This is a genomic window from Litoribacillus peritrichatus (genome assembly GCF_039537985.1).
Lineage (GTDB): Bacteria > Pseudomonadota > Gammaproteobacteria > Pseudomonadales > Litoribrevibacteraceae > Litoribacillus > Litoribacillus peritrichatus.
This window is the reverse complement of sequence record NZ_BAABBN010000007.1, coordinates 115,343-230,685: the sequence shown is the minus strand read 5'-3', so window position 1 is coordinate 230,685 and position 115,343 is coordinate 115,343. Positions and strand designations below refer to the sequence as shown.

The following is a 115,343-nucleotide window of genomic DNA, read 5'->3' as shown; positions in this document are numbered from 1 at the left end:
CGGGTGCGGTCGTTCACGGTCAACTGGGCAATCAGCATTCAAACACTATTATGCCAAAAACGATCAAAGACAACGCCAAGCTGTGGGTCACCATTGAAGACTGGTACGGCAACTTTTATCAAGCCTCCTGGCCACTCATGCCCGACGGCAAGCAAACCATTGACCTGAGGCTCAACAATCAACCAACCACCGCCGAAGCATCGACCACGATTGAAATAAAGGAGACCCTCTGATGCGTTACATCCTTTTGATGGTACTGACAGCCGTCAGCTTACAGGCACGCGCTCACTACCCTCTGCTCAATTGCGAGTTCACGGAAAACGAACAATCCGCTACGGAGCAAGTATTTTGTGATGCAGGCTTTTCCGATGGCACCAAAGCCCCCAACGTGGTGATGGAGGTGTTTTCCGAAGACGATGAAACCCTAGTATCCGGCCATACCGATGCCACAGCCAAGTTTCAGTTTGACCGGCCGGAAGGGGTTTTCTTTATCATCATGGACGCCGGTCCAGGGCATGTTATTGAAATTTCTGATGAAGAAGTCAACTGAGCAAGGTCTGTTCCATGAGTAATCACCCCTCCTCACCACAAGCGGCGCTCTCGGTTGAAACGTCTGTTGAAACATCGGTTGAAACAATAACCCCCTGGAACGGTAAAACAGAAGATAAGGTCGTACTTAGCTTATCGGTGGGGGTTCTCGTTCTGGCGGCATTGCTGCTCTGGATCAGGCAACCCGCAGAAGCGCCAAGAACTCCGGCTTTGCCAAAAGAAGTTCGCCAAATCGTTACCGAATTGAGCATTGCAGTGGAAGAAATTCAAATGCTGCAATCGCTGGAAGGCATACAACCCAGCCTACCGGATCTGATTGAGATGGGCATTGCCCCCTTCGCTGATACCAGCCCTATGGAATCAGCAACCCTAGCCTGGCAAGAAGAACAGGCCGGGTGTTTCTTAACGACAACCAAAGGCCCGAAACAGCCAATACAAATCCGACTGAAAAACTTCGGCGAAGCAGCAAACAGCATTTATGGCATCCACTGGCGATACATAACGCCCGACATTAAAAACACCCGCCAGCTGGCTTGCGCAGATTCAACGAGTTGGGTGCATTTTCCGACCGGAAACGAAGTCGTCGCCCAAAGTGAAGTGGCCATCCAGGAAGGAGCACACGCCCATTGAATAACAAATTACTCACGGCTTTCCTATTGATCGTCGGGTTGGCTTTCTCAAACGCCTCTTTTGCGCAGCTGAATATCGGCATCACACTTCATCCTTACTACAGTTACGTCAAGCATATTGTCGGCGATAAAGCCACGGTAACGCCTTTGATCGAAGCCGGTTTCAACCCCCACGCCTATAAACTGGCACCCGCCGACTTAGCCCGGTTAAAAGCCATGGACGCCATTGTGGTCAATGGCATTGGCCATGATGAATTTGCCATTGAAGTGATCCGACAATTGAATTTGCCAACGCTGACCACCATTTACGCCAACGAGGGCGTGCCTTTGCTCAGTAATCCGGCAGGCACCAAGCACAACCCCCATACCTTCGTATCGATCGATGCCAGTATTCGTCAGGTGTATACCATCGCCAAACAACTTGCGAAAATGGACCCCGAAAATGCACGCTACTTTCAACGCAACGCACTCAGCTTTGCCCGGCAACTGAGAACCATCAAGAAAAATGCGCAACAGAAAATCGCGGGATTAGACCTCAGTCACGTTCGCATTGCCAGCACTCACAATGCCTATGGCTATTTGTTGCAAGAGTTCGGCATGACCATCTCGGCGGTGGTTGAACCCGCCCACGGCGTGTCGCCCAGCGCCTCCCAATTACAAAATACCATCAACAAAATCCGGGACGTCAACGTTCAGATACTTTTCACAGAATTAAACATGGAAAACCAATACGTGGACGTCATTGAACGCGAGACCCATTCCAGGTTGTATCACTTTTCGCATATGACTTACGGTGATTACCGGACGGAACTGGTCACTGAAGACATGACCAGCAACCTGAACACCCTGGTCACAGCGCTGACCTATGCTGCGGAACAGGCATTATGAGCCAGACCGTTTTAAGTAAGTACGCGATTCCAGGTCCAAGCGTTCAACTCAACGAAGTCTCCGTTTCCGAAGGCGAGTTACGGCTCCTCGATAACATCAGTACCGAGTTCTTCGCCCATGGCTGGCACGCGGTTCTGGGGCCGAATGGCGGTGGTAAAAGTACCCTGTTAAAAACCATCCTTGGGCTGACGGCTCATCAAGGCACGCTTCAGATTCTCTGGCCAGAACAATCAGAATGCAAGCTAGGCTACCTGCCCCAGTCCATGCCGTTTGATGCCAGTTTACCGATCTCGGTGCGTGATTATTTATTGATGTCGTTAAGTAAAAAGCCGATTTGGTTCAGCCGGAAACTCCCCGCTGAAATCCAGGCCGCCATCCAACAAGTACATTTAACCGAAAAACTCGACCGACGTGTCGGTGATTTATCAGGCGGTGAGCGCCAACGGTTGATGCTGGCGACGGCGTTATTAAAGTCACCCGATTTATTGATTCTCGACGAACCGATGACCGGCCTGGATCAATCCGGCCAAGCCGACGTGTTGGGCATTCTCAGCGAGTATCATCAGTCCGGCGGCACCATCATCATGGTTGAACATAACTGGGCCTTGGTCGAACAGCACTGTGACCAAGTGTATTGGATCGACCAACAACTCAAGCACCAGGCCGCACCGGCCGATTTTTTCACAAACCGGCCTCAAGACATTCAACCCCGGCTCGAAGACATCCAACCCAATTTGCCTGAACTCAACGCCTGACGTATTTATGATGACTACTCTCTATCAATGGTTCCAAAGCGCGGTCGATCATGGCTGGCTCCCCGAAATGTTCAGTTACGAGTTCCTGATCAATGCCCTGTTCGCCAGTCTGATGATTGGACCTATGCTGGGACTATTAGGAACTCTGGTGGTCGTTAAGCGTCTGGCATTTTTATCCGAAGCGGTCGGCCACAGTGTGCTCACGGGCGTCAGCATGGGCATTCTGCTGGGTGAACCGGTCACCGCACCGTGGATCAGCCTGTTTACTTTTTCCATCTTATTTTCGTTGCTGCTGCAATGGATCAAAGGCCGCTCAACCATTCCTTATGATGCCTTAATTGGGGTGTTTCTCTCGTTTGCACTGGCGCTGGGGGCGGCATTACTGCTGTATGTGGCGAAGCACGTCAATGCTCACCTCATCGAACAAGTGATGTTTGGCTCTATCTTGGTGTCCGGCGTAGATGATTTGATCTTACTGGCGGTGATTTCAGTGGCCGTGGTGTTTCTTGCTGTCCGGTTTGGCAATCAGGCGTATCTGGTCGCCATCTCACCTGACGTGGCCCACAGCCAGCGGATCAACACCCGCCTTCACGATTATGGTTTCGTCATCCTGATCGCGTTAATTACCGTTGCTGCCGTGAAAATCATTGGTGCGGTTCTGGTCGGGGCGCTGTTGCTGATTCCGGCCGCCAGTGCTCGACTGGTGGCGCGCGACCTGAAACAAATGCTGACGCTGTCCGTGCTGATTGCCACCACCAGCTCCGTCTTTGGGGTGTTGATTCCCATGTATGAAGAGTGGCCGGTATCAGCAGGCCCTGCCATCACTCTGTTTGCCTGCGGATGGTTTGTTTTATGTTTGCTTTTCCGCCAGTTCAACGCCAAAACAGCTTAAGGACAGCCCATCATGACAACATTTATGCGCCTGATCAGAGGCTTAATCGCCACCATCTTGATGATGTCCCTGTTCGCTTGCTCGTCACTCTCGACGTCACCAAACACAACCGCGAACCAGGAACTGCCCCAGCCACAAACAATTCAGCTGGCGACTTCGGTGCCTGTGATAGCAAGCATGGCACGCGAGTTAATAGTCAAAACCGCCATCGAGTTAATCTATTTACCCTCCTCCCGCTACAGCATTAAAAGGATTCCCGGCTGGTTAGCCAGACAACCCGTGAACGAATACCCTGAGGCGGACGCAGTGCTGGGCATTGCATCGGTATGGCCTGAATTGGATATCTATCCCCATTTACGCCTGCAAAATATCGCCATCATTCCTGTCGACCTGGCACATGCCTATGTGCCAGGCGGCGAACGAGTTGCCTTAACCGAGCGATCGGGCAATACCCCCCACTTTTTCTGGCTGAATCCGGCCAACAGTTTAATCATGCTGGGCATTTTACACCGGGATTTGCAGGCCGTAGTGGCAGGCTCGTCTCGCTTTAACGAGACCCACAAAGCCGACATCAAACGCCAATTGAATGCCAATCACTTACTCATGGCTCAAAAACTGCGCCAACTGCAAGTCGCCATAGATAATCAATTACTCGAATTGAATATGATGCAAGTCGTCATTGAAAACACAGACCTGAAAGAATTAGCTGCCGCAACCCTATTACCCGAAGCCACCAAAGGCGATGCCATTGAGAGCGGTTTTCCATCGTTGTTGATTACTAACAAGCAAGCGAATCATAAGAAGTTCAAAAACCTGCCCGAGCACATCTTGATTTGGCACATTGATGACTTTGCCAAACCCAGAGAAGGCCACTTCACCGAACGATGGGCAAATAATCTTGAGGCATTAAAAGAAAACACCACCAAACCCGAGAATCTCAACGCCGGAAAAAACGACGCTGAGACTATAATACGCCCGCGATGACCCAGCGCTTTAGTCCATCCATTTATGAACAACCCACATGATAACTTCCATATGATCTAAATAGTGCGTGATCGATGGCTATACTAAACAGCATTATCCTGAAGGCAGGTCAACTTTGAGGTGTTGTTATGGACTTCGATTCAGTAAAAACTAAGTTTTATAGTATCTTGTATTGCTGTGCTACCTGCGTGTTCATCTCACCAGCTCAGGCAGGAATTACACTGAACATGCTCACTTGGGAAGGGTATGCTCCAGATGCCCAGGTTACGGAATTCAAAGCCTATATTGCCGAAAAATATAACCAAGATCTCAATTTTAATATTACTTATATCTCCTCAGCGGATGAGTACTTTAATGGCATTCGAAGACAGGCCGTTGATATCATCGCTCCCAGTCATAACATCATCAAAGACGAACGTTATAAGTTGATTTCTCAAGGTTTAATTCTTCCTATCAACTTGGACAACATACCCAATTATTCGAAGATATTACCCAGTCTACAAAAGGCGGACTACACCACCGAAAATGGTGTGGTTTACTCAGTGCCTATGGTGCATGGCCCTTACGGTCTGGCATACAATACTGCAACCGAGGCTTCTGCCCCTGAGTCCTGGTCTGCCTTATGGGACCCTTCGTACAAAGGCCGCTATACTCTGAGTTCCGATTACTCAGAAGTAAACATCTACATTACGGCCCTGGCACTGGGCCTGGGCGCAGAAAACATCGCCAACCCCCAGAAGCTCTCTGATCCATTCGTTGAAAATAAACTGGCTGAGCTGATCGCCAATGCGAATAATATGTGGAAAGGCGTCGACACTGCAGATGACTTGGAAAAAAATACTTTGGCAGCAGCCTGGGGGTTTTCATTTCCTGAATTGGCCAAACGAGGTCAAGTTTGGAAAATGGCCAACCCCAAAGAAGGTACCACCGGGTGGGTGGACGGTCATGCAATTACCAAAACATTAGCAGATAAGCCTCAGCTTAAAAAAATTGCAGAAGAGTGGATTAATTTCACACTCAGTGATCAATTTCAAATTGACGTTATCGTCCGGGGCATAGGAAGCGCTCCGGTAAACGCATCCATCAAAAACCAATTAACGCCGGAAGAGGTCAGTCAATTTCATTTAAATGACCCTGATTATTTCAAAAATAATCGTATTTTGTGGCCGACATTAACCACTCGTCAAAGAAACTTCTTTAAAGCACTATGGGACAGGGCATTAAAAGCAAGTAAGTAGTTTTTAATGCCTTATCAATCTAAGGAACCTCTGAATAAGTCCCTCTCTGCTCAGGCCTATAAGAGAAATGTCTATTTGAGGCGCGGTTTTGAAGGCTAACGGGTTCGACCCGAAGGGTTACGTCAAAAAGCCGCAACAAAAAAGAGGCATTTCTCTTAAGGTCCCGAAGGGCGGGGCTTTAAAAACGTTATAACTGGTAACCACGTTATGTGTTGAACTTCTTGAAAAGGTCTAGACATTCTCTACGAAGCTCGCCTTGTTCTAACGTTTTTCTAGCGCCCGCTGAACTAGAGCGGACTTGTTCAGAGGTTCCCTAAGAGGGGCTACGACCCCTTTTGTACTCGTCGGGCGTCGATTTTGTCCTGAGTTTTCATCCGGGCTATTTCGCCTTCGCTCAGAGACAACTGTTCTTTCATATAAAGATCAATTATCGCTTGGTCTTGCTGATCATTTAAGCCCGCTTTGAACGCCAGATATTGCTCTCGTTTTTGCTGAAACGCCTGCCGTTTCTGATCCAGTTTCATCAAGCGTTCTGCTGCGGCATCCCCGTAATTCTGGGCATACACCTGATACTTCTCATGCACAGTCAAATCACTCATCTCGCGAGTCAGTGACTTATGCTGTATTGCCGCCTGAGATGATTGTCGCGCACGTAGGCTTTCAGGTGGAAGCCGGGCATTTAACGACTGCAACTGACGCTGTTTTTCCTGCTCACTCAGATCACTGGCGGCCACCGCCATGCGATCCAGCATATATTGATCGTAACGGTTGTCCTGGCCAAACATGGCTTCCGCTGTGGTTTGATCAAACAACGATTGCTGAAGTTGTTCTCTTTCCTGAAATACACGACGCAAACTGTTGAGATCACTTTGTGACACCAACTGAGACGGGTCATACAAGCGTGCCCAGATGTCCTGATCAAAAGACAGAGCATTCATTTGGGTTTTGTACTCAAGATAATCCCCCAGCAACTGATACGCTTGCTCATCCGCAGGCGCTTCAAGATGCTGATCAATGTACTGATGTAACCACTGTTGAATCTGAGTCAGGTCGACATCATCTTGTGCGGTAAGAAAGTAATCAAACAATTGTCGTGCATTGGCGTCTTTGACCAGATTACCCTGATCATCTGTGGTCAAAGCACCCAATACATCGGTTCCCCGAAACATCGGCGGCAACTGTTCGGGCCAATGTCCGGCCGTTGTATTCGCTTTAAAGTCTTTTTCCACGAAGTAAACGGGTACGTCATCCCGACGTAAATCCGATTCGGTCAAACGAATGACCTTGGACGTCGCCTCCTCAGCCAAATCCGGGGTTCCGCCTTCACCTTTCAACAGCTGGCTCACCATGGCCAGCCCGCCCACCACCAGTGTTCCGGTCAACAACATTGCTTTAGAGGACTTCTTCATACACTACCCTTTTCAACGCAAAAAGCAGCCCGAAAGGAGATTGGGTGAAAGTGCTTGCCCCCAACCTCCAAAGCGCTGCTGTATTCAACTACGGATTTATACCACTGAACTCAATCACTGAACTCAACCACAGAACCTACAAATCTTGATTCTTCAGACGGTTTGCCTGTTGAACATACAAGGTCGGAATGTCCATAAACAAGTGACCCAGTCCCAAGGTTTGGTTAATCGCGTCAAAATGGTTGTGCTGATAATTCATCTTGATGCCGTCGCCTAAACCGTGACCACAGTTTGGTACTAAGCCGTCCCAGACAATGTCTTTTGGCATGAACAAATCAACCACAGTAACAAACACCGAATCAATTGGGTCTAGCCAGTTAGTACGCGCTTTCACACCACCCCAAGAGAAGTACTTAACGCCATTCACTTCGGTGTTGGTAAAATATTCGCTGGACACTTCGCCCTGAGTACCATTCTGATTGTCCATACAGTCCTGAGCGGGCAAGCCTTGTGGATAATCTCGGTTGAACTGAGCAACGTTTTCCAGATTGGTCGCTTCGGCCAAGTCCAGAATGCTTTGCTGACCACGTTGTTCGCTGTTGTAGCTGCCGTCTTGTGGCACACCAGACAAGAACTCAACAAAGTTAAAGGTGTTATCGATCAGAAATACGCCGATCGTTTCGATGAAACTGCCTTCTTCAATGGCATCACGGAACCCGTTGGAGAAGTGTGTACCACGGTTCATTCCAAATACCGTCGTAACGGAAGCGATGCTCTCTGGCATGACAGCGGCCGCATAACGCGCCGCAAGCGCCCCCTGGCTGTGAGCAATCAAATTCACTTTCTCAGCGCCGGTAATGGCCAGGATGTTTTCCAGATCTTCAATCAATTCTTGCGAACGCTGCTCATTCGACTGAATCGAGCTCAGATTCGTCACGTAAACCTCTGCGCCTTTATTGCGAAGTTTACCTGTGATGCCATACCAATAATCAATGCCCAACGCGGTATCAAACCCAGCAGCGCCCGGAACCATTACGATAGGGTATTTGGTGGATGCAGACTGCTTATCCGAACCAAAGAAAAAACCAGCAAAGCTCCACTGACTGAGCAGCGTCATGCTTAGAATTAAGACAAATCGTGCCAACATTGTATTTAGTCCTCTGTTGTTTTTATATTTTGAGAGGCCAAGATACTAGGAATCAAAACAATCAGGACGAACTACCCAGATGGGTAGGCAAGACAGAGCGGGGCAAAAAATGTGACTCAGTTCTTAAAAACCACAGAGTAAAACATGACTTTTTTCGGTCATTCTCAGACATACCTTATCGCATTCAGACTAAAGCGGTAGAACCAAAGCATTCAGCCTTTCACTGGCAGGCTCTTTTACTGGCCTACACCTGCTCTTGCTTATCCATACTTACTTATCCATCCTTACTTACCCATCAGATAAGAGCGAAATAAATGGTGGATGTCTTCCAGTTTTTCTTCAATCACAAACGGCATAAGATTAGTAAACATATCCAGCAAAATCACGGCATTCACTGAGGAGTCGGTGGTAGTAGCACTGCGAATACGCTTCGCCATCATGGCATTCAGCACATGCAGGTTGTCATACAACTCCGTCAGGCCATCCAGTTCCAAATCGGTGGAATGGCCTTCTTTTTTTCGAAAGTATTGCGCTAACAAATACATTCCGGTGGCTCTGAAAATGGTGTCTTGTTCCGAAGCAAAGGGTAAATGAAAACGCGCCATCGGTTTCAAAAACGCCGTGTGCGGGCAACCGCTGGTGGCAAACAACAACCCTAACATGGAACTGATTCCCCGCTGCGCCGTCGTATGGCGGCTGACATTTCGTTCTGGCATGATCACTTCCACATCCATTTCATCATGCGAGACTATATTATCCAGGCCGGACACCACATCCACCAAACAGGCCGCCACCGGGCAATAAGGGCTGGCGTCTGAGCGAAGTGGGCAATGACTGCATTGATGAAACTCTAACGCAGCCCATTCAGGCAATGGACTATCCGGCGGGTTACTGATGGTCAGAGTGTCTGCATCAATTTGAAATTCAAACCGTTGTGAACTGTGTTTTTCCTGATGAAATACATAAGCGATATCTATCGTTTCCATATCATTATTCAGCCTTCCGGGTTAGCGCCTGGGTGATCGCATGTGAAACCGCCGTAGGTTCCACACCACTGTTTAATGAGATTAGCTTAATCCGGAAATAACGCAGGCAATCAAGGACGAAAACTTGCGCAGGGCACAGAAACAAGAACAGCCCCGACGCTCTGATCGGGGTGAAGACAAGCACAATTCAGTCACACGGAACTCAGGCACCCAGAACGCACGAATGTTAGTGAAACACCTCACCACTGAACCGGCCATGCTGGCAATCCGCCACCAGCTTTTTAAATTCACTTTGTTTTAAATGAATGAGAGATTGATGATCCCCTGCTTCCAGAAAAACATCCTTCTGCTCCTCCAGTAATTCATCATAAACGGCTTCCATATTATAAGCCCGGCCAATCGGTGGTACGGCGCCAGGCTCGCAATCGTCAAACATTTTATAAACACGACGTTCAGAAATTAAATGGAAGTCTCGCTGAAAGGTATCTGCCAACTTGTGCAGCCGAATCTTATTCATGCTGGGAAGTACCGCCATCATATAACGACCTTCGTGGTCTTCTAAAATGACGGCTTTGGCCAACTTCATGGGCGAGATTTTTGCCGCTCTGGCGGAATCAATAGAACTGTTAGACAACCCGTGGTGAATGACGTCGTATTGGATATGCTGTGCATCCAAATACTCGCCTACTCTGGCAACAACACTCATGAGGAACCCCTCCAGGATAGATGACTATAGAGAAAGTATAGAATCAGACCTGAGATATATCTTCCCTTTTTAACCTACCCCAGCAATGTCTGCCGAATACGCTCTGCAATTTCCTCCGGTCGCTCCTGCATAAAGCAATGACCGCCGTCCAGCGTTTCAATATCAAACACCGGCCGCTTTTTAAGCCGCTCCATTGAACGGGCAATGAACGGAAAGGTTTTCTTTGCCACCCAAATATTGGTCGGAGTCCTGACCTGCTTTAATAAAGGCCATAATCGTTTCGGGTAAGATGAGAAAATTTCAGCCTCCCGCTTCGGAGGACATTTTAAACCAACACCCTCCTGCACTTCTTGCAAAGCATAATCCACATACGCCTGCAGACACTCGCTTTGCCAGCCTTTGAAAGTACCTCGCTCATAAAAATACTCGAACGCGTCTTCTCGGGTTGGCCAGTGCCGAGTCCTTACTCTGGCCTGTTTGGCTAACGGCAACTGCTGAAGCAGTCCGAATAAGTCTGCGGTGGCCATGACCTTCAACATTCCGGGCGGGAAAATCACTGGGTCCAGCAAGATGGCCTGATCAAAGCAATTTCGATCTTTAGCCAACATTAAGGCGGTGATGACACCACCAAAGCTGTGGCCAACTGCGTAACAGGGTACTTTTTGCTTTGAACCATCGGCCAGCTCTGTTTCCGGTAAGTTATCCACAAAATGATGAACCACCTTTAAGGCCATGCTCGCACAACGGTTCCAGCCAACAAAGTCACCGCCCATATCACTGTCACCGTGACCGGGTAAGTCCGTGATGATCAGATCAAAGTCAGCTAATAGTGCCTTTAACAATGGCGCATACGTGAGTCCGCAAAAGCCATTGCCATGCAAAAAGTGAAGAATAGGCTTGCCAGTGAACTCGGTACGCCAGCCCCGTAACGTAAGATTGGGTTTAACCTGAAAAGACCAAGGCTCAAGTGCTGAAATCATGTTATGAACAACCATATCAATAAGTCTGGCGGCATTGTAGGGGGTTTATGCAAGATTAAAAAGCCGTATCGGCAGCGCCTGAGTCTGGTCACACGCTCTATTGATTAGGTCTATCGCACAAAAATCATGCCCGGCCCACGCACAGTTTTGGGCATGATTAAATGCCTCCAATCAGTGCCCTGAGCATCCATCTTGATGCGTTACCGCTCAACCCAGCTCATAATAAAAAATTTTAACCAATAAAATCAAAAGGTTAAATTCAACAAAAAATTGGCCTTTAATTTGCTAAATACATCAGCAGAAATTAACTGACCTATAAGAGAAATGGATTATGGCTTATATAGAACCAAGTGAATTTGTCACCAAGATGGTCGACTCAGGTGAATCCAAAGTGTACATGTCAACCAAAGACACGTTTATTCGTGCTTACATGGCAGGTGCAATTTTAGGATTAGCTGCAATTTTCGCAATTACCGTTGCCATTAAAACCGGCTCCCCATTGATTGGCGCCGTGCTGTTCCCCGTTGGCTTCATCATGCTTTATTTAATGAAGTTCGATTTGCTTACCGGTGTGTTTACCTTAGTCCCTTTGGCATTAATCGATAAACGACCCGGCGTCACCGTCGCTCAGGTATTAAGAAACTGGGGTTGGGTCTTTCTCGGCAACTTCGCGGGGGCACTAACCACCGCCTTCTTCATGTCTTTCATTCTGACTTACGGTTACAGCATTGATGGCGGTGCCATTGCGGCCAAAGTTTCGGCCATTGGAGAATCCCGAACGTTAGGTTATCAAGAGCACGGGGTAGCTGGTTGGCTCACTATTTTCATTCGGGGCATGCTGTGTAACTGGATGGTTTCAATGGGCGTTGTCGGTGCCATGATCTCTACTTCTGCAAGCAGCAAAATGCTGGCGATGTGGATGCCAGTCATGTTGTTCTTCTTCATGGGCTTTGAGCACTCCATCGTGAACATGTTCCTGTTCCCATTCTCCATGATCATGGGAGGAGACTTTACGGTGATGGACTACCTGCTATGGAACGAGCTTCCTACGGCTTTGGGTAACTTAGCCGGCGGCTTCCTATTAGTGGGCTTACCTCTGTATCTGACCCACGTCAGAACAAGCCCGGAACGCAAACTGGCTTAATTGCTGAAGAACCAAGGCCTCGGCCTTGGTTTTTTTTACTCTGACATTTGCAGTCCAGACGCTGCAGTACGCATGTTAATTGAACATTGAGCTCGGATCACTCAGCCCAATGCAATAGGAAGAAAACGCTTATGAACAAACTGGAAATGACTGAAAAAATCATGGTCGCCAAGGCCGAAAAGCAACTGACCTGGGAAAAAATGGGAAAGGCACTGGGGTGCTCACACGTTTGGTTAACGTCAGTGTGTTTAGGCATGAACAGCGCGCCAAAAGATACCGCATTTTCCCTGACCGAGTACCTTGGCTTAGAGGATGACGTCGCACATGCACTGATGGTTTATCCGACCAAAGTCTGGGATCAAGCGGTGCCCACCGACCCATTAATCTACCGCCTGTACGAAGTGGTCGGAGTGTATGGCGAAACCTTAAAAGAAGTGATTCAGGAGAAGTTTGGCGACGGCATCATGAGCGCCATCGACTTCTCGATGGACGTAGACAAAATAGAAGACCCTAAAGGCGATCGGGTACTGCTGACCTTAAACGGTAAGTTCTTACCCTATAAATCCTGGTAATGCCAAACCGGATTGACAACAAAACATGAGCAGGACACTTCAGGTCACCATCGGGCAAGGTTCAGATGCAGGCATAAAACCCGTGAATCAGGATTTTCATGGCGCTTATACCCCAAAAGAACCTCTGCTTAGCACCAAAGGCATTGCCATCGCCTTAGCCGATGGCATCAGTAGCAGTGATGTCAGTCAGGTGGCCAGCGAGACGGCGGTGAAAAGTTTTCTGGAAGATTACTTTTCAACGTCCCAAGCCTGGTCGGTCAAAACCTCCGCACTGAAAGTACTGAGCGCCACGAACTCCTGGTTGTTTGCACAAACCCGCTGCAGCCCTGATCGATTCAACAAAGACAAAGGCTACGTATGCACGTTCAGCGCATTGATCTTTAAATCCAGCCAGGCCCACATTTTTCACACAGGTGATAGCCGGATTTATCGTCAAGCAGGCCAACGTCTGGAACAGCTGACCACCGACCACCGCCGGCAAGCGCCTGAAGGGCAACACTACCTGACCCGAGCGCTAGGCATCCATGAAACACTCGACCTGGACTACCACTCACTTACCATTGAAACCGGAGACACCTTCCTTTTAATGACGGACGGCGTCTACGAATTTGTCAGCGACAAAAGCATTCTTCAAGCCATTGCTCAAAATAAAGAAGACTTAAACGCAGCGGCAGAAGACATCCTGAATGTAGCTCGTGAGGCAGGCAGTGACGACAACCTCACCATACAAATAGCGCGAATAGAAAACCTGCCAACCCCACACATTGAAGAAGTGCAGCAGCAGATAGACGAGCTGCCTTTTCCTCCGCAGTTGCAGACACGAATGCAATTTGACGGATACGACATTATCCGCGACATATACATCAGCAGTCGCAGTCATGTGCACCTGGCCATCGATCAAACCTCCCAAGAAAAGGTAGTCATCAAAGCCCCCTCCGCAGAGATGCGTGAAAACAAAGCGTACCTTGAATCTTTTATGATGGAAGACTGGATCGCCCAACGGGTCAACCACGCCCATGTGCTGAAAGCCATCCCCGTTGCCCGCCGAAAAAACTATTTGTACACGGTCACCGAGTTCATCGACGGCTGTTCTTTACGTCAGTGGATGCTGGATCACCCCAAACCGACACTCGACCAGGTTCGGAACATCATAGAACAAACAGCCTTGGGCCTTCAGGCGTTTCATCGGCAAGAAATGGTGCACCAGGATTTACGCCCCAACAACATCATGATTGACGCCACAGGTACGGTCAAAATCATTGATTTTGGTGCCACCAAAGTGGCTGGTATTTCTGAAATTGCACACAGTAATGAGGGTTTGGTTGGCACAGTTCAATTCAGTGCCCCGGAATACTTCATAACTCAATCAGGCGATCATCGGTCTGATATCTATTCCTTGGGAGTCATTGCCTATCAAATGCTCTGTGGAGACTTACCTTACGGTACCTCAGTGGCCAAATTGCGCAAGCCCTCAGACCTCAGGAAACTGCAATACCGATCCCTTCAGGAAAGAAACAACATCGTCCCAACTTGGGTGGATGACGCGATCAAAAAAGCCGTTCACCCCCACAACATCAAGCGTTACCAGGATGTGTCCGAGTTTGTCTACGACCTACACCACCCCAATAAAACGTTCATCGCCAAAACCAAACCACCACTCATCGAGCGAGACCCAATCCTGTTCTGGCAAACCATTGCCTTGCTGCTGTTAATGGTGGTGATAGGTCAGGGGGTATGTGTTTACTAAATCTATATAAAAAAAGCTTTAAATCATAACCATCACTCTTCCAGAATAATTTCGCCATTAGGCCCCCAATTCACTTTGGTAAGGCCGGGACTGGAGGCTTCCAGCCGTTCCAGTTCTTTGCGTTGTAAGTCAATCGAGGCTTGTTGTTGTCTCACCTGATCGGCCAGCATTCGGTTGGTTAACACCATATCCCGGTGCACTAACGCTTGTTTCATGGTGGTAATCAGGTCGTAGTCGTCCCAGGGTTTATCTATGAACCGGAAAATTTCAGCTTCGTTGATCGCGCCTAATAATCCACCAAGATCGGCTTGGCCGCTTAAAATGAGACGGGCGGAGTCGGGTTGGAATTTTTTAACTTCGGTCAGGAACTCCACACCGTTCATGCCAGGCATTCGATAGTCGGATAATATCAAATCAAAAGGCGTGGTTTGGATGCGTTTCAAAGCGTCGTCAGGTCGGCTGTACGTTTCAAATTCCCATTCGCCATTGCGCTTTAAAATACGACCCAGCGCCCTGAGAATTTGCTCCTCATCATCAACGATCATAATCCTGTACATAAAACGTCCTCTTCCACCCGACTCAACGCTTCGCCTTTTACCATTCAAAAGACTCATCTATCGAACTCTAGTTTGCCTGTTGAAATTCGTCCAATTTGAGAGCTGTTCAATCGGTGGATAGAACGTTCTGGGAATTGTACGTAATGTACCCACTGGTTGTTTCTATGCAGTGGCGACTCCCGTCACAAAGCGGCTATTCGAATACTTGAAAGAAAGGTCTGCTTCTATGCCATAGCTGTCATTAGGGTTACTTGAGGAATGTTTCTGCTTTGGCTGTCATAGCAACCCTATGTATTTAGCAAAAAGGGAAATTAAGTACCGAACAGAAAAAAACCTGATTAAGTCTGTACTCACTGAAGCCAATCTAGGCAAGTCACAATTATTTAAGGCCTATCCAAAGGGTGGCTTTCATCAATCCAATGATTATCAATATTAAACGACTGCTCATCCATTATTTGCCTCACAATAATTCCTTTAAAGATAACCATAGATACTAGCACACTCAACAGAAGTAAAATTCCGTTTCCGAGGAAGTTTTTAACTGGAAATTATTGGCATTGATCGACTCCAAACCCGTTCAAATTACCTGACTTACATTGACTACTTGACGGTTGAGACTGCTCCGTAGGTTCGGTAGTGCGGCTTGATTTGATTTTCTTCGTCTGCTTACTGGACGGCGCAAGCTTTCCAGTGAGCCCAATTACATCGCCGCTGTCGACATCGGTAGGAACTATACGAAGAGGTAGAGGTTTCTCCCCTGCTGGCCTAGTAACTGCGAGTGTCGGATTCGACATGGCCCACAATAACAACCAGATCGACAACCGCCACCCAACTCCCTTGCCTTGAATCATCATAATACGTTCCTCCTTCAAAATAATTGATGACGAACTAAGAATAGCATTCCCTTCCAAGGAAGTTTTGCGAGGGGCCAAGAGTTCACTCCTCCTTTCCGTGGAACTTTTCCAGCCAATTAATCTCTAATAAATAGAGTTATTGGAGTTATTATTTCTTGCGTGACAGAGTTATTGGGGTTATTATGCATTCAAGATAAACCACATAGGAAGCCAAATTTGACGTCAAGAGAAATGATTGCCTTGATTGAAGCTGACGGCTGGTACCTAGTTCGAACGAAAGGCAGCCACCATCACTTCAAGCACCCAACCAAAAAAGGGTTGGTCACGGTTCCCCATCCTAAGAAGAAATTTCCAATTGGGACATGGAACAACATGCTAAAACAGGCGGGGCTGAAATAGCCCCTTAACTCTTGACAAACCAAAACAGAGACACAGGTAAACAGTACTAGGAGAGCGAAGAGAGATGAAATACACCGTTGCGATTGAAGTAGGCGACGAAGATACCGCGTATGGTGTCACCGTCCCCGATATACCTGGGTGTTTTTCAGCGGGCGACAGCTTTGAAGAAGCCCTTGAAAACGCCAAGGAGGCTATCAACGGACACTTGGAGATTTTGGCGGAAGATGGAGAATTACCTCCAAAAGCCAGTGCCCCAAATCAATTAATTAATGGAAAAGAGTATGCTGGTTATATCTGGGCCGTGGTTGAGATTGATATAGAACCATTCTTAGGCAAATCCCAGAAAGTAAATGTAACCCTACCAAATCTAACCTTACATCAAATAGATGAAGTCGTGAGCAAGAACCCGGCGTATAAAAGCCGGTCTCACTTTCTACAGGTCGCATCCATGCACGAATTGCAGTGCGCCTAACCCGATCAAAAGCCAGCAACTATGCTGGCTTTTGCATATCTAAAAAACGCATCCACCCTTTCCGTGGAAGTTTTGCAGGCATAAAAAGCCCCGAATTAACGGGGCTTCTCACTAACAACTGAATCAACTATGCGTTAATTTTTATTTCTATACATGAAGGATCAATATCTAACGTTTTAGCAAGCCCTTCTTTTGCTTCAGAGATTGTCAAAGGGAGAACTTCAGACTCTAACTTGATGTCAACCTCTGGAAACTCCTTCCACTCAAGCCCTGAAAATTCCACTTTGTGTTCATTTTGAAAACTGGTTACATCTGTGTAAGCAACCGGGTTCCTGTTACCTGTCCAAGCATCTGGAATATTAATTTCAGCATACTCACTAAACTGAATAACCAGACGACTACCGGTAGGTGATCCCGCAATATTTGAAATCTTACCGACAAGGAAAGCAGCTCCTTGTTTTATGTCCGTATTACTAGGAAAGTGCTCTCTCAATGTATTGCTCTTAGTAGCTATGACATATGAGCACTTCTCTAATCTTTTTTTATTTGCAGACCAATATCCTGACCCCCCCTCATTAATCATTGTCTCCAGAGGCTTGCTAGTAAATACCATAACAACATTATCGTTCATAAATTTATCCATCTTCCAGATTTTGTTACAGATAAATTAGAACCATAAAGCAATAGTGTCAACTATAATGTTATATATAAACTTATATTTATTAAAAAGCATTCGCAACAATAGCACTAAGGTTAACCGGATCGGTCGTTAATAATTTAGTCGTTGTCTTTAGGCTCCTATTACCAAGTAAGTGATGTATGTGAGCCACGTCATACCCCAACCTTTTCAAATTCACTGCAAAGGTACGACGCCCCGACAATTTACTCGGATTCTCCACGCCAGAACGGCGCATAAGTTGTTTTAAGTGACGATCTAAGGCATCTGGCGAATATGTAGCTTTACCCGCTGGCGTCACCTTAGAAACAATGGAATATCCGTCGCCCTTATTTGTAAAAAATAAAGGTTCTTCAGGGTTCAACGAAAGATAGTAATCAGGATGGGAGCCAAGACCGATTTTCTGTTTAACCCGAAAACCTAAGTAACTCTGTATTAATTCTTTAAGGCGCTTACTGGATAGATATATCTTTCGATCCAACCCGTTAAAAGACTGACTACCGCGAATAACAAAAGATTTCACAAGCCGCCCCGATTTTTCTAGAACGTCGCCTAATTGAATCCGGTTTATTTCTAATGTCGTGCACGGTGTACCTAGAAAAAAACCAAGCAAACACAAATCACGTTCAGGCTGTTCGCTTTGATCTTCGGATACTTTGAATAGCCAATCTCGTTGGTTCTTTTCGAGCACGGGAGGCAATGGCATGTCTGTATAACTCCAAATAAAGGAACAATAACGACAGCATAGACAGGATTTAAGAGAAAACTAAGGATGAGAAACAAACAAAAAGAGACTTCCACGGAAAGCAGCAAAGACGAGGGTTCAGGGATTTTCGGCCGATTTGGTGAACTTGGTTTGTCTACTAAGTAAACCACCAAGGAAGCCCAAACCATGTTTTACTTATATCGTGCTATTAATCGTCGTCGCCGGAATTCAGTGCCTCGACCGCCTTCCAGACCCCCTCGTTTGGGCTGTAGCCCTGGTAGTTATTTGGTTTTGGCTGTCAGAGCAGACATTTGAACGCTGCAATGATGGGAAACAGCGCTTTTAGCGGTCCAGCCCGAAGGGCGAGCATTGACAATGCTTGTTAAGCATTCTCTCGGTACGCTTTAAATTCATCGAGATAGACCCAAAAGAACTCCCATGCTTTTTCCCAGCTACCCTTTTAAAACTCTATAGCTCTAATTGGACTGCAAGACATAGACCAACCAAAACGATTGCTAAGATAATCACCAAATTCCTTAAAAAAGGATATATCGCTTTCGATATTATGGGCATCTACTGCAAGCACATCTAATATAGTTTTTTCTGATATAAACTGCCCAAGAAGCTTAATAGTTTAATGGAGGGAACCTACCAGTCTGCCCATTACTTTATCTACTTTTTCTAAAATTTGTCTCAGACCAAATGTACCAAGGCTTTTCACGATTTCCTATGGAATTCCTCATTGAATAAATCAGAACTTTCCTTAAAACCTAAGCTAATGACTCACGTTGAAAACAGAGAACACAACAATGTCCGCTTTCGATTTGATAGAAGACGCAGATAGGAGCAGAGATCTTTTATGATGTTTATATGACCACTTGCGAAGGAAGTGGCCAAGATAAGTAACAATGACCCCATAAGTTGGCCATAACGGACAACTTATAAGTTCAAAAAAAGCGAAAGATCCTATGCAGCCTGACCCTTTTTGAAGCGAGTCGCCCTGTCGTGCGGCGCATCGAAATCCAGCTCTGGCCCCACAGGGACAATACCGGTTGGGTTAATCGTGCGATGGCTGAAGAAATAGTGACGCTTGATATGTTCCATGTTTACCGTTTCTTTCACGCCTTCTACTTGATATAACTCACGCAGATAATTCGAAATGTTCGGATAATCCATCAACCGCTGTTTATTGGTTTTGAAATGGCTGTAATACACCGCATCAAAACGGATCAAGGTAGTGAATAAACGCCAATCGGCTTCAGTAAGTTGATCCCCTGCCAGATAGCGTTGCGAATCCAGCACTGACTCCACCCAATCGAGCGCATCAAACAACTCAACGTAAGCCTCTTCGTAGGCCGCTTTTGAGGTCGCAAAACCGGAACGATAAACCCCGTTATTAATGGCGTGATACACCCGCTCATTGACCCGATCAATTTCCGGGCGCTGCGCTTCCGGGTAAAAATCGAGCGTATTTCCAGTCAGATCATTGAATGCTGAATTGAACATCCGAATGATCTCTGAAGATTCATTGCTGACAATGGTTTCCGTTTTTTTGTCCCATAGGACCGGCACGGTCACCCGGCCGGTGTAATCCGGTTTGGCTTTGGTGTACACCTGATGATGAAATTCAAAACCGTAGAGCGGTTCGTTCGGTTGGTTATCAGGAAAAGATTTAAACTCCCATCCGTTTTCCAGCATGTCCGGATTAACCGCCGTAACAGAGATATAATCTTCCAAGCCTTTTAATGCGCGGAAAATTAAGGTTCTGTGCGCCCAAGGACAAGCCAAAGACACATACAAATGGTAACGCCCTTTTTCCGCTTTAAAGCCGGCTTCGCCTGTTGGTCCTGCACTGCCATCCGCCGTTAGCCAACTATGAAACTTACTCTCTTCACGGACAAACTTTCCGTTGGATGATTTAGTGTCATACCACTGATCAACCCACTTACCTTCCACTAATAATCCCATGATCCAGCTCCTTTAATAAAGTGAGACTTTTGCACGAAAGCTACAACGACTAATAACAGCGTTAAAAATCTCCTCAAAATACTCATTTACGACCAGTAATACCCAAAGGGGCACACTGACTCCGCTTTTTCGTTAATTTTTGCCTTGTTCTAAATCGCTTCACTGTCCGTGCAAAGGTCTCAAAGTGATTGATCGTCTTAGGCAGACGCTTTCAGACGAGAAGAAATGAAGTTATCCACAGACAGGCTGCCTGCGCCGGCAAACACAATAGACACAGCAGCGGCTAGTAATGCCAAGCCAAATTCATAACCGTTGTTACTCAGAAACAAACCGTTTTCAAGGTGTACCGTGACAATGGCCACCACCATAGTAAACGCAGCGACCAAGGCGGCGGGCCTTGCCAACAACCCGATGATCAGCGCCAGTCCGCCGAAAAACTCAGCCGACCCGGCCAAGAAAGCCATCAGCAACCCAGGCTCCAGCCCAATTGACGCCATCCATTGACCCGTACCTTCCAGCCCGTAGCCGCCGAATGCACCAAACAGCTTTTGAGCGCCGTGGGCTAATAAGATGATTCCCACTGGCAAACGCAACGATAATGCTGCGATGCCTGCGTCGGAAGATAGAAGTTTCGTGATGTTTGTTTTTGAAATGATCGCCATGATGTCTCTCCGAATCGTGTGCTTGATTGCTTAAGAGACATACTAGCCATCGAATAAACTAATTAAAAACAGATAAATTAGACAAAAATAATCTACTTAATCGATATTTATCCCTTCCGGCGTTCGTTCCTCAGCCACTCTCGCCTGAGCGGCTTGTGGCTCTTCACGGCGCAACACGCTTGTACGAAAGACATCCTTGATGTCCTCCAGTATCAAGTAGTGGCAAGGAATCAATATCAAGGTAATGAAGGTTGCGAATAACACCCCAAACCCGAGCGAAATGGCCATCGGAATTAAGAATTGCGCCTGGGTACTGGTTTCAAACAGTAAAGGTAATAGACCTAAGAAGGTGGTCAAAGAGGTTAAGATCACAGGCCGGAAACGGGCCGCACCGGATTCACGCACGGCTGCCGAGATGGAGATGCCTTCGGTCTTCACTTTGCGATTCACAAAGTCCACCAGCACCAGGCTGTCATTCACCACGATCCCGACTAAGGCCATCATCCCCATGATACTCATGATCGATAAATCCACCCCCATCAACCAGTGGCCAAACACTGCGCCGACCAACGAAAACGGAATCACCGACATCACAATAAAGGGCTGACTGTACGACCCAAACGGAATCGCCAGCAACGCGTAAATAGCGAACAATACCATCGCCCCGCCCCACACAATGGTACTGAGTGAATCACGCTGCTCCGCCGCTTCACCCTCCAGGGTCACCCCGACAGAAGGGAACTGAGATCTCAGGTCTGTTAGGTATTTTGATAAATCTTCGGTCAGCAACGTCATATTCACGCTGGTTTTATCGATGTCCGCAATCACGTTCACCGAACGCTGTTGATCCACGTGATAGATTGCCGCAGGTGAACGGCCCCACTTCACCGAAGCGATGTCACCAAACCGGGCCTGAGCACCGGATTCCGTGGTGATCAACAACTCTTCCAAGTCCGCCAATGAAGCCCGCTCGCCCTGTGGATAACGCACCATAATACGTATGTCATCACGACGACGCTGAATCCGTTGCGCCTCATTACCATAAAAAGCTTCACGTACCTGCCGGGTCACTTGCTGTAAGTTAAAGCCCAATAACTCGGCTTCAGGCCGCAAAGTAATTTGCAACTCCTGCTTGCCGTCCGAGAGGTTATCGCTGATATCAAACACGCCATCGTAAGTGGCCAGTTTTTCTTTAATTTTATCGGCCACCACAGACAAGGCCTCAATGTCCTGGCTGATTAACTGCACATCAATAGGGTCACCCGGCCGACCAATTTCAGCCCGAAAGTTAAGCTGATCAATCCCAATCACCGGGCCAATGGCTTCACGCCATTCCCGAACCAAAGTGGCACTGTCAATGCTCAGCGTTCGGTTCTCAGGCGGGGTGATTTCAAATCGAACCGCACCGACGTTGCTTTGACCTGAACCACCGCCACGAGAAACGCCTTCCGTCGCCAGAATATTCTCAATGATGCTTTTGCCCGACTCAGGATCAATGTACTTTTCCTGAAGCGTCACCGCCGCCTGTTCAATGCGCTGCACCACTAACTGCGTTTCCAATAATGGCGTGCCTTCCTGCATGGTCAGGCTGGCCTTGGCCGTTTCGCTCTGAATACGGGGGAAAAACACAAAACGGGTCCAGCCCTCAGAGATCAAAGTAATGGTCACAAAGAACACACACACGAAACTGAACCAGGTCAAATATCGTCGGTTCAGCGCCTTATTGACGATAGGACGATAAATGTTATCCACAAATTTGGTCATGCCATCGGCGAAAAACTGCTGAAAACGCACCGTCTTCGGTGGCTGACCACCGTAATCTTTAAGCTGTTTGATGTGCTTCAAATGCGCCGGCAAAATCAATTTACTTTCCAACAAAGAAAACAACAGCACAGGAATGACGACAAACGCCACCTGCTCAAACAAAACGCTTAACCGACCATCAATAAACAAGAACGGCATAAACGCCACTACGGTGGTCAAAATGCCGAAAATCACAGGCACCGCCACTTCTTTCGTGCCGTTAATGGCCGCCGTCAGTCCATCCGGGTCCCGGGTGTAATGGCTATAGATATTTTCTCCGGTCACAATGGCATCGTCCACCACCAGCCCCAACACCAGGATGAACCCAAACAGGCTCAGAATATTAATGGTGACACCGAACACCGGCATCAACGCCATCGCTCCCATGAAGGTCACAGGAATGCCAATCACCACCCAGAAAGCAATAACAGGTCGCAGAAACAACGCCAACAAAATAGACACCAACAACGCGCCTTGCCATGCGTTGGTTAACAGCGTATTGACCCTCGCCTTGACGATGGTTGAATCGTCGTCCCACACTCCCATTTCGATATTGGGCGGATAGCGATAACGATTATCCTCAATGTACTGATGCACCACTTCTGACACACCGATCGCGCTTTCATCGCCCACCCGATACACATTCACCACCGCCGCCAACTTACCATTAAATCGGGTAAAGATAGGATCTTCTTCGAAGCCATCATCAATGGTCGCTATATCATCGAGCCTGAGCTCCGCCCCGTCTTCAAACCGTTTCACCACGATATTGGCGAACTGACCGTAATAATACGCCTGAGCTTTGGCCCTCAATAAAATCTCGCCGGAAGGGCTGCGAATCCGACCCGCCGATAAATCCAGCGACTGGCCTTGAATGGCATTCGACACATCACTGATGGTCAGCCCATATTCACGCAGTTTGTCTTCTGAGACCTCAATACCAATTTCATAAGGGCGAATGCCTTGCAGGTCGGTTTGAGTCAAACCCGGCAACCGCAAAAGTTCATCACGCACTTGTCGCGCCAGTTGGTTTAATTCCTTTTCATCCAAATCGCCGGACACCACCAGACTGAGCACTTCCCGTTTTATCAGAGGGCGCTCAACAATCGGCCGCTCCGCCTCCACGGGCAAGGTAGATAAGGCATCCACCCGGGATTTAATGTCATTCAATAACTTTTGAGGGTCTTCTCCCGCGCGAACTTCAGCGGTGACGACCACAGACCCTTCAGTAGAGCGGGAAGTTAATCGATCAATTTCAGGGAGATCGGCAATGGCTTCTTCAATCTGATTGGCAATGCCGGTTTCGATGTCTTCCGGCGTGGCGGCCGGATAACTGACCGACACATTCACCGTTTCCAACTCAAACGAAGGAAACACTTCCACCGGTATTACACGTACCAACGAATACATACCAGCAATGACGATTGCCACCAGCAATAAGTTCGCAGCCACATGATTTCGGGCAAACCAGGCGATCATAACGCCACCTTCTGAGCATCACTGGTTCGCACTTCCGTCACGGCTTCATTCTGGTCAACAGAACCATCCTCGCCATCTCGATCTTGGTCGCTTGGGATCACCTCGACTTTGGTGCCGGTAATCACATTGCCTAACGGCGTAATGTTAATTTCATCACCAGAGATCACCCCGTCCCGAACCACAACCACCTGCTGATCTCGCCACACCACATCCACCGCCTGCTTATCCAGACGCTGCTCAACCACCTTCCAAACGTAACTGCCATCGATTAAGGCCTGACGCGGTAAGATGATCACATCCGACAACACTTTGCCCTGAATGCTGGCCGTCACATAGTCGCCGGGCAGCAGCGGCCATTGGCTGATGCTTCCCACATCCGGCAACACTTCTGCGATCAATTGAATCTGTCGGCTTTGGTCGTCCACCGTACCGCTGTAACGAACGATTCTGGCAGACCATACCGTTCCTGGTTGGCCATGCTCGGAAGACAGAGCCACATTACGAGCTCCTGAACTTTGATCCTGCAACGCCGCCCAATCCAACATAGAACGCCAGCTGGCAGAAATGGGTAAGCTCACCTCCAATACGTTGCCAGCCAGCTCCGCCACACTGTTTCCGGGACTGAGGTAATGGCCAAGATCCGCAGATTGTTCGAGCACAAAACCATCGAACGGCGCCCGAATCTGAGTACGCTCCAGATTCAGTTTCGCTTTATCCAGCTGTGCCTGAGCAGATTCCAGTTCCGCTTCAGCGGCAGCCAACTGGGGTTTACGCAGAACCAGATCCGGCGGTTCAGACGCGTTTTGCAGCGTGCCTGCCAACCGTTTCCAGTCTCGCAATGCCTGGTTGGATTTTGCCTGCTCTTCTTCTTGGGCCAGTTTCGCCTGATTCAGATTGGCTTGAGCCAGCTTCACTTCCGCCTGATAATCCCTTGGGTCAATGGTAAGTAACCAATCACCTTCTTTAAATCGCGCGCCCTTTCGAAAATGCTCAGACACCGCCACCACAGTACCGGACACCTCCGCCGCTAAGGTTGATTCAATTTTAGGGCGAATCAAACCACGGCTGGGAAACAAGGTTTGGTAATCTCGGAGTTCCGTCACCACGGTCTCAACTTGCAACGCCGGTTCCGGTAATTGGGCACGTCTTTTAACTTCCGGTTTGAAGTTCTTCAAGCCGTAGATAATCATGGCCGTTAACGACAACACAAGCACAGGCAGAATGATTTTTTGTAGATTTGTGGACTTACTGACCATCGGATGAACGCTCCTTAAATTCGCCGCCCAGCGCTTGATGTAACTGAATTCGATTCTGAAAATACAGCACTTCTAACTGCATTTTTCGGCTGGTCCGATCAAACGCCGTTCGCTGCGCCTGTAACCAGGTATTGAGGTTTTCCAGCCCCGCTAAATAGCTCTCAAACGCCTGCTGTTCGGCTTGTTTAGACACCAACACGGTCTCGCTTGCGGCACCCAGTTGCAAAGCAATCAGGCGATCACTATCAATGGCTTGTTCGACCTCCGAAAACGCCGTTAATGCGGTTTGGCGATAATCGGCAATGGCCGCTTCCAGTAAATACTGTTGCCGTTGCTCTTCCGCTGCCAGCTTACCGGCATTAAACACAGGGGCAGTAATGCCACCTAAGGCATTCCAAATCAGCTCATCACCGCGCAATACGTCAGACAAGCTGTTACTGGTCGCGCCAACACTTGCGGTTAGAGTGAAACGGGGTAGTCGGTTACCACCCGCAACCAACACTTCGGATTGCTGACTCATCACCTCCGCATACGCCGCCTGAACATCCGGCCTGCGTTCCAACAATGAAGAACTCAAACCGTCGGCCAATTTGGGCATGCTCGCAGGCAGCTGATCCGGAATATCATCCATCAACGACGGATACCGGCCCAACAATAAAGACACTTGTCGCAGCGCCTGATTCAGCGTTTGTTTTTTTTCCAACGTCTCTGTTTGACCGTTCATTAACTCGGCTCTGGCCGAGTACACATCCAACGCCTCGCGAATACCGGTACTGAAACCGTCCTCAATCACCGCCAGACTTTCTTTTAAACTCTTCTCGCGGGCCTCCGCCAACGCAAACTGGCGCTTGGCTTCTATCGCGTTCAACCAATCAATGGCCACTTGTGACGCCAAAGACATCTTGGCCCAATAGTAGGATTGCTGCTGTTGCTGTGCCGTCATCAAGGCAGCTTGTTCCGCATCGGACAAACGCCCCCAGATGTCCAACTCCCAGCTTAAATCCAAGCCTAAATTATATTGATTGGTGATCTCGCCAAAACTGGAACGTGACCGACCCCCCTCCAGCGAACCGGTCACTTCTGGCAACAATTCCCCGGTCGCAATTTTTGCCTGCGCTCTGGCGGCTTGCCAACGGGCCGCCGTGGCTTTTAAATCCTGGCTGTTGGCCAACGCCTCAGCAATTAACCCGTCCAACTGGTGGGATTGAATAATGTCGTGCCAAACCGTCACCACCGCCTCTGAATCCGACCTCTGCCACTGGGCCGGCACTTGAGTATCCGATAACGCATTAAAAGACGAGTGTTCTGACACCGTCTGACCCAAGGTTGAACAGCCAGACAAAAGTATGACCGCCAACACACCGACCAACGACTGTATTTTTTTATTTGATTGCATATGCCCTAAGAATTTCAAAACGAAAAGTAAAATTATTATGGAGAGTATGGAAACACAGCCCACCCAGATAGTGTAGAGCCTTTACAGTTCTTTAGGTTGCTAAGAAACTGTTTACAAAGCCTTTACTGAGTTTGTAGATAACCAACACAATTAAAGGTTCCGGCCTCTACGAAAGAACGACTGAAGGATGATTCAATATAAGACTTGCCCTTCCAATAAGTACGCCCATACAATTCCTTTGCTTTAACGCTTCTTAGCTGGCGCTAAGAAAACACGGAAGAATAATAAAAAATAAAAGGATGAATATGTTCAGTCAAATAACCCGTTTAAGCTTGGCATTATCATTATGTTCAGCTTTTCTCACTGGTTGCAGCAGCAATAGTTCCAGTAGCGACTCAGACGAAGTTCTGACAGGCCAATTTACCGACAGCCCGGTGAGTGGGTTGACCTACACCACACCGACGCAATCCGGTGTCACAGATGCCAATGGCTCTTTTAAATATTTAGAGGGTGAAACCGTCACCTTTTCGATTGGCGCAACCACCCTTGGCAGTTCACCTGCGCAAGCCACTGTGACGCCATTTGATTTGAGAGAAATAACCCGTGATATCCAAGATGGTATAAATATTCTAACCCGATCTTCAGCCGATCAAACTCACCACGCATTTCTGAATATCGCCACACTTTTGCAGACACTGGATCAAGACGGTGATCCGGAAAACGGGATAGAAATCACCTCAGAAGTCTCTGCTTTATTAAGCGATATTCGAATCAATTTTGATCAGAGTTATTTCCGTTTTAAGCGCGATCCGTCTTTCCGGACGCTTATAAATTCTGCAAATGATCAAGCTACTTTCAGTGAACACCGACCTGTTCGCCCGCCCTGGTTAGTAATGGATCATTTGTATACCCAGCAAAAAATACAATTACCATTAATGGAAACCAGCTATTCAGAAGATACTAACGGAGATGGCGTTAATGAGTTCAGAACAACCTGGTTTCTAAATGATCAAAGCTATCTTGCCAGAATAGAAAAAGATACAGACTCGGATGGGATAGCAGACAACATTGAAAACATGACCTACGATAACCTAGGCATGCTTATTCAATTATCTGAAGAAAATAATGAAGAGAATAGCCCGAATATCGTTTCGCATTGGTCATACGATGCTAACTTAAAGCCAACTCAACAAATTAAACAATTTTCCACTGGGGTCGAACATATTCAAACCTCTATATTCGATGCCTACGGCAATCAAACATATTATGGGGAAGACAAGGACGGAGATGGCGTTCCTGAATTTACTGAACATTGGCTATATAACGAAAACGGTGAGCAAATACTTTACGAAGAAGACTACAACGGCGACGGTACACCTGAGTCAATTACAGAAACTATATTCGATGTTAACAGTACATCAACCCGAACAGCTTATGATTTCGACTTAGATGGTTTACCAGAAGTGGAAGCCTTAGTAATAGAAAAATTTAACGAAAAGAGTCAACCAATATCAACCTCTTACACAAGTAATGTTGTTTTCTTTAACTACTCTTTTTTTTATTTCTATGATGAACAAGGGAATCAGATCAGACAAGAAAGTGATAACGACAATAACGGCACGATCGACGTCGTCTATTTCAGTTATTATGACAATGAAAATAATAAAATTCTAACCGAATCCGATTACGGTGCTGATGGCTCGATAGATGCCCGAACCTTATACAGCTACAACGAAATGGGCCAAGAAACCCGAATTGAAGTCGATAACGACAATGACGGTATCTTTGATTCAATCACCAGTTATGAGTTTGAAAACGGTAACCGTATCCGTAATGAAGAAGATACAGATGGCGACGGAATTATAGACGAGTCCAAAACTTATACCTACGATGATTACGGGAATAAAACCCGTTACGAATGGGACAAAGACGGTGACGGTTCGGCAGACTACATTCAAGCATCGACGTACAGTGGAAGTCTAAGTTGGCGACCATTCTTTGAAGCAGTTACAGACAATATTAATTATCCAGCAGTGAGAATAAGGCTGGAGTTACCTGAGCCCATTCTGCAGGAAAATCCCACTACCCGAATAATTTTACAGAAACCAAATCTTTAATTTCACAAATTAAAGGCAAACTCCGGAAGCTCGTCTATAGTAAAAATTCAGACGAGTTTCAGGAGGATTAAAATGTCTGGTTCTACGAAAACCCCGGCGACTTTAAGGGGGCCTATCAGTTTATATCACGGTTCCGAGAATTCGGATAAGCTCAACGAGTGGCAGTTGCACGAGCTTGAAGTATTAAAAAAAGAATTAGATCAACAACGAAAAACCCAGAAAACACGAACGCCTGAGGGGGATTAATCTCCCCGCCCATCAAACCTTCATTATTTATCCTGATGCCAGAATGGCATACCTACGGTTGGAGTGCTTGGTTTCGCTGTCTGGCGCTTCAGCATCAAACCGGCATTATGCGCTAACCGACCCGCTTCCACCGCAGTTTTAAAGGCTTTGGCCATCATCACCGGCTCTTGTGCTTTGGCCACCGCAGTATTTAATAACACGGCATCAAAACCCATCTCCAAAGCCTCGGCGGCTTGCGAAGGTGCACCAATCCCAGCATCAATGATCAAAGGCACTTGGGTGATGCGCTCACGAATGCTGCTCAGGTTGTATTTGTTTAACAAGCCCTGGCCTGTGCCAATGGGCGCGCCCCAAGGCATCAAAACTTCACAACCGGCGTCCAGTAACTTCTGACAAACCACCAAATCATCGGTGCAATATGGCAAGACTTTAAAGCCTCGCTTGATCAATTCAGCAGCGGCTTCAATTAAGCCATACGGGTCGGGTTGCAGATTGTAATCATCCCCGATCACTTCGAGTTTCAACCAATCGGTTTTAAAAATCTCGCGGGACATTTCAGCCAGAGTGATCGCTTCTTTTGCGCTCTTACAGCCCGCCGTATTTGGTAAGAGCTGCAAGCCCATTTGCTGAATGTACGTCCAGATTTCATTGGCTTCGCGCTGTTCTGCACTGCCTTGAACGTCAGAGCCACTTCCGCCACCAAACATCTGTCGGCGCAGCGATAAGGTAATGATTTCAGCACCGGAAGCCTGCACGGCTTCATGCATGATGGCGGGGGAAGGATACAACGCCGAACCGATCAATAAGCGACTGTCGAAGGTTTTACCGTAAAGAGATAATTGATCCGTCATGATCAGCCTCCTGCGATCGGTGAAAGCACATCCAACTGGTTGCCTTCCGCCAGAGTTTGTTCTGCGTACATGGAGCGAGGCACAAACTCGCCATTAATGGCGACCGCAAAATCGCCTTCAAAGCCGAGCTCTTTCAGAACCTCAACCAAATGCGTTGCATTTACTTGCGTTGTTTCACCGTTAACCAGAACTTCCATTACTTACAATCTCAAAGCTAATTTTTAACGTATTGAGCCATCATAAAGACTCAACGAACTTTCTATCCTGATCACTGAGCAAACCGGGATCAATCATCATCAACACCTGATGAACGACCACCGGGCTGAGTAAATAACCATGGCGGTATAAACCATTCGCACGAATCAAGCCTTTTTCTGCTATGACTCTTGGCAGATTATCCATCATCGCAGGCCGGCAATTCACCGACTGTTCGATGATTCTGGCTTCCGCAAACGCCGGATTAATAGTATACAAGGCACTGCTCAGTTCAAGGCTGGATTGTACACTCATTGGCGACATATCACTGCTTTCAATTTCGGTGGCACCAATCACAAAATGATTGTTCGGCTTGGGAGCTACGTAGAGCTTATAACGAGGATGCATCAAGCGAACCGGGCGATTGAGCTTCACTTCATGACTCTCAACATTGAGCACTTCACCTCGCACCCCTCGCAGTCCTTCTATTTGAGGCTTGGCGCCCAAACCACGAGTATCCAAGACCAAGTCGAACGCATATTTTTCATCGTCTTCGGTGATGATCGAGTTCGGCTCACATCGCACTTTGGTGTTTTCGACCAATTGCACACCGTGTTTTTTCATATCCGCCAACAAGCCATGCAGGATTCGGCGATTGTTTAAATCCCCTTCCGGTTTCAAATACAGTGCGTGATCAAAATGCGATAAAGCAGGCTCTAAGGTGCGGATTCCGACGTGATTCAAGGGATCAACCAAATCATCCAATCCTGGTCGACCTTCGGCTTCTTCATTGACCAGTTTATGACGAAGGTCGGAATAAAACTGATTCAGTTCGGTCTGATCCTGCGGATGCGCCACCACCAGACTGCCCGCATGGCGAAAATGCATGGTCTGCCCCAGTGACTTTTCCAGTTCCGAAAGCCATTTGGGCCAAATTGCCAAAGACTGCAGCCCCATGTCATAAACAACCCGAGGGCTGTGAACCAATTCGCTGAGCGGAGAAATCATGCCCGCCGCCGTCCAGCAAGCGCCCTTGGGCTGTTCAAAACCGGCAGCATCAAACACCGTGACCGGATACCCGGCTCTGGATAAGTGCCAGGCGCATAAGCGACCTAACAAGCCTCCGCCAGCGATTCCAATGGTGTGCTTTTTAGCGCTGGCAGCGGAGTCATGTGCCACAATCAGACCTCAGTTCAGATATTCATCCATGCCTTACAAGGCACTTCGATTTGCGAATTTTCAAGACTGGCCATGATATAGGGGATACGTCGAGAATCAAAGCGGATCGCTATTTTTGGGCGGCAACACAACAGAAATTGTTGATTCAGCGCAAACCCCTTAAAATAGCGCAACGCCAACCGACAACAATATGAGAACCGTATGATTCACGAAAGCAACTCAGACATTATCCGCTCCAGTCAGCAACACACGCTGGCCAACGGACAACCCGCCGAGTCCCTGGGTTTTCATAACGGTCTGAGGTTGGTTTTAAGCGCCAATACCCTGGCCATGTTCAAAGACCTTGAGTCGGTGGAAGACCCGCTCGGCAATGGCTTAATTGCCAGCACGGTGTTAAGTGAAGCCCAGCACCTGACACACCGTCAGGGGCAATTCATTGAGTCCTACAAAGCGGGTTTCGTGCGCTTGATTGACGACCGGGCGCTGCTGGTCACGCCCAATCACATTCAGCTGTTTCCCTGTGCTCAGGACGCACTCAGAAACCAAAATGAGATCGCCAAATTGGAACTGGACTAACCCAACCCGTCGTTTATTTGTATCCGGCGCTCTCTCTGCTTGACTGTACCACGTTCATCGACCGATAAGCGGCGCTCTGTTTTTCTGCCAAAGTTTAACTATTCTTAATATCAGAATTAAGGAACACGCGTTGAGCGCTGACGCGCACTTGGATACAGAAACTTATGCGGAAGATTTATGTGGGATAGCGGCATTCATTTTAAGGTGTATCGGGAAATCGTTGAAGGAAAGGTAAAGCTGCCGAACCTTTCTGAAAACACCATGAAGATTCGCCAAATACTGTCTAACCCCAATTATCAAATGATGGATCTGAAATCACCATTAAGTGCCAACCCGGAATTAGCAGCCCTCATCCTACAGACAGCCAACTCTTCCCAGTATTATGGCATTGCCCCCGTCGAGACCATTTCAGAAGGCATCATTCGGCTCGGCAGCGAGCAAGTCACATCGCTTTTGCTGGCGCATTCATTAAAAGGGTTGTTTTTATCCGGCCACTTGCCCTCTCAGCACCTAATTCGAGGATTATGGGAGGAAAACCTGCAAATTGCCGCCTTATGCTCCGCCATTACCCAACGCATTCAATACCGGGACCGAAGCTTCGCGGAAGACAAAGCCTTATTGGCGGGCTCGCTCTACCACATAGGCACATTGATTTTGCTTGGCTATCTCTATGAAAAGCGCTTACCTCAACCTACCGGGGCCGAGGTGCGACGCATTCCGGAACACATTGCCACTAGCATCGCCGTCATTCTGGCCAAAACCTGGCACTTAGACGACGAACTCATCGAATGCGCCCGCAACCGAAACAGCTACAATGTACGCCGACCCGGCCCGGTCGTCCTGCAGGATATTCTGGACACCGCTGTGGTGATCCACAAGCACCATCATCATGGCGATTGCAGTGTCCCGTCATTGGCCGACTGTCATGCATTCAACAAATTGCAGACACACCACCTGATCCGAGATTCCGCAAACAGTTTTTTTGGGGCTGTTGAAGCCCATGCCATTCAAATTCTTAAAGAAATCTCCAGAAATTTAAAATCCTGATAAATTTTCTGCAGGCCATTCAGACTGAGTCTAGACTGTAAACGTAACCATCTATTCACTCTGAATTTACAGGAAGTAACTCTATGAGTCGCAGCACACCACTGCTGATGTTTATCGTTTTCAGCCTGACGTTTCTGCTAAATGGTTGCACACCATCTCATCAAGACACCCCAGTAAAAATTGCCATAAACCCTTGGCCCGGTTACGAGTTTTTATTTCTGGCGCAAGAAAAAGGCTTCTTTGAAGAAGAAGGCATTAATATAGAACTGATTGAAATGGCTTCTTTAGCCGACGTTCAACGGGTTTATACTCAAGGCCGGGCGGACGGCTTGGCCAGCACCATGATTGAAGCGGTGCAGGCATCCGGGTTAACTCAGGAGCCTCTGTCGATTATCCTGATTCCAGACTATTCCAATGGTGGCGACATCATCCTTGCGCACAAAGACATTCAGACCATCGGCGACTTAAAAGGTAAAAAAGTGGGGGCGGAAATCGGCTCTTTAGGGATGTTCATTCTGTCACGGGCGCTCTCCAAAAGCGGCCTGTCCCTTCAGGACGTCGACGTACTCAACGTAGAACAATTAAACGCTGAGCAGAGCCTGAAGAATCATAATATTGACGCCGTCGTTACTTACCCGCCTTACTCAACCTCTATCCTGAAGCACGCGGATTATCATGAAATCTTTAATACCACTCAAATTCCGGGCGACGTCATCGACACCATAAGTTTTCGTTCATCAACGCTTGAACAACTTGGTCCTGACTGGATTCAGAAGTTTCATCAGGCCTGGGATAAAGCGCTTCAATACAGCCAGAAATACCCTATGGAATCCCACCAAATCATGGCCGACCGAGAAGGTATCACACGTACTGAATTCACCGAGGCCTTAACGGGTTTAAAGCTGCTGACCAGTCAACAAAGCCAAGACGCTTTGTACAGCCAACAACTCAAAGACAACATAATGAACGTTTGCACAACGTTGAGCAGTGCTAACACACTGAGTTTCAGCTGCGATTCAATACACACCTTACTGGCACCTTATTCAGGCTCAAACTAAGTCATGATAAAAAAGCCAGCGCACTCCATATCCCTGAAGTTATTAACCCCCCTGTTTGCGACCTTCATTGTAGCCAGCTCATTGTTGTATGTTTTTTTTTCACATAATGTAAACCAGTTACTCGATAACTTTGTAAAAAAACGCGCTTTCGAACTGGCCGAATTGCTGGTCATCAACATCGAAACCAACTCTTCCCAAAGCAACCTAATTCGCAATCTCAACTCCATTGGTTCCTACGATGACGTCACCGAGATTTATTTACTGGATCAAAAAAGTCAGGAAGTGCTTGCCTCCAACAAAAACCGTTACATCAACAAACACCTGAATGAAATTCGCCATCAAAAAGTTAAAACAACCCTCACCAAGGCGCTCAATCAAAATGTAAATGCATTTACCAAACATCAGGAAAGCCAACAACATTGCTTATATTATTATTTCAATGTCATTTCTTCAGATAAACGCAGCATACGACCATTAGTGTTGGTCTTAATTCTTAATGAAAGAAGTTTAACAACCGCCCTACAAAACTTCTTAACGCCCCTGGTGCTCTCACAAATTGCGGCCCTTGTCCTGTTTGCTGCCATTTTCTATTTTGCCACCCGACTGATTGTCATTGGCCCCATTAATAAGTTGTTATCGGCCATCGCCATTGGCCGAACCCAACACAAAGCCATTTCAGTGAAACACGATTCCTTCGACGAGTTAGGCGTGTTAATCAGCGAATACAACGAATTAATGACGTCCCTGCACAGTTATCAATCGGAGCTGATTTTAGCAAAAGAGAAGTCCGATGACGCCGCCAAAGCCAAGAGCGAGTTTCTGGCGACCATGACCCACGAACTGAGAACGCCATTAAACGGCGTCATCGGCATGAGTGATTTACTGTCCAGAGAAGTGATCGACGAACAACAAAAATACTACGTCGATACCATTAACAATTCAGGCACCCAGTTGCTTGCCATCATTAACGACATTTTAGACTTTTCCAAAATAGAATCCGGCAATCTGGAACTGTCCAACATCGTTTTTGATCTGGATGAACTGATTCAACAAACCTGTTCGGTACTTGAGTTCCAGGCAAAGAAAAAAAATCTGCACCTTACTTACATTAATGCCTTCGAAACAACACCCGACACAGTGTGTGGTGACGATGTCCGATTAAGGCAAGTCTTAATCAATCTTATCGGTAATGCCATCAAGTTTACGGAGCAAGGCGGGGTGACAGTCACACTGTCTGCGGCGAATCAGGAGGCGCTCCAAACCACAAGCAACGACCCCGCCACAGAGCCAAACATCGAGGAAACGCTCGCTTTTTCGATCACCGTCAAAGACACCGGAATAGGACTCAGCCAGGATCAAATCTCCGGCCTGTTTAACAGTTTTTCACAAGCAGACTCCTCCACAACACGACGCTTTGGCGGCACCGGCCTGGGATTAGCGATCAGCAAAAAAATATGCAATAAAATGGGCGGAGAAATAAGCGTCAGCAGTGAAGAGCACCGAGGTTCAGCCTTTACCATTTTACTCACTCTGCCTCGAATCCTTCATGACAAAGCCACCCAGCCGACGCAGCAACCATCACAGCAACCAGACGTTGATAACTCAGGCGCAACCTCAGATGTTTTAGACACAATCAAAGATCCGGTTGAAGTTAACCGGAGATGGCAACAAAGTGAATACGGCAACGGAGAACGGCAAGCCAACGTACTCATCGTCGATGACACTTTTATTAACCTGGAAATCGCCGCCACCCTTCTGGAAAACGAAGGCATGAACATAATCACTGCGTCCGACGGTTTGGACGCACTGGATGTTTGTTCCAATAACCACTTTGATGTAATTCTAATGGACTGCCTGATGCCTAACATGGACGGGTTCCAGGCCACCGAAGAAATTCGGAAAATCGAACTGCTGAGCCACGAAGAAAACGGGCTGGAAGAGTTACCTGAGGAGCTGCCGCGTACTCCAATCATTGCGCTGACGGCCAGCGCGCTGCAGGAAACCAAAGACAAATGTAACAACGCAGGTATGGACGACTTCGTGCCGAAACCATTTAACAGTGAGCAATTAATTACCACTGTTAAATGGTGGTTACTCCGAACGTTATCGTGACCTATTCACGAAGTTACAGAATTTTATTCAACGCTTGCTCCAGATTCGACACAGCACTGGCTGGGTCATGAAGCTTCTCCAAACCAAACAAACCGATTCGGAAGGTCGCGAAATCTTCTCGCTCGTCGCATTGCAAAGGCACTCCGGCCGCCGTTTGCAAACCCGCTTCCAAAAACTTCTTACCGCTTTGCATCAGAGGATCACTGGTATAACTCACTACCACGCCCGGCGCTTTAAAACCGTCTGCAGCAACACTGTTAATGCCTTTGCTTTCCAGCATGGTTCGAACGGCATCACCCAAGGCCTGCTGCTCTTGCTTAACCTTCTCAAACCCGTATTCCTGGGTTTCAAGCATGGTATCACGGAACTTTGCCAACGCATCGGTCGGCATAGTGGCATGATAGGCATGGCCGCCATTTTCATAAGCACGCATAATGTCCAGCCACTTTTTCAGATCACAGGCAAAACTGCTGCTGGTTGTTTCTTCCAGTCGCGTCAGCGCTTTTTCACTTAACATGATTTGCGCCGCACACGGCGAAGAGCTCCAGCCTTTTTGAGGCGCGCTGATTAATACATCCACGCCCATTTCTTTCATATCAACCCATAATGTGCCGGAAGCAATGCAGTCCAACACAAACATGCCGCCCACGGACTTAACGGCATCACCCACGGCTTTTAAATAACCGTCTGGCAGAATCATTCCCGACGCAGTTTCCACGTGAGGCGCAAACACCATGTCCGGCTTTTCACGCAAAATAGTGGCAACCACCTCGTCGATCGGTGCGGGTTCAAACGGAGACTGAGCAGAATCCTGCTGTTGTCTCGCCTTCATGACGATGGTTTCGGACGGAATACGCCCCATCTCGAAAATCTGACTCCAACGAAAACTGAACCAGCCATTTCGAATCACTAAACACTTTTTATCGTGAGCAAACTGACGAGCCACGGACTCCATACCAAACGTACCGCCACCGGGAACCACCGCCACCGCATCTGCGTGATAAACCTGTTTCAAAATGCTGGATATATCGGTCATGACGCCCTGAAAACGCTGCGACATATGGTTCAATGCGCGATCGGTAAACACAACGGAATATTCCAGTAATCCGTCCGGATCAATATTAGGCAATAGCCCTGACATAACATCTTCCCTTCAAATAATTTTTTGTAATATGTAAAAAGTTAACCAATACGTTAGTTAGGGTTGAATTGTAAATCAAGCATTAAAAATATCAGCCACTCATTAGCTGAAAAATCCCTGATCTGTCACAAAAACAAACACACACAAACCTTGTTGTAATGGACGCATACGACTGTATTTTGAGAAGGAGTAAGGTGTGAAAAGATGAAAAAAGTTCAAAAGTCCAAGACGGAGCAATAATCGGTAGAACCAATCAGAAGCAATTCAGCTCACCCTGCCAAACTGACCTTGGAGCGCTGAACTAAATGATTATCATGACAAAACTGGTTGGACAACGCCATCAACTGCTTCAAATCAATGCCCGTATCAATGCCCAGTCCATTCAGCATATACACGACGTCTTCGGTGGCCAGATTACCACTGGCTCCTTGCGCGTAGGGACACCCGCCCAACCCTGCGATCGAGGTATCCACCACTGAGACCCCCATTTGCAATACAGCAAAAATATTGGCCAAAGCCTGGCCGTACGTATCGTGGAAATGAGCCGCCAGCTGACTCACTGGAACATACTGAGTCAGGTGTTCGATCAGCCGTTGAGTTTGAAGCGGAGTGCCGACGCCAACGGTATCGCCCAGAGAGATCTCGTAGCAGCCCATGTCCAGCAAGGTTTGACTGACCCTCGCCACTTGCTCGACCGGGACATCACCTTCGTAAGGGCAACCCATGACACAAGACACATAGCCGCGCACCTTAATATGCTCACGTTGAGCCAAGGCCATTACAGCATCGAACCGAGCCAGACTGTCTGCCACCGAACAATTAATGTTTTTCTGGCTAAAAGTTTCTGAAGCCGCACCAAACACCGCCACTTCGCTCGCGCCAGCCTCGAGCGCCAACTCCAGACCCTTCAGGTTAGGCGTCAATGCCGCATATGTTTTTCCCGGTTGTTTCGATAGCCCGGCCAGCACTTCCGCTGAATTGGCCATCTGGGGCACCCATTTCGGCGACACAAAGCTACCGACCTCAACATGACTGACGCCCGCCTGAACCAAACCTTCAATCAATGTTGTTTTCTGATCCGTCGGGATCATTTGAGCTTCGTTTTGAAGCCCGTCTCTTGGCCCAACTTCCACAATCCGCACACGGTTCGGTAAGTTGCTCACCACACAGGAACTCATTCGACGACCTCACTTTGACGGCGATGACCCTCAATAACCCGCGCTTCGATGTCATCCGCTTCGACCTCAAGCAGGGCAGTGCCTTCTTCTACCTGGTCACCGCTCTTATACACCACCTGACCCACGACACCATCGTGCGGTGCCGTCAGGGTGTGTTCCATTTTCATCGCTTCCATCACGACCAGAGGCTGACCTTTCGTCACCGCTTCCCCCTCAGCAACCAGCACAGACACAACATTTCCATGCATAGGAGCGACCACCCCATGGGTGTCATGTTGATCTTCCTCCAGACCGAAATCCGGTTGAGCCAGTTCAAACACAAACCTCTGCTCTTCAATAAACAACATCATGGTATGGTCGCCCAGCCCCGATGTCTTACGATCCAGATAAATATGCACCGGAATCTTACGGCCATTCACTAACGCGTAATGATCATACCCTTCGCCTTTATCAAACCGAACCTGGTGACCTCGCCCAACGCGCGCCACTTGATAACTTTGCGCTTTATTTGAGGTCAATTGCAGCGGGTAGTTCGCTTGCTCAAACCGTAAGGTTAACTCTTCCGATGGCAGCGCGTTCATTCGCCAACCGGCCGGAAAAGGCGAGGTCTTCGCCCTCGAATCCACCCACCAGGCGGCCGCCACCGCTAACGCCAAATCTAACGAACTCTGCGGACTGGCCGCTAACGCCGGCTGATGCTCTTCAATAAAATGAGTCGACAACTCAGCCCGGGCAAACGCGGTAACATTCAATAACCTGAGTAAGTAATCCCGGTTGGTTTCCGGCCCGACCACATAGGTATTAAGCAACAAGGATTTAATCCGCATCAACGCCTGCCTACGGTCTTCTCCCCAGGCAATGATCTTGGCCACCATAGGGTCATAAAAAACAGAAACATCATCACCCGACACCACACCGGCATCAATTCGCGCCCAAGGCACATGGGATTGTTTTGGGAATTGCAGGTGCTGAATTTTACCCACCGACGGTAAAAAATTATTATCCGGGTCTTCTGCGTATAGCCGTACCTCAATGGCGTGCCCCTTAATCGACAGCTGATCCTGAGTCAGCGGAATTTGTGCACCGTCCGCAATTCTTAATTGCCAGTCCACCAGGTCAATACCGGTGATAAACTCTGTCACCGGATGTTCGACCTGCAAACGGGTGTTCATTTCCATGAAATAAAAATCACCCGAGGCATCCAGTAAAAACTCAACCGTGCCCGCGCCTTCATAACCGATGGCATGCGCGGCTTTGAGCGCGGCCTCCCCCATTTGCGTTCTTAATGTTTCTGAAACGCCAGGCGCCGGCGCTTCTTCGATGACTTTCTGGTGTCGACGCTGAATGGAGCAATCCCGTTCGAACAAAAACACCCCTTGCCCGAACTGATCGCAAAAAACCTGTATTTCCACGTGCCGGGGCTGAAGAATATAGCGCTCCAGCAATACATGATCGTCGCCAAAACCATTCATCGCCTCACGCTTGGCCGCATCCAACGCATCCTCAAATTCATGCTGCGAGGTGACGATCCGCATGCCTTTTCCGCCCCCGCCTGCCGACGCTTTAATTAATACCGGAAAACCAATATCAATCGCATGTTGCTTTAACACGGCCGGGTCCTGAATGTCGCCATGATATCCCGGCACCAGCGGCACTCCGGCTTCTTCCATCAACGCTTTCGCTCGGGATTTAGACCCCATAGATGCAATGGCATTACCACTTGGCCCAATGAACTTAATGCCCGCGCTGTCGCATTCATCCGCAAAATCGGCGTTTTCGGAAAGAAAACCGTAGCCTGGATGAATGGCATCCGCGCCCGTTGTTTTAGCAGCAGCAATGACTTTATCAATCACCAAATAGCTGTCTTTGGCTGGCGATGCCCCGAGATAAACCGCCTCATCAGCCAACTGAACGTGCTGAGCCAATGCGTCTGCGTCGGAATAGACCGCAACGGTCTGAATGCCCAATTTCTTCGCCGTCTTAATCACCCGACAGGCAATTTCACCTCGATTCGCGATCAATATTTTCGAAAACACGTCATTCCTCCGACTGATTCAAATCCTGTTGCCAACTCGGCGGTCTTTTATCCAAAAAGGCTTTTAATCCTTCCTGACCTTCCTGGGATACCCGTACTTTCGCAATCCATTCGGAAGTGGTTCGGACAATCTCCTCACTTAATGGCCTGGCAACCACATCCGCGATCAACTGTCTTGATTCACTCATGGCAATCGGTCCATTGGCCAGCAAGGCGGTAATCCAAGCCAAGACCTGGTCATCCAAGGCTTGTTCATCCTCCACCACTTCATGCAGCAGGCGCATGGCGTTGGCACGCTCAGCGGTGAAGGTTTCGGCCGTTTGAAAAAAACGACGGGCATTTCGCTCGCCCATGGCACGCACCACATACGGACTGATGGTGGCAGGAATCAAACCAATCTTAACTTCCGACAAAGCAAATGTGGCAGACTCCACTGCCACCGCCATATCACAACAACTGACTAAACCAACGGCCCCGCCAAACGCCGCCCCCTGCACTCGGCAGATGGTCGGTTTGGAGCAGTGATTCAACCGATACAACAAAGTAGCCAATTGCAGCGCATCGTAAATATTTTCTTCGTAACTGGCGTCTTTCATGGAGCGCATCCAGTGTACATCGGCCCCCGCACTGAAGCTGGCCCCTTCCGAAGCCAACACCAATACCCGCACAGCCGGGTTCGACTCCGCTGAATCAAGATGGGCAATCAGCTCTGAAATGACTTGGTCATTAAACGCGTTGTGCTTCTCCGGGCGGTTGAGGGTCAGCCACAACACCCCCGGCTGTTTTTGTTCTGCAAGTACCAGCGGCATGATTGAATCTCCTGCATGCGTGGTTTAATACAAAGGAAATCACTACATTCTGAAAACGCCAAATTGCGTTTCTTCGATCGGTGCATTAAGACTAGCTGATAAACACAAGCCTAAAACATTACGCGTCTCCGCCGGATCAATAACACCGTCATCCCACAGGCGAGCGCTGGAGTAATACGGGTGACCCTGTATTTCATAGTCATCAATAATTGGTTGCTTAAAGTCTTGCTCTTGCTGGTCGTTCCAGCTTTCACCACGTTTTTCCATGCCGGCCCGTTTTACCTGAGCCAATACGCCAGCGGCCTGCTCTCCTCCCATCACCGAAATGCGGGCGTTCGGCCACATAAACATAAACCTTGGGTCGTACGCCCGGCCACACATGCCATAATTACCGGCACCAAAACTGCCGCCGATGACCACTGTGAACTTAGGGACTTTGGCACAGGCTACCGCCGTCACCATTTTTGCGCCGTGTCTTGCAATTCCTTCCGCTTCGTATTTTTTGCCGACCATAAAGCCGGTGATGTTCTGCAGGAACACCAACGGAATCTTGCGCTGAGCACACAACTCAATGAAGTGCGCACCTTTTTGGGCCGATTCTGAAAATAAAATACCGTTATTGGCAACAATGCCCACCGGCATGCCATAAATTCTTGCAAAACCACACACCAGCGTAGTACCAAACAACGCTTTGAATTCATCAAACTCAGAGCCGTCCACCGTTCTGGCAATGACTTCCCGAACGTCGTACTGGGTTTTTAAATCGCAAGGTACGACACCATACAGTTCTTTCGGGTCGTATTTCGGGGGCTGGGTCGGCCGTGTATCCTGCGAATGGGCTTTCACCCGGTTTAAACGGCCAATGGCCTGCCGAACCAGGTGCAAAGCATGGTGATCATTGTTGGCATAGTGGTCCGCCACCCCCGATTGCTTGCAGTGCACATCCGCACCGCCGAGAGCTTCGGCTGTCACTTCTTCACCGGTGGCCGCTTTCACCAGAGGCGGCCCAGCCAGAAAAATTGTGCCCTGTTGTTTTACAATGATGGATTCATCCGCCATCGCTGGCACATAAGCGCCTCCGGCTGTACAAGAGCCCATCACTGCAGCAATTTGCGGAATGCCTTTTGCCGACATATTGGCCTGATTAAAAAAGATCCGGCCGAAGTGTTCTCGATCAGGAAAAACCTCTTCCTGCCTTGGCAGGTTAGCACCACCGGAGTCCACCAGATAAATACAAGGGAGATGATTTTGTTCAGCAATGGTCTGGGCACGCAGGTGTTTCTTCACCGTCAGCGGGTAATAAGAGCCGCCTTTGACCGTAGCGTCGTTCACGACAATCATGCATTCCTGCCCCGACACCTGGCCAATACCTGCAACCACACCCGCTGCCGGAACGTCTTCACCATAAACTTGGTAGGCCGCTAATTGGCCTATTTCGAGAAATGGGCTGCCGGGATCCAATAATGCCGTAATTCGTTGTCGGGCCAGCAGCTTACCCCGTGCAAGGTGCCGTTGCTGAGCAGCTTCACCGCCCCCTTCAGCGATCTTAGCAACCAGGCCATTAAGGTGTTCAACCAATTCGGCCATTTTCGCTGAATTTGAGGCGAACTTCTCAGATTTAGTATCTATTTTGCTGCTAATCTGCAAAACACAACTCCCATACCCAAACGATTAGGTAACAGTTTTTCCGCACCACTTATCCACACAATCAAGACTCATTAAACAATTCGCGGCCAATCAACATCCGTCTGACTTCGGAAGTCCCGGCGCCAATTTCATAAAGTTTAGCATCTCGTAATAAACGGCCCGCTGCGAAGTCATTAATGTAGCCATTTCCACCCAGTATCTGAATGGCATCCAACGCGATCTGGGTCGCCACCTCTGCGGTGTACAGAATCACGCCCGCAGCGTCTTTACGGGCCGTTTCTCCCCGGTCACACGCCGCAGCCACGGCGTATAAGTAGGCTTTGGATGCATTCATCCGGGAGTACATGTCCGCGATCTTGCCCTGAATCAGCTGAAACTCACCAATGGCCTGACCAAACTGTTCTCGTTCATGGATGTAAGGCACCACCAAATCCATGGCGGCCTGCATGATTCCGGTCGGTCCACCCGACAGCACCACGCGTTCATAATCCAGGCCACTCATTAAGACCCGAACGCCTTGATTGACTTCACCCAGTACATTTTCCTTTGGCACCACACAGTCATCAAAATACAAAGGGGCCGTGTTAGAACCGCGCATGCCTAATTTATCGAGCTTTTTACCGGTAGAAAATCCGGCGAAGGTTTTTTCAATAAGAAAGGCCGTAATGCCGTGAGGGCCTTTATCCAGATCTGTTTTGGCATACACCACCAGCACATCAGCGTCCGGGCCATTGGTAATCCACATTTTGCTGCCATTAAGCACATAGTGGTCACCCATGTCTTTGGCGTGCAGCTTCATACTGACCACATCCGAGCCGGCGTTTGGCTCACTCATCGCCAATGCTCCCACCCAATCGCCCGCCACCAGCTTCGGCAGGTATTTTTGTTTCTGCTGCTCATTGCCATTGCGGAAGATTTGGTTCACACAGAGATTAGAAAACGCCCCGTAACTCAGGCCTATCGAGGCAGACGCCCGACTGATTTCCTCCATCACCACCGCATGCGCTAAATACCCCATCCCCGAACCACCGTATTCCTCTGAAACAGTGACCCCCAACAGCCCCATGTCGCCAAACTTTTTCCAAAGTTCGTTCGGGAATTCATTGGATTTATCCACTTGATCTGCAATCGGCGCAATTTCACGCAGGGCAAATTCATTCACTTGATTGCGTAATAAATCTATGGTTTCACCCAAGCCGAAGCTCAGGCTGGTGTATTGACTTTTCATAATTCCGACCTCGACGTCTTGCTGTACATGCTCTTTCAAGAATTAGGCTTCAAGAGTTAAGTGCAATGTTTGTCTGTATTATTTTTATTGGTTATCGGTTTTACTACGAAGGCCGATCGTCCGGCCTTAAAACTCAGTTCATGGCGTGTTCGATACGTGTTTGGTGCTCATCCAGTTCAAGTAACATCAACTCAATGTCTTGCCTTTGTTGCTGCAATCGGAGCCTGCTTTCTTCAATTTTTTGCAGGACGCGTTGATACTGTTCCTGATTTTGCTGCTCGGGATCATAAAGGTCGATCAGCTGTTTACTTTCCGCCAAAGACCACCCCAGCCGTTTCCCTCGCAGTATCAACTTCAACAACACATAGTCTTTTTGGTGATAAATGCGTTTTTGCCCTGCTCTCTCAGGCGACAACAGACCTTCTGATTCATAAAAACGAATCGCGCGCGGCGTCACATCAAATTCCGCCGCAAGATCACTGATGGTGTAGGTTCTTTTCGTGGACATAGCTCACAAGACAACTTAACGTTAACGTAAAGGTAAACTTAGCATCTTTACTACGCCAAGTGCAATCGCCTTGCAAAAAAACAGACGGGCAATCAATCGTCGGAAGAAAACTGATTCTTGAAAACAGAGGGGACATTCACCAGCGTTCGGCGATGGTAATCAAAAAACACCACGCCATTCTTGGCCTGCGCCACTAGAGTGTTACCTTGATCTTTACTGACCCGGTAAATCACATCGCAACCGTATTTATTAAAGTCGGTAACGCCCACGTCAAAAGTCAGCTGATCTCCGGCAAAGCACTCAGCTTTATAAATGGTCGCTAAATCCGTCACCATCAGGCCAACGCCATCAATATCGGATTCCACGAAACCAAAGTGAGCCAAAAACTGACAACGCGCTTCATGCAACAGTGAAATCATTGCATCGTTTCCCAAATGATTGGCGTAATTCAAATCAGTAACACGAACCACCTGCGTACATTGAAATACAAAGGTTTCAGGTAAATCTAAAGTTAATCGAGGCATTTAAACCCTTCCTTTTTGTTATTTGTCATCCGCATGGTTCAAAGATTGTCTAAACTAATGATATTCAATTTACAGCCATTTCTTGTGCCATTGGATAAGTATTCATGAAATATAAAGAAGATGTGAAGAAGGCCGCCGAAATTCTAAAAAAATCCATTCCTGAGTTGACCGCAAGTAAGGTCCCGATCACGCCGTACAACTACGGAATTTGGTATACCCATTGTTCAGGGGTAAATAAGAAACTCAGCACGGACCTGAATAACATCCTGAAAGACTATGGCACATTAAACCATGAACAAAGTTTAGATCTTTTCAAACGTCATGTAATCAATGACTTACTTTCCATTGACGACAAACTGGAAAGCAATCTTCAGAAAGTCATGAGCGACATGAGCGAATCCGCAACCTTTACCGAGCAAAACGCAGGCGATCTGGAAAGAGAACTGACTATTTCATTGCGCTCCTTGAATAGCTCGGTCAATGAAGAAGAATTAAAAACCATCATCAGTACCATTTCTGAAAAAACCCGTTTGGTCAGCAGCACCACCAAACAATTCAAAAACGTCCTGAGCGATGCACAACAGGAAATCAACCAGCTCAAACAAGAACTGCAAGAAGCCAAAGAAGCCGCGAATAAAGACACATTAACAAAATTATTCAACCGCCGGCATTTCGACAATAAACTGGCTACCACCCTGGACAAAAAAAGAGACAGCGATGCCTATGCTCTCATCCTGTTAGATGTCGATCACTTCAAAGCCTTCAATGACAACTATGGCCATTTGATGGGTGATACTGTATTAAAAAGCATTGGTCAGGTGTTGAATTTTATGTGTGAAGACACCAACCACATCCCATACCGTTACGGCGGTGAAGAGTTTGCCATCTTAATGCCGAAAACGTCCATGCGGGAAGCTAAAATTCTTGCTGAAAATACCCGCAAGAAAATCTCTTCATTAAAAATCAAAGACAAAAAATCCGGTCAGGAAATCTCTAAGATTACCGCCTCATTCGGCTTGGCTTTCTTCGGTCCGGAAGACACCAAAGAGTCACTGATCGAGCGTTCTGATTCTGCCCTCTATCGAGCCAAACAAAACGGCAGAAACCAAGTCGTCAGCCAATAAAAAAGGCTGTATCGCTACAGCCTTTTCACAAACAAAACGTCAGGTTTTAATCACCAACGTACTCACTCGGTAACGGGAATTCAAACTCACCCACCACCGGATAGTGATCCGACAAATCCCAGCTTCCCCAGTGCTCAGACGAAATACTGCGAGGCACCAGCAACTTGTTGGTGGAATAGAACGGCGCCATATGCTCGTTCGAATACAGCACATAATCCAGATACTCGTTGTATTCATCATCCGCATACACATTGACAGGGCCTGCGTATGAGAACTCATATTCACCAATCGCCTCGGGCTCAGTACCATTCAACAGCGTCAGAAACTCTTGGTGCTCAGCAGGGTAATTCACCTTATCGACATTGAAGTCTCCCGCCATAATGACAGGCTCAATCTCAGGAATCTGCTTACTGTCCACCATGGCTTTAAATTGCGCCAGATGTTGGAAACGCACGGCGATGTCCGCTTCGCTGGTATAAGCGTGGGTGTGAGTGCCAAAGATGTGGAACGCGTTGCTGCCTTTCATAATCTTCGCATAGTTGATCCCTTTCGCGGCCAGGCAACCATCTTTACGACACGCATCGTAAACCTGACTGTCCTGCTCCACAATCGGCCAGCGACTCGCAATGAAAGAACCGCCGTTTAATATTTTACCAAATTTCCACGGAATATCCGTCTGGAACGGGTATTCATCTCGCAGTGCACTGCGGAATTTGGCCGTTAATACCGGATCAAACACCTCTTCAAAAACAACCACGTCATAGCCTTTCACGTATTCCGCAATGGTGTCTAAGCGAGCCGATGAATTTTTAGCAATGATGCCCGGCAGCAAAATCCAGGTATTATAATTCAGGACCTTAAGCTGATTACTGTAGTCCGCTGACGCTTCCTGCTGCCAGTTCTTATGAATCACGTAGCGAATATCATCTCCGGAAACACGAGCCACTTCAGACTTAAAAGCCAACTCGGTGCCCGCACCTTCGTCAGACAGACGAATGTTGTGAATTTCCCGATCGTAATACCAAGGATCTTCTTCAGCGGACAACCACATTTTGCTGAATGTCATTGTGCCTTGCAGCTTCTGGCGCAAAGTCGCTTGTTGGTCGTTGCCGGAAACCGTGGTTGTGAAGTAATAGTCCTTACCCCACTTGATTCCCTGATCACGATTAAATCTTAAAAACTTAACCGTGCCCAACGGCGGCACTTCGGTTGCCAGCTGTTGCCACTCATTGCCATGAGTAATATTAGTATGACCTGTTTGACGGGTCTGTAGGGTTAACGTCTCCATCGTGTTGTTGGTCAGATAGATGTAACTTTCTGCCGACACGAAGGGACTGAATAAGAAAACGAGTACGAATAGCGCTTGTCTCAGAGCCATGATTGAGCATCCTTTATATTTTTATTGTTATCAATAGACTTCTTCATTCTATTAACAATCAGAAAACAGGATGATGACCAATTAAGACAGCTTAACGACATATGAGGCCAATTGATGCCATTCAGGCGTTTCGGCAAGGGCGTGGAAGCACTTCTGCCCCGATATTTGAACGGCCATTCAAGGGTCTGATAACCTTCTGTCTGAATAAGGCATTGCATGCCTTTGATTTAGCGCTAAAATGATTCGCTCTTCAAAATAAAGAAGAGCGGATACCCCTTACAATAAGCCCTAAAAACAGGAGAGGCATCATGTCTGACTTAAAAGCCACATTTGAAGCAGCAGTAAACTACGTACAAACTGCAGAAGGAGACTTCAAGCCTTCAAACGATCTTAAGCTTGAGCTTTACGCGCTTTACAAGCAAGCAGCCGAAGGTGATGTGAATGGCAAAAAGCCTGGCATGACAGACTTTGTTGGTCGCGCTAAATGGAATGCATGGGAAAAGCTGAAAGGTCAAAGCTCAGACCAGGCAATGCAAACTTACATTGACCGTATTGAAGAGCTAAAGCAAAAAAACGGTTAATTTAGATCCTTGCTGGCAAACCGCTGAAAGTCATTTAACTGCGGTTTGCATGCATTCGATCCACGTCGTTCATCAATGCGCGGCGTTCAGCGCCACCCGATCTGAATCGATATACAGTTTCTTAAGCTTATCCGACACCACCCTTTCAATATCCGAACGATCAAACTCAGATAACATCGCCAGGAACTCCGGTTTAATTCGATGCAAATGCATGTAAGGCAAGGTTTGATTAAACTCGCGCAAATCGCCTTTCACCAGCACCGGTAAAAAAGTGTCTCCGGCTTTTTTATGGGTTCCCACCACATGAGCAATGGCTTTCTTAAAAGGGATCGGTTTGTTTGCAACGTGTTTATTCTTAACCAGAATAGTAACATGCAACCCACTTCGCCCAACCAGCTCACCAGGCAACACCACAATGCCCGTTGGCTTAATGGCATCAAAATTAATGTGGCTGATGGTGTCGTGATACGCATACGGGTTGGGCAACACAACCATTTTTGAATTTTGATTGGATGGGAAGTTCATCGAATAGTTGGTATAAAGCTGTTCTACTGACTCAGAATAAACGCAAAGCCTGTTTTCAAATAGCATCGCAAATTGTTTGGCCAGTTGCTGCTTGCCAAAATCATCTAGATCCCAAATGAGATCTTCATTCTCTTTTTGAGCATCTCCGATCATAATGCTTTCGTCCCACCTTGAATGTCAGAACTAACTTACCCTAACTATAGACATTAAAAATGTGACAGCCAGCAGAGAATAACAAAGGCTTACAGCCAGGAAATTCTTTTTTACAAAAAGAGATCATTCATTGGCATTCAGTCACTCGGTATCACATAGGTTACGGTGGAAAAAGCCACAGGTTCCGGGTCATCCGCGCTGTATAACCGGACTTCACCCACTGCCAGACGTCGGCCAAGCTTTAATATTTCTGCTTTGGCAATCAAGTCACCGTGTTTTGGCCGGGATAAAAAATTAATACTTAAGTTAGAGGTCACACTGTTAAACCCTTTCTCCCCCTTTTCCCCAATAATAGCCACCCACATCACTGCGTCCGTCAGGGTCATCATAGCGGGGCCAGAAACCGTTGCGCCAGGCCTTAAATGTTTGGTGTTGGCAGGCAACCTCATGGTCGCCTTCATAGGCTCTACGCTTTCAATAAACGCCCTGCTTTCCGGAAACCCCTTTTTGAACACTTCAACCACTTGTTCTGTTGAAAATCCCACGTCACTACTCCCCCACCCAAAATCACTACTATACTTGACCAAATATCAGAAAGAATTGGCTGAAGCGCTGAGTTTCCCTGGCCGAACTGAACAGGTTTTACTCTAAAATTCCTCTTAACTACTCACCATAACTGTATGATTTTTATACACCCATACGAGTAAGCCCCAACCAAATGTGAGATATATCTTACAGACAAGTAAGAAATTACTCTTACATCACTACTTACAAATGAGAATGACAACCACCTACATAATCTAACCCAATGATTTATAAAGACTAATATTAACTGAACAAATACTCATCACACTCTAACCGGACGTAATTCACCTTTTTACCCCCCTTTTTACTGTTATTATTTATTTCGTGGTCAGGGACATTGAAGTCAGACCCAAAGCAAGGACGTACAGGACACCTCGGGACTGAGGTAAGAAGCAAGGGTAAGCTTCACAGGGACGAAATAACGGACACCTCTGGGATTGAGGTAAAGGAGCCAGGAACGGCTTCAGCATGGAGTGCACAAGGATAACCCTGAGGATCAGGGCCTGAAGCTTGGATTAAGCTTCCGCATGGACAGCACAGGGACAACCCTAAGGACTCAGGGTAAGAAGCAAGGAAACTAGCTTCACAACATGGAAGTATCACGGATGATACAGACTCACGGTCGAGTCAAGTATGGATAGCAAATAATAAAAACATGGATAGTACACACCGGACGGTGTTAGTTTTGTCTGCCTAAAGACACATCCTAAGATCGAAGGAATGGTCTCTTGTAGTACGGATGATATCGGCAGGATGCTGATCGCATAAGGACTGCGGTAGCTGATATGATAATAACTATTAATAGAATAATTATTGTCATATCGGCAACTTACTTATTTTCTCTCTCTTTTACTTCTTCTCTTTTTCTCCAATCCAGACCATAGTTGCCCAGACTACGCACAGTGGCATCATAAATAAATTCAACGCCGGCACTAAAAACAGCATACTGGTTATGCCACCGAAGGTAAGTGATTTTAATGGTCGCTGATGAATCCAGGTTTTACTCTTATCGAAATCAAATCGATTATTATCCAGCGGATAATCAAAATACTGAAACGCCATTAACCAAGCACCAAACAAAAACCAAACCACTGGCGCAACGAGGTTCACTCCAGGAATAAGCGTAATCACCAATACCACCAACAGACGCGGTAAATAATACCAAAGCTTCTTCATCTCTCTGGCCAGCGCATGAATTACTTCGGAGGCAATGGTTCGCTCTTCCGGGTTTTGGTAATCATCGCCCAACACCAGCTTTTCAACTTTTTCGCTCAGAAATGCATTTAAAGGTGCAGCAATAATATTACCGATGATATTAAAGGTCGAAATGCCGATCAGCACCACCGAAATAATCACCACAGGAGCAATCAGCCAACTTAACCAAGTCAACCAGGTGGGCAGGTAGCCATCAGCGGTGATCATTAAGTCTGGAATCCAACTTAAAAGATAGTAACCAAGCACACCGAACAGCGTGATATTAACCAGCAAAGGGCCCAACAAATACCACCGAAGCTCAGGCGTTAACAGCAGACGCAGTGATTTTTTAAGTGATTCAAACATAGGTTGTCCAAAGGTCCATATTGGAAATAATCCACATTATATTCCAGCGTGCACATTGTCCACAGGCTCGATCTCAATAAGGTGATCCTGAACCTGCCATTTAGCACGACTGACCATGTAAGACATTCGCCATATTTTAACCGTGAAATCACTGAAAAACTTCGTTCAAAGAAAAGTAACTCGTTGATTTTAAAGATCAAAAATAATCCACGCTATTTTGTTATCACAACATACCGAATGGTTCACAAAAATGTCATCTAAAACCATTTAAATTATACGTGTGGACAGGGAGTCGACCGATAAACAAAAGGAATGTTTATCTGCAAGGAACGGCTTTGGAAAGCCAAACAGGGACAGGCAACGGATGCCACGCCAGAACCTCATTGGAAAGAGGAAGTATTGCAGGACGCACTACTGGCGGCAAGGTAAAGGGTTTACCTACAAGGGATTGAACACCGCATAAAGTGTCTTATGAATTGTTTCCAAATCAAAGACATGCGCTATTTACGGTGACTGAGTCACCGTATAGCCTCCCTCCCCCTAAACCTAAACATCACGCTTGCCGCTTTCGTTCGGCCAACACGCTCAAAACCAGGTACACCAGAATTACAATCCCCGCAAACCAGTCTGTTTTGATGTGCAGTAATCCAAAGTTAATCGCCAACTGACCATAAATAGCAATGGCACCATAACCAAATGTACACAATAGAATAAACGCAACCATCCTGAACAGAAAGTGATACGGCTGCATAACGCGCCTGACCAATGCGTTCAGTTTACCCCCATAAATCACCAGAATAACCGCAATCCAGGACGTCACCAGCAACTGGCGATAATCCCAGAACCAATCCGACAAATCCGAGTTCATCGCAAAAAACCATTCCATACCAGACCACTCTCAATACATTGATATCCAGTGTTATGTTATCAAAACTGAAAGGAAAATATCCTGCGCCTTAAACAAAAAAACCGCAGTAAAAACTGCGGTTTTTTGAATCAGGCTCTGAATCTATTTATTGACTGTTTCCAGTTTATCTTCAACCTGTTCAATGTCCATGTGGCGAACGTCCAGGCCCTTGGCCAGATAAATCACATGCTCACCAATATTCATTGCATGGTCGCCCACACGCTCAAGCGCGCGCAAACACCAAATAATGTTCAGCACACGCGAAATGCTGCGTGGGTCTTCCATCATATAAGTAATCAGTTCACGCACCGTACTGCGGTACTCCAGATCCACGATTTTATCATCGTGAGCCACTTTCAATGCCGAGTCCACGTCCAAGCGAGCAAAGGCCGTCAGCGCTTGCTGAATCATCGAAGAGACTTCTTCACCAATATGACGAACTTCTACAAACCCAGGCTGAGACTCGCCCTGCTCTGTCAGTTCCGCCGCCAAACGGGCAATTTTAGCCGCTTCGTCACCGATGCGTTCCAGGTCACTGATGCACTTAGACACAGCCAAAACCAATCGTAAATCACTGGCCGCCGGCTGTCGCTTCGCCAAAATCTGGGTGCATTCCTGATCAATGTTCAACTCCATATCATTGACCAGTTCATCGCGTTCTACAACGATGTCCGCCAACTCAGTGTCGGCATTAATCAATGATTTAATGGCATCACGCACTTGCTTCTCGACAAGCCCGCCCATTTCTAACATGCTTTTTTTCACACCTTCCAGTTCTTCATTGAACTGCTGAGAAATGTGATGTGTGTGTGAGTCTTTTACAGTATTCATTATTTGTTCACCGCCAAAGATAGCGTCAAATCCATTTATTATTACTTATCATAAGGATAGACGCATAATCTCTCATGCTGTATTAAATTTATGTTTCAGCCTGCAATCACGAGGCTTTACCAAGACTATAACCAGTATTTAGCCGTAACGACCAGTAATATAGTCTTCCGTCTGCTTTTGATTCGGGTTGGTGAAGATCTGGTTGGTATCACCAAACTCGATCAAATCCCCCATGTACATAAACGCTGTGTAGTCCGAAACACGAGCGGCTTGCTGCATGTTGTGCGTTACAATCACGATGGTGTATTCGTTCTTGAGTTCGTTGATCAGTTCTTCGATCTTCAATGTAGAAATCGGGTCAAGTGCTGATGCTGGCTCATCCAGAAGTAGTACATCCGGCTTAACAGCAATGGTACGTGCGATCACCAAACGTTGTTGCTGACCACCCGACATGCCTAACGCACTGTCATGCAGACGATCTTTGACTTCATCCCACAAAGCGGCGCCGCGCAGTGATTGCTCAACCACTTCATCCAGCGTGCGTTTGTTATTAATGCCCTGAATACGCAAGCCATAAGCTACGTTTTCATAAATACTTTTCGGGAAAGGGTTCGGCTTCTGAAACACCATTCCGACCCGACGTCGCAACTCAGTCACATCAACAGAGCGCTCATAAATATTGTCATTATCCAATAGGATCTGACCTTCGATTTTACAACTATCAACCAAATCATTCATTCGGTTGAAACAACGCAGCAAGGTTGACTTACCACAACCGGACGGGCCGATAAAAGCCGTTACACGATTCTTCGGAATGTGCATGTTAATGCCATGCAAGGCCCGCTTCTCGCCGTAGTAGAGCTGAAGATTTCTTACTTCAAGACACATTTCTTCGTTGGCCAATTGACGCTCTTCGTTGGTGCGACCAAGGGCTGAAATATCAACCCCATGCGTTGGCACTTCGTTCATTGTTTGGTCTGTCATGGCTTAATACCTAATCTAAAAATTGAATTCTGTGGTTGGTTTTCGTCTTCGAAAACCGATGACTAATGTTCTAGCGCTTTATACTTTTCACGTAGGCTGTTTCGAATCGCAACTGCCGCCAGGTTCAATACAGCAATCACCAACACCAATAAGAAGGCCGTTGCGTAGACCAATGGTCTTGCCGCTTCAACGTTCGGGCTCTGGAAGCCAACATCATAAATATGGAAGCCCAAGTGCATGAATTTACGATCCAGGTGGATGAACGGGTAGTTCCAGTCCAGCGGCAGTGATGGCGCCAATTTAACCACACCCACCAACATCAGCGGCGCTACTTCGCCTGCGGCACGGGCAATCGCCAGAATAACACCGGTCATAATCGCCGGGCTGGACATAGGCAACACCACTCGCCACAACGTCTCAAACTTAGTGGCACCCAACGCCAGGCTGCCTTCACGTACAGCACGAGGAATTCGGGACAAACCTTCTTCTGTGGCGACAATCACCACAGGCACCGTCAGAATAGCCAGAGTCAAAGAAGCCCACAATAAACCCGGTGTACCAAACGTCGGCGCCGGCAATGCCTCCGGATAAAACAACTGATCAATTGAGCCGCCTAAAAAGTAAATAAAGAAACCCAAGCCAAACACACCGTAAACAATGGAAGGCACACCCGCCAGGTTATTTACCGCAATACGAATCACCTGAGTCACCGGCCCTTGCTTAGCGTATTCACGCAAGTAAACTGCTGCCACCACACCAAACGGCGTCACCATGATAGACATCAGCAATACCATCATTACAGTGCCGAAGATCGCCGGGAAAATACCACCTTCGGTATTAGCTTCGCGAGGGTCATCCAATAAGAACTCACCCAGCTTACCAATGTAGTGAATGATCTTATCAAACAGCCCCATGTTGTTCGGCGCGTAAGCCAACACCACTTTGCTTAACGTCATTTCAACTTCTTGACCATCAATGGTGGTCGCCACAAGCTGATCGCGTTGAGCCTGTTGGTACAAGGCGTTCAATTCTTCTTTGAGCACTTCGTACTCGGCATTCAAAGCAGCGCGCTCTTCAACAATGCCCTGAAGTTTAATCGGGTCGGTATCACCCTGCAGTTCAAGACCACGCTCTTTCAAACGAAGACGCTCAAGACCATAGTTAATTGAGCCAATGGCGCCCGTTTCGATGCCGTGAATTTCATCCTGAAGTGTTAACGCACGTTCAATTCGGGCTTGTAGTGCTTCCCAGGTAGCATCAAAACCAGCGTCCGCAACCGAAACAACCGTTTTACCGTTCTCTTTGACTGATACCAGCTGACCGTAGAAATTACCCCATTCACGGCGCTCAATACCGACCATATCCTCAAGCACTGTCTGAGAAGTCACACTGGAGCTAAGCACCCAGCGGAAGTCCTGGCCGTATACGTCCCGGTTGCCAACCTTCAACAGCTGACGATCAATGTATTCCAGGTTCTCTGGCACCTGATAACCGGCAGATTTCAACTGAACCGCCGACACCAGCTCGCTGTCTGTAATTTCACCCAATAACGTCTTTTGTTCGCCAGAGCGAGTCTGATACTCAGTGACGTACAAAGTGCTCGGCCAAAAGTGGCCCAGGCCTTTTACCGCAATCAACCCCAACAGGCCAACCACCATGATCACACAAAGCGACACCGCACCGGCATTCAACCAAACCCAAGGCGAACCGCTTTTAAACCAATCTTTTACTGAAACATTCATCATTAATACCTATATTCGACCTAATCCGGGTTTATAACGAGCCGTACTTATTACGTAATCGTTGACGAATTAACTCAGCAATCGTGTTCACCACGAAGGTGAACATGAAGAGTACAAACGCAGCCAGGAACAAGACACGATAGTGCGTACTGTGTACTTCAGACTCCGCCACTTCCACGGCAATGTTGGCCGACAAAGTACGCATTCCTTCAAATATGTTCCAATCCATCACCGGGGTGTTACCTGTTGCCATTAACACAATCATGGTCTCACCCACCGCTCGACCCATACCGATCATGACTGCAGAGAAGATACCCGGACTTGCCGTTGGCATGACCACGCGCACTAAGGTCTGCCAAGGGGTTGCGCCCAAAGCCAGCGAACCGTGGCTTAAATGCTTTGGCACACTGAAAATGGCATCTTCAGCAATCGAGAAGATCGAAGGAATCACCGCAAAGCCCATCGCAATGCCCACCACCAACGCATTACGCTGGTCAAAAGAAATGCCTAAGTCATGAGAAATCCAGGTGCGCATATCGCCCCCGAAGAATGCAAGTTCTATCGGTGTCGCCAACGCCAGGCTGAACCAAACCAAGAACAACAACACAGGAATAAGCAGTGCAGCGTCCCAGCCATCCGGCACTCGGTGACGAATTGATTTCGGTAAATTCGCCCAGGCAAAACCAAACAATAAAATTCCGACCGGCAGCACAATCAATAACGTAAAGACACCGGATAAATTGGTTTCAATGAACGGAGCCAGGAACAAGCCAGCCAAGAAACCGATGATCACTGTTGGCAATGCTTCCATCAACTCAATGACAGGTTTTACCTTACGACGCCACTCAGGCGCCATGAAGTAAGCGGTATAAATAGCGCCACAAATGGCCAGAGGAATCGCGAACAGCATGGCGTAAAGGGCTGCTTTGATCGTACCAAAAGCCAACGGCGCCAAGCTCATCTTAGGCTCAAAATCATTGGTTGCAGCGGATGACTGCCAAATGTAATCCGGCTCGTCGTAATCCTCGTACCAGACTTCATGCCACAACGAGCTCCAGGAAACCTCCGGGTGCTTGTTTTCAACTTCCCACACTTTCAGCTTTGCTGCGGTTTCTACAAGCAAGGCATTGGCTCGTGGCGCCACTACCATAAAATCAACGTGACTCTCCACCAGCTTTTCTTCCAACAGGCTGCGGTGAGCTGTGGTGTTATAAATAGAAACCACACCGTTTTGATCGACGGTATAAAAACCTTTGCGTCGCTCTTCGGTTGCTATAAGACGAATGGACTGCGGATCTTCTTCCGCTTCAAAGGCACGAACCTTCATGAATTGAGGCGTACCCTCTTCATCTCTGGCCATGAACCACTGAGCGGTACGGCCCGCCGTGTCGGAAATCAGTATTGATATACCGCCCAATAACGGCTCAAACTGCGTCAGGCTTTCACCCTTATCTACTACACGGGTTACTTCAAAACGCTCAACGGCGTCCACGTCTTCAATATTGAAGCGTTCCATCGTTCCCGACTTATTAGCAGAAAACAACCAATCCATCTCAGCGTCAATGACCAGGAAGTCAGCACGCTGGCTAAGTTCGAATGACGGCGCGTCGTAACGCTCTAATTCATAGCCATCACCAAATAAATCTTCTTCTTTTTCAAAATGAACAATTTGGGCCGTTGCACTGTTGCCTGACGCCACCAGCACCATGTTCTCATCGTCTTCATTCATCGCAACGGAAACAATCGGCTCTTCCAGAAGATCAATCGGCTCTTCACCGTATGGATACACAACTTCAGGAAGTAAGGTTCTGACGCCGTCCGCATCGTATTCTGCGTTGTACTTGTGCTTCACAAGCAGCGCCTGGCCATTCTCAAGGCCCAGAATCAACAATCGGCTGCCAATGCGGCCTTCGCTGACCGTGCTAACCTGGCTATCAATGCCATCCAGCAAAGAAACCGTTTCAATGATCGCACCGTCTTTAAGATTAAAGAACAAAACGTCACCGGCAACCGTTAAGCGCATGCCGATTTCAGCTTGCTCTTCCGTGGCCAGGTACATGGTTTTGGTTGACTTATCTGCACTATTCAAGCCCGGCACGTCATATTCTGCGATTTTTTCAACACTCGCAGATTTCAACATAGGCGCAACTTCATAAAGCAAATACAAGAAAATCAGCATGATGGTCATAATCACGCTGATTCCGCCGATCCCGATTCCGTGGGTGGCTACTTTATCCTTTAAGTTACGAATCTTACGCTTGCGCGCAAGAGCAGGAGAATTAAGATCAAGTTTCACTGAGCTCATAAGCAATTTTCTCAGGGGTATTTACTAGTTGCAGCTAAAATAAGTCAATTGTGTTACAGAAATATTACAGACTGAAATCAAAAAAAAAGGGGAAGTAAACTTCCCCTTTTAACTCTTACTGATGAAGAGTGGTTATAGGTCTAATGCCTTCAAAGACTTAGACACAACTTTTGAAGGTAGCGGGATGTAACCGTCTTTGATTACGATTTCCTGACCTTGCTTAGAAAGCACCATTTTTACAAACTCAGCTTCCATTGGAGACAGAGACTTGTTAGGCGCCTTGTTCACGTAAACGTACAAGAAGCGAGACAATGGGTAAGTTTTGTTTACAGCATTATCAGGCGTTGCTTCAACAAACTTCTGACCTGGCTTCTTAGCCAAAGGAATCGCACGAACACTTGATGTCTTATAACCAATACCAGAGTAACCAATACCGTTGATTGACTCAGAAACACCCGTTACCACAGAAGAAGAACCAGGCTGCTCATTGACACTTGACTTGTAGTCACCCTTACAAAGTGCTTTTTTCTTGAAGTAACCGTAGGTGCCAGATGCTGAGTTACGACCGAACAACTGAATGTCACGGTTTTGCCACTCGCCATTCAGACCCGCCTGACCCCAGCTGGAGATGTCTTCTTTGTTTTTACACTTACGGGTGTTTGAGAAGATTGCATCAACCTGGGCAATCGTCATGCCTTTGATTGGGTTATCCTTGTTCACGTAAACCGCCAAGGCATCAATCGCTACCGGAATCGCAGTTGGCTTGTAGCCGAATTTTTTCTCAAACGCTTCAACTTCTTTATCCTTCATCTTGCGAGACATAGGACCAAAGTTAGAAGTACCAGCGGTTAGCGCTGGCGGCGCAGTTGAAGAACCGGCAGCCTGAATCTGGATGTTCACGTTTGGATAGAAGCGCTTAAAATCTTCCGCCCAAAGAGTCATCAGGTTCGCCAACGTATCTGAACCCATTGAACTGAAGTTACCAGACACACCCGAAGTTTTTGAATAAGGTGCAATGTCGGCATCAACTTTAGCAGCCGCTGTCGCTTGACCGGTGAACGCTGCTGCAGCAACGATGGATACCGCTGCAAAAATCTTTTTCATTTTCATAATGACTACTCTCCAAAATTAAGTAGATACTGTCAGAAATTGTTTCGGGAACCTCTGAATAAATCTATTAACCTCTGGCCAGACTGGCTCAGCCAGAACGCTAAAAAACTTACTCAAAAACTCCCTGAGTTCTTTCAAATTTTCGATCAATATATAAGCGGTTTGTGACAGCTATGTTACAACGAAGACGGCTAAAAATAATTTAGTTAATTAAACCCGACCTCGATCCTGACCGGTGAGTTATGCACTTAACTGCTGTCTCATTACAGCACCATTCTTTATAATGCCCCGCAAAAAACTAATAAGTGGTTGTCACACATGTTTGAAATATTCCACCGAATACACATTTCGTTGGCAAAAGGCAGCGAGTGGTTTGGGAAAACCCTTTCCTGGCTAACCCTCTTCATGACCGTTCTGATGTTCACACTGGTGGTATTACGTTACGCCTTTGACTTTAATCTTATCTTTTTACAAGAATCGGTATTGTACCTCCACGCCGCAGTTTTCCTGCTGGGTGCGGGTTATACCCTCAAAATGGACGGCCACGTTCGGGTGGACATCCTCTATCGTGACATGAAAGCCCATCAAAAAGCCTGGGTGAACCTCCTCGGCTGTTTATTTTTATTAATACCAATGATGACGTTCATCGGTGTCATCAGTTGGGAATACATCGCCTTTTCCTGGTCCATGCAGGAAAAATCCCAGGAAGCTGGCGGCTTGCCTTTCGTCTACCTTTTAAAATCCCTGATCTTAGGCATGGTCATCAGTGTCCTCATTCAGGGCATTTCGGAAATCTGTAAAAGTTTGGCGATTTTAGGCCATCATTATTCTCAGGAGGCAAAATAATGGAACTCATGCCTCTATTTATGTTTTTAACCATTTGTTTCGTTCTGATGCTGGGCTTTCCTGTTGCCTTTACCTTAGGCGGAACCGCATTGGCGTTTGCAGGCATCGGTTTGCTGACCGGCACGTTCGACGGCGCCTTTCTGGAAGCTTTACCGAACCGATTGTTTGGCCTGATCAGTAATCAAACCTTAATGGCCGTGCCTTTCTTTGTCTTCATGGGCGTCATGCTGCAAAAATCCAAAGTCGCTGAAGATTTACTGGAAAGTATGTCGATTCTGTTTGGCAGTTGGCCCGGAGGTGTCGGCATCGCCGTTACTGTGGTTGGTATGCTAATGGCCGCCAGTACCGGCATTGTCGGGGCCACCGTTGTGACCATGGGTTTGATCTCGTTACCCACCATGATCAAACAAGGTTACGACCCCAAATTGGCTACCGGCGCGATTTGCGCCACTGGCACTCTGGGGCAAATCATTCCGCCATCCATCGCACTTGTCATCTTAGGAGACGTGCTTTCCAGTGCCTATCAACAGGCTCAATTAAGCATGGGCATCTTTTCACCGAAAACCGTCTCCGTCGGTGATTTGTTTGTGGGTGCCATCATTCCGGGACTGATCCTGGTCGCACTGTATGGCTTATATATTTACGTCACCGCGTTACTGAAACCGGAGGCCGCACCAGCGATTTCCAGAAAAGAGATGATCGATAACCACACCCACGATCATTTAATCAAAATCATCTTTTTCGGGCTATTACCGCCTTTAATCTTAATCATCAGCGTATTAGGTTCCATTGTCGGAGGTGTCGCAACACCGACGGAAGCGGCTGCCGTAGGGGCATTTGGTGCCACAGTTTTAGCGGCACTCAGAAAACAACTGTCACTGACCTGCCTGAAAGATGTGTGTCAGCAAACCACACAAGTCACCTGCATGGTGTTTATGATCTTCATCGGCGCGGCCATTTTCTCGCTGGTATTTCGCGGCTTTGGTGGCGAAGAGCTCATTCAGTCGGTATTTGAAAGCATTCCTGGCGGTGCGTTAGGTGCCATGCTGGTCGTGATGATCGTCATCTTCTTGCTCGGCTTCATCTTGGACTTCATCGAAATCACCTTTGTCGTCGTGCCCATTGTGGCCCCGATTCTGTTAGCCATGGGGCTGGACCCGGTCTGGTTAGGCATCATGATTGCCATCAATCTGCAGACCTCCTTTTTAACACCGCCATTTGGTTTTGCTTTGTTCTATTTAAGAGGCGTGGCACCGCCGGAAGTTAAGACTTCCGATATGTACAAAGGCGTTATTCCATTCATTATCATTCAGCTGCTATTGCTGATTGGCCTGGCTTTCTTCCCGGAACTGGCCACATGGCTGCCTGAGCAAGTGTACGGGAGTTAGCTCTGTGACAACTGCCCCAAGGATATGACACACCAATACATAGACTTGGGGTTTATGAATCAATTTAGAATCAGTTAAAACGGCTAAGCCAGATAGTGGCCGCCCCTGCTTCACGGGGCGGTCATGGCGATATTCGAATAAAAAGTCTGCTAGTGCCCCTTTGCTGACTCTTAGCCTAACTGCTACTGACGTCTGGTATCACATCGAAAGCGCTCAATTTCAAAGAGAATCTAAAGGACTTTTAACGCCTTTGGTTCTTTGTCTGAGATCATCGTTGTGAATAGGTTTTGTTACAGTTTTATGAAAAAGTCTGCTTTGTACAGTGAGGATTTTTATAGGAATTTCTTAAATGCCTTGTTACAGTTAGGCTGAGAAAATTTTTGGAAAAAGTAGATAAAGTAATATACGGGCAGTCCGGGTCCGTCCATTACACTGTTATATTTTCCTAATTATCGAGTACTAGATGTCTGAAGAATTAGAGCCAAGATTACACGAGAGCATAAAAGATCTTTGCAAGGCTGGTGATCAACTTGTGGGCGAACAACTTTATTCAGAAGCAAGAGCCAAATATATTGAAGCTCTTAAGTTACTTCCAAGCCCGCAATCAAACTGGGAGGCTGCTACTTGGATTTACGTGGCAGTCGGAGACACTCATTTTTTTACTAAAAATTTTGAGAAAATGCTGAAGTGCTTCATTAATGCCATTCAATGCCCTGGTGGTCTCGGAAATCCGTTTATACACCTTAGGCTTGGCCAAGCCCATTTCGAGTTGAGCAAATTTGAGAGTGCTGCAGAAGAATTAACAAGAGCGTATATGGGGGCTGGAATGAATATATTTATGGAAGACGATCCTAAATATCTTGCATTCCTTGAAACGAAAATTGAAATTTAACCAGGCCATCTTGCATCGCCCCAGCAAAAAGACGCTGGGGCTGGACAGTCTTTCGCTCCGGCCTTTTGTGCATGGCTTCGCCATGCACAAAAGTCCTTCACTCAAGCCTGCCGCAAATGGCGGCGTTAGATTTTACTAGTTATGAAAAAAGAGCTTCTTGAAAAATCGCTTGAGAATATTGATAGTCAAGATTCAGAGTTTATCTTTGATGAAAGTACTATCACGTGGCAGGTTAGCTATGTTTGGTTGATTTGTGGAACTATCTCTGAGTTTTCTTCTATCGAAGAATTCTTCCTCTACAGCGTTGTTACTAACTCTCCTTTTGGGCAGGGAAAGCTTGGCGAGCCAGTATGGAAAGAAAGAGTAGACTTTCAGGCATGGATTAATGGGCTTGAACTGAAAGAAGTAGATTCTTCTGAAGTTTGCCTCGAAATTGAATCTGCCAAAAATGAAGCTCTCGACAATAAAATGGAATGGGAAGAAGATTTTGACCTCTCAAGGTTTGACGACCTAGGGGAGATTGAGCAAGCTTGGAGAATTGAAGAGAAGGCCGAGCCACGGTTTTCTATTGGCCTACACTGGGGCTATATTTGGAAGTCTGAAAACTGCTTCTATTATCTTGAAAGGCATTGGGAGTCGTAAAATCTAATCGGGTAGCCGGAGGTATCTAGCCTCCAGCCCCACAACACCCTGCATGCGAGTAACCCACTGTGTCAGCATAGCTGTCGCGTTCAACATGTCTGCTTTGACAACCAAAGCAGAAGCATTCCTCAAACAATCCTAATGACCGCTTTGGCGAAAAAGCAGACTCTACACTCATGCATCAATATGGCCATTTCGTAAAAGAAATGACTAAGTCAGATAACAGTTCATCCTTACGCCGTTCGTAGCGGGCAAATTATGAGTTCAAGAGCATTTCAAAAAAACATCTGACTAAAAACCTTCGTTTTGACCTTTTAACCGCCTGATTTGCTTATCTTAAACATGAGTCGTCCCGCTTGTCAGACAGCAGCGTTCTGTTTTTTAGTTATCATCACTCCTTTGATGCACATCAAAACCGAGCTTACAGCACTCTTCTACACTGTCATCTCATAACGTTAACTAACATTCGTATTTCCAGATATTCGTTATTCTCGAAATACATCACTGTAAGATTTTTGCAGAGTGAAGCTGGAGCCCATGGCCATGACAGAATTATCCACTGACTTTTCAAACTTTCATTGGGACGATGAAATGATCCGTCGCTATGAAGGCAAAGGCCCGCGATACACTTCATACCCAACCGCATTAAGCTTTGCACCCATTAAGCAAAATCAGTTTTTGGCCCATGCGGCAAGATACAAAGACTCAGCAGAGCCCATCTCTCTGTACGTTCACGTGCCTTTCTGCGAACGGCTGTGTTTCTACTGCGGCTGCAATAAAATTGTGACTCAGCAAAAAGAAAAGGCCAACCCGTACATTGAGGCATTAGCCAAAGAAATGGAAATTGTCGGCCCGAACTTTGATAAACGCCGAGTTCAGCAGTTGCACTTTGGTGGTGGCACACCCAACTATTTAACCAAAGAGCAGTTTCAAAAAGTCATCTCAAAGCTCAAGAAATACTTTGATTTAGACATGAATAGGGACGGTGAGTACTCCATTGAAGTTGACCCAAGAACCTTAACCACCGAGCAGGTGTCGCACTATCGTAAGCTGGGCATTAATCGCATCAGCATGGGCATTCAGGACTTCGATCCCGACGTTCAAAAGGCCATTAACCGGGTTCAGTCCTACGAAGAAGTGGAAGCCATTACCAAGGCAGCGCGAGGTTGTGGCTATAAATCCATCAGTTACGATTTGATTTATGGTTTGCCGTTACAAACGGTCGAAACCTTTGAGAAAACACTGAACCAGGTAGTTGAACTCAATCCCGATCGAATCGCAGTGTTTAACTACGCACACTTACCGGATCGCTTCAAATCTCAACGGCTGATCGACAGCGACAGCATTCCGAGCAGCGCCACCAAGTTAGACCTGCTGCATTTGACCATCTCCAAATTAATGGAAGCAGGCTACGTTTACATCGGTATGGATCACTTTGCCAAGGCCGACGATGAGTTATGCAAAGCGCAAAGAGCGGGGTCTTTACAACGTAACTTCCAGGGTTACTCTACTCACAATGAGCTGGACTTAGTAGGACTGGGAGCGTCGTCCATCAGCTTAGTGCAAGGTTTATACAGCCAGAACGCCAAAGGCCTGAAGTTGTATCAGAACTTTCTGGCTCAGGGCATCTTACCCACTGAAAAAGGTTATCAGCTGAATAAAGACGACGAGTTGCGTAAAGACCTGATCATGACCTTGGCTTGCCAATACCGGATTGATTATCAAACCTTTGAGAAGAAATACGACATCTCTTTCGTGGATTACTTCCATACCGAGCTGATGTCATTGAAAAACTTTGTCGACGATGACATGGTGACCCTAACGGACAACGCACTCACTATCAGTCAACCAGGGCGTTTGTTAATTCGTTCTATTTGTATGGCGTTTGATGCGCACATGAACCCGGAACTGCAGCAAAGATTTTCTAAGGTCATTTAAGGTTTCTAACCTGGATCAAAAAAGCCCTTGAGCTGACGGCTCAAGGGCCTCTTCATGGCTGTCAGGCCATTATTGGGCCATATTCTGATCGCCTAAACTGCGAAGTTGCGGCAAAAACTTTGTCACCACTTTCTTATCACTTTCCGGTGCTTTTTTCGCTTGTTCAAACATCGCCATCCCTTGTTTCATTGAGTTAGCCATCATTTGTTTTTGCTCTTGAGGAATGTTCGGGTTATTCATCATAGCCTGCATTTGCTGTTGCATCTGTGCCATTTCAGCGGCACGGCCACCCATTTCTATGGCAAAAAAAGCGCTCATAATGCGACCACCGACGTCCGCCCACTGTTCCGGCGAATCAAACCCGTAGTCATCAATAATATCCTCAAATTTGCCATACAACCCCGTTTGCTTTAATGCCACTACCCCTTGAGAAAACGCCGCCATGGGTGTGCTTTGATTCTCCATATCCGCATTGTACTTATCCAGTTGAGCATCATGCTGTTGACCAAAACGCTCCACCGCTGACTGGCTGTTTAACCAACCCTGAACCAGTGAATCGGTCAATCCCTCGGCCACCACAGTGGATGAGAATAAAATAGCGAACAGCATCCCTACTAACTTTTTCATCGTATTACACCTTCTGAATAGAACATCAACGTCTAAACTTTCAACAAAAAAAGCCCCGACGCATTGTCGAGGCTTTTTCAGTATAGACACAAAAACCCCATTGAGGGTATTCGCAGGGCTGTTAACCTTCCGCAGAACGGGCGTTGATGTAGGCCTGTTCCGACAACTTATGCCAATTACTGACGCCATCACGGAAGGCAATGAATGACTCGTAGACTTTCTTAGTCAAAGGGTCACCTTCAGCGGTCTCGGCCACCACCAAATCAGCCGTTCGCTTCAGCTCAGCCAGCACTTCATCCGGTAAACGTCGAATTTCAACGTTATGCTTATTCACCAGCTCACTTAATGCGGCGTTGTTCCTTGCGGTGTATTCATCCAGCATGTCTTGATTGATGGCTTTACACGCCACTTTCAGAATTTCCTGAAGGTCTTCCGGTAAAGTGTCCAACGCTGGCTTGTTGATCGAAAACTCCATCATAGAGCCCGGCTCATGCCAGCCCGGGTAATAACAAAATTTCGCCGCTTTATAGAGACCAAACGCCAGATCATTGTATGGCCCGACCCATTCAGTTGCATCAATGGCACCCGTTTGCAGCGCGGTGAATAACTCCCCTCCCGGAATATTCACCGGAGTACCACCCACACGCTTCAACACCTCACCACCCAGACCCGGAATACGCATCTTCAGGCCTTTCAAATCTTCAATGGAGTTGATTTCCTTATTGAACCAGCCCGCCATTTGAACGCCGGTATTGCCCCCCGGCAGGGGAAGCACATTATGCTGGGCGTAAATTTCTTCCCATAACGCCTGGCCACCACCGTAGTTAATCCAGGCATTAATTTCCTGTGCGGTTAAACCAAACGGCACGGAAGTAAAAAACTGCGATGCCGGAATTTTTCCTTTCCAGTAATAAGCACCACTGTGGCCCATTTGAGCCGTACCACGGGACACCGCATCAAACACTTCCAAAGCCGGAACCAGTTCACCCGCACCATACACCTTAATCTTTAAACGACCGTTGGACATGGCCTTAACCATTTTAGCCAAACGCTCAGGAGCCATACCTAGCCCCGGAAAGTTCTTTGGCCAGGACGTCACTAATTTCCATTCATAGGTTTGCTGAGCAGCGGCTTCACCGCCGGTAGCAGGGCCACAGTCTTCTTTGGACTGACAGCCTGACAGCGCTGCGGCGGCAGCCCCCACTCCTGCGATCGTTAATATGTCGCGGCGTTTCATTTCTCGCTCCTTGTTTTATTATTCTTTCATCGGATTTTGATTAGTAATGTATTACACAAACACGCCTGTTCGCTACAGCATTTGAAGATTAGCATAGGCCAACATCAGCCACTTAGTACCATCTTCACTGAAATTCACCTGCACCCGGGCATTTGCGCCCTGACCTTCACAGTTCATCACAGTGCCTTCACCAAACACCTCGTGATATACCCTTTGGCCCAAAGGAACCAAGGAGGAATCCGGTACTCCGATGGAGGCCACCGCAGGCTTGGTGATCGGGGCTTTCACCCGCAATTCATTAACATGCTCCACCGGAATTTCATTGATGAAGCGTGAAAGCCGGTTGAAGGTTTCACTGCCATACAGTCTTCGGCTCTCTGCATGAGTCAGCACTAACTTACTCATCGCACGAGTGATTCCCACATACGCCAAACGACGTTCCTCTTCCAGTCGGCCCGGCTCGTCGGCCGACATTTTATGCGGAAACAAACCTTCTTCCATCCCGACCATAAACACCAACGGGAACTCCAGCCCTTTGGCAGAGTGCAAAGTCATCATTTGTACGGCGGATTCATGTTCACTGGCCTGAGTATCGCCGGCATCTAAGGCGGCGCTGTCGAGGAAGGCGGCCAACTCAGAGGAGTGATCGTCTTCATTTCTGTATTGTCGCGCGGCACTGACCAGTTCCTGCATGTTTTCCACACGGCTGCGACCGGCCTCGCCCTTTTCTTTCAGGTGATGATCAATCAAACCGCTGCGCTCAACCACCTGAGCCACAATCTCATCCAGCGATAAATCCAACGTGCTGTTCGAAAGGTTATCAATCAGCTGCACAAAGCCATCGAGGGCGTTGGCGGCTCGGGCACTTAACAATTTCAGTGATAACATTTCATTGGCGGCATGCCACAAGGAAATGTTCTGCTGACGCGCAAAATCCCGGATCTGTTCGGCCGTCTTGGCGCCTATGCCACGGGTTGGCACATTCAATACCCGATCAAACGCCGGATCATCATGACGATTAGACAACAACCGAAGATACGCCATCGCATTGCGAATTTCGAGACGGTCATAGAAACGCTGTCCGCCATAGATACGGTAAGGCGTCCCGGAGCGCAGTAAGGCTTCTTCCAATACCCGCGATTGAGCATTGGAGCGATACAGTATGGCGACTTCGTCCAAGCGGTGGCCATCACTCTGCCATTCGTCGATACGCTCGGAGATGAACCGGGCTTCGTCTTGCTCATTAAACGCTTCGTACAAGTCTATGGCTTCACCGTCGCCATCTTCCGTCCAAAGCTCTTTACCCAAACGATCCGGGTTATTCTGAATCAACGCGTTGGCGGCTTTTAAAATGTGGCCGGTGGAGCGATAGTTTTGCTCCAATCGCACCGACTGAGCGCCTGAGAAATCAGTCTGAAACTGTCGGATATTCTCCACTTTGGCGCCACGCCAACCATAAATGGACTGATCATCGTCGCCCACCGCCATCACATGGGTGGTTTGACCGGCCAACACCCTTAACCAGGCGTACTGGATGGTGTTGGTGTCCTGAAACTCGTCCACCAATAAATTCGTAAACCGCTTTTGATAATGGGCAAGAACATCCGGACGCTTTAACCAAAGTTCATGGGAACGCAATAACAACTCACCAAAATCCACTAACCCGCCACGCTGACAGGCTTGTTCGTAGGCTTTGTAGATTTCGATCATCTTGTTGTAAAAAGGATCGTAAGACGTCGGAATATGATCGGCCCGTAGGCCTTCGTCTTTTTGGTTGTTGATGTAGTTTTGTACTTGTTTCGGTGGCCACTGGGCTTCATCCAGCTGCATTTCCCGCAGAATACGCTTAATCAGTCGCAACTGGTCGTCCGAGTCCAACACCTGAAAGTTTTCAGGCAACTCAACGTCCTGCCAATGCAGTTTTAACAATCGATGAGCTAAACCGTGGAATGTCCCGACCCACATCCCCTGAATGGACGAGTCCAGCAACTCTTCAATACGACCACGCATCTCACGGGCCGCCTTATTGGTAAAGGTCACCGCCATGATCGAAAACGGCGAAACCTGTTCTACCTGCATCAACCAGGCGATTCGATGAACCAGCACTCGTGTTTTACCACTGCCTGCTCCGGCCAGCACCAGCAAACTGCCTTGCTCAGCCGAAACCGCCTGCCTTTGAGCATCATTCAAGTGATCTAATAAGTGGCTAATGTCCATAATTGAGAACTTGTTCCTGCGTGAATTTCATGGAAATGACGAATAAACTGCAAAAATCGAACAACAAAGATGTTTATAATCAATTAATTACAGAACAAAATTAACAACCATCTGAATTTTTCGTTACATAAGTTTACATCGATCAGGAATTCAGTCATTATCCTGAAGACATAAAAACAATAAATAATTATGCACCTGATGCTCAGACAATCGGTTTAAAACCGACAAGTATCCAACAATTCCGGGTTCGTCTCCAGCAATCAGTCATTAAATGCCTAACAGTTAATAGTTATGAAGTCGAAGAATGCCTTTGAAGATGAACGGCTAACGCCGGATACAGAATTACTCAAGGCTCAACTGAAGCGTCTCGCGGTTGAGTCCAAGGCTTTCTATACCCTGTCATTACTGGCCAGTTTGGTTATTTTGGTGTCCTTCTGGCAACAGCTTCCGACGCACATCATCATCGCCTGGTTTGCCTTACAGTGCTGTTTACCTTTAGGCCAGCTGGGATTTTACTCTTTCATTGCCGGTAATAAAAAAGTACCTATGTCGGCTAAAGTGGCGTTTACTGTCTTTGGTTCTGGTATCTCAGGGCTGGCATGGAGTGCCATTGTGTTCTTGATCAGTCCGGTCAACGCACACGACCAGGCGTTGCTCTTTACCTTAGTGGCTGCCCTCGCTGTGTATGCCACAGCTGCATTATCGGCTTATATGCCTGCATTCATCAGCTTCACCGCCGGGGCCTTGTTGGCGCCTTTTCTCCACCTGTTGCACGATTACGATATTTCGAAAGACTCCCTGCCTTTTGTGGCAACACTCTTTTCTGTCTTTCTGGTATACAGTGCCATCCGCATCAATCGCTCCATCGTACTGGCACTTAAATATCGTTCAGACAAAGAAGCGCTGATTGATACCCTCACCAACACGATGACCCAAACGGACAAACTGAACCAAGACCTTATTCAGGAAGTCCAACAACGCGTTACTGCCGAATTAAACCTCAAGCACACACACGAGCAACTCGAAAAAACCGTCGATGCCCGCACTCATGAGTTACAGCAAGCCAATGCCTTACTTGAGCAGGAAATGACGCTGCATAAAGACACCACCAAAGCCCTGCTGAACAGCCAGAATCGTTTATCTAAATCCATGGAAGTCAGTCACTTAGGTCTTTGGGAGTGGGATTTAGACAACGACTGCATCTACCATTCCCACTTTCATAAGCTCTTTGGCAGCAGCAATACCACCACTTCTCAGTTTCTCCGCCACTTGAAAAACAACACCCACCCGGATGATTTCCGCTCTGCCCGCAAAGCCTTAATCGCTCACATGCGCGGTAACACCGAACAATACTTAGTGCGCTATCGCATTCGTCAGGAAGACGGTAGCTGGTCGTGGTTTGAGGATTCCGGCCAAACGGTGGAATGGAACGATAAAGGCCGCTCCGTTCGAATGCTCGGTACCCGCCGGGATGTCAGCCGGGAAATGGAACACACCGAACAACTGAAACTGGGCAGTATTGTCTTCCAGAACACCACAGAGGCCATTGCCATCCTCGATAAACGTTTCCACTTCATGATGATCAACAACAGCTTCATTACGATGACGGGTTACGACAGCGACGAGGTGATCGGTAAACACACGATGGATCTGGGCGATTCACTGGAAAAACGTGACACGCTGAAAGCCATCACCAAAGAGTTGGAGCAAAGTGACTTCTGGCAAGGTGAAATCACAGACCAAAGAAAGTCCGGCTCTGCTTATCCGATGTGGCTAAAAATCAACGTCGTTCGGGACAAAGCGAATAAAATATCCCATTACATTTGCTTGTTATCGGATCTGACGGCCAGAAAAGAAGTGGATCGCAAGCTCAGATACCTGACGTACTACGACAAGCTGACAGGGTTGGTGAACCGGGATTTATTCATGGACCGGCTGCACTCTTCTTTACAGCACAGCCATAGGTCGGACACACCATTGGCGCTGTTCCTGATTAATCTTGACCGTTTCAAATTGATCAATGACACCTTTGGTCATGCCGCCGGAGACCGGGTACTGCGCACTGCCGCTGAACGCCTCTCCCAAATCTTCAACGATGCCGACACAGTGTCTCGCTACAACAGTGATGAATTTGCCATTGCCGTCGAGTTTGACCAAGACATTGCCGACATCGAGAAAAAAGCACGCAAAGCCATTGAAGTGCTCAACATTCCGGTACAAATTGAGAATAAAGATCTGATTTTATCGGCCAGTATCGGCATCAGCATTTCTCCGCTGCACACCAAAGGTATGCACACCCTGATTAACCAGGCAGAACTGGCCAGAAATCAGGCCAAAACCATGGGTGGCAACGTTTTTCATCTTTACTCCGAACACCTGGGTGACAGTTCAGCCGAACGTTTACATCTTGAAAATGAATTGCATAATGCCTTAGAGAAACATCAGTTCGAAGTATTTTATCAACCCAAGCAAAGCCTTAAGAGCAACCGAATCGAATCAGCCGAAGCCTTAATTCGATGGAATCATCCCACTCATGGCCTCATTTCGCCGGTGAAGTTCATCCCGCTCGCAGAAGAAATCGGACTCATCAATAAAATCGGCGAATTCGTATTGCGTACCGCCTGCATACAGGCTCGTCGCTGGTCTTCACGCGGTTATGGTGACCTGAAAGTGTCGGTCAACCTATCAGCCCAACAGCTCAAAGCCGAAGGCTTCATGAGGCTGCTCGAAACCATCATTCAAGAAGCGGAGTTAGCACCACAACGGCTCACCCTTGAAATCACCGAAAGCCTATTAATGGATGACGTCGAAGGGACCATCCGTAAGCTTCAGGAAATCCGCGACTTAGGCGTTGGTTTATCCATTGATGATTTCGGTACCGGCTATTCCTCTTTGAGTTATCTTAAACGCTTCCCAATTGATATTCTCAAAATCGACCAATCCTTCATTAAGGACATCAACAACAATTCCGACGACGCAGCCATTACCAAAGCCATCATCGCTATGGCTCACAGCCTGGATTTACGCGTGATAGCCGAAGGCGTCGAAACCATCGAATCCCGAGAATTCCTGAGGGATCAAAATTGCGACCTGATTCAGGGATTTTTAGTCAGCAGGCCATTAACCAACGACCAGATGCAAGTATTACTCGCCGACAACGTCGCCTGACATCACGGAAGGTCTTTTAACCTTCGGACTTTCTGATTCTGATCAAAAAGAGAACACCTCTTCCCCTCTACAATAATCAAAATATCCTGATATCACCAATAGCAAGCAACAATCACCAGTTATCTGAAATACAGCACACTGATCAAATAAAACACAAACTAATGTTTGATTTTTATACAAACCATTGGTATTAAAACGTAATGAACACGACATGAAGTCGTAATATTTCAGCTGTTAAACTTCGATTTATTGATCAAAAGGAGACCCATCATGATCAATAGCGAAAAAGTAAGTGAAGTAAAAACCGAACTGCTCAATGCATGCATTAACCTGGATAACGACGATAAACGCGCTCGTGAACAGGAAAAAAACAAAAAAATGCGTGCAACCCGATTGTCAATTGAACTGTATCGGGAGCAGCAAGAGCTTCTTCATCAAACAGAAGAATTTTTGTTCAGAGAAGAACTCGAAGAATAAATAATGCTTCTAACCCACAGGGTTGGAACGTAACCACGCCGACAACACGGTGTGTTAATAACTGTTTTGCATGCCTTGCGAAATAGCGGGATTCTGTCCCTCCAAGTTTAAGCTGCCCCTTCTGTCGCTTATTCTCAGAGCCTTATTCGCTGAAATTTTTAACAATACATTGTCGGCCTTTCGATAGATTTATGGTTTCTTGACCGGAGAAACCAAGCTAGAATAATAAGAACAATTCTCATCGGTTTAACTGAGTAACTTATGACTGCAGCCAAATCACTGTTCATTGCATTTTCGGTTCTGCTGATTTCAGGATGCTCCCCATTCAAAGTCACCACCGACTACGACCCCGAACTCAACACTTCAGGCTGGCAAACCTATCAATGGGAGCTGCAACCGCTTCACCCTGATGACCCTTACGACAATGATCTCAACCGTCAACGCATCGTTGATGCCATGAACGATACCCTGGAGCATAAGGGCTTTACCGAAACTCAGGACGCACCGGATTTTAAAGTCAGTTACTTTTTCCTGGTCGAATCCAAAATTGCCGTCCAACGTTTTCACAGTCACCACTGCCCTTGGCTAGGGTGCCGTTATGATCGCTACGAAACCTATGTCAGCCAGTACAAGTACGGCTCATTGATCATAGACTTTTTGAACCCGGAAACCGATGAACTTCAATGGCGGGGCGTAGTGGGCGCCAGAGTATCTGAAGGGGATTCCCCCGAAGAACGGGAAGACAACATCACGGCAGCGGTAAAATACCTGATGCAGACGTTTCCGCCGGATCAGAACAAGCCCAAGGGTTCTGATTAGAACCCCTGCGGCCTGCTCGATGATCAACCAAACTGGCTCCACAGTTTCTCAAACATGTCCTGATACTCAGAGACGATTTTCAGTTCACCGTTCACCAGAATATTTTCCTGATTGTAGCGAGAGGCGTTTCGCGTCCAGTTAAAACTGCCATTCAACAATATCGCATCATCAAACACTGCAAATTTGTGGTGCATATGATTTGAGCTTCGGTCCATGCGCACCGGCACGCCTTTGGACTGTAATTCATCCACATCACTGCCCAGATCGTTGGATTTATCATTGTCCGTAATAATTCGCACGCATATACCACGCTTATGCGCCTTAAAAATGGCTTCACTCAAGGTATCGTCGGAAATGGTAAACACACAAATATCAATGGAGTGTCGTGCCTGATGGCATAAGTCGATGATTTTCCGACGACATTCATCACCCGGACTGAAGTGCGCTGAACTCTCTACCGAAGTAGGCAAGGCAGCTACATCGATGGTTTTAACCACCAACTCCAGCCATTTGAGCACTTTCAACGTATTTTCTGGTTGTTCTTCGATGGCTTCCCGAGCCAAAGCAAAACTTTTATTGCGCAGAAAACGAACCTGATCTTCGTTCAGCGCAGGCGCAAACCGGCGCAGTTCGGCCCGCTCTTCACTGCTGAGTTTAACGTCTTCCAGCGTTTCCCGAAGCCAGCCTTCCAATTCCTTTAACTGCATGTCGTTCGTCCTTACAAAGATTCGTTATTCATAAGTCGTAATTAAATATTGTTTGATTTCGTCTTTTTCTGGCTGCTGATCAAGCCATTGCTTGAAGTCATCCACTTGTTGAAACCGGTCTTCGCCAATCATTGCAATATAGCGCTGTTTAACCACGTTCTGCATACGTTGAATGCGCAGCTTCCGCTGCCAGGCATCAGTAAAGATTTTGGGCAATTGACCGTGTAACTCCAGTTGTTTTAACAGCCGCCATTCGCCTTTATCCAACCAGGCTTCATCGCAGTGAGTACATAAGTCCAGCTGCTGGGCTGTGGATAAGTCAATCCTGAACTTAGTCATCAAACGCGAACATTTCGGACAGACCTGCGCCTTTTCATGCTGCTCATCCGCTTGCTCCATCACATCAACATTGACTTTCTCTTCAGTAATTTCCTGATGATTTTCAGACCAAAACCGATAATTGATCAGCGACAACATAGCGCCTTCGCATTTTTGGCAGCCAGCCGCAATCAATCCATTTTCCAATTGCTTAGGCTCTAAATCGTGGCCATGACATTGAGGGCAACGCATCATAAACTCCTTTTTAATTGATTCGCTTACGTTTAAATATCGTCCAAGTCGACATCCAGGCCGCAACCACACCGGCCACGGCACCAAAGAAATGCGCCTCAAAAGACACATCTTCATCCTGAGGCAATACACCATAAATCATCCCGCCATAAAACAGGACGACCAGCACGGCGATGAAAATATTTTTGGCGTTTCGATCAAACCAGGCCAACGCGATACTGAGGCTCCAAAGCCCAAATATCCAGCCGCTGGCACCAATGTGCATCGCGGGCCGACCAAAACACCAGACCAGGAACCCGCCAGCAACGATAATAAACAAACTGCTCCAGACGTATAATCTGACTGATCTTAATAAACACAGCCAACTGAATATGGCCAAACCAATCAGGTTATTGATCAGGTGACTGACACCACCGTGAATCCACGGTGACGTAAGAACATAAGGCAGACTGTTGATATCCCTGGGTAAAATACCAAACGGATAAAACAGCCCGCCCAATAACACATTAAGCAAGTGGCTAAGCACCAATAAGCCGCAAACCCAACCGACCAATTTGGTTTTTAGCCACATGGCTTTTACCATAATCAGTGATCAGGCCCTTCAATGCTTGAAACAGATTTTCCGGTGAGTTCCGATTCCAGCTGAACAAGCTGATCGGACACTTCCTGCATTTTGGCAAACGCATTCATGTTCTGGTCACTGCGCTTGTTCATTTCTCGGATCAACGGGAAGATGCCCTTTCTCATGGTAACGATCAACACCCGTAACAACTTATCCACATCCGGATCAGAGTGGGCAACCACTTCAATCTGTTGCGGTTGTGACGGTTCCGAAGCAGTTGCCGGTTGGTAATCCGCAATGACCTGACCAATCTGGTTCAGCGACTTTGTAATGCCCGATAATGAATCCGTTAACACCTGCTCGGCAGTGGTCTCATTGGCTGCTTCAGCGGTGGTCGCCAACTGCTTAACGCCGTCCACCAAGTCAACCAATTGTCCAACCACTTTGGTGCCAACGTCTGCATCATCACCACCCATGGATTTATTACGTTGAAAGTCCTTTTTAATCTGATTCCAACGGGCTTCTTCTTGCGGCGTCATATTGCCACGAAGCTCTGCCAACTTGAGTAAGTTCTCTTCCGCACCGGAGGTTAACAGCTGCGACTCACCCAGATAGTGATCCGAAATCATTTGCATGAGTTCGTCTTCATTCATCACCGCCGACACTTTCTCAGACATCTTATTCATGTTTCGGTAACTGCCTTGCAGTTTAAACGAAGGCTCTGTTCGGTAAGTGTCGTCCTGCGCGGCAGAAGCGATGTATTGTTGGTTAATTTTCAACAATACATCCTGCACCACAAACAGTTTCTGTAAAACCCCGGTGATTTCGTTCACCTCAGCACCACTGTACTGATGGCTTAAATCCGTGGTCGCAATGTTTTCGCCCTTGGCCAGTCGAACCAGCTTATACAAGTCCTCCATTTCTCTGGTCGCCAGCGGCGCCAAAACCGGATTGGAGGTCAAACTGTTTTCGATGTAACTCAAAGCAAACTGTTCATCCATGCCGCCAAGAATATCACCCAGGTTATAAATATCCGCTCGGTTGGCCAACATGTCCGGGACTTTAAACGCCTCGCCAGACTCAGTGTAAGGGTTACCCGCCATGACCACACAGAATTTCTTTCCACGCATGTCGTAGGTTTTGGTTTTGCCTTTCCAGATACCCTCTATTCGACGGGTGCCATCACACAAGGAGATAAATTTCTGAAGGAATTCCGGGTCAGTATGCTGAATATCATCCAGGTACAGCATCACATTGTTGCCCATTTCCAAACCGAGATTCAGCTTCTCCAGCTCTTGTCGTGCGGTTGCATCGGGTGCCTGCTCTGGGTCCAGTGACAGTACACCGTGACCCAGCGACGGACAGTTGATTTTCATAAAAATCAAACCAAGCCGACTGGCAACGTATTCCATCAAAGTGGTTTTACCGTAACCCGGAGGTGAGATCATCATTAACAATCCCATCAGATCCGTCCGCTTATTTTCACCCACGGTGCCCATCTGTTTGGCAAGGTTATCGCCAATGATCGGCAAATACGATTCGTTAATCAGTCGGTTACGAACAAACGAGCTTAAAGGTTTCGGCTTGAACGAATCCAGGCGTAAGCCCTCACGCTCTTCCTCAATGATCTTCTGCCTTAAATCCAAATAATCATGGTAACCCTTCACAACACGATGTTTGTGATCATCCATTCGCTGAAGAAACTCATCCAGCGCAAAACCCAGTTGCTGGTTCTGAATTCTGGGGTGATCCCCCAGCAGTCCTGCCACTTTCAGTTCAATGTCCACTTCCGTCGGACGACGCTCAATCCGGCCATCGGCATTAATTAACGCAATGGCCTCCGGAATATAACGCTCAAACTGGGCCAGCCCCTTGCCTTCGACTAATGCAGTTAACCAGGAAGCGCTGAGGTTCCAACGTTCGGCGACTTTGCCTTTCAGGCGATCCAGTGAGCCCTGATATTTACGCCAGGACACATCATCCAAGGTGCGTTTCAGTTCATCCACCAACGCCTGAGCATATTTGCTGGTGATAAAATCCACTCTCTCCCGGCTAAGCTCTGCAACCAGATACTCCGCCGCTCGTGCGATCGCCCTTTCGGTCACATCGATCGGAAAATGTGCAATGAACTGAGACAACCCAGTTTGTATTTCTGCAATGAGTAACGCATTGGCGCGCGGGTTATTAAAAATCGTCAACATGTTCGCGGCCGACTGCGCACGTTCATGCCAGGTATCCATCCGCTGTTTAATGGCGAGCAGATGCTCATCAGCATGTCGATCCAGGTGCTGAATATTGGCCCAGAAAATCTGAGCCAGGCCCCGGCTAAGCGGGTCAAACTTCAGTAAATCAGCGCTGTCCAACGCGGGGATCAACTGCTTCAGTAACAAAGTTGCATCATGATCATGAACGCCTCGTTCATACCCTTCTTTATAACGAGGAGTAGCATAGGTACGCACCAGCTTTAGCAAGCGGTCATCATCCAATAACGCATCGTGCAAAGCCGAAACAGACAGTTCATCCTCTTCCTTGTCAGCAGCATCCAGTATCAGCGCTGCAAGATACTCTGCACGATAAACCTCTGGCGTTTCGGATTCGAGCGTCATATCCCAATAAGGCCGCAGATCCAGTAATTCCGTGCGGGTCAGCTCTTCAAAATAGTCGGTGCCGGTCAGGTGAACGTTCAGCTCACCATTTCGAGGAATGATCGTTAAATCCAGCTCCTGAGTATTGACACTGAAACGATGGCGCGGCCCCAACTTAATGACATTGCCACCTTCCTCATAAATGTCGGTCTTATCGCGAAGCGCACGCAGTGCCTGCTCTTGAATCGACTTAAACCGGGACTCAACATCGTCCGCTTTCACGGCGCTGTCCAGTTCTCTCAGTCGCGCCACCATCTCCCGCGTTTTTATCACCAACGCATCGGAAGCGAAATAAGTATTCAATTCATCAGCGTCGGTAAACTTCAATGAACGACGTTCAATGCTGGCCAATATTCGATCTGCGGCATCGGTCACCGACTGCGCTTTCCGCTGACGCTCATCCAATAATTGCTGCTTATGCGACTCAAAAGATTCGTAAATCTCCTCACGCTTGGCCATGATGTCGGAGAGGAACTGATCGAACTCACTGAATTGGCTTTCCAGCTCTTCCAGTTGCACCAACAAGCGCGACAACTGCTCGTCACAGCGCTCAGGGGTGGTCGCCATTCCAAGAGCATTGGTGATGCTTTGTGAAAACAGCTTAAACTGGGCACTGAACTGCGCAATCGCTTCTTCCGAGCCCAACCCTTTTTGCTTATGACGGGCATTGGCTTTGCTTTGGTTCAGCTTCGAATACACTTCGGATATGGCATCAATAATCCGCGTTCGAACGGTGGCATCGTCCACTTTTAAGGACGCCATCAATTCAGACAATAAATCCAGACCGGACGCCGTCGACTCGATGGTTTCAATCAATGGGGTTAACGAAGCAATGGTTTCGGCTTTTTCCACTTCGGCGTTCAAATTGTCGATCTTTGCAAGATAAGGCTCCAAAGCCTTTTCATCCGACAAAAACTCAACCGTTTGTTCACTCAGTTTTGCCTGAGCCTCAACCACCTGCTCGCCGAGCGTTTCAATCCGCGCCACATCAATGTAACGATAACCTTTGATGGTGGCCAGGTGACCTTGCTGGTGACGAAGCTGGTTTAAAGCATCGACGTAATCTTCTGCAATTTCCCAGTTTTCAGGACGCAGCGATTGAAGAATTTCGGACTGCTTTGCTTCCGCTTCGGTCATCGCTTGTTGCGACTGACGACGAATGCTCTCCACTTTCTCGAATTCATCAATCACCAGCTCTGAGGTTGAGGTGATTTCTTTCAGTACGTCAGAAACAGAGATTTCAGAAACAGACGCTTCAGCTTTCGGCGGCTGATAATCACCAATCCAATAATGGGCATCGAATATCTTGGCTGCGGATCGGCTTAACTCCTCATACATACGAGAAGAAACCGATTGGTTTTCAATCAGACGGCAAATACTGTAAAGATCAGAAACCCCGCGCACCAAAGCCGCGTTACCAATACGGCCAAAAAAGGTCTGGCTCACTTCTGCCCGGCTGGCAAAGTCCTGACTGACAAACGGCGTTTGCCAAATTTGCATGGGATGGACTCGGGTGGGCTCGCTCTCAGCGGAGAACACCACCAATTTCCCATCTTCTGATAACGCATAACCATGACCATAAATCGGGTTCTGCAATTCTTTACTGATCAGGTTATAAGCAAATAAGCCAAACAGTCCTTCATCGGGTTCATAAAACACATACAACACATCTTCGCCATTAGGCGATTTAATAATGCGTTTGAATTTTAAACCTCCGCTGTCTGAGCTGACCGACTCCTGATCAAAGGTTTTGAACTCACCCGTTTGCAGGTAATACCCGCCCGGGAAAATAATGCCGTGATCTTCCGGCAACTGTACGCAGGATTGACCAATGGCATCCACCCTTAACACATCTTCGGTTAAGGTATTAAAAATCAAGTAACGCCATGTTTCTTCACGGTAGGGCAAGATACGCAGCAGAATCAGACCGCCCAGCTCTGCGTATAAAAAGCGGGCATCATCCAACGACTGAGTGGCATCATCCACCGACTCACGATAAACCCCCAAACCATCTTCCGTGTTGTCTTCAATTTTGATAGTGAGATCACCACCAACGGTTTCAACAAACACTTTGTCCAAAATATTCACGTGTGGGTGACGACCGTTGACCACATCTTCACGGGTGGTTTCCACCCACTCAAAGTCGTAAGCCGGCGGGAGCTGGATGTCGCGCTCACCGCGATTGTCGATGTAGTTAACGTCTTTGCCATCGGCAGACACCGACCATCGGAAGACTCGAATGTCTTCCAGTCGTTCACCAATCTGGAAACCGGCCAACAACTTACCTTTTTGCACCGTAAGCTGAACCAACTTCGTATGCTTGTAGTACCGGTAGAGTTCATCAAAATCGTTGACGAAAGACGCTTGCGCTAAAAAGCTGGTGCCAATATCCACCGACTCAAGCTCGTAGCTTTCGCCGTCTTGCTGCAATCGAAACAGAGAAAATACATCGTCAATCCGAGTTTCTTTCTTCAAGCCAAGAAAGACGTTGTATCCAAATAATAAGTAGTCGCCGACCTGAACCATATCGCGGGCGACGCTGTTGTTTTCCGTACGAACCCGAACACGAGAAACCACACTCATGTCTGAACTACCAAACTCTTCTAATCTGGACTCGTTCAACGTTCGGGTTAATTGGCTAAGTTGCTTCCCTTGATCGGTTAAGCGCTTACGGATGACTTCGTATGCGCCACCGGAAGCGACGGCATTTTCGACATGACTGCCTGCGCCACTCTCAGAAGCATTTTGTTCTGTAGACTGATCCTGCTGCACCATCGTTAAATCCTTCACTTAGTACAGAAAAATAATTCACTCTTGTCAGAGTTAGATTAACGAACGGATGATGTTAGCAGGCAACAGCGTTTGAGAGAGTTTCACCATCAAACGGCCGTTGCCCTATCCGTATTACGCCTTAGAAAAGATCAACAATCTCTTAGTGAGAAACATCGCTGTCTTTAGACGCTGCGGTACTAGACTTGCCTTGAGACGCCATCACTTTGGCTAACAAAGTGCTGACCGTACTGCTCTTGGTAGCCAAACCATCGATGGCCTTACCAATGGACAAGGACTTAGCAAAGTTATCGAAGAAGTGCTCTTCACCGCCCACGATATCAATCTTCGCTTTCTGCAGCGCATTCGACAAGACTTCCGCATTTTCTTTAGCAATGTCTTTGCCTGCTTCAATGGAGGCAACTGCTTCTTTAAACGCCGTTTCCAGACTCATACGGAACTCTTCGTGATCACGAGCCTTATCACTCATGGAATCCATAGCACCGAATTTCTCAACCAAACCATCCGCTTCCGCTTTCAGTTTCTCACGCGTTACATCGGCTTCTGCCATACCCACTTCTTTGGTCGCTTTCGCTTCGGCTGAACCTTTCGCAGCCACAATTTCCGCGTCCGCCAAGCCAGTTTCACGAAGCGCTTTACCTTCCGATTCACCTTTCGCGGCGATCACTTCAGCATCGGCCAAACCGGTCTCACGCAATGCCTTACCTTCGGATTCGCCTTTCGCAGAAATCACAGAAGCTTCGGCCAGACCTTCTTTCTCCATGGCATCCGCTTTCGCTTCCTGAACTTTCGCTTCCGCTAAGCCAAGAGCCGCTTCTTCGGCCTGAATACCTTCCGCCATTTTCTTCTTCGCATCGGCTTCTTTCGCTGCGGCCTCAAGGTTGGCCTGAGCCATCACAGTAATTTCAGTGGCTTTGAACTTGGCCGATTGTTCTTCCGCTTCCGCTGCCTTTACTTGCTTCACTTTCTCTTCGTCCGCTTCGGCTTCTGCCGCCAATACCTGAACCTGCTTCATACGATCGGCTTCAGACACTTCGCGAACTTCTTTAATGCGCTCTTCTTCAATAGCTACGGTCTTATCCACCGCAACACGCTCACGAATCACATTGGCAATTTCTTTCTTCTCGATTTCCACCGCTTTTTCAGCTTCGATCTTCTGCAGCTCGACTTCACGTTCACGCGCTACGATTTCCAAATCTCGGGCACGAATTACTTTCTCTTCTTCGATCGCCACCGCACGCTGTCGGTTCTGGTCCGCCACTTCGATTTCACGCTTCTGGTTTTCCGTTTGAACCGCTAAGTCCTGTTCCACCTGAATTTTAGTGGACTCCGCTTTCTTACGCTCTTCTTCCTGAACCTTGAGGGTTTCAGCTTCTTCGCGGGCCTGAATGGTAGCCACTTCACGCTCCTGACGGGCTTCGGCATCGGCTTGTTGACGCTCCAGCTCAAGCATGGCTTCTTTGGTTTCCACGTTCTTTTTCTTAATGGCTAACGCTTCGTTTTGCTCCAGCTCATTGGTTACCACGTTCTGGCTGGCCGTTAGCTCAGTAATCTTCTTAATACCTTCCGCATCCAGAATGTTATTCGCATCCAGCGCCCCTTTCGGAGTTTGCTCAAGGTAATCAATCGCAACGTCTTCCAGAATGTAACCATTCAGGTCATCACCGATCACCTCAACAATTTTCTCGCGGAATTGAAGGCGGTTTTCAAACAACTGAACAAACTCAATTTGTTTACCCACCGTTTTCAGGGCTTCCGAGAACTTAGCCGCAAACAGGTCATAAACAGCATCTTTATCGGACGCGCGATCTGCGCCAATCGACTTGGCAACACGCAATACGTCTTCTTGCGTTTCATTTACCCGCAAGTAGAAAGCAACGGTGATGTCCGCTCGCATGTTATCCAAACAAATCAAACCGTCTTTACCACGGCGATCCACTTCCAAAGTAATCAATGAAATTTTCATCAATTCTTTTTTATAGATAATCGGGAATACAATACCACCGGTGAACTTAACCTTTGGCACAGATCCCAGGCCGTTGATGATCAACGCCGTACCCTGAGCCACTTTGACATAAAAGGCTTTGATTGCCGCAGCAAGGCCAAGTATAAATATAATAATTGCGCCTAGAACAATCGCGATAGGCATTAAAACTGATAAATCAGCCATAACAATAACTCCATTTATTAATATCTAAGGCGACAAAAAAGCCCGCACAATGCAGACTTTTTCATCCGTTGTTAATTCAGTTAACGGGTAAACTCTTCTTCTGAAATGACACGATAAGCATGCTCTTCTGCTAAATGCTCAAGCAGCACAACACGATCCCCTTTCTTAAACGTGGTATCTCCGAAAGTTCGTGCTTTAAAGATTAAACCGGCACCGCCGTCGGCGAGAAACACTTCCCCGAACGAATTGTCCACCCGTAATGAGCGAACAACGGCTGTCTGACCCAACACTTCCTTCACCGAATGCGAAGTGGCTTTTTTAAAGATGGATCGTAACGGTTTAATCATAAAAGCAGTCACCATAGCAGAAACATAAAGGCAGCCCACCAACACCGGGAGGCCCGCAAGGTATCTCAGTATTCCTTCAGGAATGTAAGCAAAAAAGAAATGAACGATGAAATAGCAGATAAACCAGCCGATCAACGACATGATCGAAACCACAATGGTTACCGGCACACCATTCAAACCAAAGCGCAAAAACAGCCCGGCCACTACATCACCTGCCGTCAGGCTGTTCTTAGTTGAGCTCAACTCTCCTTCCACTTCCGGTATGTCGAAATCCAGAAATTCCAGATCAACTACACCCAGGACAGCAAACAACCAATAACAAAGCGACAAAGCCAGAAAGAAGGTAAAAAACGCTGTGGGAAAGGACGCAATGTTCTGATAAAACGGGTCCATTTTCTCACTCAGCAAAATTGCAAACATAAATTACCTCCCTGACGATGAATACAATTTAAAAAGTTAAACGACAATTAAGCGATAAATTCTTGTCGAATTTCTTCCAGCGCTTCGCGCATTGCTTCATCCATTTCTTCAGGTTTGATGCGGGAAATGATGTTGCGAAGAACCCGACGCTCGTTGTCATCCACAACACCATCCCGCTTTGCAATGGCAAAAATCTTCATCAGCTCTTCAGCATCCAATTTGCCATCGTCAGCAAAGCAGTTAATCGACTGGAACGACATTTCCAAATAGTCGCGATTTTCTTTCATTCTTAAATTCCTTTTTATGGTTACAATTTACTTTTTGTTTTTTAAACGTTCCAAGATTTCATCCGCGCGTTTTTCGCCTGGAGCAATACCTGCTTTTACCAGTTTATCCTGCAATGAGCTGTCTGAAGTTTCCTCTTCAAGCTCACTTGCCGCATTCATTTTAGCAGCATTCAGTGCCTGCTTTTCTTTGATTCTTTCTAAAGAATCCATCGCAGTTCGCATCTTCGAGTTAGAACCGGAATGACGCTCTGCCACTGTTTGCTGAGCACGCTGCACACTTTCCGTGGCCTTAACAGTGTCCACTTGTTGCTTCAGGCGCTTGATGTTGGCTTCGGCCACTTTCACAGCGGATTTCAACTTAGTTGCATTCTCGGTAAAACCAGCAACCGTTTCCTGCTCTGATACCAATTGATTTTCAAAGTCCGCAATTTTTTCGGCCACTTCGTGCGCCAGCACATCATCCCCTTTCTCAAGGGCCTGAACTGCATATTTTTCGTACTCTGCAATGTCTTTCTTTAGTTTAGAAACTTTCTCTTCAGCCACTTTTTGGCGTGCAATGATCGCGACCAAACTTTCTTTCGATTGTTTCAGTTCTTCGGAAGCATCTCGCACTTCCTGATCCAAAATACGCAACGCCTGACTATCCACGATAGCTTCACCGGCTTCATTTACACCACCACGCAGAGCGGTCATCATTTTTGCCCAGATATTCATAAGGATCTACCCCTTTTTTCTCAAAATTGATTTAAGACATGACCGATTGACCAACTTCCGGGGCTAAAAACTCCCGATAAGCTTCAGTCGCTTGAATTACATTGGTTGCCAACACTTCAATTTCAAAAATAACGTTCGATAACAACGAACTCGAACTCAAAGCTCCGAACATATGGTAGTAATCCGTCCCATCACTGGCAGCATCCAGACTGATGGTCGACAACGGAAAGTACTTATGCGTTCTAAGCACCGCATCATTAAAGCCTGCGGTATCCACAACCTGCGAAGTCGACCACAATAAAGATTCAGCAATAATCTGCTCACCCGCCACCGTCAGAAACACCGGCAGATCACCAAACTCTTTCATTTCAAGGTACAGAGAAGGCTCAACCCCCTCAATCAATTCAACTGTGGCCGAACCGTCAACAAATGGCACTTCTTTTTTCAGTGCTTCAAATAAGGTTTGGGTTGTCCATAAATTCGTAGATTCACTCATGTCATTCACCATATCGTCGCCTACATTAATCCAAGTGGAGACACTCTGCTTGCGAAGCTGCTTTTCAACAGCAGCCAATCGCTTGGCGTGCTCCGGTTGTATCCATACTTCCTTTTTAACCAACCCCTGCTCTCGCAAGCGCCGCCTAAATTCTCGCTGATAATGTGCTGATGATTTTTTGTTCATGTGACTCACTATAATAATTACATGTGATATCGTCAAGTAATTACATGTAACAACTCAGATCTAATTACATGTAATAAAACATTACGTCTGATGACAAAGCACCATAAGCCATTTTTCAATGCATTGGCCTTATAGATTAGACACAAAAAAAGGAGCACATAAAGTACTCCTTTTTCAATGCCTTAAATGACAACAAGATCCCACTATCGTTTCTTTTTCTTTCTTTTGGTCGCCTTGGCCTCTTTTTCAGCTTCTTTTTGTGCCCTCAGCTCAGCCACTTTCACTTCTTCCGCCTCCACCATCTCAGGCGTTTCCAGCGTCAACAGACCTAACATGCCGGAACGGAGTTCATTCAATAAAATTTCTGAGGCCTTATGCAAATCAATGCGACCTCCCGCCCGGCGACAACCTCTTAAACGGCCGATCTCTTCAAGTAACTCGATATCGCTGTCAGGTAACTGAGGCAATTTATAACGCTCTACCATGCGATCAGGGTAAGCTTTTAATAAATAATCACAGGCATACAGCGCCACATCGTCAAACTCCATGGCCGTGTTTTTAACCGCTCCGGTCACTGCCAGACGATAACCGCTGTCCGGGTTTTCAAATTTCGGCCACAAAATCCCCGGGGTATCCGACAGCACAATGCCGTTGTCCAGATTGATCTTCTGTTGGCGCTTGGTGACCGCAGGCTCGTTCCCCACTTTTGCAATGGTTCTGCCGGCCAATGTGTTAATCAGCGTTGATTTACCTACGTTTGGAATCCCCATGATCATGGTACTGATCGGCTTAAACGACTCTTCTTTTTCCGGCACCATTTTCCGGCACATATCGAGAATAGACCGTACCTGCCCTGGCTGCTCAGCCGTTAAGGCCAACGTTTTCACCCCCTTTTCCTGCTCAAGGTAGGTTTGCCACTGCTTCGTAATCTCTGGGTCAGCCAGATCGTATTTATTTAAAATTTTAATGCAGGGTTTATCACCACGAAGGGTAGAGACCAAAGGATTATTGCTGCTGTGGGGAATTCTGGCGTCCAACACTTCAATCACCAAATCAACTTTCGGCATTATCTCCCGAATCTCTTTCTGGGCCTTATGCATGTGCCCCGGATACCACTGAATCGCCATCTCTAACCCTTAATTAAATGTATGCCAAGCATTCTACCGGAAGCGGAGTCATCCTAAAACTCATCCATTTTTGCCCAAAGTCCTACTTTTCCGCCCAAAAGTCGTCCTTTTGGTGGAGTTCATCCTCCCGCTCCCAAATTACTATCAATTCCAAGATCATACCGACCCCAAGATAATAAAAATAAAGATAACAACGACAACGCAAAAATGAACCTCGAGGCAAAGCAATGAATACCCTACTGGAACATCGTCTGAAAACCTCGTCCATCACACCCGGAGCCTATTTACCTGCGACACTTGGGCATGAGTTTTTTTCAAATAATGAACGCATTGAGTGGATCACCAAATACGGCAGTCATTGCATGTCGTTTTCCACCATGCAGCCGGACATGTGTTTTTTTGATGTGCCAGAGGTAGGTTTTATTGCTTACCAGGACTGCCTGGGCGAACGAGTGGTACTGTCTAACCCCATATGCGCACCGGAAGACTTTGCCTTCATCATAGAGCAGTTCCTCGGCATGTCTCGTAAACCGGTGTCCTTTATTCAGGTCACCCCGGACGTTGCCCAACTGCTTTCCTCTAAATTCTCGATGTATTGCACCGAGTTTGGCCAGGAAACGGTAATTTATCTGAAAGACTGGACCCTAAAGGGCAAGAAAAAGCAGATCTTCCGTACGGCGCTTAATCAGGCAAAGAAACTGGACATTGCCATTATGGAGACATTCACCAACCATAATGACGACCGCATTTCCGACACCTGGCTCAACACCCGCCGCTGCAAGCAAAAAGAAATCCGCTTTTTGATTCGTCCTAAAGACATCAATCACAGCCAAGGCGTTCGCAGGTTTTACGGGTTCAAGGACATGCAGCCAGTCGGCTTTGTCCATTTTGACCCCATCTATCGCAACAATCAGATCATTGGCTACGTACCAAACATTTCAAGAGCCAACCAGTTATTCAAACAAGGGTTATTTTACGCCATCATGGCCGTGGCATTAGAGCAATTTCAAAGCGAAGGGATAGAGTTGGTTAACCTTGGTTTGTCGCCCCTATCCATTCAAAACAACCCGCAGCCGCGCATTGTTTCCTCCCGGCCTCTGGAGAAGATGTTTAAACTCACGGCCCGTTTTGGCCAAAAATATTATAACTTTGATGGCATTCAGTTCACCAAATCAAGATTCAGAGGAGAGGAACAGCCAACTTACGTGGCGTCACATAAAGTCATCCCCCTCAAAGCGTTTGCCGCCTGTTTTAAACTGAGCCAGGTAATTTAGGCAGACACACCGGAGCCTACAGAAGAAAGAACTTCCAGAAGAAAGAGCATCAAGCGACCCACTTGATGAGTAAAGAGTCGAGTTCGACGTTTGTCCCTTTCGCCCCTCGGGGCGATTTTTTCCCTTGACCTGAAACGACTAACGTTCAGCTAAGAAGAGACAAATGTTCGGCATTCATTTCGCCCTAAGGGCCTTAAAAACAGCACAGATATGACGTTTATCAGCATTAAGCAATATGACGAATCAGCAAGGTCTGATATGGTAAAGGGTTCAAGGATGAACAAAGCCCTTAGAAGCATGCTGATTAAAACAAAAATATCGCCTCCAGCGCACTTCCATGATCTTGTTGAACGCACGCGCCTGCTGGATAAATTAAATACCGTCAAAGGCGGTCAACTGGTGGTGTTAACTGCCCCGACCGGCTATTCCAAAACCACATTGGTAAGCCAGTGGGTGCAAACCGCGCAACGGCCTTTTGCCTGGTTAACGCTGGATCACAAAGATAATGACCCCGGCCGTTTCTGGCGCTATCTATTTGCCACCCTAAGTAACCAGTCTTTACCTTTGCCGGAGCTGATCGCCGACCTCATAAACGAGCACTGCCCCAGCACCTTGATTAATGCCTTTGATCAACAATCCGATTTGGCCTCGAAAAACGCGCCGTTTGTGTTGGTACTGGACGATTTCCAGAACATCACCAAAGACATCATTCTCGAGCAACTCAACGAACTGCTGAACTTTTTACCGGCGAATCTGTGCATCATCATCACATCTCAGATTCAGCCCGAGTTGAAATTGTCGCGCCGGCGTTCAAAACATCAGGTCATTGAACTGAACCAGAATCAACTGGCGTTCACCCGGGAAGAAAGTGATCAGTATATTCAGCATTTGATTCAGGAATCATTTTCAGAAGAACTATTGAAGTCTTTGCATTCCAAAACGGAAGGTTGGCCGGCCGGTATTCAACTGCTGTCGATCGTTATGGAGCAGACCTCCCCCAAAAGCAACCAGCTGGATTTAAGCAACCCAATCTCATTTTTTGATGATGAAGTGCTGGCAAACTTACCGGGAGAGCTGCAGGACTTCCTGCTAAATACCGCCTTTTTACCCTGGCTACACCCCGAGTTGTGCAATGAAGTACTGGCCATAGATCATTCCGAAAGAATGATTCAACAACTGTCACAGCGTAACCTGTTCGTGGTGAAATACGGCGAAACCTGGCGTTACCACGATCTATTCAAAGAAGCCTTATTAAGTCATGCCTCCGAGACCAAGCGTCACCGACAACGTGCCGCCCAATGGTTTCAACAAAACGACTTTCCTTCCCGGGCAATCGATCAGTACATCCAATTACAAGACTGGACACAAGTCACCGAAATCATGGCTCAGGAAGCCAGAGAAAAAATCACCAACGGTGAACAAATCACGGTCGACAGCTGGTTACGGGCCTTGCCACAGGACTGGCAGAAAGATCGCCCCCGTTTATTGTCTTTGAAATCGGCCATCCTGATGAGCAATGGCCAACTCGATGAATCAGAAAATTACCTGAACGCCGCCAAAAAACAGCTGCATATTTATCAAAACAGTCCGGAAAAAAGAGCCGTTGCCCATATCAGTGATGAAGACATGATGGAGACACAGAAAGAAATCACCATCATCGAATCTTTTCTGGCCATGTTTCGCGGGGATTTTAAATCGGTTCAAAGTCTGTCGATAGCGGCTCTGGAAGGCCCGACGACCACCGCCAGCCTCGACATATATGCACAAATGCCATTAAGCCACGCCTACATTCACCAAGGGAAACTGGCAGAAGCACTGAATTTACTTGAAGGCATAGTAAAACAAGGCATGCACGACGAACTGCCCTTTCCGGTTTTGATCGGCATCACCAACATCATCCCGATCTTCCACGTCCTCGGCAAACTGGATTCGGCGCTCGATTTAATCGAAGAAGTATCCGACTGGCACAGTAAATTAGCCACCCCTTCGGTCTACGCACCTTGGATAAAAGGCATGAAAGCCATCATCATCCGTGAGCAAGGAAAAATCACCGAAGCCATGGATTTGCTCAAAGGCATGATTGACTATATTGCTGAAACCACAGACCCACTTCAGATCATTCCGATTTACGCCATGGCCTCTCATGCGTACCGAACCTGTCGTGAAGATGAAAAAGCCAACCACCTGCTGCGCCAGGCGATTTTGGTTCAGGAACAACACCAAATTGATGAATGGACATTCAGCTTCCCACGCTTAACCACGTTGCTGACCATTGATGACATCATTCATCAAAACGCAGCGGCACTGCGCGAGTGGCTCAAAGACAACGAAGACGCCATTCTGAACCGACCGGGCTTCTTGCAGGAAAGTGAACGGTTAATTCTTGCCCGCATCTATCTCATGGTCGGGCGACACGAAGATGCCATGACACTGCTTCAGCGCATCGAACATGAATCCAAAGCCGGGAACCGCAGACTGAATCAGGCGAAAGTCCTGATGCTACAAGCGATGACGTTTGCCGCTCAACAAGACTTCACCCGCTCCATTCAGCAACTCAACCAGTCGTTATTGATTTGCGAGCAAAACGGGCTGACCCAAGTGCCTTTGGAAGAAGGCCCTCATGGTAAAAACCTGCTTCAGCTGGCTCAGGGCTATTGTTCCAACCCGGACTATGTGGAGTTTTTAATTGAAGAGTTTGACCGACAACAGGCCCTGTTTCCCGATCAACCTCAGCAAGCATCGCCGACGGCCATGGCTCCACCTCCATTGAAAAAGCCAAGCCAATCGCTGATAGAGCCGCTGAGTAAGCGAGAGCAACAAATTCTGGAGCTGATATCCCAGGGATTAAAGAACCAGGAAATTGCCGACCAACTGTTCGTGTCGGTGACTACCGTAAAAACCCACGTTCATAACATTTATGGCAAAATGGAAGTCCGCAACCGAACCGCAGCTGTGGCCAAAGCCCGTGAACTTCAGCTACTCGCAGGATAAATATACGAGATGGCAAACCTATTTAAATACGCCCCTGAAAACGAGTTCGACACCGAAGAGCGCTGTTTCATCAACGAGCTCAGTAACACCGCCTCGGACGAAGCCTGCTCCATTGCATTAGCACGGGTAGCACCAGGCGTGACCACTCAAGTGCACAGTCTGAAGGATACCGTCGAACGCTACGTTATTTTAGAGGGTCAGGGGCGGATCGAAGCCGGTTCGTTGACTGGCACCCCCGTCAGACGACTGGACACTCTGGTCATCCCCGCCAACGAGCCACAAAGTATTACCAACACGGGCGATACCGACTTAGTCTTTCTTTGTGTCTGCACACAACGCTTCAAGGCAGAAAACTACCTGAAGCTGTCCGATTAATCAGCCAGGCTTTTCGGCCAAACCTGAAGACTGAGCAATGGCTTTGGGCTTCCGGTGAAACAGCGCCACCACTATGTTGGCCGCAATGATCAACCCCGCGCCCAGCAACATTTGCCAAGTAATGGCCTCATTCAGTAACACCACACTGATGACCATCGCCCAGGGAATGTATAAGTAATAAATCACCGCAGCCAAAGGCCCGGGCAATTCCGTACTTGCCTTATTCCATAAGGTGTGCGCACCTAAAGTACACATAACCCCAAGCACAACCAAGCCCGACCAGTCCTTCAGACTTAACTGCCAATCGGTCATGGGCCAAATAAACGAAAAACCCACCAAGCCAAAACCAAACTGCCCCAGCGCTCGCATATTCGTCGATAAGTGGGATATCTGGCGGTTAATGGCGGGCAAGCAGGCATACAAGAAACCGCTTAAAATGCCAACAATAAATCCATAGGTTTGCACTAAGGACGCTGAGTCAACGGGGGTTGCAATGTACACCCCAGCAAATGCAACGATCACCGCAATTAAGTCGGTTCGGCCAATCGGTTCCTTTAAAAACAATCGGTTAACAAACAACAGATGAATACCAAAGGTGCACACCGCAATGGCCGCCAGCGAGGCACCAGCACGTTTAATCGACCAAAAATACATGTACCAATGAACGGCAAACGTCAGCCCTAATATCACCAACCAAATAAAATCGCGTCGGCCAACGCGTTTAAACTGCTTGGCAAAACACATGATCAGCCCGATCCCTGCAGCCGCTATGGCTAACCGAACCGTACCGATGGTGGCTTCATTGGCACTGATTCCATGAATTAAAGCCGGGACAAAGCCCATCAGGAAGATCGATAACAGCGCGACTAAAATCAGTTTGGTATTTTCAGAGAAGTTCAAAAGGAAAGTGTCTCGTTTCAATGCATTCAATAACAGTAAAAAGCTGCCAAGCATTGTACGCAAATAAACAAAACAAAAGATAATAAAAAAGGCGCTCGAAAAGATAACTTAACGAACGCCAACGTGAGGATCATTTCATCGAGGCGTCATAACAGCCTCGTATTCACTCGATAAACTGCAACCAGGCAGCAACCACTGAGCGGCAACAAATCAGCCAATCAGTTGCGCTTCACTAATATTCATCATGCTGCCTTTGCCGGCCAACATCATTTCTTTATGCGCTCGGGCACGCGGTAGAATACGCTCGAAGTAGAAACGGGCGTTTTTCACTTTGGCATCAAGGAAATCTCGGTCGAAGCCATCACCCTTAGGATGACGTTTACCGTCCAGAATGTCCTGAGCCACAGCGGCCATTTTCAGCCAGAAATATGCTAACGTTGCGTAGCCGGAATACATTAGGAAATCAAAGCTGGCAGCGCCCACCTCTTCAAAATCGCCCATACCTTTGGCGCCCAGTTGCTTGGCCAGTTCAGGCCACTCTTTAGCATAACCGCCCAATACATCGGCCAGATCGGCTAACGACTCACTGTCAGTGTTTTTACTCAACACATGCAACATTTTAGTGAAGCTCAATAAGCTCTTACCTTGCCCGGCCAACACTTTACGCCCCAGCAAGTCCAGCGCCTGAATGCCCGTGGTTCCTTCGTACAAGGTCGAGGCACGGCCATCACGGAACAGCTGTTCAGCCCCGGTCTCTTTAATAAAGCCATGGCCACCGTACATTTGGATCGCCATGTCAGCTGAGGCCAAACCGGTATCGGTTAAAAAGCCCTTGGCGATCGGCGTTAAAAAGCCCAACAGCTCAACCCGTTCTTTATCGGCGTTTGGTAGATGCGATTCATCCAGCAAGTTGGCGCAGAATTGACCCAGCGCACGACCACCTTCCGCAAACACCTTTTGTGTCAGTAACATACGTCGTACGTCCGGATGGACAATGATGGGGTCCGCTTCTTTGTCTGGCGCTTTCACTCCGCCCAAGCTGCGCATTTGAGTACGCTCAACCGCATAGGCCAAACTCTTCTGGAAGCTGCGTTCACTCAAACCAATGCCTTGCATCGACGCGCCCAAGCGCATCTCATTCATCATGGTAAACATGGCGTTGATGCCGCGATTCGGCTGGCCCAACAAATAACCTTCTGCTTCTTCAAAGCTCATCGAACATGTCGGGTTAGCATGCATACCCATTTTTTCTTCGATGCCAATGCAATGCACCGCATTGTTCTTATTCCAAACGCCCGCTTTGTTTTGCAACTTGGCCGGAACAATAAACAAAGACAAGCCTTTAATGCCCTGAGGCGCGCCTTTTAAGCGTGCCAACACCAAATGAATGATGTTATCGGCTGCGTCATGTTGACCCGAGGAAATGAAGATTTTATTGCCTTTGATTTTATAGACACCGTCCGACACTTCTTCGGCAGACGTACGAACCAAACCCAAATCCGATCCGCAATGCGCTTCGGTCAAACACATGGTGCCTGTCCACTCACCCATGATCAGCTTCTCAAGGTACGTCTGTTTGATCTCGTCAGTACCGTGACTGATGATCGCCCGACAAGCCGACATCGTCAAAGCCGGTGTCATGCTGAAGGCATGATTGGCTGACGTCAGAATTTCACCGACCAAAGAAGACAAACGTTCAGGCAGCGCCTGCCCGCCCCACTCTTCGGGCATGGAAAGCCCCATCCAACCGGCTTCGGCGTAAGTGCGGAATGCCTGATTCAGCTTGGGTGGTAACGTCACTTTACCATTATCAAAGACGCACCCTTCGTCATCACCGGCCTGATTGATCGGAGCCAACTCTTCTTCGGCAAAGCGAGCGGCCTGTTCAAGAATGAAAAAAAGATCTTCACTGGCAACATCATCTTGATGATTGCCCTCCGACATCTCATTCAACAAAAACTGCATGTCCTTCAAAGGGACGCGATATTCCGGTAACTGCTCCGCCATAACTGGCTCCTCACTGTTATACGTTACGTGGCTCGTGTTATCCGAGCCTGTCGTTATCTATTCGATCGAGCGATTATCAAGAACAACTCGGCCTTCGGCCTTAACAAATGTTAAGGGACATAAATTAGCGATGGATTGAGGGGTTCAAAAAGGCAGTAGAGGGTGCTCCATCATCCCTTATGGACTGATGGAGCCGGCAAAGAAACCGTCAGAGAAGGGTTGCTAAATGATGGTAAAGCGGAATCCCGACAATGGCATTAAATGGAAAAGTGATGCCCAACGACATCAGCATCGCCAAGCCGATATCGGCTTTAGGAATGGCCGTCCGAATGGCCGCCGGCGCTGCAATATAAGAAGCACTGGCGGTTAAGGTAGCCAACACCACCACGCTGCCTTCGGCCAACCCCATTGCCAAACCGGCACTCAATCCAAGCAGTGATAACGCAGGCGGCGCGAGCAAAGCAAACAGCAACAAACGCCATTTTTTCCACGGAATCGGCATCAGCGTTTCAGCTGCGGTTAACCCCATTTCCAGTAAGAACAACGCCAGCACCGCTTTAAACCCACTGGTAAAAAGCTCGGTCACCGCCGCGCCTTCAATTGGGCCGTACATAAAACCAATGATGACCCCTCCGGTCAGCAACACCACGCCCCGGTTGGTGAAAGTTTCCCGCCAAAACTCACTCTGTGCAACGCCGGTCTCCGGTTTGTCTTTGCCCAGTTTCCGATACAGAGTCAGCGCCACCAAAATGGCCGGTAACTCCAGCATCACCAGATACAAAGTCACTTCCGGGTCAATCGGCAAGTCCAGAGTGTCGACATAGGCCAACGCCACCGCAAACGTACCGGCACTGACAGAACCGTAATGAGCGGCCAGGCTGGCTGAGTTGGCAGAGTCCAGTTTTGCCAATTTCAGCAACACTGGAATCACCAACAACGGGATCACAGCCCCCAATAACGCCACCACCAGCAACTCAAACAACAAGCCCCATTCCAGAGAATCATGAAGGGCCATGCCACCTTTCAGGCCAATAGTCAGCATCAGCAGTAAACTTAATGTTTCATAGGCCGCCTTGGGAATGCTCAAATCCGATTTGAGCAGCCCCGCCACCAACCCCAAAACAAAGAACATGACAACGATGTCAGGCATAACTTACGACTCCGGGGTGATTTCAACCAGGATTTCTCCCGGGGTCACACGATCACCTTTATTGACATACACATGGGCCACAATTCCGGCAATGCTGGCTTGAATTTCATTCTCCATTTTCATGGCTTCGGTCACCAAAATGCCCTGACCCGCTTTCACCTGATCCCCCTCACTGACCAGCACATCCACCACATTGCCCGGCATCGCAGCCGTCACGTGACCTGGGTCCGTAGCCTTGCGGCGTTTGTTGTTGTCGCCACCACTTTGATAAGAGTTCAACGGCTCAAACAAGGTCTCTTCCGGCATGCCATCCAACGACAAATAAATTTTACGCTTGCCGCTGTCCGCCTCACCTACCCCAGTGATCGCCACCTCATAGGTTTCACCGTGGACGTCGATTCTGAATTCCGTCGGCGTACCGTCTTGAGACTGAGGCGCATGATCAGCACTGGCGGCTTGCAGCACTTCAGGCTGTAACGTGCCGTCACGCCGTTGCTGTAAGTACTCTTTTCCAAGATCAGGGAACATGGCGTAGGTCAGCACGTCTTCATCCGATTCGGCCAGCGCACCAATTTCCTGCTTTAATTTGGCCATTTCCGGTTTCAACAAGTCCGCCGGCCGACCATGAATGATGTCTTTATTGCCAATGGCCCGTTTTTGTAAGTCGGTATCCACCGGGGCCGGGGCCTGACCGTACCCACCCTGCAGGTAGCGCTTTACTTCATTGGTGATGGTCTTATAACGCTCGCCACTGAGCACGTTATACACCGCCTGTGTACCCACTATTTGCGAAGTCGGCGTCACCAAAGGCGGATAGCCTAAATCTTTCCGTACCCGGGGAATTTCATCAAACACCTCCCGAATGCGATCCAGCGCGTGCTGTTCCTTGAGCTGATTCGCCAGATTCGACATCATGCCGCCGGGCACTTGATTGATCTGCACCGACACATCTTCATGAGTGAACTCACTCTCGAATTGATGATACTTTTTACGCACTTCACGGAAATAGTCAGCGATCTCGCCCAGCAAGGTTAAATCCAGGCCAGTGTCGTAAGGCGTGCCTTTCAACGCCGCCACCTGAGATTCCGTGGATGGGTGACTGGTGCCGTTGGCAAACGAAGATATTGCCGTGTCGATTCGGTCAGCGCCGGCCTCGATGGCTTTTAACTGACACAACCCCGCCAACCCTGCGGTCGAATGGCTGTGCAACACCACGGGTAGGTCCAGTTCCGATTTTAATGCCGTCACCAGATCAAAGGTTGCGTAAGGGGTGAGCAAGCCAGCCATGTCTTTGATGACCAACGAGTCAGCCCCCATGTCTTTTAACGCTTTGGCTTGCTGCACAAAGGAATCAGGGGTATGCACCGGACTGGTGGTATAACAAAGTGTACCCTGCGCGTGTTTACCGGCTTTCTTCACGGCTTGCATGGCCGTTTCAAGGTTTCGGACGTCATTTAACGCATCAAACACCCGGAACACATCCATGCCATTGTCGGCCGCTTTTTGAACAAACGCCTCCACCACATCGTCGGCGTAGTGTCGGTACCCCAACAGGTTTTGTCCGCGTAACAACATCTGAAGGCGGGTGTTCGGTAAGGCTTCGCGCAGCTTACGCAATCGCTCCCAAGGGTCTTCTTTTAAGAAACGAACGCAGGCATCGAAGGTAGCGCCGCCCCACGCTTCGAGAGACCAGTAACCCACCGCATCCAGTTTTTCGCAAATCGGCAACATATCTTCGGTGCGCATGCGTGTCGCAATCAACGACTGATGGGCATCGCGTAGCACCACGTCTGTGACTTCAATTTTTTTACTCGTTGTCATGAGCCTTTCCTTAAAATTCAGTAATGTCATTCGCTAATCGAGGAAAACCAACCGTGTGACCTCTACCATCCCGCATGAGCAGCCACGGCCGTTGCAATGGCCAACGCAATATCACTCGGATTAGTCTTCTCGGAATACTTCAGCAGCTCCGGATGGTCAGGCACAAAACTGGTATTAAATTCAGCCCCTTGAAAGTCGGGGTGAGCCAGAATTTCTTTGTAGTAGTTGGCTGTGGTTTTAATGCCATGCAACCGCATGTCATCCAGCGCGCGTTGGCCACGGGCAATGACTTCGTCCCAGCGTAAAGCCCACACCACCAATTTAAGGCACATGGAGTCAAAATACGGAGGGATCTCATAACCGGTGTAAATGGCGGTATCCACCCGAACCCCCGGCCCGCCCGGCGCGTAGTAATGGCTGACCCGGCCAAAGCTCGGCAGGAAATCATTTTTTGGGTCTTCCGCGTTAATTCGGAACTGCAACGCAAAGCCGCGATAGCTGATATCCTCTTGGTGATAACTGAGCGGTTCCCCTGAGGCAATCCGAATTTGTTCACGCACGATATCAACCCCGGTGATCTGTTCGGTGATGGTGTGCTCCACCTGAACCCGGGTGTTCATTTCCATGAAGTACACCTGATTCCCGGTCAACAAAAACTCAACGGTTCCGGCATTTTCATAACCCACCGCTTGAGCGGCTTTTACCGCCAATTCTCCGATGTAGCTGCGTTGTTCCGGCGTTAATTGCGGACTCGGGGCGATCTCAATCAATTTTTGATTGCGACGCTGAATGGAACAATCCCGTTCATAGAGATGAATTACATTGCCTTGCGAATCGGCCAACACCTGAACTTCAATGTGTTTTGGATTCACAATGCATTTCTCAAGAAACACTTCAGCACTGCCGAACGCCTTGGTAGCCTCACTGATAACGCGCGGGTACTGAATTTTTAAGTCTTCCGCCGAGTCACAACGTCGAATCCCTCGGCCGCCGCCCCCGGAGGTGGCTTTCAGCATGACCGGATAACCGATGTCCTCAGCCAATGCCAAAGCTTCATTCAAGTCTTTCAGATTACCTTCCGAACCTGGCGTTACTGGCACGCCAGCACCACGCATACTGTCTCTGGCCTGAGTCTTATCGCCCATCTTGTGGATGACGTCCGACTTAGGACCAATAAACACAAGGCCTTGCTGTTCACACAAACGAGCAAATTCTGCATTTTCGGATAAGAAACCATAACCGGGATGAATCGCATCGCAGCCGACCTGCTTTGCCAGGCTGACGATTTTATGCGGATCGAGATAACCCGCAATCGGGTCGTCACCCAGCGAATGCGCTTCGTCAGCACGCTTTACATGCAAGCCATAACGGTCCGGTTCCGTGTAAATGGCCACCGAGCGAACCCCCATTTCCGCACAAGCCCGGATGATCCGCACGGCAATTTCGCCACGGTTTGCAATTAAGATTTTTTTCAACATGGATCTATGCCCTCTAACGATGCTTCTTTTTTCACCCTACGACTGGTGTGCCAAACAGAAGTCATCTGAGTAATCGAGTCTTCGGTGGTAAGGATAGGGCGGAGCTTCATAATGTAAAATTGATATTTATTTGATTAACTATAAGCAATTACTTATATATAGATTTATTTGCGAGTAAAATTCTCACCAGATAACAACGACTTCCGGAGAGTTCATGCCTTTATCCGTTCAAAAACTGGTCAATCGACTCACCTTTCGTCAACTGCAAGTCTTCCTGGGCGTGTACCAATCCAAAAGCTACTCCAAAGCCGGTGACACCCTGGGTCTGAGCCAACCGGCGGTCAGCAGCCAAATTCGACAGTTAGAAGCCGCACTGGGGGTGCCTGTGTTTGAGTACGTTGGCCGAAAACTCTATTGCACGGCCGCCGGAGAAAAGCTGGCGGATTCAATCCATGTCATTTTTGATGAATTGCGCTATTTGCAAACCAACCTGGCCGCCATGGAAGGTCAGGTAGCCGGAGACTTAAATTTAGTGGCAGTGAACACAGCTCAATACGTGGTGCCTTATGTACTTAAAAATTTTCTGGCCGAGCACCCCGCGCTCAACGTCAAAGTCAGTGTCGTCAACCGCTCTGAAGCATTGCAACGACTCAACAAAAATAAAGACCACCTGGTTATTATGGGCATCGTCCCTGAAGAAAAGCCGCTCGCCTCACTGCCCTTCCTGGACAATGAGTTTCTGCCCGTGGCCCACAGCAATCACCCGATTCATACCGCAGCCAACCCCAGTATGGAAGACTTCCTCAATGCCGGATTATTATCACGCGAACAGGGTTCCGGCAGCCGTTTGGCGTTTGAACTCTATTGTCAGGAAAATCGTATTCGGTATGCGCCCATCATGGAGTTAGGCTCTAACGAAGCCGTCAAACACGGTGTTTTAGCCGAAATTGGGGTGGCTGTATTGCCCAAACTCAGTATTTTACCCGAGCTCAAATTAGGGCTACTTAAAGAAGTGGCGATTCCGGGCTTTGCACTTAAACGCTCTTGGTGTCTGGTGTACCCCAAAGCCAAGCACCCAACACCTGCCATGTCAGCATTACTGGAATACGTACAACAAAACTTAGACACACTCGAACAGCAGCCCATCGGAATATTTTAGCCAGCCTTAACAAATGTTAAGGACGCAAAATATTCCAGACTGGATACTAGCTCCAAAATGACATCCGGGTCTTAAGAACCCGGAGCAGAAAATGGGATGCTCTTTAAGATCCACATTCCATTTCTATTACCGACTGGATGAATAACGCACTTTCGCGTTGGAGATAAGAACTATGTCAGCAACACCAAATGCACACTTTCCAAAACTGCTTGAGCCACTGGACCTTGGTTTCACGACGTTAAAAAACCGCGTATTAATGGGTTCAATGCACACAGGCCTTGAAGAACATAAAGACGGCGTCGCGCGGATGGCGGCGTTCTTTGCTGAGCGTGCACGCGGCGGTGTTGGCATGATCGTAACCGGTGGTTTCGGACCCAACGCAGAAGGCGCAACGCACCCGCATACCAACCTGATCAAAAGTAATGAGGACGCTCTAAAGCACAAGCCCATTACAGACGCAGTACACGCAGAAGGCAGTAAGATCTGTATGCAGATTCTTCATACAGGCCGCTATGCATTTAACCCTAACTCGGTCGCGCCTTCGGCGATTCAGGCCCCGATCAACCCGTTCAAACCAAAAGAATTAGACGCGGACGGCATTGATCAGCAAATTCAAGACATCGTACAAATGGCTCAATACGCTCAGGTTGGCGGCTACGACGGCGTAGAGATCATGGGGTCTGAGGGCTATTTCCTTAACCAGTTCCTGGCACAGCGCACCAACCAGCGTGACGATGAATTCGGTGGCGAATACAAAAACCGAATGAAAGTAGCCATTGACACCGTTCGTCGTACCCGAGAAGCGGTCGGCGAGAAGTTCATCATCATCTATCGTCTGTCGATGCTGGACTTGGTTGAAGGCGGCAGCACTTATGAAGAAGTGGTTGAACTGGGCAAAGAAATCGAAAAAGCAGGCGCTACCATCATCAACACCGGTATCGGTTGGCACGAAGCGCGTATCCCGACGATCGCAACCAAAGTGCCTCGCGCCGCGTTCACTTGGGTAACGGCGAAGTTCAAGAAAGAGCTTAACATCCCACTGATCACCTCCAACCGTATCAACACGCCAGAAGTGGCTGAAGAAGTGTTGGAACGTGGCGACGCTGACATGGTTTCTATGGCTCGTCCGTTCCTGGCTGACCCATTCTTTGTACAGAAGGCCGAAGAAGGCCGCAGTGACGAAATCAACACCTGTATCGGCTGTAACCAGGCGTGTTTAGACCACGTATTCAGCGGCAAAATGACCAGCTGTTTAGTCAACCCTCGCGCCTGTCATGAGACTGAGATTGTCATCGAACCAACCGCTGCGAAAAAGAAAATTGCGGTAGTTGGCGCAGGTCCTGCCGGCCTTGGTTTTGCGACTACGGCTGCGTCACGCGGTCATCAGGTAACTATTTTTGACGCTTCCAGCGAAATTGGTGGCCAGTTCAACGTAGCTAAGCAAATTCCGGGCAAAGAAGAATTCTACGAAACCATTCGTTACTTCGGTAAACAAATCGAGCTGTCCGACATCAACCTGAAACTGAACACGCGTGTTTCTGCGGATGACCTGAACAACGGCGACTTCGACGAAGTGGTCATCGCAACGGGGATTGCACCTCGTATGCCAGAGATCGAAGGCATCGATCATCCAAAAGTACTGAGCTACCTGGACGTACTTAAAGATAAAAAGCCGGTGGGTAAGAAGGTGGCTGTTATCGGTGCCGGCGGTATTGGTTTCGATGTATCCGAATACCTTTCTCACGAAGGCGAAGCCACCAGCCAAAACATCCCTGCGTTCATGAAAGAATGGGGTGTGGACATGACGCTTCAGGCGCGCGGCGGTATCGAAGGCGTTCAACCGGAAGTAAGCGAATCCCCACGTGAAGTATTCTTACTTCAACGTAAGAAATCAAAAGTGGGTGCCAAACTGGGTAAAACCACGGGCTGGATTCACCGCACAGGCCTGAAGAACAAGGGCGTGAACATGATCCCTGGCTGTACTTACGACAAGATCGACGACCAAGGCTTACATGTCACCGTAGGCGATCAGTCAGAAGTACTTAATGTGGACAATATTGTGATCTGTGCCGGTCAAGACCCGCTACGCGAACTGGTAGAAGGCCTGAACAAGCCACATCACCTGATCGGTGGTGCCGATGTCGCTGCAGAGCTGGATGCAAAACGTGCAATCGACCAAGGTACGCGCCTGGCGGCTGAGATTTAAGACCTGAATTAACCAACCATTTGAACTCACTTAAATTAAAAAACAAACCCCGGCTTCGAGAGAAGTTCGGGGTTTTGTTTTTTTAGATCAATAAATAATCAGACTATTGCAATTTACAATAATTGGGAATATATTCCCAACTATCATGGACGATCATAAAAGCTATTTATCAAAAGCAGCCATCAAACTGTTAAAACCTCTGGTACGCCTACTCATAAGATCAGGCGTAGGCTTCGCTACCTTTTCAGAATGGGTCAAGCATGCTTATGTCAGCGTGGCTGAAGATGAGTTTGCTCTAGAAAAAAAGCAGCAAAGTACGTCTCGTATTTCAGTACTCACAGGTCTTCACCGTAAAGAAGTCTCCCGTATTCGATCTGAACAAGACGCTTCGCCGGATCAAGTGGAATTCATAACATCCAACAGAGCAGAGCGCGTCATTCAAGGTTGGCTCCGGTTACCTGAGTTCCTGGACAAACAAGAGCAACCTTTAACGCTTAACATCAATGGTCAGCAACCGAGTTTTAACGAATTGGTTCAACAAGTCAGTGGCGATATACCCGCCAAAGCGATTCTTGATGAACTGATACGGATTGGTTCTGTAGAGAAAACGGATAACGACCAAATTTGTTTGATATCTAAGGGCTACGTACCGACTGAAGATACATCTGAAAAACTCAAAATCATGGGCCAAAGTGCGGCCGACTTGTTAGCCACGTTAGACAATAACCTGGACCCTGAGGCAGCAAGTCCTCGAATGCAGCTCTCAGTGGCTTACGACAACCTGTCAAAAGAAGACGTAGAAGCCTTTAAACAGTTAAGTCGGATAGAAAGTGAAAAGCTTTTAATCAAGCTGAACCAGTGGCTTGCCGAAAGAGATCGAGACACCAATCCTGATACTCAATCAACAACAGAACTGCCAACAACGACAGAACAACCATCAACCCGACATAGATCGGGCATCGGTATTTACTATTTTGAAAATCTAACAAAGGGTAACAAATCATGAACTTCAAACTCGGCTTGGCAATGATCAGCATTGCTTTAGCATCTCTCACCGGTTGCTCCAGCGGCGGCAGTGGTGGTCATCCTGAAGAAGGTGGCATTACGGGCACGGGATACACCATTGAAGGCAGTGCACAAAAAGGACCTTTCTTAATCGGTTCTACGGTAGATGTTACCCAGTTGACTGATCAAGGCGAATCCACGGGCACATCGATTACCACCAAAACCAAAGACAGCCTTGGCAACTTCAGCTTTAAAATGAGCAACACGGGCCCAACGATTATTACGGTCGACGGTTATCACTACAACGAACTGACTGGTTTGATCTCAGACGATAAACTTACTCTAAGAGCCATTTACGACGTTTCCAATGCCGACGAACAATCGGCCAACGTAAATATTCTTACTCACCTGACCCATGACAGAGTCTTGGAGCTCATGGAAGCAGGTTTGGACGTTGTACAAGCCGTATCTCAGGCACAAGAAGAGTGGATTACCGATCTTGAGTCCATCATAGATTCAGACATTGACGGCACCTTCAGCCAATTCAATATCTATGACGGTTCAGATGATGCTGATTCGGAAGCCAACTCGTACCTTCTATTTACTTCCGCTGTTTTTTATCAACACGCAACTAATCTGGCAGAAGCTGAAAACGCTAACCTGGAAGCCAAGCTGGCCGAGCTCCTCAACAACACCGCCAATGACTTTGGCGCCGATGGCGAGATTAATACCGATGGCCTGATTGACGACCTGAGAGTCGCGGCTACCGAACTAGACGTGGAAGCAATTCAAACCAACCTTGAAAACCTAAGTCGTGGCGAAACAGGCACCGTCATTCCTGCAGCTGACATTGGTGAACTACAGAGCCAAGTGATCATTCTTTCTCCGGCAGAAGATGCCACCGTCTCTGGCGAATCTGTGGTTCGGGTTTCTATCCCCACTCAAATCAGCAACACTGAATTTACTTTATTAGTCAGCGGCGAACCGGTAGCAACGAAAGATGCAGCACAAGTCAGCCAAGAAGAACTCGATGCAGGCCAAATCACATTTAACTGGCAACCGTACTTTTGGGCAACAGACAATGCAACGTCCAGACACAGCTTATTGGTTCAAAGCTCTGTGGGCAATAGCCGCACTAATTCAAACTTAGTCAACGTAACGGTTTTTCCAGAGGCGAAGAATGCACTTCAACTCTCAGCGCCAGCGAACAACACTTCATTCAAAAATCAGGTAGATGTGAACTTGACCTGGCAGGCACATGATGGCGCTCAAAGTTACACAGTTCAACTATCAAAAGATGGCTTCCTGAACACGATCAGTGAGCAAACTGTTAATGGTACTGAAGCCACCGTAACTGATTTAAAGCTGGGCGTTTACGAATGGCGAATTCGTGCAACCAATGCTCTCAACAAAACCGGTCCATGGAGTAACCCGCTTAACTTCGCTATTGATCCGCTAAATACGCCAACTAACTTAACGTCAACCGTAAACACCAACGAAACGGATTACGACGTGACACTCAACTGGAGTGCTGTGGATCAGGCGCAATCCTATGATATTCAAATTGCTAAGGATGAGACATTTATCGATCTGGCGTTAAATACCAACGGAACTACCAATACTATTACTGAAACACTGACCATCGGTGAGTACTACGCGCGAATCCGAACTGTTGATCAAAATGGGTTGGAAAGTGATTGGGGGGAATCCTCAAAGCTTGAAGTCGGAACTTTTAGGACTGTTTTAGGTGGTAGCGGAAATGACCAAGCCAAAAAAATCATTAGATCTAACCAAGGAGGATATTTAATTCTTGCATCCACCGATTCACCTGAAGTATCAACGAATTTAAATGGTATTGATGATTGGATTATTCGAGTTGACGACAACGGTCATAAAGTTAATGAACATGTTTCTATTGCTATAGGAAGAGATCGGTTCAAAGATTTTTATGAGTCATCGGACGGTTTTATATATTTAGTAGGGCAAGATTGGGGAAGTAGTGATGCTATTTTGCTTAAGCTAAACTCGAACTTAGATCATGTTTCAGAACTACTTTATAAACCAGAAAATATAACTGAACAGTTTAGCTTCGATTATATAACAAAGTGGAATAATAAATTAACAATATCCTCCAGTAATAATACAGTACATCAGACTGATATGGAGATAACTAATATGTCTAGTGCTCTGGAAATCCCTTCATTAGAGAATGCGGAGCAACTCAATATAAAAGAACTACTTGTTACCTCTTCGAATAATCTACTAGTTAGTGGAGAGGCTTACCCTTTCGGTGGAGACCCGTCTTTTGGACTTACCAATGGCATTTATGTTCTCAACATAGGCTCTAACCTAAATAAAATTTATGAGTGGAATAACACAGGAGAGTATTTTCAGGTTTGGATGACATCCGTAATAGAAACATCAAATAACGATATTTTAATAAGCGGAGCAGGCCTTGGTTTGAATCAAATACTATATAAAGCAGCCTTTACAAGGCTTGACTCTCAAGGGAACAAAATAAACCAATATAGTGATGATAATCTTTTTTATAGTACAGCAAATATATCACCCAGCGTGAACAGTAATTTTTTTGGGCTATTTAGCAATGCGCCTTCATCCCAAATTTTAGCAATCGAATTTGATGAAAACTTCAATGAGTTAAATCAAAAATATATTCCTGAAGTATTCAATAATATCTATCAAAAGCAGCTTATTAGAGAGAGCAATGGTTCACTAACCTTATTATATGATGTAGATGAGAGCCATAATCAATCCCGAGATATTATAATCAATAAAGTTCCTCCTATAATCAACTAAAGCGCGAACTCAACTCCAAAATTGTAACTCTTGATCATAAAGATAGCTCAAGAGTTACTCCTTATTTGCAGAGTCGGCAAAAACCTTCAACAACGTAAAAATGTTAACCCTTTACTCAATCGCAAGCTGAAGTTCTGCAACCAGATACCCAGTATTACTATGAAGCTTGATCAGCATACGACCATCCCCCGATATCTTGTATCCACGCTCCATTGCCGCTTGGTAAAGCTCTTGCCAAGCCTTCACGAGCGCTTGTTGATCCCCTTTAAATTCTGCAGACAAACATCGCATCGCTGGCTTTAATTCCGATCGGAAGTTATCCACAGCTTCCCCTTCTCGTTTTACCCACCAGCCAAGCTGTACTTTTGCCTTATCTGTCATCAGGAACTCGATCGACTCCCCTTCCACCAACAATGAAAAAGCACCATCGATTTCTGACGAAGTTTTAAAGGCAATGGTCTGTGCTATCTGCTTGGCTACGCCTTCACTGGTGGGCTGATCTTTCGCTTGGATAATTGAGTATTCGCCAAAATAAAAGTGCTTCGCAGGCACTTCTTTTTCAATCAAACGCTCCAGATTCAAATTGCCCGTTGCGTCACTTGGTTTGGCCTGTACGGCGCTTACCCAGACACCCAATAAAACAAGGGCCAAACGGATGACCAGATTAGTTGATATGTTCTTCATTGTTTATTCCCTTGGGTCAGAGCAGTCTGCATCATTCGGTTGTTGCTTGCAGCGAATCCTTTTAAATAATTTCAGCGCCTTCGGGTGGTAAACGCCCTCATCCCTTAACGACAAACGAACTTCTTTCAGCATATTGTCATAAGAGATGCGATTACCGTCCTCTGGCTGAATCCAGTATTTATCGGAGATTCTCGATTCTGCTTTGGCAACTATCTCAAACGCATCATCAAACTTTGGAATGGCCAATTCTCGTGCCTTTTGCCCAAACCCCGGAGGAAAACGTTCGGGATGAATCAGCATCTGAAAATTCATTTGAGCAATGGCGTAATTAAAAATGCCCCCGTTCGGGTCAACGCCTTTCGCCATTTCCAGTGGTTCAAACGCAACCAAAGGCGCATAGGCGATATCCGCGCTGCCATTATTGAATAAACCCGCAAAGGTCGCCGAGGTCGCGCTGACTATCGTACCTCCCACATGCCTCACCATTGCCATGGACGCCTTATCATTTTCCAGTGTTGCAACACGCTGCCCCTGAAGCTTGGTGACGTGATTAATCGATTTATCGCGGGTTAGCAGATAAATCGCACCGGCAGGATAAATGCCCGCAACCTCAACTCCGTTTTCCACTAACAAAGGATATGCTCTGGGTTGCATCAGGGTATGCAACACCAGCCGCATCGCCTGAGTAGATGGTATGGCGCCCATGGCCTCCAACGAACCGGTAAATTTATTAAAGTTTCTCGCCCGTGTTCCGGTTAACAATACGGCATCACACTGCTTCGCCCGAAAGTCGTATTCGGCAACACCTTCATCGGTGTACGCCGTCATATCCAACTGAATTCCCCAATCAAGTGCAATCACCTGCGCTTCTTTCATCAGGGTAAACAACGGTCCTTTATGACCCACCGGATCAAACACACAAAACAACCGGGTTACAGGATCGGCTGAGCTGGCGATTGGCACCGTCAAACAAGCCATTATTACCAGGCTTCTGATCGCAATCATTAACTTATTCATAACATCCCTCGGTTTCTCTGTTTCATCACGAGTGTAGCCAGCCGTTACCTGATTCCACTTAGGATAGGACGACAACTCACGCCTCTTGAGACATATATCACTGTTTATTTGGAGGATGGCATCAGAGATCAAGGCGTGACCATGCAGAACATTGTTTGATTAATAACCAATCTCTAAGGTAATGAATGCACAAATAAAAATAATAACTGCTATTGGAGATACGAATGAAAACCTACAAAAAAGGCATGCTGTCGGTTGCCATTGCCGCACTGGCCAGTTACAGCCACGCAACGTTCAGCCCCTTACCCGGCGAGTTTCCTCACCAGGAAGATCTATGTTCAACCGATCAAACCAGAGAACAACTGCGTGCGGACTCGGCCGCACAAGGTTTGGAGCAACCGATCATAGATACCTTAATGATCAATGGTGACGTGGCCTGGACTCGAATCGGAGGCCAAACGCCTACGTTAAAGCCCGGAGACATAGTCACCCTCACTGGAACCGACTTTGGTCAAGGGACGGAGATTGATTTCAGTAAAATCATGATCGGCAATACCCGAATTCTTGAAACGGATCTACGAATGTTCGATCAAAAGCTGTCGACAGCGGATCAGGTGAACTACGAGACGGAAGAACAAGTGGATGCATGGCCTGCCAATATTTTACTTTGGCAGCCGAACCGCATTGAGTTTCGGGTGCCCGACCATACAACGTCAGGAAAGCTCATCGTTCAGGTTCAAAAACGGATTGGCGCCAATGACTCTCTCATCCATCCGGGGGAAAAGCATAACGTCATTGATGCACAAACTTCCCGTATCATCAGCGATACTTTTCAACATCAATGCGATGTTGTCTCAAAATTAAGCCCGGCGGTCAGCAGCGAGCCGATTTTGATTGCTGTGGATAACCCCAGTTATCAACAATTGGTGCAAAAAGGCCGTGAAATTTTCTGGTCATACGATTACAACATTGGTGTCGCCCATTGGGTACGAAACCTGGACTGGCCCGCCATCTTTAAATACAAATCCTTTGACCCCATCGCTGGCGGCTATGCCGACCCAAGAGAACTCTTCGGCGCTTACAAAACCGTGCCAGGACAGGTTCCGGACGAAGCCATTAACGATGTTTACTTTGATAAATACCCTATGCCAACGCCCATTCCGGGTTTCTTAACATTAGCTCCCGCCAAATTTGAAGGAAACACCAAAGATACGGGCTGGGTCGGCTATCGATACGCAGAAGGCAACGCACCCTATACCGGACCAGGTGAGTTCATTGGCTTCAACTGTGCGTCCTGCCACGGGTATCAGATTTCTTATCAGGACACATCCGGCGAACAAGTCACTAAGGTCTTCCCTGGCTTACCCAACCCGGAGTGGTCGATGAAGTGGACCGTGTTACAAACCCTGTTTAAGAAGTTTAAAGGCATCTATGAAAAAGAACCCGGCCCGGACTGGGCGCAAGGCGATGCCCGAGTTGCAAAAGATATGTTGATTTATCATATGCCTTCCGGCGCAGGTGAACACAACATGGTACGAATCAATGGCGAAGGCAGCCATACGGATAACGATTATCAGTTTTCCCCGATCGCCATCCCCAACGTGACCAACTACATGGCCATTCGCCGTTCGCTATCACACACCGAATCCTATGTGGGCTTTGAAGGGTCTTACATTCACTCTGAAGAACCGGATGGCGCCCAAGGTGCTATGCGCAAAGCCCCACTGGAGCAGTTAACCGCGTATATGACGCAACTGGATAAAGACGATAATACACTCAGAGAAATCGGCCTTTATCGCTGGCTAAGTCAGAAAGGGTTATTGGCAGAGCAGACCAACACTGACATGACCACAGAAACCTATACTGTAATGGAGCCACAACCACCCAAGAAAAACTGGCTGGGCATCTGGGTCGATCAACCTGACCTTGAAGTCACCAAAACGCGTCAAGTCCCTTCGCTTCAAGAAGGTGAATTTCTCGGCACTGGCTGGAAATCTTATCCTAAAATTTCCGCTGCAGTAGAACGAGGCAAAGCCACCTTCGAGCGTGACTGTGGTAGCTGCCATAGCGATGGCCTGGGCGCGAATACCAATGAGCAAATGATTCGACTGGACAAAGTGGGTCGCTTCTTCTCGCCGACCATCTATCAAAAAGAAACCGAGTCCATTAGGGCCACTTTCTTACGGGATATGTACTGGGTACAAAACCGAGGTCTGCTATCAGACGGCCACGTCAGAAACATGACCGACCTGGTAGACCCAGCTCGTTGCGATGAAAGCTCAGAGCTGTATCAACAATATTACACCCTTCACCCTCCGGTTCGACCTGAGCCTGGTTCAGTAGATCAACCCATTACCAAGCCCGACTTAAACCGACGTGGCGATTCTTTCCGAGTTCCTAAATCAAAGTATCTCACTAAGTTGGATAAAGGATACAAGCGCAATCTGTTCATTGAGCGCCACAAGTATTTCACGACGGTGAAGTGGGATGAAGATCATTATTACTGGGATTATCAGAAAATGCGTGCAGAGTTTGGCCCGGACGAAATGGGCACAGCGGAACCGATCGGTATGCCAGCCGCGCCCCACCCTTGGTGTGCGGATAATACAGAAGAAGTGAGCGATTTGGTTCAGTACATAATGACGTTATAGCTGATTCAGAAGCCCTCAATACACCAAAGGCCTCTTACGAGGCCTTTGGTGATTTACTTACAGGATGAGTACAACAGGGTTACAAGATATTAGGCGGTAGCATGGGCAACTCACTTGCCGTCAATCGTTTTTCCTCTGCAGCAAAGGCAGTATTTATGTCTTCCAAATTACCCGCCACAGAAAATTTAACCCCATCGCTGATGACGTTATTGGGGGCGCTGTCGATCAAACGTTGAGTCAATGCTATAGCAGAAGCACTGATAGCAGATGAAGCCACTGCGCTTGACTCCAGTGTAGGATCGGCCTTGTAAAACGATACCAACTCTTCAATAGCAAAGTTCATGTTCGGGTTGGTTGTCAGTTCAGTTAACATGCCTTGCATCAACATATTGTCAACGATTTGAGGCCGTGTCAGTGACTCTCCTGTTTTGACCAATAGTGGCAGCATCTCATCCGGCTCGACGGACAACCCCAGCTTTTTCTGAATAATTTCATAAGCACCATTCAAGTCACTGCCCGAAGGAATAGAAGTAAACGACTGACTGACCATGTGCGTCAATAGATTAACCCTAATCGGTGCTGTTGGCCCTTTAAACCTGGCATAGGTAGAAATGAATGTCGTATCGTCAATGAAAAACCACTCTCCAAAATCCACCAGACCATTACTGTTTGTATCCGGATGTTCTTCATCATCACCCAACAGTGACTCAACATTGGCAGAGAACACACCGCAGCTCGGATAGTCACAGTACATCTTAGTTGTACCGCTGGGTAAGCCTCTAACCTCGATGTACAGCATTTGACCCAGATAGAGGTTGGTCGGCCCTGAGAAAGTACCTTCTTCAGACGTAATAAACTCTTCAATAGGCGACTCAATTAACTCACCAGATGACGTCACCGCCCAAATAGTCACTTTACCATTGGCAATAACACCTTTACTGGCAGAGCCACTGATTTCGGTTTCTTCGGAAGGCACAACGGTGACATCACCACCACCGCCGCCTCCACCGCCACAGCCTATAAGCAAGGCTGAAAGTGCGACAGATATGGAAAGCTTGGATAATCTATTCATAACCTGCCTCCTCACTTTTTAACCCAGAAACCAGAACCGGCTTCGATTTTCGTCAGTGTGTCATACCCTGAGTTCGAGATTTTAGTTTTGACCGCTGCATCAGGTGACCATCCTAAAAAGCCACCCTCGTCGGTGTAAGTCCAAACCAAGTGGGCATTTGCAAAGACCGCTGTCAGGTCTGTGATTTCTTCCGAAGACCCCAACAAATACGTACCACCCGAAGCCAAAGCGTCAATCGATTCTTTTGTCGCTGTGATCAGGGTTTCCGGGCTGTCGAGGCCATAGCTTTCAGGGTCATTGGCCACTATGTCCAATGTTCTTTGGTGCTCACTGTTTACTAATTCCTGTTCAAATTGAGACAATTCCAAAATATTCACTACCACTGTTCTGAATATTTTTTTATCGTTCCAGGTTGCAGAAACTTCAATGTTATACGTTCCTGCTTCGGCATAAATGTGTGATAAATTCGCAGTTTCTGACGGAACCGTAATTGACTCGCCCTCACCAAAATCAACAGACAACTGAATTTCTGCATTCTCTTCGGCCGCTGAACTTACTACCTCCAGAGTGATCGGGTAACCCGGCCTATATACGCCACTCACAGATAACGTTGATATTTCCGGGAAATCATCAATATTAATATCTCCTATCGAAACTTTATAACTGGTTTCACTGGACAGAAGCGCACTGTTGTAAGAAAGATCAGACGCAATGTTTTGGTACTGATAACCAATGGTTGCTGAACTCCCTGCGCCCAATTCACTATTTGACGGAACATCAACGTCTTTATAGTTAAATACAATTTCAGGTGTACGTTCAGACATTACTACCTGAAAAGTCAACCGGTCTTCCGGTGAATCTGAACCAACCTCATATAACTGAACATCTTTGTAATCAACCACTAATTGCCTATCCGGCGCATTGCCAATCACACTGTAAGTAACACTGCCGCCGGCCGGATCAAGGTCATCCCAAAAAGGCATAACACCATGATTAACCAACGAATAAGGAAGTGGTGAATTATGATATTCCTTAACACCTGCGCCAGCAGTTATTATGCCGTTACTGCCTACAAAGATTTCGCTCTCATCTGCCCACGGCCACTTTACTGGAAAATTGATATTTATCTGTTCAAAGTCATCTAGACTTAAGCTTAGCGGAGTACCTTCAACCTCTATGAACTCATACGGCACTTCTGTAAAACTAGGTCGATAGTTACTGTTGATAATAAACTCGCCTGCGATGTCGCCAACAATCGTTTCATTGGATTCATCCTCGCTTGGAGTAGTCTCACCAGAGTCGGCTTCGGACTCATCTGAAAAGCTTAGTACCGCAGTCCCTAAGAAATCGACACTTAGCATGCCATGATAAATACCGTCACCAGCAACGTCATCAGCCCCCGTACCAGTATCTACCAAGGTGGCTCTTTTCTCACCATCGACCTTCGCTAAGAAGGTCTGATCTAATACCGGCTTACCGCAATTATGAACGGAGACTTTCAAGGGTAAGTCCACATTTGGGGTTACAAAAATGACACCATCGGGAGAGACCGGTTCCAGAACCCGAACGACTTTTTTATCTTCACAATTCAGAGGCCCATCATTATTTTCACCCCACAGAATCATACGCTGGCTATGCGCCACTAAACCGTTTAAACCAGGGACTCTAACACCCATCTGAGTCACTAACCGCTGATAGACATCCGCAGACTCAGAAGGTAAATGGGCAGCAAGTAATGCGATGGCACCCGTTACATGTGGTGCTGCCATAGAGGTACCACTCATATAGCCATACTGACCATCTCGTAAAGTACTATAAATATCGACACCAGGCGCAGCTATATCGACATTCTCAATACCGAAATTCGAAAAATCCGCGATCTGATTCTGCTCATCAATTGCGGCAACCGAGATAATATTTTCATTATCGAAACTTGCAGGGTAAGTTAGATCGATGTCTATATTTCGGGTTTCATTACCCGCAGCCGCAACAAAAACCATCCCCGCATCTTTATGCTGGTCAATAACATCTTTCAGGATTTCACTGTAACCCCCACCACCCCAGGAATTATTGGTCGCTACAATATTAACCCCATGATTCACTTTTAAGTCATACAGGTAATTCAAGCACTCAATGGCGTCCGAGGTGTCACCACCACCGAAAGAGTCCAAAAATTTACAAGCAATAATCTTGGTATTAGGGGCAACACCCACCACCCCTTTACCATTATTTAAAGCAGCCGCAATGGTTCCCGATACATGGGTACCATGGTTATCATCGTCCATAGGATCGCTGTCGTCGTTTGCAGCATCGATACCATAGACGTCATCAATGTAACCATTGTTGTCATCATCAATCCCGTTGTCAGGCACTTCATTCGGGTTTTGCCACATATTGGCCTTTAAGTCGTCATGAGTGTAGTCCACCCCCGAGTCAATCACCGCAACCACAACCTCTGGGCTACCAGTCGTTAAATCCCAGGCTTGGGGAGCGTTAATGTCCGTATTGGAGGCGTTATCCAGCCCCCACAATAAACCAAAATCAAGATCGGACGGGGTCAACATCGAATGAACACGATAGTCTGGCTCAACCACGGCAACGCCTGGTATTTTCTCATATTCTGAGAGCGCTTCTTTAAGGGTCTTTCCGGCTTGAACTTCAACCACTTCAACATTTTTAATATGGTTAAAGGTTTTCTTAATGCTGACGCCAGAAGGGCGCACTCGGGAGCTACGTACGACATTATCTTCCCAGCGGACTAATAACTTAGGAAGTTCATTTTTCGCATTGGGACTAACTTGTTTAGTATTATTGTTATCTACTACCGCACCATAACTTGCACTCGAAACCAGAGTACCGCATATAAGCGCGCGAAGTGAAAGACGCCAATCCATAGGTTTATTCCTTAAAGAAATGTTTGCTCAAAAAACAAACATACTAAGAACAAACTCCATTAAAGTCTATAATTTGAAACGCTATATGACGAAAAGCTGAACAGTGTTACATTTTTTAGGTCTGAAAGGGCTTGAGTGATTAGAAAATAATCACTTTACTTCCGCCTTCTTTCTGAGGCGAGAAAGAGAAACCGGGGTGATCCCCAGGAAAGAAGCAATGTGATATTGCGGAAGACGTTCCAACAATTCCGGGTATTCTTTGCAAAACCACTTATAACGTTGTTCTGCATTACCCAATAACAAACGTGCTTCGTGACGGGCATTTTTAACAAACACTCGTTGAAGCATTTTGATTTCCAAACGCAGCCATTCAGGGTTGTCGCTGCCATGCTCATATAGCTGGTTATAGTCCGCCAACATCAGTTTCGCAGGCTCCAGCGCCTGAATGTAGTATTGGCAAGGTTCGTCGCTGATGATCGCACTGATCGGCGCAATCACTTCATTAGCCTGGTAAAAGTGTTGATTCACTTCATTACCATCGCCATCAATATAATAAACACGCAACAACCCATCGAGAATGAAACACAGTTCATTGCAAACTTCGCCCGCCTGTATCCAGTGTTCCTGTGCAACCATTTGGCGATGGTAAAACTTTTCTGCTAATAAATCCCAACGCTTCAGCGGTGCATCCAGCTCTCGCTCAAAAACGGTTTTAAGACGACGGTGGTGTTCACTTAATTCAATATCGGCCATAGATAAACAGTATATCTTTCAAGCTGCTAACGGTTTTTATTAGAGAACTCGATTAGGAGTTTCACGTGAATCATTGATTTTCTATACGCATATTTATTTTAGGAGTTTAACACCAATCACTCTATTTAATTCTATAAAAGTTTTCATTACGACCACAAAAAACGGGAGCCATTTTAAGCTCCCGTTTTCATGTTGAGTTGCGCTAAGATTTAAGCAACCAACATCTGACTGATAAACTGTTCACACGTTGACTGATCCATATAACGAGGCACAGGATAGTTCAAGTGTGCTTCTTTCAATGCCAGTTTCGCAATCGCCGGAATGTCTTCTTTCTTCAAGGCTTCCAGATGAACAGGGATACCGAACTTGGCATTCATTTCACGAATACGATCGATAAACTTCTGAGCCAACTGAAGATCCGTCTCTCCGCCCTTCGCCAAACCGCTGACTTCCGCCAGTTTAGCCAAACGCTCTTTGGCTTCTTCCTTGGAATAATCCAGCACGTAAGGCAGCACAATGGCATTACCTAAGCCATGCGGCGTACCGTACTTGGCACCGAAATTATGTGAAATGGCGTGCACATACCCCAGGCTCGCTTTGGTGAACGCCAAACCGGCGTAATAAGAAGCCAAAGCCATGTTCTGGCGGCCTTCCAGGTCATCACCCTTCTCAACCACTTTTTCTAAATTTTGCATAATCAAGCGCGTCGCAGCAATGGCGTAGCTAT

95 protein-coding genes (2 of these 95 running past the window's edge) are annotated in these 115,343 nt (G+C 47.4%); 37 read left to right on the top strand and 58 right to left on the bottom strand.

Annotation, left to right across the window (positions count from 1 at the left end):
- The 8 genes from ABD744_RS10775 to ABD744_RS10740 all read left to right on the top strand — a co-directional run.
- Positions 1 to 233 carry the end of a PepSY-associated TM helix domain-containing protein gene (locus ABD744_RS10775; protein WP_344798364.1) on the top strand. Its footprint begins 1,600 nt before the window's first position, so only the last 233 of its 1,833 coding nucleotides appear in the window; its start codon lies beyond the left edge, outside the window; the stop codon is at positions 231 to 233.
- Positions 233 to 550, top strand: coding sequence for a hypothetical protein (locus tag ABD744_RS10770; protein ID WP_344798362.1), 318 nt, complete (start codon positions 233 to 235; stop codon positions 548 to 550). Before ABD744_RS10775 ends, ABD744_RS10770 begins: the two co-directional genes overlap by 1 nt.
- A 14-nt stretch (positions 551 to 564) precedes the next feature.
- Positions 565 to 1,179: a DUF6162 family protein gene (locus tag ABD744_RS10765; RefSeq protein ID WP_344798360.1), complete on the top strand. Its 615-nt coding sequence runs from the start codon at positions 565 to 567 to the stop codon at positions 1,177 to 1,179.
- A complete protein-coding gene (locus tag ABD744_RS10760; protein ID WP_344798358.1) occupies positions 1,176 to 2,066 on the top strand; it encodes a metal ABC transporter solute-binding protein, Zn/Mn family in 891 nt (296 codons plus the stop codon). The genes ABD744_RS10765 and ABD744_RS10760 overlap by 4 nt, the downstream gene beginning before the upstream one ends.
- On the top strand, positions 2,063 to 2,821 hold the full coding sequence (locus tag ABD744_RS10755; protein WP_344798356.1) for a metal ABC transporter ATP-binding protein: 759 nt from the start codon (positions 2,063 to 2,065) through the stop codon (positions 2,819 to 2,821). Before ABD744_RS10760 ends, ABD744_RS10755 begins: the two co-directional genes overlap by 4 nt.
- Positions 2,822 to 2,828: 7 nt before the next feature.
- Complete coding sequence (locus tag ABD744_RS10750; protein WP_344798354.1) at positions 2,829 to 3,713, top strand: metal ABC transporter permease; 885 nt, start codon at positions 2,829 to 2,831, stop codon at positions 3,711 to 3,713.
- Between the two features lie 12 nt (positions 3,714 to 3,725).
- Positions 3,726 to 4,697: a TroA family protein gene (locus ABD744_RS10745; protein ID WP_344798353.1), complete on the top strand. Its 972-nt coding sequence runs from the start codon at positions 3,726 to 3,728 to the stop codon at positions 4,695 to 4,697.
- A 128-nt stretch (positions 4,698 to 4,825) separates the two neighbouring features.
- Entirely contained in the window at positions 4,826 to 5,935 is a 1,110-nt protein-coding gene (locus tag ABD744_RS10740) for an ABC transporter substrate-binding protein (protein WP_344798351.1), read from the top strand.
- A gap of 323 nt (positions 5,936 to 6,258) precedes the next feature.
- Here the strand turns inward: ABD744_RS10740 and ABD744_RS10735 are convergent, their stop codons facing one another.
- From ABD744_RS10735 to ABD744_RS10715, 5 genes are all read right to left on the bottom strand, one after another.
- Positions 6,259 to 7,344 carry a lipase secretion chaperone gene (locus ABD744_RS10735; RefSeq protein WP_344798349.1) on the bottom strand — a complete coding sequence of 362 codons (1,086 nt, stop codon included), beginning with the start codon at positions 7,342 to 7,344 and terminating at the stop codon, positions 6,259 to 6,261.
- 136 nt (positions 7,345 to 7,480) lie between these two features.
- Positions 7,481 to 8,491: an esterase/lipase family protein gene (locus ABD744_RS10730; RefSeq protein WP_344798347.1), complete on the bottom strand. Its 1,011-nt coding sequence runs from the start codon at positions 8,489 to 8,491 to the stop codon at positions 7,481 to 7,483.
- A gap of 284 nt (positions 8,492 to 8,775) precedes the next feature.
- A complete protein-coding gene (locus ABD744_RS10725; RefSeq protein ID WP_344798345.1) occupies positions 8,776 to 9,477 on the bottom strand; it encodes a DUF6901 family protein in 702 nt (233 codons plus the stop codon).
- 226 nt (positions 9,478 to 9,703) lie between these two features.
- Positions 9,704 to 10,183 carry an aminoacyl-tRNA deacylase gene (locus tag ABD744_RS10720; RefSeq protein ID WP_344798343.1) on the bottom strand — a complete coding sequence of 160 codons (480 nt, stop codon included), beginning with the start codon at positions 10,181 to 10,183 and terminating at the stop codon, positions 9,704 to 9,706.
- Between the two features lie 74 nt (positions 10,184 to 10,257).
- Positions 10,258 to 11,163 carry an alpha/beta fold hydrolase gene (locus tag ABD744_RS10715; protein ID WP_344798341.1) on the bottom strand — a complete coding sequence of 302 codons (906 nt, stop codon included), beginning with the start codon at positions 11,161 to 11,163 and terminating at the stop codon, positions 10,258 to 10,260.
- A 331-nt stretch (positions 11,164 to 11,494) separates the two neighbouring features.
- Between ABD744_RS10715 and ABD744_RS10710 the strand changes: the two genes are divergently transcribed.
- The 3 genes from ABD744_RS10710 to ABD744_RS10700 all read left to right on the top strand — a co-directional run bounded on the left by ABD744_RS10710 (position 11,495) and on the right by ABD744_RS10700 (position 14,626).
- Positions 11,495 to 12,307 carry a formate/nitrite transporter family protein gene (locus ABD744_RS10710; protein WP_344798339.1) on the top strand — a complete coding sequence of 271 codons (813 nt, stop codon included), beginning with the start codon at positions 11,495 to 11,497 and terminating at the stop codon, positions 12,305 to 12,307.
- A gap of 131 nt (positions 12,308 to 12,438) precedes the next feature.
- Positions 12,439 to 12,879: a cyanase gene (gene cynS / locus ABD744_RS10705; RefSeq protein WP_344798337.1), complete on the top strand. Its 441-nt coding sequence runs from the start codon at positions 12,439 to 12,441 to the stop codon at positions 12,877 to 12,879.
- Between the two features lie 25 nt (positions 12,880 to 12,904).
- Positions 12,905 to 14,626, top strand: a complete 1,722-nt coding sequence (locus ABD744_RS10700) for a bifunctional protein-serine/threonine kinase/phosphatase (RefSeq protein ID WP_344798335.1) — start codon at positions 12,905 to 12,907, stop codon at positions 14,624 to 14,626.
- Between the two features lie 32 nt (positions 14,627 to 14,658).
- Here ABD744_RS10700 and ABD744_RS10695 read toward each other — a convergent pair whose 3' ends face one another.
- Positions 14,659 to 15,183 (bottom strand): response regulator, encoded by a 525-nt coding sequence (locus tag ABD744_RS10695; protein WP_344798333.1) that lies wholly within the window; start codon positions 15,181 to 15,183, stop codon positions 14,659 to 14,661.
- 1,070 nt (positions 15,184 to 16,253) lie between these two features.
- Between ABD744_RS10695 and ABD744_RS10690 the strand changes: the two genes are divergently transcribed.
- Both ABD744_RS10690 and ABD744_RS10685 read left to right on the top strand, forming a co-directional pair.
- A complete protein-coding gene (locus ABD744_RS10690) occupies positions 16,254 to 16,436 on the top strand; it encodes a type II toxin-antitoxin system HicA family toxin (RefSeq protein ID WP_344798331.1) in 183 nt (60 codons plus the stop codon).
- A gap of 64 nt (positions 16,437 to 16,500) precedes the next feature.
- On the top strand, positions 16,501 to 16,908 hold the full coding sequence (locus tag ABD744_RS10685) for a type II toxin-antitoxin system HicB family antitoxin (protein WP_344798329.1): 408 nt from the start codon (positions 16,501 to 16,503) through the stop codon (positions 16,906 to 16,908).
- Positions 16,909 to 17,035: 127 nt separating this feature from the next.
- Here the strand turns inward: ABD744_RS10685 and ABD744_RS10680 are convergent, their stop codons facing one another.
- The 7 genes from ABD744_RS10680 to ABD744_RS10650 all read right to left on the bottom strand — a co-directional run bounded on the left by ABD744_RS10680 (position 17,036) and on the right by ABD744_RS10650 (position 26,854).
- Positions 17,036 to 17,539 (bottom strand): hypothetical protein, encoded by a 504-nt coding sequence (locus tag ABD744_RS10680; RefSeq protein ID WP_344798327.1) that lies wholly within the window; start codon positions 17,537 to 17,539, stop codon positions 17,036 to 17,038.
- A 91-nt stretch (positions 17,540 to 17,630) separates the two neighbouring features.
- The gene (locus ABD744_RS10675) at positions 17,631 to 18,290 is read right to left on the bottom strand and encodes a tyrosine-type recombinase/integrase (RefSeq protein ID WP_344798325.1); all 660 of its coding nucleotides are present in this window, start codon (positions 18,288 to 18,290) and stop codon (positions 17,631 to 17,633) included.
- Positions 18,291 to 19,256: 966 nt separating this feature from the next.
- A complete protein-coding gene (locus ABD744_RS10670; RefSeq protein WP_344798323.1) occupies positions 19,257 to 20,258 on the bottom strand; it encodes a glutathione S-transferase family protein in 1,002 nt (333 codons plus the stop codon).
- A 197-nt stretch (positions 20,259 to 20,455) separates the two neighbouring features.
- Entirely contained in the window at positions 20,456 to 20,920 is a 465-nt protein-coding gene (locus ABD744_RS10665; RefSeq protein WP_344798321.1) for a DoxX family protein, read from the bottom strand.
- Between the two features lie 96 nt (positions 20,921 to 21,016).
- Positions 21,017 to 24,202: an efflux RND transporter permease subunit gene (locus ABD744_RS10660; protein ID WP_344798319.1), complete on the bottom strand. Its 3,186-nt coding sequence runs from the start codon at positions 24,200 to 24,202 to the stop codon at positions 21,017 to 21,019.
- Complete coding sequence (locus ABD744_RS10655) at positions 24,199 to 25,458, bottom strand: efflux RND transporter periplasmic adaptor subunit (protein WP_344798317.1); 1,260 nt, start codon at positions 25,456 to 25,458, stop codon at positions 24,199 to 24,201. Before ABD744_RS10655 ends, ABD744_RS10660 begins: the two co-directional genes overlap by 4 nt.
- Positions 25,448 to 26,854 carry an efflux transporter outer membrane subunit gene (locus ABD744_RS10650; RefSeq protein WP_344798315.1) on the bottom strand — a complete coding sequence of 469 codons (1,407 nt, stop codon included), beginning with the start codon at positions 26,852 to 26,854 and terminating at the stop codon, positions 25,448 to 25,450. Before ABD744_RS10650 ends, ABD744_RS10655 begins: the two co-directional genes overlap by 11 nt.
- Before the next feature lie 305 nt (positions 26,855 to 27,159).
- Here ABD744_RS10650 and ABD744_RS10645 point away from each other — a divergent pair, with 305 nt between their 5' ends.
- The gene (locus tag ABD744_RS10645) at positions 27,160 to 28,971 is read left to right on the top strand and encodes a hypothetical protein (RefSeq protein ID WP_344798313.1); all 1,812 of its coding nucleotides are present in this window, start codon (positions 27,160 to 27,162) and stop codon (positions 28,969 to 28,971) included.
- Positions 28,972 to 29,043: 72 nt separating this feature from the next.
- The gene (locus ABD744_RS10640) at positions 29,044 to 29,217 is read left to right on the top strand and encodes a hypothetical protein (protein WP_344798311.1); all 174 of its coding nucleotides are present in this window, start codon (positions 29,044 to 29,046) and stop codon (positions 29,215 to 29,217) included.
- Between the two features lie 23 nt (positions 29,218 to 29,240).
- On the opposite strand, the gene ABD744_RS10635 is transcribed toward ABD744_RS10640, so the two are convergent.
- Genes ABD744_RS10635 through ABD744_RS10625 form a run of 3 tightly spaced genes read right to left on the bottom strand, consistent with a single transcriptional unit; the run spans position 29,241 to position 31,442 of the window.
- Entirely contained in the window at positions 29,241 to 30,068 is an 828-nt protein-coding gene (locus tag ABD744_RS10635) for a thiazole synthase (protein ID WP_344798309.1), read from the bottom strand.
- 2 nt (positions 30,069 to 30,070) lie between these two features.
- Positions 30,071 to 30,265 carry a sulfur carrier protein ThiS gene (gene thiS / locus ABD744_RS10630; protein ID WP_344798308.1) on the bottom strand — a complete coding sequence of 65 codons (195 nt, stop codon included), beginning with the start codon at positions 30,263 to 30,265 and terminating at the stop codon, positions 30,071 to 30,073.
- A 40-nt stretch (positions 30,266 to 30,305) separates the two neighbouring features.
- Positions 30,306 to 31,442, bottom strand: coding sequence for an FAD-dependent oxidoreductase (locus ABD744_RS10625; protein WP_344798307.1), 1,137 nt, complete (start codon positions 31,440 to 31,442; stop codon positions 30,306 to 30,308).
- 201 nt (positions 31,443 to 31,643) lie between these two features.
- Between ABD744_RS10625 and ABD744_RS10620 the strand changes: the two genes are divergently transcribed.
- The 4 genes from ABD744_RS10620 to ABD744_RS10605 all read left to right on the top strand — a co-directional run bounded on the left by ABD744_RS10620 (position 31,644) and on the right by ABD744_RS10605 (position 36,235).
- A complete protein-coding gene (locus ABD744_RS10620) occupies positions 31,644 to 32,018 on the top strand; it encodes a hypothetical protein (protein ID WP_344798305.1) in 375 nt (124 codons plus the stop codon).
- Positions 32,019 to 32,195: 177 nt separating this feature from the next.
- Positions 32,196 to 33,065: an HDOD domain-containing protein gene (locus tag ABD744_RS10615; protein ID WP_344798302.1), complete on the top strand. Its 870-nt coding sequence runs from the start codon at positions 32,196 to 32,198 to the stop codon at positions 33,063 to 33,065.
- Positions 33,066 to 33,148: 83 nt separating this feature from the next.
- The gene (locus tag ABD744_RS10610; protein WP_344798300.1) at positions 33,149 to 34,123 is read left to right on the top strand and encodes an ABC transporter substrate-binding protein; all 975 of its coding nucleotides are present in this window, start codon (positions 33,149 to 33,151) and stop codon (positions 34,121 to 34,123) included.
- Positions 34,124 to 34,126: 3 nt separating this feature from the next.
- On the top strand, positions 34,127 to 36,235 hold the full coding sequence (locus tag ABD744_RS10605) for an ATP-binding protein (RefSeq protein ID WP_344798298.1): 2,109 nt from the start codon (positions 34,127 to 34,129) through the stop codon (positions 36,233 to 36,235).
- A gap of 13 nt (positions 36,236 to 36,248) precedes the next feature.
- On the opposite strand, the gene ABD744_RS10600 is transcribed toward ABD744_RS10605, so the two are convergent.
- The 8 genes from ABD744_RS10600 to ABD744_RS10565 all read right to left on the bottom strand — a co-directional run bounded on the left by ABD744_RS10600 (position 36,249) and on the right by ABD744_RS10565 (position 45,305).
- Complete coding sequence (locus ABD744_RS10600; protein ID WP_344798296.1) at positions 36,249 to 37,376, bottom strand: aminotransferase class V-fold PLP-dependent enzyme; 1,128 nt, start codon at positions 37,374 to 37,376, stop codon at positions 36,249 to 36,251.
- Between the two features lie 269 nt (positions 37,377 to 37,645).
- On the bottom strand, positions 37,646 to 38,554 hold the full coding sequence (locus ABD744_RS10595; RefSeq protein ID WP_344798294.1) for a hydroxymethylglutaryl-CoA lyase: 909 nt from the start codon (positions 38,552 to 38,554) through the stop codon (positions 37,646 to 37,648).
- Positions 38,551 to 40,590 (bottom strand): acetyl/propionyl/methylcrotonyl-CoA carboxylase subunit alpha, encoded by a 2,040-nt coding sequence (locus tag ABD744_RS10590; protein WP_344798292.1) that lies wholly within the window; start codon positions 40,588 to 40,590, stop codon positions 38,551 to 38,553. The genes ABD744_RS10595 and ABD744_RS10590 overlap by 4 nt, the downstream gene beginning before the upstream one ends.
- Position 40,591: 1 nt before the next feature.
- Positions 40,592 to 41,398, bottom strand: a complete 807-nt coding sequence (locus ABD744_RS10585) for an enoyl-CoA hydratase/isomerase family protein (RefSeq protein WP_344798290.1) — start codon at positions 41,396 to 41,398, stop codon at positions 40,592 to 40,594.
- Positions 41,399 to 41,440: 42 nt separating this feature from the next.
- Positions 41,441 to 42,985 (bottom strand): carboxyl transferase domain-containing protein, encoded by a 1,545-nt coding sequence (locus tag ABD744_RS10580; RefSeq protein WP_344799612.1) that lies wholly within the window; start codon positions 42,983 to 42,985, stop codon positions 41,441 to 41,443.
- 121 nt (positions 42,986 to 43,106) lie between these two features.
- Positions 43,107 to 44,273, bottom strand: coding sequence for an isovaleryl-CoA dehydrogenase (locus ABD744_RS10575; protein WP_344798288.1), 1,167 nt, complete (start codon positions 44,271 to 44,273; stop codon positions 43,107 to 43,109).
- A 133-nt stretch (positions 44,274 to 44,406) separates the two neighbouring features.
- Complete coding sequence (locus ABD744_RS10570; protein ID WP_344798286.1) at positions 44,407 to 44,781, bottom strand: MerR family transcriptional regulator; 375 nt, start codon at positions 44,779 to 44,781, stop codon at positions 44,407 to 44,409.
- Positions 44,782 to 44,873: 92 nt separating this feature from the next.
- Positions 44,874 to 45,305: a thioesterase family protein gene (locus ABD744_RS10565; protein WP_344798284.1), complete on the bottom strand. Its 432-nt coding sequence runs from the start codon at positions 45,303 to 45,305 to the stop codon at positions 44,874 to 44,876.
- Positions 45,306 to 45,409: 104 nt separating this feature from the next.
- Here ABD744_RS10565 and ABD744_RS10560 point away from each other — a divergent pair, with 104 nt between their 5' ends.
- Positions 45,410 to 46,429, top strand: a complete 1,020-nt coding sequence (locus tag ABD744_RS10560; protein ID WP_344798282.1) for a GGDEF domain-containing protein — start codon at positions 45,410 to 45,412, stop codon at positions 46,427 to 46,429.
- A gap of 46 nt (positions 46,430 to 46,475) precedes the next feature.
- Here ABD744_RS10560 and ABD744_RS10555 read toward each other — a convergent pair whose 3' ends face one another.
- Positions 46,476 to 47,807 (bottom strand): sphingomyelin phosphodiesterase, encoded by a 1,332-nt coding sequence (locus ABD744_RS10555; RefSeq protein ID WP_344798280.1) that lies wholly within the window; start codon positions 47,805 to 47,807, stop codon positions 46,476 to 46,478.
- Positions 47,808 to 48,115: 308 nt separating this feature from the next.
- Here ABD744_RS10555 and ABD744_RS10550 point away from each other — a divergent pair, with 308 nt between their 5' ends.
- On the top strand, positions 48,116 to 48,388 hold the full coding sequence (locus ABD744_RS10550; RefSeq protein WP_344798278.1) for an acyl-CoA-binding protein: 273 nt from the start codon (positions 48,116 to 48,118) through the stop codon (positions 48,386 to 48,388).
- 72 nt (positions 48,389 to 48,460) lie between these two features.
- Here the strand turns inward: ABD744_RS10550 and ABD744_RS10545 are convergent, their stop codons facing one another.
- From ABD744_RS10545 to ABD744_RS10505, 9 genes are all read right to left on the bottom strand, one after another.
- Positions 48,461 to 49,066, bottom strand: coding sequence for a hypothetical protein (locus tag ABD744_RS10545; RefSeq protein ID WP_344798277.1), 606 nt, complete (start codon positions 49,064 to 49,066; stop codon positions 48,461 to 48,463).
- A gap of 137 nt (positions 49,067 to 49,203) precedes the next feature.
- Positions 49,204 to 49,611: a PaaI family thioesterase gene (locus ABD744_RS10540; protein ID WP_344798275.1), complete on the bottom strand. Its 408-nt coding sequence runs from the start codon at positions 49,609 to 49,611 to the stop codon at positions 49,204 to 49,206.
- Between the two features lie 889 nt (positions 49,612 to 50,500).
- The gene (gene cysZ, locus ABD744_RS10535) at positions 50,501 to 51,211 is read right to left on the bottom strand and encodes a sulfate transporter CysZ (RefSeq protein ID WP_344798273.1); all 711 of its coding nucleotides are present in this window, start codon (positions 51,209 to 51,211) and stop codon (positions 50,501 to 50,503) included.
- 553 nt (positions 51,212 to 51,764) lie between these two features.
- Positions 51,765 to 52,097, bottom strand: coding sequence for a DUF3392 family protein (locus tag ABD744_RS10530; protein ID WP_344798271.1), 333 nt, complete (start codon positions 52,095 to 52,097; stop codon positions 51,765 to 51,767).
- Positions 52,098 to 52,220: 123 nt separating this feature from the next.
- Positions 52,221 to 52,949, bottom strand: a complete 729-nt coding sequence (gene phoU, locus ABD744_RS10525) for a phosphate signaling complex protein PhoU (protein ID WP_344798268.1) — start codon at positions 52,947 to 52,949, stop codon at positions 52,221 to 52,223.
- A 138-nt stretch (positions 52,950 to 53,087) separates the two neighbouring features.
- Complete coding sequence (pstB, locus tag ABD744_RS10520) at positions 53,088 to 53,918, bottom strand: phosphate ABC transporter ATP-binding protein PstB (protein ID WP_344799611.1); 831 nt, start codon at positions 53,916 to 53,918, stop codon at positions 53,088 to 53,090.
- A 77-nt stretch (positions 53,919 to 53,995) separates the two neighbouring features.
- Positions 53,996 to 55,675, bottom strand: coding sequence for a phosphate ABC transporter permease PstA (gene pstA, locus ABD744_RS10515; protein WP_344798266.1), 1,680 nt, complete (start codon positions 55,673 to 55,675; stop codon positions 53,996 to 53,998).
- 31 nt (positions 55,676 to 55,706) lie between these two features.
- Positions 55,707 to 57,980 carry an ABC transporter permease subunit gene (locus ABD744_RS10510; protein WP_344798264.1) on the bottom strand — a complete coding sequence of 758 codons (2,274 nt, stop codon included), beginning with the start codon at positions 57,978 to 57,980 and terminating at the stop codon, positions 55,707 to 55,709.
- A 132-nt stretch (positions 57,981 to 58,112) separates the two neighbouring features.
- Positions 58,113 to 59,090 (bottom strand): PstS family phosphate ABC transporter substrate-binding protein, encoded by a 978-nt coding sequence (locus ABD744_RS10505; protein WP_344798262.1) that lies wholly within the window; start codon positions 59,088 to 59,090, stop codon positions 58,113 to 58,115.
- 318 nt (positions 59,091 to 59,408) lie between these two features.
- Between ABD744_RS10505 and ABD744_RS10500 the strand changes: the two genes are divergently transcribed.
- The 5 genes from ABD744_RS10500 (at position 59,409) to hemN (ending at position 64,796) form a co-directional block, all read left to right on the top strand.
- Positions 59,409 to 59,936, top strand: coding sequence for a TRAP transporter small permease subunit (locus tag ABD744_RS10500; protein WP_344798260.1), 528 nt, complete (start codon positions 59,409 to 59,411; stop codon positions 59,934 to 59,936).
- Entirely contained in the window at positions 59,933 to 61,324 is a 1,392-nt protein-coding gene (locus ABD744_RS10495) for a TRAP transporter large permease (protein WP_344799610.1), read from the top strand. The genes ABD744_RS10500 and ABD744_RS10495 overlap by 4 nt, the downstream gene beginning before the upstream one ends.
- A 463-nt stretch (positions 61,325 to 61,787) precedes the next feature.
- Positions 61,788 to 62,216, top strand: coding sequence for a hypothetical protein (locus tag ABD744_RS10490; RefSeq protein ID WP_344798258.1), 429 nt, complete (start codon positions 61,788 to 61,790; stop codon positions 62,214 to 62,216).
- Positions 62,217 to 62,357: 141 nt separating this feature from the next.
- Positions 62,358 to 62,858 (top strand): hypothetical protein, encoded by a 501-nt coding sequence (locus ABD744_RS10485; protein WP_344798256.1) that lies wholly within the window; start codon positions 62,358 to 62,360, stop codon positions 62,856 to 62,858.
- A gap of 543 nt (positions 62,859 to 63,401) precedes the next feature.
- Positions 63,402 to 64,796, top strand: coding sequence for an oxygen-independent coproporphyrinogen III oxidase (gene hemN / locus ABD744_RS10480; RefSeq protein WP_344798254.1), 1,395 nt, complete (start codon positions 63,402 to 63,404; stop codon positions 64,794 to 64,796).
- A gap of 69 nt (positions 64,797 to 64,865) precedes the next feature.
- Here the strand turns inward: hemN and ABD744_RS10475 are convergent, their stop codons facing one another.
- From ABD744_RS10475 to uvrD, 3 genes are all read right to left on the bottom strand, one after another.
- Positions 64,866 to 65,423: a hypothetical protein gene (locus ABD744_RS10475; protein ID WP_344798252.1), complete on the bottom strand. Its 558-nt coding sequence runs from the start codon at positions 65,421 to 65,423 to the stop codon at positions 64,866 to 64,868.
- 121 nt (positions 65,424 to 65,544) lie between these two features.
- Complete coding sequence (locus ABD744_RS10470; protein WP_344798250.1) at positions 65,545 to 66,660, bottom strand: TRAP transporter substrate-binding protein; 1,116 nt, start codon at positions 66,658 to 66,660, stop codon at positions 65,545 to 65,547.
- A 72-nt stretch (positions 66,661 to 66,732) separates the two neighbouring features.
- Positions 66,733 to 68,877 carry a DNA helicase II gene (gene uvrD / locus ABD744_RS10465; protein WP_344798248.1) on the bottom strand — a complete coding sequence of 715 codons (2,145 nt, stop codon included), beginning with the start codon at positions 68,875 to 68,877 and terminating at the stop codon, positions 66,733 to 66,735.
- A 291-nt stretch (positions 68,878 to 69,168) separates the two neighbouring features.
- Between uvrD and ABD744_RS10460 the strand changes: the two genes are divergently transcribed.
- From ABD744_RS10460 to ABD744_RS10450, 3 genes are all read left to right on the top strand, one after another.
- Entirely contained in the window at positions 69,169 to 72,045 is a 2,877-nt protein-coding gene (locus ABD744_RS10460; protein ID WP_344798246.1) for a putative bifunctional diguanylate cyclase/phosphodiesterase, read from the top strand.
- A 270-nt stretch (positions 72,046 to 72,315) separates the two neighbouring features.
- On the top strand, positions 72,316 to 72,522 hold the full coding sequence (locus ABD744_RS10455; protein ID WP_344798244.1) for a hypothetical protein: 207 nt from the start codon (positions 72,316 to 72,318) through the stop codon (positions 72,520 to 72,522).
- A 261-nt stretch (positions 72,523 to 72,783) separates the two neighbouring features.
- The gene (locus tag ABD744_RS10450) at positions 72,784 to 73,341 is read left to right on the top strand and encodes a DUF4136 domain-containing protein (protein WP_344798242.1); all 558 of its coding nucleotides are present in this window, start codon (positions 72,784 to 72,786) and stop codon (positions 73,339 to 73,341) included.
- A 23-nt stretch (positions 73,342 to 73,364) separates the two neighbouring features.
- On the opposite strand, the gene ABD744_RS10445 is transcribed toward ABD744_RS10450, so the two are convergent.
- The 10 genes from ABD744_RS10445 to ylqF form a co-directional block, all read right to left on the bottom strand.
- Positions 73,365 to 74,048, bottom strand: a complete 684-nt coding sequence (locus ABD744_RS10445; protein WP_344798240.1) for a phospholipase D-like domain-containing protein — start codon at positions 74,046 to 74,048, stop codon at positions 73,365 to 73,367.
- Between the two features lie 24 nt (positions 74,049 to 74,072).
- Positions 74,073 to 74,618, bottom strand: coding sequence for a TFIIB-type zinc ribbon-containing protein (locus ABD744_RS10440; RefSeq protein ID WP_344798239.1), 546 nt, complete (start codon positions 74,616 to 74,618; stop codon positions 74,073 to 74,075).
- A 13-nt stretch (positions 74,619 to 74,631) separates the two neighbouring features.
- Positions 74,632 to 75,189: a rhomboid family intramembrane serine protease gene (locus ABD744_RS10435; RefSeq protein ID WP_344798237.1), complete on the bottom strand. Its 558-nt coding sequence runs from the start codon at positions 75,187 to 75,189 to the stop codon at positions 74,632 to 74,634.
- 14 nt (positions 75,190 to 75,203) lie between these two features.
- Entirely contained in the window at positions 75,204 to 80,600 is a 5,397-nt protein-coding gene (locus ABD744_RS10430; protein ID WP_344798235.1) for a DNA repair ATPase, read from the bottom strand.
- 157 nt (positions 80,601 to 80,757) lie between these two features.
- Positions 80,758 to 82,785 carry a hypothetical protein gene (locus ABD744_RS10425; protein ID WP_344798233.1) on the bottom strand — a complete coding sequence of 676 codons (2,028 nt, stop codon included), beginning with the start codon at positions 82,783 to 82,785 and terminating at the stop codon, positions 80,758 to 80,760.
- 80 nt (positions 82,786 to 82,865) lie between these two features.
- Positions 82,866 to 83,552, bottom strand: coding sequence for a DUF1449 domain-containing protein (locus ABD744_RS10420; protein ID WP_344798231.1), 687 nt, complete (start codon positions 83,550 to 83,552; stop codon positions 82,866 to 82,868).
- Between the two features lie 47 nt (positions 83,553 to 83,599).
- Positions 83,600 to 83,839 (bottom strand): hypothetical protein, encoded by a 240-nt coding sequence (locus tag ABD744_RS10415; protein ID WP_344798229.1) that lies wholly within the window; start codon positions 83,837 to 83,839, stop codon positions 83,600 to 83,602.
- 27 nt (positions 83,840 to 83,866) lie between these two features.
- Complete coding sequence (locus ABD744_RS10410) at positions 83,867 to 84,553, bottom strand: PspA/IM30 family protein (RefSeq protein WP_344798227.1); 687 nt, start codon at positions 84,551 to 84,553, stop codon at positions 83,867 to 83,869.
- A gap of 31 nt (positions 84,554 to 84,584) precedes the next feature.
- Entirely contained in the window at positions 84,585 to 85,235 is a 651-nt protein-coding gene (gene bacA / locus ABD744_RS10405) for a biofilm formation regulator BacA (protein WP_344798225.1), read from the bottom strand.
- Positions 85,236 to 85,438: 203 nt separating this feature from the next.
- Positions 85,439 to 86,362: a ribosome biogenesis GTPase YlqF gene (gene ylqF, locus ABD744_RS10400; protein WP_344798223.1), complete on the bottom strand. Its 924-nt coding sequence runs from the start codon at positions 86,360 to 86,362 to the stop codon at positions 85,439 to 85,441.
- A 227-nt stretch (positions 86,363 to 86,589) separates the two neighbouring features.
- Between ylqF and ABD744_RS10395 the strand changes: the two genes are divergently transcribed.
- The 3 genes from ABD744_RS10395 to ABD744_RS10385 all read left to right on the top strand — a co-directional run bounded on the left by ABD744_RS10395 (position 86,590) and on the right by ABD744_RS10385 (position 91,002).
- Positions 86,590 to 87,636 carry a DUF2156 domain-containing protein gene (locus ABD744_RS10395; protein ID WP_344798221.1) on the top strand — a complete coding sequence of 349 codons (1,047 nt, stop codon included), beginning with the start codon at positions 86,590 to 86,592 and terminating at the stop codon, positions 87,634 to 87,636.
- A 276-nt stretch (positions 87,637 to 87,912) separates the two neighbouring features.
- A complete protein-coding gene (locus ABD744_RS10390) occupies positions 87,913 to 90,627 on the top strand; it encodes a winged helix-turn-helix domain-containing protein (protein WP_344798219.1) in 2,715 nt (904 codons plus the stop codon).
- 9 nt (positions 90,628 to 90,636) lie between these two features.
- Positions 90,637 to 91,002 (top strand): cupin domain-containing protein, encoded by a 366-nt coding sequence (locus tag ABD744_RS10385; RefSeq protein WP_344798217.1) that lies wholly within the window; start codon positions 90,637 to 90,639, stop codon positions 91,000 to 91,002.
- Here the strand turns inward: ABD744_RS10385 and ABD744_RS10380 are convergent, their stop codons facing one another.
- From ABD744_RS10380 to ABD744_RS10360, 5 genes are all read right to left on the bottom strand, one after another.
- A complete protein-coding gene (locus ABD744_RS10380; protein WP_344799609.1) occupies positions 91,003 to 91,956 on the bottom strand; it encodes a DMT family transporter in 954 nt (317 codons plus the stop codon).
- A 156-nt stretch (positions 91,957 to 92,112) separates the two neighbouring features.
- Positions 92,113 to 93,909 (bottom strand): acyl-CoA dehydrogenase C-terminal domain-containing protein, encoded by a 1,797-nt coding sequence (locus ABD744_RS10375; protein WP_344798215.1) that lies wholly within the window; start codon positions 93,907 to 93,909, stop codon positions 92,113 to 92,115.
- Between the two features lie 208 nt (positions 93,910 to 94,117).
- Positions 94,118 to 95,059 carry a sodium-dependent bicarbonate transport family permease gene (locus ABD744_RS10370; protein ID WP_344798213.1) on the bottom strand — a complete coding sequence of 314 codons (942 nt, stop codon included), beginning with the start codon at positions 95,057 to 95,059 and terminating at the stop codon, positions 94,118 to 94,120.
- Between the two features lie 3 nt (positions 95,060 to 95,062).
- Positions 95,063 to 96,880 carry a sodium-extruding oxaloacetate decarboxylase subunit alpha gene (gene oadA / locus ABD744_RS10365; protein WP_344798211.1) on the bottom strand — a complete coding sequence of 606 codons (1,818 nt, stop codon included), beginning with the start codon at positions 96,878 to 96,880 and terminating at the stop codon, positions 95,063 to 95,065.
- 62 nt (positions 96,881 to 96,942) lie between these two features.
- Entirely contained in the window at positions 96,943 to 98,358 is a 1,416-nt protein-coding gene (locus ABD744_RS10360) for an acetyl-CoA carboxylase biotin carboxylase subunit (protein WP_344798209.1), read from the bottom strand.
- Positions 98,359 to 98,572: 214 nt separating this feature from the next.
- On the opposite strand from ABD744_RS10360, the gene ABD744_RS10355 reads away from it, so the two are divergent.
- The 4 genes from ABD744_RS10355 to ABD744_RS10340 all read left to right on the top strand — a co-directional run bounded on the left by ABD744_RS10355 (position 98,573) and on the right by ABD744_RS10340 (position 105,545).
- A complete protein-coding gene (locus ABD744_RS10355; RefSeq protein ID WP_344798207.1) occupies positions 98,573 to 99,517 on the top strand; it encodes a LysR family transcriptional regulator in 945 nt (314 codons plus the stop codon).
- Between the two features lie 172 nt (positions 99,518 to 99,689).
- Positions 99,690 to 101,723, top strand: a complete 2,034-nt coding sequence (locus ABD744_RS10350) for an oxidoreductase (RefSeq protein ID WP_344798205.1) — start codon at positions 99,690 to 99,692, stop codon at positions 101,721 to 101,723.
- Positions 101,724 to 101,868: 145 nt separating this feature from the next.
- Positions 101,869 to 102,729 (top strand): DUF6502 family protein, encoded by an 861-nt coding sequence (locus ABD744_RS10345; RefSeq protein WP_344798203.1) that lies wholly within the window; start codon positions 101,869 to 101,871, stop codon positions 102,727 to 102,729.
- Complete coding sequence (locus ABD744_RS10340) at positions 102,726 to 105,545, top strand: fibronectin type III domain-containing protein (protein ID WP_344798201.1); 2,820 nt, start codon at positions 102,726 to 102,728, stop codon at positions 105,543 to 105,545. Before ABD744_RS10345 ends, ABD744_RS10340 begins: the two co-directional genes overlap by 4 nt.
- 111 nt (positions 105,546 to 105,656) lie before the next feature.
- On the opposite strand, the gene ABD744_RS10335 is transcribed toward ABD744_RS10340, so the two are convergent.
- Together ABD744_RS10335 and ABD744_RS10330 are read right to left on the bottom strand one after the other, a co-directional pair.
- A complete protein-coding gene (locus ABD744_RS10335; protein WP_344798199.1) occupies positions 105,657 to 106,229 on the bottom strand; it encodes a hypothetical protein in 573 nt (190 codons plus the stop codon).
- A 3-nt stretch (positions 106,230 to 106,232) separates the two neighbouring features.
- Positions 106,233 to 107,246, bottom strand: coding sequence for a putative solute-binding protein (locus ABD744_RS10330; RefSeq protein WP_344798197.1), 1,014 nt, complete (start codon positions 107,244 to 107,246; stop codon positions 106,233 to 106,235).
- A gap of 224 nt (positions 107,247 to 107,470) precedes the next feature.
- Between ABD744_RS10330 and ABD744_RS10325 the strand changes: the two genes are divergently transcribed.
- Positions 107,471 to 109,897 (top strand): hypothetical protein, encoded by a 2,427-nt coding sequence (locus ABD744_RS10325; protein WP_344798195.1) that lies wholly within the window; start codon positions 107,471 to 107,473, stop codon positions 109,895 to 109,897.
- Between the two features lie 79 nt (positions 109,898 to 109,976).
- Here the strand turns inward: ABD744_RS10325 and ABD744_RS10320 are convergent, their stop codons facing one another.
- From ABD744_RS10320 to ABD744_RS10305, 4 genes are all read right to left on the bottom strand, one after another.
- Entirely contained in the window at positions 109,977 to 110,969 is a 993-nt protein-coding gene (locus ABD744_RS10320; protein WP_344798193.1) for a hypothetical protein, read from the bottom strand.
- An 11-nt stretch (positions 110,970 to 110,980) separates the two neighbouring features.
- Positions 110,981 to 113,863, bottom strand: a complete 2,883-nt coding sequence (locus tag ABD744_RS10315) for a S8 family peptidase (protein ID WP_344798191.1) — start codon at positions 113,861 to 113,863, stop codon at positions 110,981 to 110,983.
- A 150-nt stretch (positions 113,864 to 114,013) separates the two neighbouring features.
- The gene (locus tag ABD744_RS10310) at positions 114,014 to 114,616 is read right to left on the bottom strand and encodes a Crp/Fnr family transcriptional regulator (protein WP_344798189.1); all 603 of its coding nucleotides are present in this window, start codon (positions 114,614 to 114,616) and stop codon (positions 114,014 to 114,016) included.
- Positions 114,617 to 114,825: 209 nt separating this feature from the next.
- Positions 114,826 to 115,343, bottom strand: partial view of an iron-containing alcohol dehydrogenase gene (locus ABD744_RS10305; protein WP_344798187.1) — the end only. Its footprint extends 694 nt past the window's final position; the window shows 518 of its 1,212 coding nt (coding positions 695-1,212); the start codon falls outside the window, past its right edge; the stop codon is at positions 114,826 to 114,828.

Excerpts from the sequence above, each read along its gene's own strand:
- ABD744_RS10680 (WP_344798327.1), bottom strand. The coding sequence starts at position 17,539 with ATGAACGATAATGTTGTTATGGTATTTACTAGCAAGCCTCTGGAGACA.
- ABD744_RS10685 (WP_344798329.1), top strand. The coding sequence starts at position 16,501 with ATGAAATACACCGTTGCGATTGAAGTAGGCGACGAAGATACCGCGTAT.
- ylqF (WP_344798223.1), bottom strand. The coding sequence starts at position 86,362 with ATGGCGATTCAGTGGTATCCGGGGCACATGCATAAGGCCCAGAAAGAG.
- ABD744_RS10770 (WP_344798362.1), top strand. The coding sequence starts at position 233 with ATGCGTTACATCCTTTTGATGGTACTGACAGCCGTCAGCTTACAGGCA.
- ABD744_RS10670 (WP_344798323.1), bottom strand. The coding sequence starts at position 20,258 with ATGGGATTATTAGTGGAAGGTAAGTGGGTTGATCAGTGGTATGACACT.
- ABD744_RS10455 (WP_344798244.1), top strand. The coding sequence starts at position 72,316 with ATGATCAATAGCGAAAAAGTAAGTGAAGTAAAAACCGAACTGCTCAAT.
- ABD744_RS10485 (WP_344798256.1), top strand. The coding sequence starts at position 62,358 with ATGAAAAAAGAGCTTCTTGAAAAATCGCTTGAGAATATTGATAGTCAA.
- ABD744_RS10310 (WP_344798189.1), bottom strand. The coding sequence starts at position 114,616 with ATGGCCGATATTGAATTAAGTGAACACCACCGTCGTCTTAAAACCGTT.
- ABD744_RS10765 (WP_344798360.1), top strand. The coding sequence starts at position 565 with ATGAGTAATCACCCCTCCTCACCACAAGCGGCGCTCTCGGTTGAAACG.
- thiS (WP_344798308.1), bottom strand. The coding sequence starts at position 30,265 with ATGGAAGTTCTGGTTAACGGTGAAACAACGCAAGTAAATGCAACGCAT.
- ABD744_RS10585 (WP_344798290.1), bottom strand. The coding sequence starts at position 41,398 with ATGCCGCTGGTACTTGCAGAACAAAAACAGCCGGGGGTGTTGTGGCTG.
- ABD744_RS10735 (WP_344798349.1), bottom strand. The coding sequence starts at position 7,344 with ATGAAGAAGTCCTCTAAAGCAATGTTGTTGACCGGAACACTGGTGGTG.
- ABD744_RS10435 (WP_344798237.1), bottom strand. The coding sequence starts at position 75,189 with ATGTGGCTAAAAACCAAATTGGTCGGTTGGGTTTGCGGCTTATTGGTG.
- ABD744_RS10350 (WP_344798205.1), top strand. The coding sequence starts at position 99,690 with ATGTCAGCAACACCAAATGCACACTTTCCAAAACTGCTTGAGCCACTG.
- ABD744_RS10340 (WP_344798201.1), top strand. The coding sequence starts at position 102,726 with ATGAACTTCAAACTCGGCTTGGCAATGATCAGCATTGCTTTAGCATCT.
- ABD744_RS10460 (WP_344798246.1), top strand. The coding sequence starts at position 69,169 with ATGAAGTCGAAGAATGCCTTTGAAGATGAACGGCTAACGCCGGATACA.
- ABD744_RS10740 (WP_344798351.1), top strand. The coding sequence starts at position 4,826 with ATGGACTTCGATTCAGTAAAAACTAAGTTTTATAGTATCTTGTATTGC.
- ABD744_RS10410 (WP_344798227.1), bottom strand. The coding sequence starts at position 84,553 with ATGAATATCTGGGCAAAAATGATGACCGCTCTGCGTGGTGGTGTAAAT.
- ABD744_RS10650 (WP_344798315.1), bottom strand. The coding sequence starts at position 26,854 with ATGCAATCAAATAAAAAAATACAGTCGTTGGTCGGTGTGTTGGCGGTC.
- ABD744_RS10355 (WP_344798207.1), top strand. The coding sequence starts at position 98,573 with ATGCCTTTATCCGTTCAAAAACTGGTCAATCGACTCACCTTTCGTCAA.
- ABD744_RS10595 (WP_344798294.1), bottom strand. The coding sequence starts at position 38,554 with ATGAGTTCCTGTGTGGTGAGCAACTTACCGAACCGTGTGCGGATTGTG.
- ABD744_RS10430 (WP_344798235.1), bottom strand. The coding sequence starts at position 80,600 with ATGGTGCAGCAGGATCAGTCTACAGAACAAAATGCTTCTGAGAGTGGC.
- ABD744_RS10475 (WP_344798252.1), bottom strand. The coding sequence starts at position 65,423 with ATGAAAAAGTTAGTAGGGATGCTGTTCGCTATTTTATTCTCATCCACT.
- ABD744_RS10530 (WP_344798271.1), bottom strand. The coding sequence starts at position 52,097 with ATGGAATGGTTTTTTGCGATGAACTCGGATTTGTCGGATTGGTTCTGG.
- ABD744_RS10580 (WP_344799612.1), bottom strand. The coding sequence starts at position 42,985 with ATGGCCGAATTGGTTGAACACCTTAATGGCCTGGTTGCTAAGATCGCT.
- ABD744_RS10330 (WP_344798197.1), bottom strand. The coding sequence starts at position 107,246 with ATGAATAAGTTAATGATTGCGATCAGAAGCCTGGTAATAATGGCTTGT.
- ABD744_RS10510 (WP_344798264.1), bottom strand. The coding sequence starts at position 57,980 with ATGAGCTCAGTGAAACTTGATCTTAATTCTCCTGCTCTTGCGCGCAAG.
- ABD744_RS10575 (WP_344798288.1), bottom strand. The coding sequence starts at position 44,273 with ATGAAAAGTCAATACACCAGCCTGAGCTTCGGCTTGGGTGAAACCATA.
- ABD744_RS10440 (WP_344798239.1), bottom strand. The coding sequence starts at position 74,618 with ATGCGTTGCCCTCAATGTCATGGCCACGATTTAGAGCCTAAGCAATTG.
- ABD744_RS10345 (WP_344798203.1), top strand. The coding sequence starts at position 101,869 with ATGGACGATCATAAAAGCTATTTATCAAAAGCAGCCATCAAACTGTTA.
- ABD744_RS10655 (WP_344798317.1), bottom strand. The coding sequence starts at position 25,458 with ATGGTCAGTAAGTCCACAAATCTACAAAAAATCATTCTGCCTGTGCTT.
- ABD744_RS10640 (WP_344798311.1), top strand. The coding sequence starts at position 29,044 with ATGTCTGGTTCTACGAAAACCCCGGCGACTTTAAGGGGGCCTATCAGT.
- oadA (WP_344798211.1), bottom strand. The coding sequence starts at position 96,880 with ATGACAACGAGTAAAAAAATTGAAGTCACAGACGTGGTGCTACGCGAT.
- ABD744_RS10370 (WP_344798213.1), bottom strand. The coding sequence starts at position 95,059 with ATGCCTGACATCGTTGTCATGTTCTTTGTTTTGGGGTTGGTGGCGGGG.
- ABD744_RS10730 (WP_344798347.1), bottom strand. The coding sequence starts at position 8,491 with ATGTTGGCACGATTTGTCTTAATTCTAAGCATGACGCTGCTCAGTCAG.
- ABD744_RS10620 (WP_344798305.1), top strand. The coding sequence starts at position 31,644 with ATGATTCACGAAAGCAACTCAGACATTATCCGCTCCAGTCAGCAACAC.
- phoU (WP_344798268.1), bottom strand. The coding sequence starts at position 52,949 with ATGAATACTGTAAAAGACTCACACACACATCACATTTCTCAGCAGTTC.
- ABD744_RS10605 (WP_344798298.1), top strand. The coding sequence starts at position 34,127 with ATGATAAAAAAGCCAGCGCACTCCATATCCCTGAAGTTATTAACCCCC.
- ABD744_RS10500 (WP_344798260.1), top strand. The coding sequence starts at position 59,409 with ATGTTTGAAATATTCCACCGAATACACATTTCGTTGGCAAAAGGCAGC.
- hemN (WP_344798254.1), top strand. The coding sequence starts at position 63,402 with ATGACAGAATTATCCACTGACTTTTCAAACTTTCATTGGGACGATGAA.
- ABD744_RS10720 (WP_344798343.1), bottom strand. The coding sequence starts at position 10,183 with ATGAGTGTTGTTGCCAGAGTAGGCGAGTATTTGGATGCACAGCATATC.
- ABD744_RS10360 (WP_344798209.1), bottom strand. The coding sequence starts at position 98,358 with ATGTTGAAAAAAATCTTAATTGCAAACCGTGGCGAAATTGCCGTGCGG.
- ABD744_RS10490 (WP_344798258.1), top strand. The coding sequence starts at position 61,788 with ATGTCTGAAGAATTAGAGCCAAGATTACACGAGAGCATAAAAGATCTT.
- ABD744_RS10660 (WP_344798319.1), bottom strand. The coding sequence starts at position 24,202 with ATGATCGCCTGGTTTGCCCGAAATCATGTGGCTGCGAACTTATTGCTG.
- ABD744_RS10315 (WP_344798191.1), bottom strand. The coding sequence starts at position 113,863 with ATGGATTGGCGTCTTTCACTTCGCGCGCTTATATGCGGTACTCTGGTT.
- ABD744_RS10420 (WP_344798231.1), bottom strand. The coding sequence starts at position 83,552 with ATGTTTGCAATTTTGCTGAGTGAGAAAATGGACCCGTTTTATCAGAAC.
- ABD744_RS10565 (WP_344798284.1), bottom strand. The coding sequence starts at position 45,305 with ATGCCTCGATTAACTTTAGATTTACCTGAAACCTTTGTATTTCAATGT.
- ABD744_RS10750 (WP_344798354.1), top strand. The coding sequence starts at position 2,829 with ATGATGACTACTCTCTATCAATGGTTCCAAAGCGCGGTCGATCATGGC.
- ABD744_RS10545 (WP_344798277.1), bottom strand. The coding sequence starts at position 49,066 with ATGATCGGAGATGCTCAAAAAGAGAATGAAGATCTCATTTGGGATCTA.
- ABD744_RS10560 (WP_344798282.1), top strand. The coding sequence starts at position 45,410 with ATGAAATATAAAGAAGATGTGAAGAAGGCCGCCGAAATTCTAAAAAAA.
- ABD744_RS10445 (WP_344798240.1), bottom strand. The coding sequence starts at position 74,048 with ATGCAGTTAAAGGAATTGGAAGGCTGGCTTCGGGAAACGCTGGAAGAC.
- cysZ (WP_344798273.1), bottom strand. The coding sequence starts at position 51,211 with ATGTTTGAATCACTTAAAAAATCACTGCGTCTGCTGTTAACGCCTGAG.
- pstA (WP_344798266.1), bottom strand. The coding sequence starts at position 55,675 with ATGAATGTTTCAGTAAAAGATTGGTTTAAAAGCGGTTCGCCTTGGGTT.
- ABD744_RS10700 (WP_344798335.1), top strand. The coding sequence starts at position 12,905 with ATGAGCAGGACACTTCAGGTCACCATCGGGCAAGGTTCAGATGCAGGC.
- ABD744_RS10395 (WP_344798221.1), top strand. The coding sequence starts at position 86,590 with ATGAATACCCTACTGGAACATCGTCTGAAAACCTCGTCCATCACACCC.
- ABD744_RS10715 (WP_344798341.1), bottom strand. The coding sequence starts at position 11,163 with ATGATTTCAGCACTTGAGCCTTGGTCTTTTCAGGTTAAACCCAATCTT.
- bacA (WP_344798225.1), bottom strand. The coding sequence starts at position 85,235 with ATGAACAAAAAATCATCAGCACATTATCAGCGAGAATTTAGGCGGCGC.
- ABD744_RS10425 (WP_344798233.1), bottom strand. The coding sequence starts at position 82,785 with ATGGCTGATTTATCAGTTTTAATGCCTATCGCGATTGTTCTAGGCGCA.
- ABD744_RS10325 (WP_344798195.1), top strand. The coding sequence starts at position 107,471 with ATGAAAACCTACAAAAAAGGCATGCTGTCGGTTGCCATTGCCGCACTG.
- ABD744_RS10710 (WP_344798339.1), top strand. The coding sequence starts at position 11,495 with ATGGCTTATATAGAACCAAGTGAATTTGTCACCAAGATGGTCGACTCA.
- ABD744_RS10600 (WP_344798296.1), bottom strand. The coding sequence starts at position 37,376 with ATGTCAGGGCTATTGCCTAATATTGATCCGGACGGATTACTGGAATAT.
- ABD744_RS10385 (WP_344798217.1), top strand. The coding sequence starts at position 90,637 with ATGGCAAACCTATTTAAATACGCCCCTGAAAACGAGTTCGACACCGAA.
- ABD744_RS10645 (WP_344798313.1), top strand. The coding sequence starts at position 27,160 with ATGTTCAGTCAAATAACCCGTTTAAGCTTGGCATTATCATTATGTTCA.
- ABD744_RS10635 (WP_344798309.1), bottom strand. The coding sequence starts at position 30,068 with ATGACGGATCAATTATCTCTTTACGGTAAAACCTTCGACAGTCGCTTA.
- ABD744_RS10390 (WP_344798219.1), top strand. The coding sequence starts at position 87,913 with ATGAACAAAGCCCTTAGAAGCATGCTGATTAAAACAAAAATATCGCCT.
- ABD744_RS10320 (WP_344798193.1), bottom strand. The coding sequence starts at position 110,969 with ATGAATAGATTATCCAAGCTTTCCATATCTGTCGCACTTTCAGCCTTG.
- ABD744_RS10555 (WP_344798280.1), bottom strand. The coding sequence starts at position 47,807 with ATGGCTCTGAGACAAGCGCTATTCGTACTCGTTTTCTTATTCAGTCCC.
- ABD744_RS10675 (WP_344798325.1), bottom strand. The coding sequence starts at position 18,290 with ATGCCATTGCCTCCCGTGCTCGAAAAGAACCAACGAGATTGGCTATTC.
- ABD744_RS10755 (WP_344798356.1), top strand. The coding sequence starts at position 2,063 with ATGAGCCAGACCGTTTTAAGTAAGTACGCGATTCCAGGTCCAAGCGTT.
- pstB (WP_344799611.1), bottom strand. The coding sequence starts at position 53,918 with ATGAACGAAGTGCCAACGCATGGGGTTGATATTTCAGCCCTTGGTCGC.
- ABD744_RS10380 (WP_344799609.1), bottom strand. The coding sequence starts at position 91,956 with ATGCTTGGCAGCTTTTTACTGTTATTGAATGCATTGAAACGAGACACT.
- ABD744_RS10615 (WP_344798302.1), top strand. The coding sequence starts at position 32,196 with ATGTGGGATAGCGGCATTCATTTTAAGGTGTATCGGGAAATCGTTGAA.
- ABD744_RS10610 (WP_344798300.1), top strand. The coding sequence starts at position 33,149 with ATGAGTCGCAGCACACCACTGCTGATGTTTATCGTTTTCAGCCTGACG.
- ABD744_RS10470 (WP_344798250.1), bottom strand. The coding sequence starts at position 66,660 with ATGAAACGCCGCGACATATTAACGATCGCAGGAGTGGGGGCTGCCGCC.
- cynS (WP_344798337.1), top strand. The coding sequence starts at position 12,439 with ATGAACAAACTGGAAATGACTGAAAAAATCATGGTCGCCAAGGCCGAA.
- ABD744_RS10570 (WP_344798286.1), bottom strand. The coding sequence starts at position 44,781 with ATGTCCACGAAAAGAACCTACACCATCAGTGATCTTGCGGCGGAATTT.
- ABD744_RS10665 (WP_344798321.1), bottom strand. The coding sequence starts at position 20,920 with ATGGCGATCATTTCAAAAACAAACATCACGAAACTTCTATCTTCCGAC.
- ABD744_RS10375 (WP_344798215.1), bottom strand. The coding sequence starts at position 93,909 with ATGGCGGAGCAGTTACCGGAATATCGCGTCCCTTTGAAGGACATGCAG.
- ABD744_RS10505 (WP_344798262.1), bottom strand. The coding sequence starts at position 59,090 with ATGAAAATGAAAAAGATTTTTGCAGCGGTATCCATCGTTGCTGCAGCA.
- ABD744_RS10335 (WP_344798199.1), bottom strand. The coding sequence starts at position 106,229 with ATGAAGAACATATCAACTAATCTGGTCATCCGTTTGGCCCTTGTTTTA.
- uvrD (WP_344798248.1), bottom strand. The coding sequence starts at position 68,877 with ATGGACATTAGCCACTTATTAGATCACTTGAATGATGCTCAAAGGCAG.
- ABD744_RS10415 (WP_344798229.1), bottom strand. The coding sequence starts at position 83,839 with ATGAAAGAAAATCGCGACTATTTGGAAATGTCGTTCCAGTCGATTAAC.
- ABD744_RS10725 (WP_344798345.1), bottom strand. The coding sequence starts at position 9,477 with ATGGAAACGATAGATATCGCTTATGTATTTCATCAGGAAAAACACAGT.
- ABD744_RS10450 (WP_344798242.1), top strand. The coding sequence starts at position 72,784 with ATGACTGCAGCCAAATCACTGTTCATTGCATTTTCGGTTCTGCTGATT.
- ABD744_RS10695 (WP_344798333.1), bottom strand. The coding sequence starts at position 15,183 with ATGTACAGGATTATGATCGTTGATGATGAGGAGCAAATTCTCAGGGCG.
- ABD744_RS10745 (WP_344798353.1), top strand. The coding sequence starts at position 3,726 with ATGACAACATTTATGCGCCTGATCAGAGGCTTAATCGCCACCATCTTG.
- ABD744_RS10550 (WP_344798278.1), top strand. The coding sequence starts at position 48,116 with ATGTCTGACTTAAAAGCCACATTTGAAGCAGCAGTAAACTACGTACAA.